Origin of the sequence: Streptomyces sp. NBC_00158 (genome assembly GCF_045160885.1) — a bacterium.
In the GTDB taxonomy this organism is placed as follows: Bacteria; Actinomycetota; Actinomycetes; order Streptomycetales; family Streptomycetaceae; genus Streptomyces.
Map to the genome: position 1 here is coordinate 56,643 of NZ_CP108162.1, position 111,196 is coordinate 167,838.

General features: G+C 73.5%; 103 protein-coding genes and 6 pseudogenes (1 of these 109 running past the window's edge). 45 read left to right on the plus strand and 64 right to left on the minus strand.

Features of this window, described 5'->3' with window-relative positions; all coding sequences use genetic code 11:
* The 6 genes from OG553_RS35430 to OG553_RS35455 all read left to right on the plus strand — a co-directional run.
* Window positions 1-464: the 3' portion of a lantibiotic dehydratase gene (locus tag OG553_RS35430; RefSeq protein ID WP_331727782.1), read on the plus strand. It extends 2,620 nt beyond the left edge of the window; the window shows 464 of its 3,084 coding nt (coding positions 2,621-3,084); its start codon lies off the left edge, out of view; the stop codon is at window positions 462-464.
* Window positions 461-1,774, plus strand: coding sequence for a lanthionine synthetase C family protein (locus OG553_RS35435; RefSeq protein WP_331727784.1), 1,314 nt, complete (start codon window positions 461-463; stop codon window positions 1,772-1,774). The genes OG553_RS35430 and OG553_RS35435 overlap by 4 nt, the downstream gene beginning before the upstream one ends.
* Window positions 1,775-1,796: 22 nt before the next feature.
* On the plus strand, window positions 1,797-2,777 hold the full coding sequence (locus tag OG553_RS35440) for a thiopeptide-type bacteriocin biosynthesis protein (protein ID WP_331727787.1): 981 nt from the start codon (window positions 1,797-1,799) through the stop codon (window positions 2,775-2,777).
* A 20-nt stretch (window positions 2,778-2,797) separates the two neighbouring features.
* A complete protein-coding gene (locus OG553_RS35445; RefSeq protein ID WP_331728679.1) occupies window positions 2,798-4,612 on the plus strand; it encodes an ABC transporter ATP-binding protein in 1,815 nt (604 codons plus the stop codon).
* A complete protein-coding gene (locus tag OG553_RS35450; RefSeq protein WP_331727790.1) occupies window positions 4,600-5,289 on the plus strand; it encodes a GNAT family protein in 690 nt (229 codons plus the stop codon). The genes OG553_RS35445 and OG553_RS35450 overlap by 13 nt, the downstream gene beginning before the upstream one ends.
* 162 nt (window positions 5,290-5,451) lie before the next feature.
* Complete coding sequence (locus tag OG553_RS35455) at window positions 5,452-5,994, plus strand: hypothetical protein (RefSeq protein WP_331727793.1); 543 nt, start codon at window positions 5,452-5,454, stop codon at window positions 5,992-5,994.
* A 143-nt stretch (window positions 5,995-6,137) separates the two neighbouring features.
* On the opposite strand, the gene OG553_RS35460 is transcribed toward OG553_RS35455, so the two are convergent.
* Entirely contained in the window at window positions 6,138-6,593 is a 456-nt protein-coding gene (locus tag OG553_RS35460) for a DUF3592 domain-containing protein (RefSeq protein WP_405983226.1), read from the minus strand.
* 214 nt (window positions 6,594-6,807) lie between these two features.
* Between OG553_RS35460 and OG553_RS35465 the strand changes: the two genes are divergently transcribed.
* Window positions 6,808-8,379, plus strand: coding sequence for an alpha/beta hydrolase (locus OG553_RS35465; protein ID WP_331727799.1), 1,572 nt, complete (start codon window positions 6,808-6,810; stop codon window positions 8,377-8,379).
* An 11-nt stretch (window positions 8,380-8,390) separates the two neighbouring features.
* On the opposite strand, the gene OG553_RS35470 is transcribed toward OG553_RS35465, so the two are convergent.
* The 4 genes and pseudogenes from OG553_RS35470 to OG553_RS35485 form a co-directional block, all read right to left on the minus strand.
* On the minus strand, window positions 8,391-8,507 hold the full coding sequence (locus tag OG553_RS35470) for a two-component response regulator (protein WP_331727802.1): 117 nt from the start codon (window positions 8,505-8,507) through the stop codon (window positions 8,391-8,393).
* 286 nt (window positions 8,508-8,793) lie between these two features.
* Window positions 8,794-9,525 (minus strand): DUF2625 domain-containing protein, encoded by a 732-nt coding sequence (locus tag OG553_RS35475; protein ID WP_331727805.1) that lies wholly within the window; start codon window positions 9,523-9,525, stop codon window positions 8,794-8,796.
* Between the two features lie 255 nt (window positions 9,526-9,780).
* Window positions 9,781-10,026, minus strand: a pseudogene (locus tag OG553_RS35480) (transposase); the annotation flags it as partial.
* Window positions 10,027-10,205: 179 nt separating this feature from the next.
* A complete protein-coding gene (locus OG553_RS35485) occupies window positions 10,206-10,535 on the minus strand; it encodes a putative quinol monooxygenase (protein ID WP_331727808.1) in 330 nt (109 codons plus the stop codon).
* Between the two features lie 59 nt (window positions 10,536-10,594).
* Between OG553_RS35485 and OG553_RS35490 the strand changes: the two genes are divergently transcribed.
* Entirely contained in the window at window positions 10,595-10,954 is a 360-nt protein-coding gene (locus OG553_RS35490; protein ID WP_331727811.1) for a MerR family transcriptional regulator, read from the plus strand.
* A gap of 66 nt (window positions 10,955-11,020) precedes the next feature.
* Here the strand turns inward: OG553_RS35490 and OG553_RS35495 are convergent, their stop codons facing one another.
* Window positions 11,021-11,287: a hypothetical protein gene (locus OG553_RS35495; RefSeq protein ID WP_405983227.1), complete on the minus strand. Its 267-nt coding sequence runs from the start codon at window positions 11,285-11,287 to the stop codon at window positions 11,021-11,023.
* A 60-nt stretch (window positions 11,288-11,347) separates the two neighbouring features.
* The gene (locus OG553_RS35500) at window positions 11,348-12,685 is read right to left on the minus strand and encodes a hypothetical protein (protein WP_331727814.1); all 1,338 of its coding nucleotides are present in this window, start codon (window positions 12,683-12,685) and stop codon (window positions 11,348-11,350) included.
* 107 nt (window positions 12,686-12,792) lie between these two features.
* Between OG553_RS35500 and OG553_RS35505 the strand changes: the two are divergent.
* Window positions 12,793-13,545: pseudogene (locus OG553_RS35505) on the plus strand (S8 family serine peptidase); the annotation flags it as partial.
* Between the two features lie 88 nt (window positions 13,546-13,633).
* Here OG553_RS35505 and OG553_RS35510 read toward each other — a convergent pair.
* A pseudogene (locus OG553_RS35510) lies at window positions 13,634-14,053 on the minus strand (GNAT family N-acetyltransferase); the annotation flags it as partial.
* Window positions 14,054-14,337: 284 nt separating this feature from the next.
* On the opposite strand from OG553_RS35510, the gene OG553_RS35515 reads away from it, so the two are divergent.
* A complete protein-coding gene (locus OG553_RS35515; protein WP_331727820.1) occupies window positions 14,338-15,561 on the plus strand; it encodes an MFS transporter in 1,224 nt (407 codons plus the stop codon).
* 81 nt (window positions 15,562-15,642) lie between these two features.
* On the opposite strand, the gene OG553_RS35520 is transcribed toward OG553_RS35515, so the two are convergent.
* From OG553_RS35520 to OG553_RS35540, 5 genes and pseudogenes are all read right to left on the minus strand, one after another.
* Complete coding sequence (locus OG553_RS35520) at window positions 15,643-17,370, minus strand: hypothetical protein (protein ID WP_331727823.1); 1,728 nt, start codon at window positions 17,368-17,370, stop codon at window positions 15,643-15,645.
* Window positions 17,371-17,407: 37 nt separating this feature from the next.
* Entirely contained in the window at window positions 17,408-18,151 is a 744-nt protein-coding gene (locus tag OG553_RS35525) for a 2OG-Fe(II) oxygenase (protein WP_331727826.1), read from the minus strand.
* On the minus strand, window positions 18,148-19,146 hold the full coding sequence (nadE, locus tag OG553_RS35530; RefSeq protein WP_331727829.1) for an NAD(+) synthase: 999 nt from the start codon (window positions 19,144-19,146) through the stop codon (window positions 18,148-18,150). The genes OG553_RS35525 and nadE overlap by 4 nt, the downstream gene beginning before the upstream one ends.
* Before the next feature lie 371 nt (window positions 19,147-19,517).
* Window positions 19,518-19,661, minus strand: a pseudogene (locus OG553_RS35535) (aminoglycoside O-phosphotransferase APH(3'')-Ia); the annotation flags it as partial.
* A gap of 42 nt (window positions 19,662-19,703) precedes the next feature.
* Window positions 19,704-20,204, minus strand: coding sequence for a MarR family winged helix-turn-helix transcriptional regulator (locus OG553_RS35540; RefSeq protein ID WP_405983228.1), 501 nt, complete (start codon window positions 20,202-20,204; stop codon window positions 19,704-19,706).
* 69 nt (window positions 20,205-20,273) lie between these two features.
* On the opposite strand from OG553_RS35540, the gene OG553_RS35545 reads away from it, so the two are divergent.
* Together OG553_RS35545 and OG553_RS35550 are read left to right on the plus strand one after the other, a co-directional pair.
* On the plus strand, window positions 20,274-20,981 hold the full coding sequence (locus OG553_RS35545; RefSeq protein ID WP_331727834.1) for a hypothetical protein: 708 nt from the start codon (window positions 20,274-20,276) through the stop codon (window positions 20,979-20,981).
* Window positions 20,982-20,986: 5 nt separating this feature from the next.
* Window positions 20,987-21,829 (plus strand): SGNH/GDSL hydrolase family protein, encoded by an 843-nt coding sequence (locus tag OG553_RS35550; protein ID WP_331727837.1) that lies wholly within the window; start codon window positions 20,987-20,989, stop codon window positions 21,827-21,829.
* A 167-nt stretch (window positions 21,830-21,996) separates the two neighbouring features.
* On the opposite strand, the gene OG553_RS35555 is transcribed toward OG553_RS35550, so the two are convergent.
* Window positions 21,997-22,200 carry an EF-hand domain-containing protein gene (locus OG553_RS35555; RefSeq protein WP_331727839.1) on the minus strand — a complete coding sequence of 68 codons (204 nt, stop codon included), beginning with the start codon at window positions 22,198-22,200 and terminating at the stop codon, window positions 21,997-21,999.
* Between the two features lie 163 nt (window positions 22,201-22,363).
* Window positions 22,364-23,020 (minus strand): hypothetical protein, encoded by a 657-nt coding sequence (locus tag OG553_RS35560; RefSeq protein WP_331727841.1) that lies wholly within the window; start codon window positions 23,018-23,020, stop codon window positions 22,364-22,366.
* Window positions 23,021-23,132: 112 nt separating this feature from the next.
* Here OG553_RS35560 and OG553_RS35565 point away from each other — a divergent pair, with 112 nt between their 5' ends.
* Complete coding sequence (locus OG553_RS35565) at window positions 23,133-24,551, plus strand: PLP-dependent aminotransferase family protein (RefSeq protein ID WP_331727844.1); 1,419 nt, start codon at window positions 23,133-23,135, stop codon at window positions 24,549-24,551.
* Window positions 24,552-24,738: 187 nt separating this feature from the next.
* Here the strand turns inward: OG553_RS35565 and OG553_RS35570 are convergent, their stop codons facing one another.
* Complete coding sequence (locus OG553_RS35570) at window positions 24,739-24,984, minus strand: hypothetical protein (RefSeq protein ID WP_405983229.1); 246 nt, start codon at window positions 24,982-24,984, stop codon at window positions 24,739-24,741.
* A gap of 49 nt (window positions 24,985-25,033) precedes the next feature.
* A complete protein-coding gene (locus OG553_RS35575) occupies window positions 25,034-25,384 on the minus strand; it encodes a hypothetical protein (RefSeq protein WP_405983230.1) in 351 nt (116 codons plus the stop codon).
* 169 nt (window positions 25,385-25,553) lie between these two features.
* On the opposite strand from OG553_RS35575, the gene OG553_RS35580 reads away from it, so the two are divergent.
* Complete coding sequence (locus OG553_RS35580) at window positions 25,554-27,563, plus strand: serine/threonine-protein kinase (RefSeq protein ID WP_331727852.1); 2,010 nt, start codon at window positions 25,554-25,556, stop codon at window positions 27,561-27,563.
* 211 nt (window positions 27,564-27,774) lie between these two features.
* On the opposite strand, the gene OG553_RS35585 is transcribed toward OG553_RS35580, so the two are convergent.
* Window positions 27,775-29,244 carry an MFS transporter gene (locus OG553_RS35585; RefSeq protein ID WP_405983231.1) on the minus strand — a complete coding sequence of 490 codons (1,470 nt, stop codon included), beginning with the start codon at window positions 29,242-29,244 and terminating at the stop codon, window positions 27,775-27,777.
* Between the two features lie 106 nt (window positions 29,245-29,350).
* Here OG553_RS35585 and OG553_RS35590 point away from each other — a divergent pair, with 106 nt between their 5' ends.
* Window positions 29,351-30,319 carry a helix-turn-helix transcriptional regulator gene (locus tag OG553_RS35590; RefSeq protein WP_405983232.1) on the plus strand — a complete coding sequence of 323 codons (969 nt, stop codon included), beginning with the start codon at window positions 29,351-29,353 and terminating at the stop codon, window positions 30,317-30,319.
* Window positions 30,320-30,329: 10 nt separating this feature from the next.
* On the opposite strand, the gene OG553_RS35595 is transcribed toward OG553_RS35590, so the two are convergent.
* From OG553_RS35595 to OG553_RS35610, 4 genes are all read right to left on the minus strand, one after another.
* Complete coding sequence (locus OG553_RS35595; RefSeq protein WP_331727860.1) at window positions 30,330-30,599, minus strand: hypothetical protein; 270 nt, start codon at window positions 30,597-30,599, stop codon at window positions 30,330-30,332.
* An 18-nt stretch (window positions 30,600-30,617) separates the two neighbouring features.
* A complete protein-coding gene (locus tag OG553_RS35600) occupies window positions 30,618-30,986 on the minus strand; it encodes a metalloregulator ArsR/SmtB family transcription factor (protein ID WP_331727863.1) in 369 nt (122 codons plus the stop codon).
* A complete protein-coding gene (locus OG553_RS35605; protein ID WP_331727865.1) occupies window positions 30,983-31,429 on the minus strand; it encodes an SRPBCC domain-containing protein in 447 nt (148 codons plus the stop codon). The genes OG553_RS35600 and OG553_RS35605 overlap by 4 nt, the downstream gene beginning before the upstream one ends.
* A 69-nt stretch (window positions 31,430-31,498) precedes the next feature.
* Window positions 31,499-31,648, minus strand: a complete 150-nt coding sequence (locus OG553_RS35610; protein WP_331728726.1) for a hypothetical protein — start codon at window positions 31,646-31,648, stop codon at window positions 31,499-31,501.
* A 15-nt stretch (window positions 31,649-31,663) separates the two neighbouring features.
* Between OG553_RS35610 and OG553_RS35615 the strand changes: the two genes are divergently transcribed.
* Window positions 31,664-31,855, plus strand: coding sequence for a response regulator transcription factor (locus OG553_RS35615; protein WP_405983259.1), 192 nt, complete (start codon window positions 31,664-31,666; stop codon window positions 31,853-31,855).
* Window positions 31,856-31,983: 128 nt separating this feature from the next.
* Here OG553_RS35615 and OG553_RS35620 read toward each other — a convergent pair whose 3' ends face one another.
* Both OG553_RS35620 and OG553_RS35625 read right to left on the minus strand, forming a co-directional pair.
* A complete protein-coding gene (locus tag OG553_RS35620) occupies window positions 31,984-32,517 on the minus strand; it encodes a hypothetical protein (protein WP_331727867.1) in 534 nt (177 codons plus the stop codon).
* Window positions 32,518-32,707: 190 nt separating this feature from the next.
* Window positions 32,708-33,235: a hypothetical protein gene (locus OG553_RS35625; RefSeq protein ID WP_331727869.1), complete on the minus strand. Its 528-nt coding sequence runs from the start codon at window positions 33,233-33,235 to the stop codon at window positions 32,708-32,710.
* Window positions 33,236-33,993: 758 nt separating this feature from the next.
* On the opposite strand from OG553_RS35625, the gene OG553_RS35630 reads away from it, so the two are divergent.
* Window positions 33,994-34,401 carry a hypothetical protein gene (locus OG553_RS35630; protein WP_331727872.1) on the plus strand — a complete coding sequence of 136 codons (408 nt, stop codon included), beginning with the start codon at window positions 33,994-33,996 and terminating at the stop codon, window positions 34,399-34,401.
* Window positions 34,402-34,725: 324 nt separating this feature from the next.
* Here the strand turns inward: OG553_RS35630 and OG553_RS35635 are convergent, their stop codons facing one another.
* Window positions 34,726-35,385, minus strand: coding sequence for an NAD(P)-binding domain-containing protein (locus OG553_RS35635; protein WP_331727876.1), 660 nt, complete (start codon window positions 35,383-35,385; stop codon window positions 34,726-34,728).
* A 77-nt stretch (window positions 35,386-35,462) separates the two neighbouring features.
* On the opposite strand from OG553_RS35635, the gene OG553_RS35640 reads away from it, so the two are divergent.
* A complete protein-coding gene (locus OG553_RS35640; RefSeq protein WP_331727879.1) occupies window positions 35,463-35,813 on the plus strand; it encodes a helix-turn-helix domain-containing protein in 351 nt (116 codons plus the stop codon).
* Window position 35,814: 1 nt separating this feature from the next.
* On the opposite strand, the gene OG553_RS35645 is transcribed toward OG553_RS35640, so the two are convergent.
* The 3 genes from OG553_RS35645 to OG553_RS35655 all read right to left on the minus strand — a co-directional run bounded on the left by OG553_RS35645 (window position 35,815) and on the right by OG553_RS35655 (window position 37,644).
* Window positions 35,815-36,696 (minus strand): oxygenase MpaB family protein, encoded by an 882-nt coding sequence (locus OG553_RS35645; RefSeq protein WP_331727882.1) that lies wholly within the window; start codon window positions 36,694-36,696, stop codon window positions 35,815-35,817.
* Window positions 36,697-36,847: 151 nt separating this feature from the next.
* The gene (locus tag OG553_RS35650; protein ID WP_331727884.1) at window positions 36,848-37,195 is read right to left on the minus strand and encodes a UBP-type zinc finger domain-containing protein; all 348 of its coding nucleotides are present in this window, start codon (window positions 37,193-37,195) and stop codon (window positions 36,848-36,850) included.
* Entirely contained in the window at window positions 37,192-37,644 is a 453-nt protein-coding gene (locus OG553_RS35655; RefSeq protein WP_331727888.1) for an SRPBCC family protein, read from the minus strand. The genes OG553_RS35650 and OG553_RS35655 overlap by 4 nt, the downstream gene beginning before the upstream one ends.
* Window positions 37,645-37,757: 113 nt before the next feature.
* Here OG553_RS35655 and OG553_RS35660 point away from each other — a divergent pair, with 113 nt between their 5' ends.
* A complete protein-coding gene (locus tag OG553_RS35660; RefSeq protein WP_331727891.1) occupies window positions 37,758-38,789 on the plus strand; it encodes a MerR family transcriptional regulator in 1,032 nt (343 codons plus the stop codon).
* Here OG553_RS35660 and OG553_RS35665 read toward each other — a convergent pair.
* The 6 genes from OG553_RS35665 to OG553_RS35690 form a co-directional block, all read right to left on the minus strand.
* The gene (locus OG553_RS35665; protein WP_331727894.1) at window positions 38,778-39,428 is read right to left on the minus strand and encodes an alpha/beta fold hydrolase; all 651 of its coding nucleotides are present in this window, start codon (window positions 39,426-39,428) and stop codon (window positions 38,778-38,780) included. The two genes, OG553_RS35660 and OG553_RS35665, sit on opposite strands and share 12 nt — an antisense overlap.
* On the minus strand, window positions 39,425-40,240 hold the full coding sequence (locus OG553_RS35670) for a DUF1295 domain-containing protein (protein ID WP_405983233.1): 816 nt from the start codon (window positions 40,238-40,240) through the stop codon (window positions 39,425-39,427). The genes OG553_RS35665 and OG553_RS35670 overlap by 4 nt, the downstream gene beginning before the upstream one ends.
* Entirely contained in the window at window positions 40,237-41,559 is a 1,323-nt protein-coding gene (locus tag OG553_RS35675; RefSeq protein WP_405983234.1) for a class I SAM-dependent methyltransferase, read from the minus strand. The genes OG553_RS35670 and OG553_RS35675 overlap by 4 nt, the downstream gene beginning before the upstream one ends.
* On the minus strand, window positions 41,556-42,323 hold the full coding sequence (locus OG553_RS35680; RefSeq protein ID WP_405983235.1) for a DUF1365 domain-containing protein: 768 nt from the start codon (window positions 42,321-42,323) through the stop codon (window positions 41,556-41,558). Before OG553_RS35680 ends, OG553_RS35675 begins: the two co-directional genes overlap by 4 nt.
* On the minus strand, window positions 42,320-43,579 hold the full coding sequence (locus tag OG553_RS35685; protein ID WP_331727900.1) for an FAD-dependent oxidoreductase: 1,260 nt from the start codon (window positions 43,577-43,579) through the stop codon (window positions 42,320-42,322). The genes OG553_RS35680 and OG553_RS35685 overlap by 4 nt, the downstream gene beginning before the upstream one ends.
* Before the next feature lie 191 nt (window positions 43,580-43,770).
* On the minus strand, window positions 43,771-44,598 hold the full coding sequence (locus tag OG553_RS35690) for a dienelactone hydrolase family protein (protein WP_331727903.1): 828 nt from the start codon (window positions 44,596-44,598) through the stop codon (window positions 43,771-43,773).
* Window positions 44,599-44,839: 241 nt separating this feature from the next.
* Between OG553_RS35690 and OG553_RS35695 the strand changes: the two genes are divergently transcribed.
* From OG553_RS35695 to OG553_RS35705, 3 genes are all read left to right on the plus strand, one after another.
* A complete protein-coding gene (locus OG553_RS35695) occupies window positions 44,840-45,784 on the plus strand; it encodes a helix-turn-helix domain-containing protein (protein WP_331728685.1) in 945 nt (314 codons plus the stop codon).
* A gap of 219 nt (window positions 45,785-46,003) precedes the next feature.
* On the plus strand, window positions 46,004-48,577 hold the full coding sequence (locus tag OG553_RS35700; protein ID WP_331728687.1) for a molybdopterin cofactor-binding domain-containing protein: 2,574 nt from the start codon (window positions 46,004-46,006) through the stop codon (window positions 48,575-48,577).
* Window positions 48,574-49,560 carry an FAD binding domain-containing protein gene (locus tag OG553_RS35705; protein ID WP_331727906.1) on the plus strand — a complete coding sequence of 329 codons (987 nt, stop codon included), beginning with the start codon at window positions 48,574-48,576 and terminating at the stop codon, window positions 49,558-49,560. Before OG553_RS35700 ends, OG553_RS35705 begins: the two co-directional genes overlap by 4 nt.
* Before the next feature lie 114 nt (window positions 49,561-49,674).
* Here OG553_RS35705 and OG553_RS35710 read toward each other — a convergent pair whose 3' ends face one another.
* Window positions 49,675-50,622 carry a YafY family protein gene (locus tag OG553_RS35710; protein ID WP_331727910.1) on the minus strand — a complete coding sequence of 316 codons (948 nt, stop codon included), beginning with the start codon at window positions 50,620-50,622 and terminating at the stop codon, window positions 49,675-49,677.
* A gap of 102 nt (window positions 50,623-50,724) precedes the next feature.
* On the opposite strand from OG553_RS35710, the gene OG553_RS35715 reads away from it, so the two are divergent.
* From OG553_RS35715 to OG553_RS35725, 3 genes are all read left to right on the plus strand, one after another.
* Window positions 50,725-51,336, plus strand: coding sequence for a TIGR03086 family metal-binding protein (locus tag OG553_RS35715; RefSeq protein ID WP_331727913.1), 612 nt, complete (start codon window positions 50,725-50,727; stop codon window positions 51,334-51,336).
* A gap of 49 nt (window positions 51,337-51,385) precedes the next feature.
* A complete protein-coding gene (locus OG553_RS35720) occupies window positions 51,386-52,039 on the plus strand; it encodes a hypothetical protein (protein ID WP_331727916.1) in 654 nt (217 codons plus the stop codon).
* Window positions 52,040-52,150: 111 nt separating this feature from the next.
* Window positions 52,151-54,118: an ATP-binding protein gene (locus tag OG553_RS35725; protein ID WP_405983236.1), complete on the plus strand. Its 1,968-nt coding sequence runs from the start codon at window positions 52,151-52,153 to the stop codon at window positions 54,116-54,118.
* Window positions 54,119-54,188: 70 nt separating this feature from the next.
* Here the strand turns inward: OG553_RS35725 and OG553_RS35730 are convergent, their stop codons facing one another.
* Both OG553_RS35730 and OG553_RS35735 read right to left on the minus strand, forming a co-directional pair.
* A complete protein-coding gene (locus tag OG553_RS35730) occupies window positions 54,189-54,884 on the minus strand; it encodes a CPCC family cysteine-rich protein (protein ID WP_331727921.1) in 696 nt (231 codons plus the stop codon).
* 119 nt (window positions 54,885-55,003) lie between these two features.
* A pseudogene (locus OG553_RS35735) lies at window positions 55,004-55,652 on the minus strand (NAD(P)H-binding protein).
* Between the two features lie 92 nt (window positions 55,653-55,744).
* Here OG553_RS35735 and OG553_RS35740 point away from each other — a divergent pair.
* The 3 genes from OG553_RS35740 to OG553_RS35750 are packed head-to-tail and all read left to right on the plus strand — an operon-like array spanning window position 55,745 to window position 60,568.
* A complete protein-coding gene (locus OG553_RS35740) occupies window positions 55,745-57,808 on the plus strand; it encodes a serine/threonine-protein kinase (protein WP_331727923.1) in 2,064 nt (687 codons plus the stop codon).
* Between the two features lie 56 nt (window positions 57,809-57,864).
* On the plus strand, window positions 57,865-59,916 hold the full coding sequence (locus OG553_RS35745; protein WP_331727926.1) for a serine/threonine-protein kinase: 2,052 nt from the start codon (window positions 57,865-57,867) through the stop codon (window positions 59,914-59,916).
* A gap of 55 nt (window positions 59,917-59,971) precedes the next feature.
* The gene (locus tag OG553_RS35750; RefSeq protein WP_331727929.1) at window positions 59,972-60,568 is read left to right on the plus strand and encodes a hypothetical protein; all 597 of its coding nucleotides are present in this window, start codon (window positions 59,972-59,974) and stop codon (window positions 60,566-60,568) included.
* Window positions 60,569-60,745: 177 nt separating this feature from the next.
* Here OG553_RS35750 and OG553_RS35755 read toward each other — a convergent pair whose 3' ends face one another.
* From OG553_RS35755 to OG553_RS35770, 4 genes are all read right to left on the minus strand, one after another.
* Complete coding sequence (locus OG553_RS35755) at window positions 60,746-61,903, minus strand: oxygenase MpaB family protein (RefSeq protein ID WP_331727931.1); 1,158 nt, start codon at window positions 61,901-61,903, stop codon at window positions 60,746-60,748.
* A 40-nt stretch (window positions 61,904-61,943) separates the two neighbouring features.
* A complete protein-coding gene (locus tag OG553_RS35760) occupies window positions 61,944-63,008 on the minus strand; it encodes a polyprenyl synthetase family protein (RefSeq protein ID WP_331727935.1) in 1,065 nt (354 codons plus the stop codon).
* Entirely contained in the window at window positions 63,005-63,289 is a 285-nt protein-coding gene (locus OG553_RS35765) for a polyprenyl synthetase (RefSeq protein WP_331727938.1), read from the minus strand. Before OG553_RS35765 ends, OG553_RS35760 begins: the two co-directional genes overlap by 4 nt.
* A gap of 194 nt (window positions 63,290-63,483) precedes the next feature.
* Window positions 63,484-65,049, minus strand: a complete 1,566-nt coding sequence (locus tag OG553_RS35770; protein WP_331728689.1) for an oleate hydratase — start codon at window positions 65,047-65,049, stop codon at window positions 63,484-63,486.
* 246 nt (window positions 65,050-65,295) lie between these two features.
* Between OG553_RS35770 and OG553_RS35775 the strand changes: the two genes are divergently transcribed.
* Window positions 65,296-66,900, plus strand: coding sequence for a serine/threonine-protein kinase (locus tag OG553_RS35775; RefSeq protein WP_405983237.1), 1,605 nt, complete (start codon window positions 65,296-65,298; stop codon window positions 66,898-66,900).
* A 223-nt stretch (window positions 66,901-67,123) separates the two neighbouring features.
* Window positions 67,124-67,615 (plus strand): hypothetical protein, encoded by a 492-nt coding sequence (locus tag OG553_RS35780; RefSeq protein WP_331727944.1) that lies wholly within the window; start codon window positions 67,124-67,126, stop codon window positions 67,613-67,615.
* Between the two features lie 26 nt (window positions 67,616-67,641).
* On the opposite strand, the gene OG553_RS35785 is transcribed toward OG553_RS35780, so the two are convergent.
* On the minus strand, window positions 67,642-69,105 hold the full coding sequence (locus OG553_RS35785) for a hypothetical protein (protein ID WP_331727947.1): 1,464 nt from the start codon (window positions 69,103-69,105) through the stop codon (window positions 67,642-67,644).
* Between the two features lie 116 nt (window positions 69,106-69,221).
* Here OG553_RS35785 and OG553_RS35790 point away from each other — a divergent pair.
* Window positions 69,222-69,796 (plus strand): annotated as a pseudogene (locus tag OG553_RS35790) (alpha/beta hydrolase family protein); the annotation flags it as partial.
* A 44-nt stretch (window positions 69,797-69,840) separates the two neighbouring features.
* On the opposite strand, the gene OG553_RS35795 reads toward OG553_RS35790, so the two are convergent.
* Together OG553_RS35795 and OG553_RS35800 are read right to left on the minus strand one after the other, a co-directional pair.
* The gene (locus OG553_RS35795) at window positions 69,841-70,491 is read right to left on the minus strand and encodes an NAD(P)-binding domain-containing protein (RefSeq protein WP_331727950.1); all 651 of its coding nucleotides are present in this window, start codon (window positions 70,489-70,491) and stop codon (window positions 69,841-69,843) included.
* 64 nt (window positions 70,492-70,555) lie between these two features.
* Window positions 70,556-71,368, minus strand: a complete 813-nt coding sequence (locus OG553_RS35800; RefSeq protein WP_331727952.1) for an inositol monophosphatase — start codon at window positions 71,366-71,368, stop codon at window positions 70,556-70,558.
* Window positions 71,369-71,482: 114 nt separating this feature from the next.
* Between OG553_RS35800 and OG553_RS35805 the strand changes: the two genes are divergently transcribed.
* A complete protein-coding gene (locus OG553_RS35805) occupies window positions 71,483-72,397 on the plus strand; it encodes a LysR family transcriptional regulator (protein WP_331727955.1) in 915 nt (304 codons plus the stop codon).
* A gap of 71 nt (window positions 72,398-72,468) precedes the next feature.
* Here OG553_RS35805 and OG553_RS35810 read toward each other — a convergent pair whose 3' ends face one another.
* Together OG553_RS35810 and OG553_RS35815 are read right to left on the minus strand one after the other, a co-directional pair.
* Window positions 72,469-72,975, minus strand: a complete 507-nt coding sequence (locus OG553_RS35810) for a DinB family protein (protein WP_331727958.1) — start codon at window positions 72,973-72,975, stop codon at window positions 72,469-72,471.
* Window positions 72,959-74,542 (minus strand): hypothetical protein, encoded by a 1,584-nt coding sequence (locus OG553_RS35815; RefSeq protein ID WP_331727961.1) that lies wholly within the window; start codon window positions 74,540-74,542, stop codon window positions 72,959-72,961. Before OG553_RS35815 ends, OG553_RS35810 begins: the two co-directional genes overlap by 17 nt.
* A 259-nt stretch (window positions 74,543-74,801) precedes the next feature.
* Between OG553_RS35815 and OG553_RS35820 the strand changes: the two genes are divergently transcribed.
* Both OG553_RS35820 and OG553_RS35825 read left to right on the plus strand, forming a co-directional pair.
* On the plus strand, window positions 74,802-75,962 hold the full coding sequence (locus OG553_RS35820; RefSeq protein WP_331727964.1) for a histidine kinase: 1,161 nt from the start codon (window positions 74,802-74,804) through the stop codon (window positions 75,960-75,962).
* The gene (locus OG553_RS35825; protein ID WP_331727966.1) at window positions 75,959-76,621 is read left to right on the plus strand and encodes a response regulator transcription factor; all 663 of its coding nucleotides are present in this window, start codon (window positions 75,959-75,961) and stop codon (window positions 76,619-76,621) included. The genes OG553_RS35820 and OG553_RS35825 overlap by 4 nt, the downstream gene beginning before the upstream one ends.
* 108 nt (window positions 76,622-76,729) lie before the next feature.
* On the opposite strand, the gene OG553_RS35830 is transcribed toward OG553_RS35825, so the two are convergent.
* Window positions 76,730-76,972, minus strand: coding sequence for a hypothetical protein (locus OG553_RS35830; protein ID WP_331727968.1), 243 nt, complete (start codon window positions 76,970-76,972; stop codon window positions 76,730-76,732).
* A 165-nt stretch (window positions 76,973-77,137) separates the two neighbouring features.
* The gene (locus OG553_RS35835) at window positions 77,138-77,983 is read right to left on the minus strand and encodes a class I SAM-dependent methyltransferase (RefSeq protein WP_331727971.1); all 846 of its coding nucleotides are present in this window, start codon (window positions 77,981-77,983) and stop codon (window positions 77,138-77,140) included.
* A gap of 120 nt (window positions 77,984-78,103) precedes the next feature.
* Between OG553_RS35835 and OG553_RS35840 the strand changes: the two genes are divergently transcribed.
* Together OG553_RS35840 and OG553_RS35845 are read left to right on the plus strand one after the other, a co-directional pair.
* Complete coding sequence (locus OG553_RS35840; RefSeq protein ID WP_331727975.1) at window positions 78,104-78,691, plus strand: TetR family transcriptional regulator; 588 nt, start codon at window positions 78,104-78,106, stop codon at window positions 78,689-78,691.
* 390 nt (window positions 78,692-79,081) lie between these two features.
* Window positions 79,082-79,375: a response regulator transcription factor gene (locus tag OG553_RS35845; RefSeq protein WP_405983238.1), complete on the plus strand. Its 294-nt coding sequence runs from the start codon at window positions 79,082-79,084 to the stop codon at window positions 79,373-79,375.
* A gap of 13 nt (window positions 79,376-79,388) precedes the next feature.
* Here OG553_RS35845 and OG553_RS35850 read toward each other — a convergent pair whose 3' ends face one another.
* Together OG553_RS35850 and OG553_RS35855 are read right to left on the minus strand one after the other, a co-directional pair.
* Complete coding sequence (locus OG553_RS35850; RefSeq protein ID WP_331727978.1) at window positions 79,389-80,012, minus strand: hypothetical protein; 624 nt, start codon at window positions 80,010-80,012, stop codon at window positions 79,389-79,391.
* A gap of 193 nt (window positions 80,013-80,205) precedes the next feature.
* Window positions 80,206-81,321, minus strand: a complete 1,116-nt coding sequence (locus OG553_RS35855; RefSeq protein WP_331727980.1) for an AI-2E family transporter — start codon at window positions 81,319-81,321, stop codon at window positions 80,206-80,208.
* Window positions 81,322-81,475: 154 nt separating this feature from the next.
* Between OG553_RS35855 and OG553_RS35860 the strand changes: the two genes are divergently transcribed.
* The gene (locus tag OG553_RS35860; RefSeq protein ID WP_331727983.1) at window positions 81,476-82,201 is read left to right on the plus strand and encodes a dienelactone hydrolase family protein; all 726 of its coding nucleotides are present in this window, start codon (window positions 81,476-81,478) and stop codon (window positions 82,199-82,201) included.
* Window positions 82,202-82,463: 262 nt separating this feature from the next.
* Window positions 82,464-82,889 carry a hypothetical protein gene (locus tag OG553_RS35865; RefSeq protein ID WP_331727987.1) on the plus strand — a complete coding sequence of 142 codons (426 nt, stop codon included), beginning with the start codon at window positions 82,464-82,466 and terminating at the stop codon, window positions 82,887-82,889.
* Window positions 82,890-82,911: 22 nt separating this feature from the next.
* Here the strand turns inward: OG553_RS35865 and OG553_RS35870 are convergent, their stop codons facing one another.
* The 3 genes from OG553_RS35870 to OG553_RS35880 all read right to left on the minus strand — a co-directional run bounded on the left by OG553_RS35870 (window position 82,912) and on the right by OG553_RS35880 (window position 86,062).
* Window positions 82,912-83,739 carry a peptidoglycan recognition family protein gene (locus OG553_RS35870; protein WP_331727990.1) on the minus strand — a complete coding sequence of 276 codons (828 nt, stop codon included), beginning with the start codon at window positions 83,737-83,739 and terminating at the stop codon, window positions 82,912-82,914.
* A gap of 145 nt (window positions 83,740-83,884) precedes the next feature.
* Window positions 83,885-85,360 carry a glucose-6-phosphate dehydrogenase gene (gene zwf / locus OG553_RS35875; RefSeq protein WP_331727993.1) on the minus strand — a complete coding sequence of 492 codons (1,476 nt, stop codon included), beginning with the start codon at window positions 85,358-85,360 and terminating at the stop codon, window positions 83,885-83,887.
* A 240-nt stretch (window positions 85,361-85,600) separates the two neighbouring features.
* Window positions 85,601-86,062, minus strand: a complete 462-nt coding sequence (locus tag OG553_RS35880) for a hypothetical protein (RefSeq protein WP_331727994.1) — start codon at window positions 86,060-86,062, stop codon at window positions 85,601-85,603.
* A gap of 316 nt (window positions 86,063-86,378) precedes the next feature.
* Between OG553_RS35880 and OG553_RS35885 the strand changes: the two genes are divergently transcribed.
* The gene (locus OG553_RS35885; protein WP_331727996.1) at window positions 86,379-87,110 is read left to right on the plus strand and encodes a hypothetical protein; all 732 of its coding nucleotides are present in this window, start codon (window positions 86,379-86,381) and stop codon (window positions 87,108-87,110) included.
* A gap of 33 nt (window positions 87,111-87,143) precedes the next feature.
* Here OG553_RS35885 and OG553_RS35890 read toward each other — a convergent pair whose 3' ends face one another.
* On the minus strand, window positions 87,144-87,803 hold the full coding sequence (locus OG553_RS35890; RefSeq protein WP_405983239.1) for a hypothetical protein: 660 nt from the start codon (window positions 87,801-87,803) through the stop codon (window positions 87,144-87,146).
* A gap of 175 nt (window positions 87,804-87,978) precedes the next feature.
* On the opposite strand from OG553_RS35890, the gene OG553_RS35895 reads away from it, so the two are divergent.
* The 3 genes from OG553_RS35895 to OG553_RS35905 all read left to right on the plus strand — a co-directional run bounded on the left by OG553_RS35895 (window position 87,979) and on the right by OG553_RS35905 (window position 91,277).
* A complete protein-coding gene (locus OG553_RS35895) occupies window positions 87,979-88,797 on the plus strand; it encodes an APH(3'') family aminoglycoside O-phosphotransferase (protein ID WP_331728002.1) in 819 nt (272 codons plus the stop codon).
* An 87-nt stretch (window positions 88,798-88,884) separates the two neighbouring features.
* Window positions 88,885-89,763 carry a YhjD/YihY/BrkB family envelope integrity protein gene (locus OG553_RS35900; protein ID WP_331728005.1) on the plus strand — a complete coding sequence of 293 codons (879 nt, stop codon included), beginning with the start codon at window positions 88,885-88,887 and terminating at the stop codon, window positions 89,761-89,763.
* Window positions 89,764-89,855: 92 nt separating this feature from the next.
* The gene (locus tag OG553_RS35905) at window positions 89,856-91,277 is read left to right on the plus strand and encodes a DUF2252 domain-containing protein (RefSeq protein WP_331728007.1); all 1,422 of its coding nucleotides are present in this window, start codon (window positions 89,856-89,858) and stop codon (window positions 91,275-91,277) included.
* Window positions 91,278-91,341: 64 nt separating this feature from the next.
* On the opposite strand, the gene OG553_RS35910 is transcribed toward OG553_RS35905, so the two are convergent.
* Together OG553_RS35910 and OG553_RS35915 are read right to left on the minus strand one after the other, a co-directional pair.
* On the minus strand, window positions 91,342-92,691 hold the full coding sequence (locus tag OG553_RS35910; protein ID WP_331728010.1) for a hypothetical protein: 1,350 nt from the start codon (window positions 92,689-92,691) through the stop codon (window positions 91,342-91,344).
* Window positions 92,692-92,761: 70 nt separating this feature from the next.
* Window positions 92,762-93,988, minus strand: a complete 1,227-nt coding sequence (locus tag OG553_RS35915) for a saccharopine dehydrogenase C-terminal domain-containing protein (RefSeq protein WP_331728012.1) — start codon at window positions 93,986-93,988, stop codon at window positions 92,762-92,764.
* A 113-nt stretch (window positions 93,989-94,101) separates the two neighbouring features.
* Here OG553_RS35915 and OG553_RS35920 point away from each other — a divergent pair, with 113 nt between their 5' ends.
* The 3 genes from OG553_RS35920 to OG553_RS35930 all read left to right on the plus strand — a co-directional run bounded on the left by OG553_RS35920 (window position 94,102) and on the right by OG553_RS35930 (window position 97,954).
* Window positions 94,102-94,812: a TetR/AcrR family transcriptional regulator gene (locus OG553_RS35920; protein WP_331728015.1), complete on the plus strand. Its 711-nt coding sequence runs from the start codon at window positions 94,102-94,104 to the stop codon at window positions 94,810-94,812.
* 196 nt (window positions 94,813-95,008) lie between these two features.
* Entirely contained in the window at window positions 95,009-96,583 is a 1,575-nt protein-coding gene (locus OG553_RS35925; RefSeq protein ID WP_331728018.1) for an APC family permease, read from the plus strand.
* A 372-nt stretch (window positions 96,584-96,955) separates the two neighbouring features.
* Window positions 96,956-97,954, plus strand: coding sequence for a hypothetical protein (locus tag OG553_RS35930; RefSeq protein ID WP_331728021.1), 999 nt, complete (start codon window positions 96,956-96,958; stop codon window positions 97,952-97,954).
* Window positions 97,955-98,075: 121 nt separating this feature from the next.
* Here OG553_RS35930 and OG553_RS35935 read toward each other — a convergent pair whose 3' ends face one another.
* The 8 genes from OG553_RS35935 to OG553_RS35970 all read right to left on the minus strand — a co-directional run bounded on the left by OG553_RS35935 (window position 98,076) and on the right by OG553_RS35970 (window position 110,853).
* Window positions 98,076-99,599 (minus strand): SPFH domain-containing protein, encoded by a 1,524-nt coding sequence (locus OG553_RS35935; RefSeq protein WP_331728024.1) that lies wholly within the window; start codon window positions 99,597-99,599, stop codon window positions 98,076-98,078.
* Between the two features lie 64 nt (window positions 99,600-99,663).
* Window positions 99,664-100,161 (minus strand): hypothetical protein, encoded by a 498-nt coding sequence (locus OG553_RS35940; RefSeq protein WP_331728027.1) that lies wholly within the window; start codon window positions 100,159-100,161, stop codon window positions 99,664-99,666.
* Between the two features lie 101 nt (window positions 100,162-100,262).
* Window positions 100,263-101,336: a helix-turn-helix domain-containing protein gene (locus tag OG553_RS35945; RefSeq protein WP_331728029.1), complete on the minus strand. Its 1,074-nt coding sequence runs from the start codon at window positions 101,334-101,336 to the stop codon at window positions 100,263-100,265.
* Between the two features lie 173 nt (window positions 101,337-101,509).
* Complete coding sequence (locus OG553_RS35950) at window positions 101,510-102,790, minus strand: TerD family protein (protein WP_331728032.1); 1,281 nt, start codon at window positions 102,788-102,790, stop codon at window positions 101,510-101,512.
* A gap of 33 nt (window positions 102,791-102,823) precedes the next feature.
* A complete protein-coding gene (locus OG553_RS35955; RefSeq protein WP_331728035.1) occupies window positions 102,824-107,176 on the minus strand; it encodes a CHAT domain-containing protein in 4,353 nt (1,450 codons plus the stop codon).
* Window positions 107,177-107,264: 88 nt separating this feature from the next.
* Window positions 107,265-108,278, minus strand: coding sequence for a hypothetical protein (locus tag OG553_RS35960; RefSeq protein WP_331728038.1), 1,014 nt, complete (start codon window positions 108,276-108,278; stop codon window positions 107,265-107,267).
* 901 nt (window positions 108,279-109,179) lie between these two features.
* Window positions 109,180-109,758, minus strand: a complete 579-nt coding sequence (locus OG553_RS35965; protein ID WP_331728041.1) for an HD domain-containing protein — start codon at window positions 109,756-109,758, stop codon at window positions 109,180-109,182.
* A gap of 15 nt (window positions 109,759-109,773) precedes the next feature.
* A complete protein-coding gene (locus OG553_RS35970; RefSeq protein ID WP_331728044.1) occupies window positions 109,774-110,853 on the minus strand; it encodes a helix-turn-helix transcriptional regulator in 1,080 nt (359 codons plus the stop codon).
* Window positions 110,854-111,196 lie beyond the last annotated feature (343 nt).

Consider the following 111,196-nt stretch of genomic DNA (forward strand, 5'->3'; position numbering starts at 1 on the left):
TGCTGCGGAACGGGCGGGGACCGTCTCGGGAGCAGCTGGCCGTGGCCAACTACGGCCTCATGCTCGACGCCCTCGTACCCGGGGAATGGCCCGAGTGGATCGGGGCGCTGTTCCCCAAGTCCACCGACGGTTCGCTGCCCCGGCGGCTGATCTCGGACACCGCGCGCCTGGTCGTCCCGGGGGCGACCGCCCGCAACCTCGGACAGGCCCTCGCCGCGCCGGGCCTCGGCGAGGCCTGGCGGACGGCGCCGGCCCTGGAAGCGGTGGCGACGAAACTGGACGCCACCGCGCGCCGGACCGGCAGCCAGGCCGCCCGGCGCCGGGCGGTCCTCAGCTTCCTGCACATGCAGCACAACAGGCTCGTCGGCATCGACCGGCCGGCCGAGCTGCGCACCCTGACCCTGCTCGCGCACATCGCGCGGGCACACACCGACCGTCTCAAGCACCACGGGGGACAGCGATGAGCGAGCAGACCCGCCTGACGGCACGGGCGGTGGCGGACGCCCTCGCCGACCGCCTCGCCGACCCCCGGGCGATCCCGGTCGGCGACCTTCCCGGAGAGTCCCGCCACGTCAACGTCTCGGAGGTCGAGGCCGGGACGCTGGGCCGCGGCCATTCGGGCATCTCGCTGCTCTTCAGCAGCCGGGCCACGGGAAACTCCGCCGCCGCGGCCCACGGGCACCTCCAGCGCTGTTCGCAGCTCCTGCGCAAGCTGCCGCAGCCCGGGATCGGCATGCAGGCCCACCTCACGGGGCTGGGGTTCGCCATGCTCGCGGCCCGCACCGCCACCGGCGGCTACGGCCAGGCCCTGGCGCAGCTGGACGGACACATATGCCGGGCGGCCGAGGTGCTGTGCGCCCCTGCCACAGCCGGGTCACGCGAGCTCGACCGGTTCGACGCCATCAGCGGCCTCACCGGCATCGGCCGCTACCTGCTGCTGCGCGGCGAACCGGTCGTACGGACGACGGAGAAGGTGCTGGACCGCCTAACCTCCATGGCCCTCGAAGGGACGGGCCCTTCCGCTTCCGCCGGCGGGGACCTCCCCGCGTTCTGGGCGGACGAACCCCCCTCCCCCTACTTCGCGGCCGACTCCGACGTGGCGCGGCACGGCCATCTCAACCTCGGGCTGGCCCACGGGATCCCGGGACCCCTCGTACTGCTCTCGCTCGCCCACGCACAGGGCATCCGCCGGCCGGGGCTCCCGGAGGCGGTGGAGCGGCTGTCGGGCTTGCTGGTCGACTGGGTCCAGTACGACGCGTACGGCCCTTTCTGGCCCGGTTACCTCTCCCGGAGCGAGTTCCTGACGGGCACCCTCGCCGCACCGCGCACGCGCCAGTTCCGCTGGTGCTACGACGTCCCCGGCGTGGCCAGGGCCCTGCAGATCGCCGGCCGGGCCACGGACCGGTCCGACTGGACCGCCCTCGCCGGCGAAGCGGTGGCCGCGGCACTCTCCGTACCCGTCGAAGAATGGGGGGAGACGGGCATGGGCGTGTGCCACGGCTGGGCCGGTGTCCTCCACCTCCTGGGCCACTTCACGGACGGCCCCCACGCCACGGCCGTCAGGGCCGCCCGGGACGACATCGCGACGCGCATCACGGACGGCTTCGACGAGGCCTTCCGCTTCGGCTACCGCCCCGCCCACGCGGACAACCCGCACGGCGGCGACTACCCGGGACTGCTGGACGGTGCGGCCGGGATCGCCCTGGCACTGGATTCCTACGCGGACGAGGGAAGGCAGGCGTTCCCCTGGGACGCCGCCTTCCTGGCCGCCTGACCCGGCGAGGAGCTGGCACAGCATGAGCGCACAGCACACGTTCGACCCCTGCGCCCTGCGGATCGGGCCGCACGCGGAGCCCTTGCCGGGGTTCCTCCGGAGGGCCGCCGACGAACTGGAAGGACACGGCACCCACGACCCGCTCCTGGTCGAGGCGATCGAGGCCCTCCTGGCCGGCGGTCTGGACGCGGTGCACGAGAGGCCGGGCCGGCCGCAGTGGGCGGAGTACCGGTTGCGCCTGCCCGCCGCCACGGGCGAACCGGATCTGTACGCGGCCCTCGGCGACCTCGCACGGCAACTGCTGTCCACGGAGCACGCCGAGGACTTCTTCTTCATGCACAAGGAACCGGGCATGCGGGTCCGGTTCCGGTTGCCCGCATCCGGCGGGAAGCCGGAGGAGACGGTCGGGGTCCTCGACGCGGCCATGGCCGAATGGCAGCACCGGGGGCTGACCGAGGCCTGGTCACGCGCGGTGTACGAACCGGAGCAGCACCTCTTCGGCGGGCCGGTGTCCATGGCGAGCGTGCACCGCCTCTTCACCGCGGACTCCCTCGCCTGGGCCGAGCACTGGGCCCACCGGCCCGAGGACCGCAGGCCCGCCTGGGCGATCTCCCTGGTGATGATCGAGGCCCTGCTCGACGGGCTCAGGATCGTGGGATGGGAAGACCGCGACGTCTGGGACCGCCTGCGCCGACAGGCCGGGCGGAGCCTCGCAGGCGATGAACCGGAAGGCTGGGGCGAGACCATCGCGAAGATCCACCGCGTGTGGTCCGAACCCGGAAGGCTGGCATCCACCACCCGGCCCTGGAACCTGCCGTACCCCGAAGCGTTCGCGCGTGCCGCCCGGACGGAATGCCCGCGCTGGCTCGCGGAGTACTTCGCCTCCCCCGAGGCGTACGTCGGGCCGCGGGAGGCCGCCGCCTTCTTCATCGTCTACCACTGGAACCGCGCGGCACTCCCGTTCAGCTGGCAGTGCGCGATCGTAGAGGCGCTGCTCCGGTGACCGACCGTCAGGGAGTGAGAATGACCGTCACCGCCGACGCCGCAAGCGGTGCGCCCGGAGCGGGGAAGGCCCCGCCTTCCGGCGCGTCGCCCGCACGCCGGGTGGCGAGGCTCTTCCGGCCCCACCGCGGGAGGATCCTCCTGATCGTCGCGCTGGTCGTGGTGGACACGGCCGCGTCGGCCGGCTGGCCCTTCCTGCTCAGGGAGATCCTCGACGCCGCCCTGCCACAGGGCGACATCGGCCTGCTGACGCTCCTGGCGGCGGGGATGGTGCTCGCCGCGGTGGTGGCGAACGCTTCCGGGGTGTTCCAGAACATGTTGTCGAACCGCGCCGGCCACGAGGTGATGCACGAGCTGCGTTCCAGGACGTACGAGCACGTCCAGGGCCTGCCGGTGAGCTTCTTCACCGCAGCCCGCTCGGGCGACCTCCAGTCCCGCCTCACGAGCGACATCGCCGGCATGGAGACCACCCTCACCTCGACGCTGACCTCCGTGCTGTCCAACGGTGCGAGCGTCCTCGCGACCCTGACGGCAATGCTGCTGCTCGACTGGCGCATGACCCTGTTCGTCCTGCCGCTCCTGGCCGCGTTCGTGGCCGTGAGCCGGTGGGTGGGTGCCGAGCAGCGGAGCCTGACGGACGACCGGCAGCAGCGCGTGGCGGACATGACCGGGATGATCGAGGAGTCGCTCTCCGTCTCCGGGGTGCTGCTCCGGCGCAGCATGGGGCGCGGCAGCTCGACGGCCGCCCGGTTCCGCGAGGCATCGAGGCGGCTGGCGGCGGTGTCCTTGAAGACAGGGCTCTCGGGACAGTGGCGGATGTCGGCACTGGGCATCCTGATGGCCAGCGCCCCGCCCCTGTTGTACTGGGGGGCCGGTGTCATCGCGCGGGCCGAGGGGTCCCTCCCCTCCACGGGAACCCTCGTCGCCTTCGTCGCCCTCCAGCAGGCACTGGTGTGGCCGGCCACGCAGCTGCTGTCGACGGGGGTACGGCTCCAGGCCTCGATGTCCTACTTCAAGCGCATCTTCGAGTACCTCGACGTGGAGAACGACATCGTCGAGAGCGAACGGCCGGTGGTCCTGCGGGAGACGCGGGGCGAGGTCCGATTCGACGGTGTCGGTTTCGGCTACGCGGCCGGGGGCGCCTGCCTGTCCGAGGTGGACCTGGTGGTCCCGGCCGGCAGCCATCTGGCGGTCGTCGGCGCCACCGGCTCGGGCAAGACGACCCTGGGCCATCTCGTTTCGAGGATGTACGACGTGCGGGAGGGGACGGTCCGCATCGACGGTGTCGACGTACGGGACGTCTCCTTCGCCTCGCTGGCCAACACGGTGGGTGTGGTCGCGCAGGAGCCGTTCTTCTTCAACGAATCCGTCCGGCGGAACCTGCTCTACGCCAAGCCGGACGCGGACGAGCAGGAGCTGTACGCCGCGGCACGGACGGCCCGGATCCACGAGGTGATCCTCGCACTCCCTGAGGGCTACGACACGGTCCTCGGCGAGCGCGGGCACCGGCTGTCGGGCGGCGAACGGCAACGGCTCGCCCTGGCCCGGACGCTGCTGCGCAGACCGCCGGTCCTGGTCCTCGACGAGGCCACCAGTGCCCTCGACGTGGAAACGGAGGCCGCGGTCATGGCGAGCCTGGAGAGCGCCGCGCGCCGGGTCACCCGCATCACCATCGCGCACCGCCTGTCGACCGTGCGCAACGCCGACCGGATCATCGTCCTCGAACACGGCCGGATCGTCGAGAGCGGCCGTCACGAGGAACTGACGGACCGGGGCGGCCGCTACGCGGAGCTCGTCGCGGCCCACGAGAACGGAGCCCTCGCATGGACCCGGTGACCTTGGCCGACGAGCGGCTGGTCCTGAGGCCGATGCGCCCGTCCGACGCCGGGCACGTGCTCGCCGGATGGCAGGACGAGACGGTGCGCCGGTGGACCGAGGTGCCGGCCGAGCCCACGCTCCGGCACGCGCGGGCGTTCGTGGAGGTGGTGTGCGCCCAGGGCTGGCAGGACGCGACCAACCTGATCTTCGCCGCCGAGCTGAAGCGGACCGGCGATTTCGTCGGCTCGCTGGGCGTGTTCGGCCTGAGCTGGGCCGGCCTGTCCGAGCAGCTGGCGTGGGTGGGCTACTGGACCGCGGCCGGCCAGCGGGGTCGTGGCCACACGTCGGCGGCCCTGCGCATGATGTCCGCCTGGGCGTTCGGCGCCCTCGGCGTCGACCGGCTGGAGGCGGTGGTGGAGGTGGGCAACCACGCCTCCCTGGCCTGCGCGGAGCGGGCGGGCTACGTCCTGGAGGGAACCCACCGGGCCCGCACCGTCCAGGGCGGCTCCCGCCGCGACGCCTGGGTCGCGGCCTTGCTCCCGCAGGATCTGGACCGGCCCTCGTCCGTCCCGTACCCGTGCGCTGCGCCCGGGCCGCCGCATCCTGTCGGCCAGTGGCCGGCGCGCATCGGCCCGGTGGCCGGCGCTGTTGGCGACAGCCCGCCCGGAACGGGCACGGTCCGGGTCACCGGATAGGCCGGTCGCGCGGCGGCTTGCGCCATCGGCCGGGCTCCTCAGCGGGGCAGGGCCGTGATCGCGGCGCGGGCGATCGCCCTGGTCTCCGCCGATCGCCCTGGTCTCCGCCGCACAGGTGGAGGCGGGCTTTCCCTTGCCGCCCGGGGCCACGCGGACCCCGAGGTGGCGCTCCAGTACGCCTCCTCACCGAAGCCGGGGCCCGTCGCCGGGGTGTCCTGGGCGGACTCCGGAGCGGGCGCTCGGGCCCAGCCACACCTGGCGCCGGGCGTGGTGGCCCTGCTGGCCGCAGACGAGGACGAGTGGGTGCGGCGCACATCGGCCGAGTCGTGCGAGGACGCGCCGCACGAGCTGCTCGTGGGGCTGTACGCCAAGGTGCGGGACCGGTACTGGCCGGGATACCGCAACCACCGCAACTTCGCCCGGCCCGGGTTGGCCCGGTTCGCCGACGACCCCAACCCGCGGCTGCGGCACGCCGCGTTGGACGACCCGGAGGCCGGGCCGGAGCTGGTCCTGCGGCTCGCCGACGACCCTGAGGTGGGTGGCTGGGCGGTGCGCGACCCCAGGCTGCCCTCCGACGAACTGCTCCAGCGGCTCACCCTGCCGGCACATGCCGCGGCCGCCGCAGGCAATCCGGCACTGCCGGTGGCGGTCATGCACCACCTGCTGGACCTCGCCCGAGCACGCCGGCCCCAGGTGAGCGGCTGACGCACGGCTTGCAGGGCGGCCAGCCTGCCGTCCAGCGAGAGCCCTACCACCTCGGCCAGCGCCGTCAGGGCCGTCAGGGCCGTCAGGCCGACGCAGCGTCACAAGATCCGCGACAGAGCCGGATCCCGTGGACGTCCGCGCCCTTACGACAGACCTCCCAGGGCGAACCCCAGCCCCGTCGCGACGAACAACGCGCCCATCGCGCTGAACAGCCACCAGAAGCCGGTGCCCTCGGCCGGGAGGGTCCAGCGCGACGGGTCCGCCTGGTCGTACCGGACCTCGACGCGGGCACCGACGGGAAGGGTCCTGTCCTTGGGCCGAGCGATGCTCGTCCTGGTTTCCATCGCGCGGCCGTCGCCCGTGCTCCAGGTGATGACCGGGTAGTACACGGTGGTTCCGACGCTCCGGCTGGTGCTGACGGCGTCCGAGGCCGGCGCGATCCGGGTCTCCTCGAGGCGTGTCACCACGCCCTGCGCGGTGCTGCCCTCCCTCAGCAGGAACCGGACGCGTCGGATCTTGAGGGAGGCGACGACGCCGATGACCGACCCCGCGGCGGTGAAGAGCGATGCGAAGAGCCAGAGGATCTGGGAAGGGGACACGGGGTCGTCTCGATTCTGGAGCCGGAGGACTCCTGACAGCATGCCAGTGCGGCGGTCTCCTCCCGTAGGAGGAGGCCGGACCGGGCCGTAGGTCCCGGACCAGGAGTGGATGGGACCGGGGTCCTCGTGCCCTTGGGCGATGTGCCGTACCAGGGCGGGTTCCTAGCCTCGGGGCATGCGATCACACGAAGCGGACGATGCTCAAGGAGACCCCGTGACCCATGTCAGCCCCGCCGCACGCCGTGCCTTGGCCGTGGGCCTCGCCCTCGCCGCCTGCCTCACGTCCTCCCCCGTCCTGGCCACGGCCGCCGAGCCCCCCGCCCAGGACAGCTCCGGGGCCGGACTGGACCGGTACTACCGCCAGCACCTGGGCTGGGGCAGCTGCGTCAAGGGCCCCGACGACACCACGGGCCGCGATCTGGACCGGGCAGGCGTGCAGTGCGCGGACGTGACCGTGCCCCTGGACTACGCCGACCCCCGGGGACGCACGATCACCGTGGCGATCTCCCGGCTCAAGGCCACCGACACCCGCCACCGCATCGGCGCGATCCTCCTCAACAACGGCGGTCCGGGCGGCCCCGCGCTCCAGTCCCCGCCGCAGGCCCGCGCGTCGATGAAGGAGGTCGGCGCGCGCTACGACATCGTCGGCTTCGACCCGCGCTTCATCGGGCGCAGCACCCCGCTGGACTGCGGCTTGCCCGTCGGCATGACCTGGCTGTCCGCCGGCACCGGCCGGGCGGGCTTCGACCGCCAGGTCGCCCTGCAGAAGAGCCTGGCCGACAAGTGCCGGGCCACCGACGCCGCGGTGCTCCCGCACGTCACCACCCGCAACACGGCCCGCGACATGGACGTCATCCGCGGCACGCTCGGCGAACGGAAGATCTCCTTCCTGGGCTACTCGTACGGCACCTACCTGGGCACGGTCTACACGCAGATGTTCCCCGGCCGCCACGACCGGATGGTGCTGGACGGGGCGATCGACCCGAGCGACTACCGCCCCCGGCTGCTGAAGGGCACCGAGCGCGAGAACGAGAAGGCGCTGTCCGACTGGGCGGCCTGGGCCGCGGAGCGCCACGACGCCTACGGCCTCGGCCGCAGCCGCGCCGAGGTGCTCGCCGCCGTCGACCGCATCGTCGCGGCGGCCGCGCGCGGTCCGCTGACCATCGGCGCCGGCTCCGATGCCTTCCGGATCGACGACAGCCAGGTGCCGCTCCTCGTCTTCTCGGGCATCGCGGACGACACCGCCCCGGCGCGGGCGTCGTTCGGCGAGCTGATTTCCGTTCTGGCCGAAGCCGCGGAGGGCCGGCCGACGACGGTGCCGCCGGCGCTCGTCCCGGAGCTCCGGTACGTGCTGCGCGGTGAGGGCGAGCCCACCGGCGCGCAGTCCGCCGTCATCTGCGGGGACGTGGCCGCCGAACGCGATCCCGAGCTCTACTGGCGGGACATCGAGCGCAGCCGCGCCGCGCACCCGCTGTTCGGCGCGCTGACCAACAACATCAACCCGTGTGCCTTCTGGGACTCGCCGCGCGAGGAGCCCACCAGGGTGCGGCACGATGCCCCCGCGCTGATCGTCGCCGCCACCGGTGACCCGCGTACGACGTACAAGGGAAGCGTCGCGCTGCACGAGCAGCTGCCGAGCTCCAGGCTGGTCACCCTGGAGGGCGCCAACCGGCACGCCCTCTTCGGGCGGTACGGGAACGCGTGCGTGGACGACCAGGTGAACCGGTACCTGGCCACGGGCAAGCTGCCGGCGAGGGACCGGACCTGCGTCAAGCAGGCGGGGTAGCGGCCCGCGGTTCACGTTCCGAGTGCGCGGGCGCGGGCGCGGGCCAGCAGCACTCTGCGGTCGTTCGTCGCGGGCTTCGCGAACACCGGCTTGAGGTGGTCCCGCACGGTGTGCTCGGAGACGGACATCCGGCGGGCCACCGTGTGGCCGGCCCGCCCTTCGCCGGGCCCCGCGGGGGCGTTCCCCCGTCGCGGATCGGGCCCATGGCCCCGCGGCACGGCCGGAGGACCGAGCGCCGTCCTCAGCCCGCGGCCCCGGCCGAGCCCTGGCCGAAGGGCGGAACGTCGTCCACCATCCCGTCCAGGCGCAGCCGCTTGAACCGCGACGACCGTGCACAGCCGGCCGTGCTCGTCGTGGCGGCCGAGGAGCAGCCAGCCCCACCTCCAGGCCCTCCAGGCCCAACAGTGAAACCAGTCACGTGTCGCCCAGGAAACCCGGATCGGACGGCCCCATCTGCCGGGCGAAGTCCGCTGCGACTCCGAGTACCTCGCGCATCGGCACAGGTCGCCGGCTGGTGGCCGCGAGATCGGCGTGTGCTTCCTCGGACCACAGGAACGGATACACGGAAAGACCTTGCTCAAATGCCAGTGCCGCGGCCTCCTCGCGCCAGCCGGGCCAGCGCAGTCCGTCGTAGAACGTCTCCAGCCTGCCCGAGAGCAGCCAGGAGACCCACCCGGAGTGGCCCATCTCCATCTCCTCCCACTCCAGGGTGTCGGGAGCGAAGTACGTCATCTGACCGGGTGCCCCAGGGCGGCCCGCTGCCGAGGGATCGCCACCGTTCAACGCGAAGACCCCTCCGACGATGTCGTGGCCGACGACAAGACCCGTCACGGGATGCCAGCCAGGATCGAAGTCCGTGGGGAAGCGGTTGACCTGCGCCAGACTCAGGAGCCGCCCATCCGCAACCGAACCAGAACCCCCGCCGAACACTCGTAGCCACCCGTCGTCCACGAGCAATCCGCCGGTGTGCAACGCCAGTGCACCCAGCACCGATCGCCCGGTGACCTGCATCTGCAGGAGGCACCGGCGGCCCTCGTCGATGTCTCCGGGCAGCACTTGAACCGGTACTGAGCTCGCCCTGAGAACCCCCTGCAGCTCCGGCCACGCCGGATCGTCCACATTGACCAGCTCATCGATGCCTCGCATCCGACGATGGTCGCACCTTCCGGTATCACCTCATCGTGTGGGCTGGACCGCGCTCACGCGAAGGCCGGGGCGCCGGGCCGGGCCGCGATTGTCTGCACTTGGCGCCTCATGGGCGTGGTCGTCGTTCCTGTCGCTCCTGGATGAGCCGTTCCGTTCGCGTGGCGGCTGTTTCTGCTAGCGGCGGCTCTGTGGGGAAGGCGATCGATTCATGGAACGGGGTGCGCGCCAGGAGGCGATGGTGGAGCTGGCCGAGCATCCGGTCGGGCGACGTCTGCCGGAGGCCCGCGTGATCGGAGCCGAGCCGGTGTACGCCTTCGGCCTTCCCGCTGTGGCGAACCGGCTCCTGTCGTCACCGATCTCGCCCAGAACGCGGGCACCGACCTGAGGGCCGATCCCGGGAAAGCTCAGCATGATCACGGCGTCCGGGTGTGAACGAAAGGCCTCCTCGGTGGCCCGCACCAGGTCATCAACCGCCTGACAGGCAGCGTCCTGCCGGAGCAGCCGACCGGACCACGCACGTCCTGCCCTGGGCCGGACAACGCCGCCCCGCAGCGATGGTCGTCACTCCGCAGCCTTTCGCGTCCACGGTGGCCGATTCACCAATGGATCTTGCTTCGATCGCGGGGCCTGAGTCCTGCTCCACCCAGTTCGCCGCACAGGGCCTGCCGCGGGCGTCCGCCTCAGGCGGCAAGCGGTTCGGCCTCGGCGTACGGGCTGAGCATGGTGTCGAAGTAGCCCTCCGGCGCTCCCTCCAGGAAGGTCGACAGGTTTTCCAGGAAGGCGCGCAGCGGGGGCGTCGCGTTGTGCCGGTCCAGGTCTTCCTGGGAACGCCAGACCTCGTACAGGAAGAAGCGGCCGTCCTCGTGCTCGTGGAGGTGGTACTGCAGGTTGCCGGGCTCTTGACGGGTGGGTTCCACGAAAGAGGAGAGGATGCGCCGGACCTCGTCCGCACGCTCCGGCCTGGGTCGCAGGAAACCGCAGAGGGCTATGGGGCGATCTGTGTTCGTCATGCCCCTCACGCTAAGATCTCACACCGATGTGAGGTTCAAGGGGTTGTGAGGAGCACCACATGAAGATTGGCGAGCTCGCCGCCGCGACCGGCACATCCGTCCGACTGCTGCGCTACTACGAGGAGCAGGGCCTCCTGGAGTCCTACCGCCTCGACAGCGGCCACCGCCGCTACGACGACAGCGCCCCCGCCGTGGTCCGGCGCATTCGCGCGTTGCTGGACGCCGGCCTTCCGAGTCGGGTCATCCGCGACCTGCAGCCGTGCATCGGCCAAGACGGCACGGTCGCCGGATGCAAGCTGGCGACCCTCCAAGAGCACCTCCGGGGTCTGGACGACCGGATCTCCGCATTGTCGGAAACCCGCACCTCCCTGGCCGGGCTGATCTCCGCCACCCAGGCCCGCGAGTCGACGCTCGCGTAGGACGCCACCACTACTGCCGTCCGCGGCGGCGCCGAGCATCGACTTGGCCTGGGCGAACCGTCGCTGTCACAGCGGCTGGCGGGTGCCGTCGGTGCGGACCGGGTGGAGGGCGACGGCGTCGTCCATGACCGGGTGGGGGGCGGCCGGAGCGGGTCCCGGCCCAGCCGGTGCGGCGTTCGTCGATGACGAGCAGCAGGTGCCGCCGGCCCCGAGCTGGAGGAGATGTCGCTGGACAACGTCCCGGCCGACTACGCGGCCGCGATGCGCCAGGCCTGGCGTCCCCAGGTGCGGTACGGGGTACAGCTCGACGTGCGCGGCGCACGCTCCGATCACTTCGGAACCGGCTCCTCCGGACGCCCTTTTCCGGCCCAGGTGCCTCGGCGTCCCTCCAGGTCAGGCGAAGCGGCCGCTGCGCACGGGGCCCGAGGACCTGACGGGGTCCCGTGGCCCGTCCGCCCACAGCCCGGCCGCGCGTGCGGCGAACGCGGCCAGTGCCGCGTCGGGGTCGTCCGGTGTCCCGCCGTCGCCCTCCGCCGGGGCGGGATCCGCCGCCAGGATCGCCTCCGCGAGCTCCTCGGCGCTCCGGCCGTCGGGCTCCCCCCGCTCCGCCCGGCCGTCTTCGGTGAGCCGCAGGCCGGGCTCCCAGGGAGCGGTCACGTTCTGCACCAGCAGGGTGCAGAGGTCGGCCGTGGCTCCCGGCGTCTCGGTCCAGCAGGTGGCGTGCTCGAACAGCAGCTCGCCCGGCGCCCGCTCCCCGAGCGCGGCCACCGTGCCGGGGTCGCACGCGGTCAGGTCGTACGCGACGACCAGCGCGTCCGGAGTACCGGGCCGGTACGGGGAGGCCGGGACGCCCAGCAGGCGTGCGGCCGCCAGACCGAGCGCCCGGCTGCCGCGGTCGGGCAGCAGAGCGACGGACGCGGGCGTGCGGCCGGTGGCCTCCAGGACCGTGCGCAGCCGGTGCAGGCCGTGCCGGCAGGAGTCGAAGTCGTCCTGCAGGTACGCCCAGCGGCCGGTCATGCCCTCCTCGAACCCGTGCGGGGAGAGGGTGAGGAGCAGGCCACCGGTCAGCACGTAGTGCCAGCCGCGCAGGTCCTGGAGGCCGGTCGGCGGCAGGGCCGCGGCACGGTCGAGCATCCGCCCGGCCCGTCGGCCCGGTCCCGCCCAGACCCCCTCTGGCGCCGACAGGCCGCCGAACACCTCCCGGGCCGTGTCGGTCCGGCCGGCCATCAGCGCGTTGTAGACCGCCAGATAGCGGTCCGGCCAGTCGGCCAGGAGGGAATCGTGTTCCCGCAGCAGCGCCAGCGCGTCGGCGTGCCGCTCGACCCGCTCCAACGCGGTCACCAGCTCCAGGAGCACCCGCCGCGGCCCGAGCCCCGTCCCGGCCCTCGCCTTGGGCCTGCGGCGGAACAGCCCGGTACGTCCGGGCGCGGCCGCCGGCTCCAAGGTCAGGCCGAACGCCGCCCGCAGCGCGGGAACGGCCAGCGCGGGAAGCCCCCGTTCGACGCAGGCGTAGCCGAACCCGTACAGCCGCTCGGCCTCCGCGGGCCGTGCCGCCAGCTCTGCCGAGGCCTCGGCGAGATCCGTGTACCCGGCGCCTTCGGCCAGTCCGGCCACCAGCGGGGCGATCTCTTCGGACGTGAGCTCTTCGGCGACGGGCAGCAGGGTCCGCATCGACCCCTGGGGGTCGCCGGATTCGAAGAGTTCCCAGGCCTTGGACAGTTCGGTGGTCATGTGTCTCCGGTGATCGGGGGCAAAATCCCCAGGATGATCGCTGCTGTCGGCCCGGACGGGCAACCCGTTTTGCACGTGCCCCTCGAATCCATCGTCAATAAATCCGAGCGGTGGACGGCGGCTTCGTCGTCATACTCGACACGTCCGCGAACAAGGAGGACCTGGCGAAGAAGTACGGAGGCCGGCTGGAGCGCTCGTACGGCTCCTCCGTCAACGGCTTCTCCGCCTCCGGACTCACCGAGAAGGAGGCCAAGCAGCTCGCCGCCGACCCCGCAGTCGGCACGGTCGCGCAGAACAAGCGCTTCACCGTCAACGAGACCCAGCCCCCCGTCCTGGGGCTCGACCGGATCGACCAGACCGGGACGGCCGGGGACAAGAAGTACACCTACCCCGACAACGGCGGTGCGGGAGTGACCGCCTACGTCATCGACACCGGCGTCAGGATCTCGCACCAGGACTTCGGCGGCCGGGCCGCCCGCGGCTTCGACGCCGTCGACAACGACGACAGCGCCGACGACGGCAACGGGCACGGGACCCACGTGGCGGGCACCATCGCCGGCACGGCGCACGGGGTCGCCAAGAAGGCCAAGGTCGTCGCCGTGCGGGTGCTCGACGACAAGGGGTCCGGCACCACGGAGCAGGTCGTGGCGGGCATCGACTGGGTGACGGAGCACCACTCCGGCCTGTCGATGGCCGCTCCGCACGTCGCGGGCGCCGCGGCCGTCCACCTCGGCGGGCACCCTTCGGCGACCCCCGCCGAGACCGCCGGGGCGCTGACCGGGAAGGCGACGCCCGGGGCGATCAAGAACCCGTCCGCGGGCACCGCCAACAAGCTGCTGAAGGTGGCGCCGGCGCCGTAACGGCCGACCGCACCGTGCGCGGGGCCCCTCGCCCGTCCCTCACCGGGACGCGGCGGGGGGGTCCGCCCTCATCCCGCGGCGCCGCGCGCGGCCGTCGCACCATGAAGACGTCGACCGGGTCCTGGACTTCCACGGTGAACCCGTGGCGCTCGTAGAGCCGCCGGGCGTCGCTGCCCTGGAGGACGTTCAGACGGACGGGTGCGGCATCGGCGTCAATCCGTTGCAGCAGCCGCTCCAGCACGGCCGATCCGAGGCCCCGCCCCTGGTGGGCCGGAGCGAGGTAGAAGTGCTCCAGCCACCACCCCTCCCCGTCCGGGCGCACGGTGACGCAGCCCGCGAAGGAACCTTCGGCCGTGATGACCGAGGTGTGCCGGGGGGAGAAGGAGTCCCGCAGCCGCTGCCGGACCCGGTGCTCGTCGTACCGTCCCAGCCGTTCCAGGTCCGGGCGCATCACCGCTGCCCGCAATTCCGCGATCGCCTCGACGTCCGAGGGCTCCGCGGGGCGCAGCGCCCACTCCACGGGACGCCTCCCCCCGGCCCCGGGCGCCGGAACCCCGCCCGGCGGAATCCGGTCCGCCCGCGTACCCGCCCTCGTATCCATGGCCGGAGTATCTCAACGGCCCCGTGACCGGCCGCGCGCACCTCGTCGTACTCGTTGCCGGTGTGGTGTGAACGCAGGTGTGCGACATCGTCCTTGTGACGCGAGGGTGATGTCGCAGGCCTGCCAGCCCCCACCGCCCGGTGCCTGTTGAACTGATCACGCAACCACAGGCCCTGCACGGGACGGAATCCATGCCCTCGACGAACACCACCGCGCGTCACTCCGGCGAAGCCGGCTTACCGGCTCGGTCACCCCTGAGCGGGTGGCCGGCCGTGACTGCGGTCACGCTGGGGATCTTCTCCATCGTCACGACCGAGATCCTGCCGATCGGCCTGCTCACCACGATCGGCTCCGGCTTCGCCGTCTCCGACGGGACGGCCGGGCTGATGATCACCATGCCCGGACTTCTCGCGGCCGTCTCCGCACCCGTGGTCACCGTGGCGACCTCGCACGTCGACCGCCGTCTGATGCTGTGCGTGTTCACGCTCCTGCTGGCCATGGCGAACTTCCTGGCCGCTGCGGCATCCGACTACTGGCTGGTCCTGGTCTCCCGCGTCATCGTCGGCATCGTCATCGGGGGCTTCTGGTCGATCGGCGCCGGACTGGCCGAGCGTCTGGTGCCCGCGGCGTCGGTCGGCCGCGCCACGTCCGTGATCTTCTCCGCAGTACCGCTGGGCTCCGTGCTCGGCGTACCGGCCGGCACGTCCGTCGGAAGCCTGGCCGGCTGGCGCACGGCCTTCGTCGTCATGGGGGTCCTCGCAGTCGGCGTACTGGTCATGCTGCTCCTGGTCATGCCGTCGCTGCCGCCCGACCGGACGACCCGTCCGAGCGTGCTGCGCAGCACGCTCAGGGGTGTCAACACGCGTTTCGCGCTGCTGTTGACCTTCCTCGCCGTGCTGGCGCACTTCGGGACCTACACCTACGTCACTCCGTTCCTGGAGCACGTCACCGGTGCCGGCTCGCGACTGATCACCGTCTCCCTGTTGGTCTACGGTGCCGCGGGAATCGCCGGCAACTTCCTGGGCGGAGCGGTGGTCACCCGCCACCCCCGGGCCACCTTCGGTCTCGCCGCCGGCATGATCGCGGCCGTCACCCTGCTGCTGCCGGTCCTGGGGCGTTGGCAGATCGGAGCCGTCGCCCTGTTGGCCGTCTGGGGCGTTGCCTACGGCGCCGTCCCCGTCTCCTCCCGGACGTGGTTCGCCAAAGCGGCCCCCGACGCGCCCGAGGCGGCGTCGGTGCTGTTCACCGCTTCCTTCCAGATGACGATCTCACTCGGCGCGGTGGCCGGTGGTGCCGTCGTGGACCGGACCTCCCCCTCCACGGTCATGACCCTCGGCGGTCTCGTCGCCGTGCTCGTGATCGTGGCCGCATGGGCGCACTCCGCCCGCCGTCTGACATGGCCGGACAACGCCTGACGGCCCGCGGAGGCCCCGAGCGCTCGTTCCAGCGGGCGGCTCGTGCGTTGATGCCCCTTCCCGGGTGGGGTCGAGGCCGGTTCAGGCATCCTGTCCTGCTCGGCCCGGCGGGTTCCTCAACATCTGACGGGGATCCGATCCCCCGGAGAAGGGAAGCTCCGCGGTGCGGCGCCGGTACGCGTCGCACACGGCCGACAGGAGTGCTCCGTCCCGGTACCCGAGACCGTGGAGGAACCTGCGCACGGCGGCGGACGCGTCGCCCACGCGCAGGCCCGTCCTGCCGAAGAAGACCGCGTTCGCCGCCCAGATCCGGGAGCCCAGGTCACGGACCTCGGCCGGGGGGATGGAGGCCCGTGAGGTGAGATCGACGAAGGGCGGCAGATATGGCGCCCGGGTGATGACACCGTCTGCTTGCTGGACCACCAGCCCGCTGTCGTCGGCGCCCACGAGGAGGTCTCTCAGGTCGATGAGATCCACCGGCCGGGGGGCGTCCGGCGTGATCTCGGACATCAGGGAGATGGTGCGCTCCACCTCTATCCCGGCCTGTTCGAGCAGCGCCGAGGCGTACTCCATGCTGGCGCCCGTCCAGATGTCGTCGTCCATCAGGACGACCGATTTCGCCGAGATCTTCGCCACCTGTTCGCTCGGGGCGGGCCATCCCGGGCGCGCCACCATCGCGTGCGGGCGCAGTTGGCCGTCGGAGGGGAAGAACAGGCGCGATATCCCGAGCCGGTGGGTCGCGGGGGTCGACGGGTCCAGCGAGACGACGGTGTTCTCGGCGCAGAGCCGCGCGGCCACGTCCCGCTGCTCCTCGTGGTCGAGGAGATCGACACGGACGGGTCGGCCTCCCGGGCCGTTGAGGGCGGCCCTTATGCCCGTGAGGACGCCGTCCCTGAACTCGGCCAGGGCGGGTTCGAGGATTTCCGCGGGAACGGACGCACGCCAACGCCGGGCGGCCCAGGCCAGGTCGTCCCGCACCGCGTACCGGCGCGTGGCCCGGGAGCCGGCGTCGGCACCGGGTCGGCCGGAGGGACCGCCCGTGGTGGGGGCGGCTGCCGCGGCACGGAGTTTCGTGGAGGACATGAAGGCCGATCCCGGAAGGCCGGGACTGGTGAGCACCCTTTTCGTGCGCAGGGCGGGTGCCATCCCGGGGTCGTCGAGGACTGCTGCCACCCGGGTTTCGTGGCCTCCTCGTGCGACGATCACGCACCGGCCGCGCCGGGCGAAGCATCGCGCGAACTCGGAGTTGTCGGCCCCGACGACGAGCGCGACGTCGCACGCTCGGTCCCATGTCCGGCGGAGGTGGTTCTGCAGGCGGAGGAGGACCGTCGTGAAGTTGACCGGGTTGGCCACCCACTGGGATTCCCAGGGGCAGGCCGTGATCCAGTCGTACGAGGTCGTCTGCCGGCGGATGAGTGCGAGCCGCTCGTCCGCGGGCAGCGCTTCACGGCCCAGCTTGGCCGAGACGTAACGGTCGTGACTGGGTGAAAGGTAGGCTCCGGCGACGTGGTCTCCGTTCGCTTCGAGCGCGCGGCGTGCGCTCAGGAGCATGTCCAGGTGCCCCTGGTGGAGCGGCGAGAACGCTCCGGTGGCCAGCAGGACCACGGGGCGGGAATGGTCCGGACTCCTGGTCAGCTTGTGGGTGGGCGTGCAGAAGAAGGGGGTGCCGGTCGTCTCGTGCAGGTCCGCCCGGGTCGATCCGTCATCGAAGTAGCCGGTGATCCGCAGCATCGATTCGCCCCACTCCGTGATCACGTCCCGGTAGAAGGGGTCGCGCCGTGCGCGAGCGGCTTCCTCGGACACGGTCATCGGCGGTGGGAGCACCACGCACGGTCGTTCTCTTGTGCTATTGGGCGTCTGTCGGTTCATAGAGCACATCGGTTCTGAGGATGGTCTTCGTGCCTTCGGCCAGGGGGGCCGAGTCGTGGAGCGTGCGGTGCCAGAAGAGGAGCGCGTCGCCCGGTTCGGGACGGTGGGCGGCCAGTACCTCGTCGGGCTCGGCGGTTCGGGACCAGTCCGCGAAGTCGCGCTGCGCGAAGGGCAGGTCCTTCTGCCGGTCCGCGATGAACCGCGTCTCGCCGCCGGTCCCCCGGTAGGACAGGTAGAGGACGACGGACAGGAGTGTTCGCGTCCCGTCCGGGGCGAAGTAGGGCGCATCGTAGTGCGGTACGAGGAGCCCGCCACGCTCGTACCTGATGAACCTCATGCGCGGGTTCACCGCGACCGGGCGCCATGCCCTTCCTTCCGTATCGGTCGGATCGTCGGGGCCCGCTTCGAGCGCCAGGCACGACTTCAGCCGCCGGTAGAGCTCTGCCGCCAGGGCGCCGGAGTCCGCTGTGGCGCGGAGGGAGCCGATCGGATCGCCCTGCGCGTAGTGCGCGAGGATTCCGTCACGGCCCGTGGGTACGAAGCGCTGGGCGGCGAGCTCGGCCGTGAGGAGCCCGGTCTCGGACGGGGTGAGGAAGTTCTTGATCACCTTGGCGGGGGTTCGGGGAACCTCCGATACCTCAGGAGTCCACGAGTCGTCGGCGGTGATGCCGCGCACCGTGCCCCGGGAGAGAGTGAAGGGGTTGACCGCCGTTCCGCTCATCGTCGGCCCTCCGTCCGGGCGGATTCGGTGCCGTGGGTCCAGCCGCCCGGAACGGCGGCGGGCAGTACGTTGAGGTGTACGGCCGGGCTGCCGGCCTTGTACTTGTGCGCGTTGAAGGAGTGGAGGCGTTCCAGGCGCGCGGCCAGCTCGTCGAATTCGAGGCGGGCGGCCTCGGGCCATTGGGCTTGCCGTGATTCCCTCCGGGCGGCCGGGGTCGTGAGCCAGTCGAGGTAGAGCTCGACGAAGTCGTACGAGGTCCCGAAGACCGCTTCGTCGGGGCGCCCGTCGAACATGTCGCCCGTGGGAACGGCGTCGATGACGGAGCGGGGCAGTCCGAGGTGGCGGGCCACCGCGTACACCTCACTCTTGTGCAGGTCGCTGATGACCTGGACGTCGACCATGGCGTCGGACGCCTTGCCGAAGAAGCCCAGGTAGGCGCCTTCGTCACGATTGGTGGTTCCCAGCACGACCGGGGAATGGCCGAGCTCGGAGAGCGTGCTGGCGGTGTAGTAGAAGGCCGGAGTCCGTATGTAGCTGGCCAGCTGTCCCGAGGCCCAGTTCGCGCCGGGTCGTTGCAGGTCCGCGTCCACTGCGCTCTTGAGCGTGGCATGCGCCGCGGTCAGGTCCACCACCACGGGAGTGAGGTCCAGGGAATCGCACACCTCGCGGCCGCGGGCCATTCCCTCGGTCTGCCCGGTGGCCGCGGAGGTGTCGTTGATCGGAGCGAGGACCGGAACGATCTTCACCAGCGGCGAGTCCGTGCTCCTGCGGGCAGCTTCGGCGACGGCCAGCACGACTGCCGAGTCGATGCCGCCGGACATGCCCACGACCACGGCGTCGAGGCCGTTCCGCTGCAAGTAGCCGTTCAGGACGCGGCACTTCTCGCCGACGTACGCCGCCGCGTCGAACGCCCGGAGGGAGCGGACCTCGGACAGGTGGGCGGAGAGGGCGGGGTGCAGGACGGAGGACGGGGGCGGCGGACTGGCGTGGCGCATGGGACGTTCCTAGCGGGGCGGGTGGGGTGGGGAATGGGTCGTGATCGCGTCATATCCGCACGGCCTGCTGCGGGTTGGAACGCCCGGCGCCGCCCGGTGAGTGGAGGGCGCGAGGACGAAGTGCGATTATCGTCATCATGACGAGAATAAACGGAGGGGCACCTCAAGGCAAGCGGCGTCCCGCCGGCCGGACCGTCTTCAGACCTCCGCGCGCCACGGGGAACGACGCAATCACCGGATCGTCGGTTCGACTCCGCCGCGGTGGAATGCCGAGCAGTGGTCCGCCGAGGCGCACCGGGCCCCAGTGGACCGCGGCGGCCCCGAAGGTCCCGGAGGGGTAAGCCCCAGGCGGGCGCGGCGAGGTGGAGGTGGAGGTGGAGGTGGAAGCGCAGTCGTTCCCGGTCCGGGGTGATGCCGTAGCCCTCGGCGAACGCCGTGCCTGCGGCCCGCGCCCGCCCCTCGTCCGTCCACGTCTCGCGCGCATCGACCAGCAGCAGCGCCAGGTCGGCGCAACGGCCGCGAGGGCGCGGATGAGACCGTCGGCGCGGGCGCGGCGCTCAGCCGCGGCCGCGGTAGCCGGGGTGGACCCCCGGCGTCAGCTCCTGCTGCGCGGCGACGCGTTCGAGGAGGCCGGCGAGGAGCGTGCGCTGCTCCGGGTCGAGGGCGGCGAGCAGGGCGTCCTCGTGGGCCGCGGCCGCGCGGGAGACGGCGCCGAGCGTGCGCCTGCCCTCCGCCGTGAGGTGGAGTTCGTGGTTGCGGCGGTCCTCGGCGCTGCGCCGCCGTTCGACGAGGTCCTTGCCCTCCAGGCCGTCGATCAGTGCGACGACGCGGCTCGGCACGACGCCCAGGTCCTCGGCGAGGGCCCGCTGGCTGCGCCCCGGCTGACCGGCGACCATGCGCAGCAGTCCGACGTCGGCCGGGGTCAGTCCCAGGTGGCCGACGCGTTCGGCGAAGCGCCCGGCGGCGTGCGCGCCGATCTGGGCGAGGAGGAACGCGGCTCCGCGCGGCCCGGTGGCCGGGGCGGGATCCGTCGAACGTGGTTGCCGCGGGCTGTTCACCCGCCTATCGTAAGCCACGAGAAATGATTCTCCACAGTGAACGATTCTCATCAGAGAACGGATTGTGCCGTGACTGCCACCACCACCGCCCCGCAGACCCGCAACCGCCGCGACCCGCAGGCCGGGCCGCCGCCCGGCATCCTCGCCGTGGTGTTCACCGCCCTCTTCCTCGCCGGACTCGTGCTCAGCACCCTCCTCGCGGACGGGGACACCTTCCCCTCGCCCTTCGGCCCCGCCGCGACGGCGACCGCCTACTTCCGAGACCACAGCGGTGCGGTCCGCGCCTCCGGCGCCCTGCAGTTCGCGGCCTCGGTGCCCCTCGCCATCTACGCCGCGACCGTCTCGGCGCGGCTGCACAAGCTCGGGGTCCGCGCCCCCGGCGCCACCATCGCCCTCGCCGGTGGCGTCCTCGCCTCGGCCTTCCTCGCCTGCTCCGGCCTGGTCACCTGGGTACTGTCCCGCCCGGAGGCGGCGGGCAGCGCCGAGGCCGTACGGGTCCTGCAGTACGTGGCCTTCGGGCTCGGCGGACCCGCCCACGTGGTCCTGCTGGGGCTGCTGATCGCCGGGATCGCCGTACCGGGGCTGCTCGCCGGCCTGCTCCCGCGCACCCTGGCCGTGACGGGCCTGGCCATCGCGGCGGTGGCCGAGCTGTCGACGCTGGTCCTGCTGGCCGACGGCGCCGCCCCGCTGCTGCCGGTCGCCCGGTTCGCCGGTCTGCTGTGGCTGATCGCGGCCGGGTTCCTGCTGCCGCGCCGACGCGTCCGTACGGAGGGCTGACCGCCATGACGAACTCCTCCTCCAGCGCCCCCGCCCCCGCCCAGGACCCGGCGGAACGAATGCTCCGCTTCCACCAGCCCGAGAAGGTCCTGCGCCACCTCGGCCCGGCCCCCGACGAGGCCGCGCTCGCGGCCCTGTTCGGCCTCGACCCGGCCGGCTACCGGACGCGCCTGGACCGGTTCGAGGAGCGCAACCGGGAGGCCGCCGCCGCCCTCGTGGCCGCGCCGGGGGCCGCCGCGCGCCTGGCCGCACTGCCGTTCCGGCCCGGCGAACACGTCGTGGCCGTCGGGGAGAGCACCACCGCCGACCGGCTCTCCTGGTTCGAGATCCTGCGGCACCTGGTCCCGCAGGGCGTCCGCTGCACCAACCTGGCCGTATCCGGTAGTACGACGGCCCAAGCCCTGGCCGGCCTCCCGCAGCTCACGTTCCAACGGCCCGACTGGGTGCTCTGCATGCTGGGGGCGAACGACGCCCAGCGGCTGGACGGGATCCCGCTGGTGGCCGCCGCGGAGACCCGCCGCGCCCTGCGGTCCCTGCGCGACCTGACGGTCCGCCGGACCGGGGCGCGGTGGATCTGGCTCACCCCGCCCGGGGTCGACCCCGGGCGCGTCGCGCGGTACGTGCACTTCCGGCGGGCGGGGCTCGGCTGGGATGCGGCCGACCTCGACGCCGTCGCCGAACTCCTGCTCGCGGAACCCGAGGTCACGGTCGACACCCGGGCCGCCGCGCACGGCCACACGGAGGAGGACGGCGTCCACCTCACCCCCGTCGGCCAACAGCGCGTCACGGCGGCCGTGCTCGACGCACTGGGGCCGGGCGGGCCTGATGCCGTAGAGGCCGCGCAGTGAGTCGGCCGGCACCTCCAGGACCGTGGCCGGGGGCCTGGGCAAGCCGTCCTCCCACGGGTGGCCCGCCCAGGTTGCCCTGGGCTTGCCCGGCCGCTCAGGCTTGGACGGCGGCCGGCTCGTCCCACACGGACGCAGCCGCCCACCTCGCAGCCCGGTCAGGCCCTCTGCTACTTCAGCAGGGTGCGGAACTCTTCGAAGTCGAGGACCCCGTCGTGGTTCACGTCGGCCGCCATGGCCTTCTTGACCTCTTCGGCGAGGTGCCCCTGGGCGCCCTCGGCCTTGAACCCCTGCGCCAGCTCGACGATGCTGATCCGCCCGTCGCCGTCCGTGTCGATCTCGGCGAACAGCGCCCTGAGCTCGGCCTCGTTCATGACATACCTCTCTCGCGTTCACGGGCCCCGAAGGCCCACATGCCCCACCACCCTGCCACACCGTCAACATCACGCTGACGGGCGGGCGACGGGCCGCCGAGGCTGCGGAGTCCGGGCGGGCCCCGGGCGGGACAGGCCCGTACGTTGGAACGCGTGCTGAGGGTCAGGGCTGCCCGGAGGCCGAGCGCCCCGTCCGCGGCGTCGGTGCCGTGGGGAGGACGACCGTCACGCGGGGGAGGAAGTAGCCGATCAAGGGGCCCAGGAGCAGGGCGACGAGGACGGTGCCGACGCCGACCGTGCCGCCCAGGAGCCAGCCCACCGCCGCGACGCAGACCTCGATGGCGGTGCGCACCACGGCGATCGGCCGGCCGGTGAGGCGTACGAGGCCGGTCATGATGCCGTCCCGCGGCCCCGAACCGAACTGCGCGCCGAGGTAGAGGGCGTCGAAGAAGGCGAGGGCGACGAGGCCGAGGGCGAGGTAGCCGGCCTGGGCGGGCAGTCCGTGCGGGCTGGGCAGCACGGCGGCGGTGGCGTCCGCCGCGAAGCCGACGACGGCGACGTTGAGGAGCGTGCCGGGGCCGGGCATCTCCCGCATGGGTATCCAGGCGAGGAGCACGAGGACCGCGATCAGGTTGGTGGCCCAGCCGAAGGAGATGCCGAGTGTCCGTGCGGTGCCCTCCGTGAGGACGTTCCAGCTGGCCGCGCCGAGTCCGGACTGGACGAGCAGCATGACGGAGGCCCCGTATCCGGCCAGGCCGACCAGGAGCTGCGGGATGCGACGGGCTTTGCGTCCCGCGCGGATCCGATCCGTGAAACCCATCCGTGGGGAGGCCGGTCTTGGGGAAGCGAGGGGAGGAGCTGAAGGTGCCATGCGGCAACCTTCGTGGCCTCTGGACCTGGATTCCATAGCCAGATTGACTAGGCTGGCTCGGGTGAAGACCAGTTCGCACGCGACCGCCCGCATGCTGGGGACCTGGCAGGAGGGGGCCGGGCCCGCGCACCAGCGCCTCTCCGACCGGCTCCGGCTGCTCGTTCTGGACGGCCGCCTCTCCCTCGGCACCGCCCTGCCGAGCGAACGCGACCTCGCCGCCGCGCTCGGCACCAGCAGGACCACGGTGGGCGCCGCGTACCGCACGCTGGTCGAGGACGGCTACCTCGCCACGCGGGCCCGCGCCAGGGCGACCGTACGGCTGCCCGACGACACACCGCCCGAGGAGGTCGCACGTACCGGCGCCGGCACGGACCCGGCGGTCATCGACCTGTCGATCGCGGCCCCGCCCGCACCCGTCGAGATCCTCCACGCCGCCTTCGCGACCGCGCTCGAACAGCTGCCCAGGCACCTGGACAGGCACGGATACGACCGGTACGGAACCGCGGAGCTGCGCGAAGCCGTCGCCCGCTGGTACGAGCGGCGCGGCCTGCCCACGGCGCCCGACCACGTCCTGATCACCAACGGGGCGCAGCACGCGGTCGCCCTGCTGACCCGTGCCCTCGTCTCGCCCCGCGACAAGGTGCTGATCGAGCACCCGACCTACCCGCACGCGATCAAGGCGTTCACCGAGGCGCGCGCCCGCCTGCTCCCCGTGTCCGTCGTACCGTCCGGCTGGGACGTCGAGCAGTTCCTGGCGGCGGGCCGCACCGCGCGTCTCGCCTACCTGATCCCCGACTTCCACAACCCCACCGGGTCGTGCATGCCCACGGCGGTGCGCCGCGGTCTCAGGCTGGCCTGTCCCACCGTCGTCGACGAGACCCTGACCGACCTCGTCCTGGACGGAGGACCGGGCCCGGAGCCGTTCGCGATGCACACTCCCATGCCCGGGCCCACGGTCATCTGCGTCGGCTCCGTGTCCAAGAGCATCTGGGGCGGCCTGCGCATCGGCTGGATCCGTGCGGTCCCGTCCCTCCTGAAGCGCATCGAGCAGATCCGGCCGGCGACGGACCTCGGCACCCCGGTGGTGGAGCAACTCGCCACAGCCGTGCTGCTCAACGGGCGCCAGACCCGGCGCTCCGGCGGGCTCGCGCGGCTCGCCACCCAACGGGACGCCCTGCGTGAGGCGCTCGCCGAGCACCTGCCCGAGGTCCACGTACCCCGGGCCGCAGGCGGCGTGACGCTCTGGGCGACCTTCCCCGAGCCCCTCAGCTCGCGGCTCGCAGCCGTCGCGCCCGACCACGGAGTGGTCATCGCGGCCGGCCCGCGGTTCGGGGTCGGCGGCGCGTTCGAACGCAACGTCCGGCTGCCCTACACACTCCCCGCCGACCAACTGGCCGAGGGGGTACGCAGGCTCGCACAGGCCGCACAGGCCCTCGGGCGCGGCAGTACGGGGGCCCACGCACCGGCGCCGGTTGCCTAGGAGCGCTCGCCCCGCGCGGGTGAGCTCGCACGGCGGTGGGCTCGGGCCACTGGGACCGTCCCCCTCGTGTGCCGGTGCGCGTACCGCTGCCTCCGCCGTCCGATGGGCCGACAGCCCCAGGACCTCAAGGTCCCGCCGGCGGATCCTCACAGCGGCGAGGCAGGCAGGTCCTGAGCACACAGGGTCCTCAACGGCTGCTCCCGACCGGCACGGTGACCGCGTTCAGGGCGTACATGCTCCCGTCGCTGCCGCCGACGTACACCTTCAGCCGCCTCACGCTTGCCATCGTGCTCCCGTCGAGCAGTTCGCCGAGCGCGTCTGCGTCCTCGGGGGTGGTACAGCCGGGGGCGCGGTCTTCCCCGGCCGGGTCCTCGGCCAGGTCCGGCGCCACGTCCTCGAACCGGACCGTCCGGGACCGGGACCCTGCAGACACTCCCAGCCGTGTGTCACCCGATCGGGCCGGCTCCCGTTCCCGCCGCCGGTCATGGACTTGCGGCACTGTCCGTCTCGGGCAACGGACCGTTCGTGAGAGATGACGACGGCATTCCTTCGGTGTCCGCGACGACGGTCAATCGGTAGGCAAGTCGGCGGCACGCCTGTGCGAGTTCGGGTGGGTGGAGGTCGGTGAGTTCGGTGTCGAAGGTGGCGAGGATCCCGGCGATGCCGGCCCAGGACCAGGCGCCGAGTGTGAGCCGGCAGTGCTCGGTGTCGAGGTGTTCGACGACCGAGCCGCTCGGTGCCCAGCGGGCGACGATGCCGGCCGGCAAGTTGAGTCGGGCACTGCCGGTGCACTCCCAGGCGGCGGGGGCGTCCCCGCGCTCGTGACTGCTCATGACGAAGTGAGCGAGGTCGAGCCGCACTACGTGAGACGCCAACGCATCCGAGCGATCTTCGTGCGTACGATCCGCTGCTGACCAGCAGCAAGGACTGGGCGGGCACGCCAGCATTGCGCCCGCCCAGCCCGTTCTCCATACCCACGCACATGATGAGAAGGAAGTCCTCTTGAGCACTGTCGGCTCCGGGCGGGTTCTGTCTGCCCGCCCCGGTGACCCGTCCCGGGTCGGGCCCTACCGCATCATCGGCCGTCTCGGCACGGGCGGCATGGGTGTCGTCCACGCCGGTCTCGATCCCTCCGGGGTGCGGGTCGCGGTCAAGGTCATCCACGCGGCGCAGGCCGAAGACCCGGAGTTCCGGGCCCGGTTCCGGCGCGAGGTCGCCCTCTCGGCCCGAGTGCAAGGGCCATGTCTGATACCGCTGCTGGCCGCCGACCCCGAGGCCGCCTCCCCCTGGCTCGCGACCGAGTACGCACCCGGCCCCACCCTGAACCAGCACCTGGCCGGCCGAGGCCCCCTCACGGGAGGGATGCTGTACGCGTTCGCGACCGGCACCGCGCATGCCCTGGCAGCCATCCACCGGGCAGGGGTCGTGCACCGCGATGTGAAGCCGCAGAACGTCATCCTCACCCCGGCCGGTCCCCGAGTCCTGGACTTCGGCATCGCCCACGCTGCCGACGGCACCTCCGTCACCCGCACCGGCATGATGACCGGCACCCCCGGATGGATCAGCCCCGAGCACTACCGCACCGGCAGCGCAGGCCCCCCGGGCGACGTGTTCGCCTGGGCTGCGCTCACCGCGTACGCCACCACCGGCCGCCTCCCCTTCGGCAACGGAGCACCCGACGTCCTCGCCTTCCGGATCATGTCCGCAGACGCCGACCTCGAAGGAATCCCCGACGCGCTCGCCGACATCCTGAAGCGCGCCCTGGTCAAGGACCCCGCCGAACGCATCACGGCGGCCGGAGCGGCAGAGTTGTGCCTGCCGCTCCTGGCGTCCCAGGCCACGCAGGTCGTCCGTGCCGGGCACGTCCCCATGACGCGCATCGGTGACCTCATGGCCGACAACTGGGACATGCCCACCTCGGACGATCCCGCCTGGAGCCTGCCCGCCCGATCCCGCAAGCGTGTGACCGGCATGGTCGCCGGGGCCGCCGCGCTCATCGGCGCGACGACCGGCGCGACGCTCGCCTACCTTCCTGCCGACGCCAAGCCCACGGCAGGCACCGCCATACCCGGCAAGACACCCATTGCGAGCAGCACGGGCAGCGGCAGCGGCAGCGGCAGCGGTGAAGGCGGCAGTACAGGCGGCCGGAACACTCCTGCCGCGCCCGCAGGGACCGGCGGAACTGGTGATGCGAGCATTCAGGATCCCAGCTACACGGGCGCGGGCAGCGCGTTCACGAAGCGAGAGAACACCTTCGGCGACGCCAGCATGTACACCGCGACCCGGCCCGCATCCACGGCGGCCGAGAAGAAGGCAGCCGAGGACATCAGTACCAGGACGGCCGCCTACTTCACCACGAAGGGCTGGACAGACCGGGGTGTCAGCGTGCAGTTCAGCGCCAACGCCCAAGGCGTCGTGATCAGCCCGGCCCCGGCACGCAAGTGGGAGTACGGCGAGCTCCAGTTCTTCCAGTCCGCCGCGAAGAGAGCCACGTGCACGGTGCTGGCGGGGCGCATCAACGGCGACAAGAGCTGGCCGTACGGCAGATACGTGGTGACCGCCGACCGCAACGGCGGAAACGCGGGCGACGTGCAGGGGTTCGGCGACGACACAAGCGACTGTGCCGGGCTGGAGAAGTTCGGCGGTGACATCGAAGGGTTCTCCGCAGCGACGATCCCCTCGGTGCCGGGCGATGAGATCCGGGTGGCGGACCGTACGGCGAAGGGCATTCGTGACTCGTGGACGAAGGGCGGCGGGTATGCCGTGCCGGAGGACTTCATGACGGCGGGTTTCGACCCGGTGTCCAAGACCATGTACATCTGGACGCATGACGACACGTGGGCACTGAAGTACAAGGAAAGCTTCAAGAGCGTGGCCGGTGTGGTGGCGTGCCGTGAGTGGAAGGGCGTCAACTACGGCGAGTGGCCGTACACCCGGTACGTGGTGGCCACGGTGCGTGGCGCGAATGGCGGTCCGGAGTTCCTCGGGTCCGGCACCTGTACCGAGGACTGACACCCTCGAGCCCGCAAACTGAACCGGCTGCCGAGTCGGTCTGACGGTGGACCGGGCTCGATGTGCTGATCCTCGCGGACGACGGACTCACAGTCCTCCCGCCGGACATCGGGCAGCTCCACCGGCTGAAGACCCTGGACCTGGGGCACAGCACACTGCTTGCGGGCGTCGCTCCCTCCCTGGGCCGAGATCAGTCGCCGGAGCAACCGGCTCAGGCCGTCTGCTGCTGCCGTGGCAGCATCGATGCCGCCAGCGCGCCGACCAGCACCCCGAACGTGACGAGCAGCGCGGTCACGAAGATGGCGTGCGCAGAGGAACCGGGCGGCTGGCCGTCGGCCGCGCCGAGGTACACGCTGCCGTACGCCGCGACGCCGAGGACCTGCGCGATCTGCGCCGCGGTCGTCATCACGCCGCTCGCGTCCGCCGCGTCGGCCGGCTCGACCTGAGCCAGCGCCACGGTGAGCAGGGGGCTGGTGACGTAGCCCATCCCGATGCCGACGACCAACTGCAGCGCCGGGAGCTCGATGCCGCCGTGGCCGCCCGAGCGCATGTCGAAGCCGATGGCCGCGTAGCCGACGGCGGCGAACACACACGCGGTGGCGATCATCCGCCGGCGGAGCCGCTCGGGCACTTTCTGCCAGGTGAGACTGCCGGTCGCGACGCCGATGGCGAGCGGCGCGAACGTCAGACCGGTACGGGTCGCGGACTCGCCGAGTCCTGACTGCATGTGCTGCGAGAAGGCGAACAGGAAGCCCGCGTACCCGCCCATCGCGAAGAAGTTCGCGGACGCTGCCGTCACCAGGCCGGGCGTCCTCAGAACCCGGCCCGGCACCAGCGGCACCCCGCCGCGGCGCGCGACGGCACGCTCGACGAGGGTGAACACCACGAGCGCGGGCACCGAGGCGAGCAAGGAGATCCTCATCCACAGCGGCCAGTTCCGCTCGTGGCCCATGACCAGCGGCACGACCAGCAGCAGGAGCGCCGCGGTCAGTGTGATCAGACCGGGAACGTCCAGGCCCTTGGGCTTCGGTGGCTTCCCCCGCGGCAGCAGCCGCAGTCCGGCGATCGCCAGTACCACTCCCACCGGCACGTTGATCAGGAACACCGGACGCCAGCCGGTGCCGAAGAGATCCGCACTGACCAGGAGGCCACCGGCGACTTGCCCCGTTACGACGCCGAGTCCGATGACCGCCGCGTACAGGCTCAGCGCGCGGGCCCGCGCGGCCCCTTCGAAGCTCAGCTGGATCAGGCTGTAGATCTGCGGCATCATCGTCGCCGCGCCGGCGCCCTGCACCACGCGGGCGCCGATCAGGGTCGCCGGGCCGGGTGCCAGACCGCAGGCGAGGGAGGCCGCGGTGAAGGTGACGAGTCCGAAGAGGAACATGGCCCGGAAACCGTTGCGGGCCCCCAGACGGGCGCCGGTCACCAGCAGCGTGGCGTACGCGACGGTGTAGCCGGAGACGATGAGCTGCAGCGCCGAGCCGGTGGTGCCGAAGTCGGAGCGGATGGCCGGTGTCGCGACGTTGACGATGGTCGAGTCGAGCAGGGCCATGAAGACGGCGCCCAGCATGACGACCAGCATGCGGTTGTTCCGGCGCCGCCGTACAGCGGGGTCGGGGGCCGGTGGCACGCTGCCCTGAGATGGGGGTGTGACGGTCCGGGTCTGTTTCGTCTGACTCATGCCGGTGATGATCCTGGCGGTCCCATGGGCGTGCCAGACATCCAGTGATCCCGGTACCAGGAGTATCCGGCTGCGCTGTTCGGCCGTCCTGCACACTGGGGTGGTGATGCCCGACGACACCGACTCCGTGAACGGTCCCACCAGCGGTCCCACCAGCGTTTCCGCAGCCGACGAGGCCCAGCGGCGCTCCGAGCTGGGCGCCTTCCTCAGGCTGCGCCGGGAGCGCACCGCCCCGGAGGAAGCGGGTATTTCGCACGGCACGAGGCGGCGCACGCCCGGCCTGCGCCGCGAGGAGGTCGCCCAGCTCTCGGGCATCGGGGTCGCCTGGTACACGTGGCTGGAGCAGGGGCGCCGTATCAACCCCAGCGTCCAGGTCCTCGACGCGATCGGCCGGACGCTGCGGCTCGACCGGACCGAGCAGGACCATCTCTACCGGCTCGCGAACATTCCCAGCGTGCCCCCCGACGAGTCGGCGCGGCAGCCCCAGGCGCCGGAGCACCAGACCATCCTCGATGCCCTGGCCCCGCTTCCGGCGTGCATCGTGACCGCCCGCTACGACGTGCTCGCCTTCAACGACGCGTACGCGGCCCTCGATCCGGGGCTGGTACTGCTGCCGGCGGCGGACCGCAATGTGCTGTGGCATCTGTTCACCTGCGAGGAGCATCTGCAGCCGCTCGTCGAGTGGGAGCGCGAAGTCTCCCTCATGGTGGCCCAGTTGCGGGTCGAGGCGGGCCGCCGGCTGGGCGACCCGTACTGGACCGGGTTCATCCGGCGGTTCTCCGAGGCGAACGGACGCTTCGCCGAGATGTGGGCCAGGCACGACGTCGCCTCGGGCGTCACGCGGCGCAAGTCGTTCCGGACCGTCGACGGGGACGAGATCAGCGTGACCGCGAGCGGCTTCGCGATGGCCTCCGCCCCTGACATCAAAATGTGGATCTACACACCCGGCGATGCAAGGTCGCAGCGGCTGCTCGATCAGCTCGTCGGCCGCTACCAGCGGCTGGGCCCTGCCGAGCTGCTGAGGCAGGGTGCCCGCACCGGCCGGGGTGGTCGGCATCCCGCCACCGCTCAATGACCGGCGCTGTTCAAGGGCCCGCGTCCGGGGCTGCGGCCGCGTCCGTCCCGTGGGCATCCCGTTCCTCGACGGGAAGTTCGATGCCGTGTTCGAGCAGGGCCTTCACCGCGCACAGGGAGCGCAGCTCGGCCCCGGCCACCACGGGTCCCCTGCTCTTGCCGTACCAGAACCGGGACGTGGCCGCCGGATCGGCAAAGGCCCGGAACGCCTCCGCCGCGGGCCTGCGCACCACCATGCAGGCATGTGCGGCGGGAGCGTGTGTCAGGCGCCGGTTCTCCATGGACGTGATCGTGCTCCTCTACGAGGTCCGGTCGGCTCGCGATTCCCGCTCCGCCGCCTCGGCGATGCGCTTGACGTGTGCCAGGCGCCGGTCCCAGTCGGCGGCGAGCGAGGCCATCCACCGCGCCGTCGCATCGAGCGCCGTCGGCCGCACCGTGTAGCGCACCTCGCGCCCGACGCGGCCGCCGCTCACCAGCCCGGCGGCGTCCAGGACGGCGAGGTGCTTGACCACGGCCTGGCGCGAGACGGGAAGGTGCTGGGCGAGCACCGTCGCGGTGGCCGCGCCCTGCGCGGCGAGCACTTCGAGCAGCCGGCGTCGCGTCGGGTCGGCCAGGGCGGCGAGAACGGTGTCGACCGCCTCCACCGCGCCGCGGGGTTCGTCGGTCACGCGGCGGGCTGCTCGGCGCGCGCCTTGAGTGCGTCGAGCTCCTGCCGCCAGCCGCCGGTGTTGTCCTCGACCGCCTTGCCGCGCAGTTCCTCGGACCCGGCCAGCGCCGCGAACCCGCTCTCGGTCACGCGCAGCCTCGTCCTGCCGCCTTCGGGCGTGAGGGTGAACTCCACGAGGGTGCTGTTGCCCTCGCGCAGTTCTTCGCCGGGGAACGCGCTGGCCCAGCGGTAGGCCAGATAGGTCGGCGGTTCGACCTTCTCCACACGCACCGGGAAGTCGCCGTACTCCGGGTTCTTCGCCACCATCTCCTCGCCTTCCCTGGCCACCGTGCCGGGCAGGCTCGCCTTGTCCGCCACCCAGAAACCGGGCTCGGCCACCAGCGACCAGACCCTCTCCGGGGATGCCTCGATCAGGGTTTCGCGTTCGATCCGGTCCTCGCTCATGGGGGACTCCTCTCATCACCGTCATTTGACGCAACTCCAGGGTTGCACGTCAGGACGCTGGCCGCAACCTCAGGGTTGCACCTCGCTGGGCCGGGGGTCGGCCGGCCAGAGGCTGTCGGGGAAGGCGGCGTCGTCGGAGTCGGTGTCGGTGGTGCCGGGCAGCGGGGCGTTGATCCGGATCCCCTTGGGGCCGTAGGCGAGCGCCGCGGACTTCACCACGCTCCGGTCGCGGGCATCACCCCGCGCGAGCGGGAGGTCCTCGGGCTGCCGGGCGTGGGCCCGTCCAACGAGGAGATCGCCGACCGGCTGCACCTGGGGGTCACCACGGTGAAGACGCACGCGGCCGGCCTGATGGCGAAGACGGGCCGGGACAACCGCATCCGTCTCGCCGTCCTCGCCGTCCTCGCCGGCATCACCTCGGACTGACCGGCCCGCCCTGAGGTCGCGGGTGTACCGCATCGCCACCAGCGTCTGCCTGGACGCTGCTGCCTCGGGCAAGCGGCGGGCGCTTGGGCAGCGGGGTCGTCACCGACGCCCGGTTGGCAGACGTGCCGTCACCGCCGGCGAGCGTCGCCGGAGTCCCGACTGAAGTCGCGGAATCTGCTGACCCGGCAGATCTGCCCGTCCGACCAGCCTTCCCGGCCGTCGGTCCGGTCCGTCACCGTGATCCCGACCGCGGTCTCCCGCACGCGGAACCGGACGATCCCCGCTGCCAGGTCACTGTCCCACTCGACGTACGGGTCGAGCGCGCGTCCTGCCGCCTCGATACCGGCCCGCACCGGCGCGAACACGGCGGGTCCTGACACCACCCCGTAGGCCGCCGAGATGCGCGGCGGAACCTCAGAGGGGGTGAGTCCGGGCCGGTCCACGCGGATGACGAATCCGAAAGGCCGCCAGGTTCCGTCCTCCTCGCCGCGCAGGTGGTGCACCTCGATCAGCCCGTAGTCCTGCACCAGCCCCATGGCCGTCTCACCCACCCACAGCGGCGCGCCGCCCAGACGTACCTGCCACTCCTGCGGGGAGAGCTCCGCGTCGACGCCCGGAACGCCACCGGTCGTAGCCACATCGATCAGGAACTCGTTGATCACCGCCCCACCCTCCCTTCCTCCGGGGAAACCCAGGTGCCGGGCGTCAACCGTGAGCGCGGCCGGCTCGGTCCGGACGATGTCCGCGGGCGGGTGCAGCGCGGACGCCCGCCTGGGCAGGGCGTCAGAGGACTCGAAACGGGAAAGTCGGTCACGGGGCTGTGGTGGTCGCTGTCTGCCTGCGGAAGATGCCCTACGCCCGGCGGCCCTTGGGCCGGCCGACCCGGGTCTCCAGCAGCACGCCCATCAGCTCTGCCTCGCCGGCCCCGGCGAGCAGCCGCTTGGGCACGATCACCAGTCCGGCCTTCCAGCCGAGGCGGCCTGTCACGACGTACACCCGCTCCGTCTCGTAGGAGCGGTGCATGCTGCGCCACGGCACCCTCATGAGTTCGTCATCGCCGCGGAGGATGACGAAGCCGACGGCGTCGATGGTTGCCTGCTTCTCTCCCTTGGCCTGGTCGGCACGGAACGCCCGGCTGGTGAGCAGCGGGGGCAGGAACAGGCCGAGCACCCCGTAGACCACGGCAAGGGTCAGCAGGCCTCCGTTGACCGGGCCGCCATCGGGCAGGGGCCTCAGGCTCAAGGCCGCCATCAGCACGGCAGCCACCCCGATGAGCCACCGGATGCGCCGGAACATCCCGGTGGCCGCAACCGCCTCGTCGAACTCCTCCCGCGTCAGGGTCCCGCTGAAGGTGATGGTTGCCCGTCGTATGTCGTCCACGAGCGCGGATCCTACCGCCGCGCCCGCAGCGAAGAGGCCGGATCTCCGCCGCCGTCTCCGGGCTCACCAGCACCGCGTCCCGGACGTCGCGGTGAACGGGTGCTCGGCGTCGGTCCCCAGACGCAGTGCGCCTGACCGCCGGCCATGAGGTTCGGGAACTCCTTCTCCTCCCACGTGTTGCCGTCGCGGACGCAGGTGCCCTTGAAGAAACCGACTCCCGGAGGCCTCGTCTCGGCGATCTCCCGGGACGCGGCCATGGTCGTGCGGGAGGCGGGTTCAAGCGTTTCGATACGGTCATCCTGGCGGTGCCGGGCGGGCCGACCGAGCCCCCGCCGCTGCCGGAACACCTCCGCGCCCTGTCCGTCCGCACCGAAGGCCGGCGCCGGTTCCGTGCTCGGGGCAGCGGGACGTGAGGGCGGCGTCGCCGCCCGCGTGCCGGGCGCGACCTGACGCGGCAGCGCGCCTCACCACCCTTGCCGTGCAAGGCGGTTGAAAGGATGATCGGCCCCTTGCCGCAGGGATCTTCGGCGCCCGGCACGAGACCGCACCACGTCGGACGGCGCATACGGCTACGACGACATCGCGGCCGAGGACGCCGAGAACCGGCAGAACAAGAAGGCGATCCTCTCCTCCATCGGCGGAGTCGTGATCCTCGGCGCCCTCGGCTTCGCCTTACGCGCCGGGGCCGAGGACCTGCGGTACGCCGGCGAACGGCGCAGGGCGGACGCCCGGCACCGGGCCCTCGCCGCCCAGGACGAGTGGGACCGGCCGGCGGACCCCGGCCGGTTCGAGGACCGCTCGCAGGAGCTTGCGGGCGGGGCCGGGTCGAGCTGTACACCCACGCGCTGTGCTACAAGCCCGGCACGGGCTCCCCGTCCCGTTCCGCCTCCGGCGAGAAATGGGCGCGGTGGGAACGGGTCACCGGGGTCGAGGACGACCGGACCCGTCTGCAGCGCTCCGACGTCAACGACTACACCCTCTGGATCCAGGTGGAGGGGAACGTCGAGCCCCTGACGATCGACGGCTTCACCGGCGACCAGGAGTTCGTCTCGAAGGTCGCCCGGATCGCCGTGGAAGCGGCGAAGCCGAAGGTGTACGCGGCACTGAACGACACGGGCGCGTTCCACCTGGCCCCCCCCCCACCACGGACCTCAGCGAGTTCCTGAGCCCGGGCGGCGGCAGCCTGAGCCCGCAGCCCGAACTGCTGCTGACCGCGTTCGGCATCGTCCGGGTGGAGGCGGGCGGGAACCGCCTCGTCCCCTGGGCCCAGATCACCGGTATCAGCAAGCGGAAGCAGAGCATGGGCCACCCCCTCGCGATCATCACCCGCCGCGGCGCCGATCCGGTTCACTTCGCCCTCGCCACCACCGCGCACCTCGCCGCGTTCGCACTCGCTCAGGACCTGTGGAATCGCGCACGGAACGCATGAGACGGGTACTTCGAGCCGGAAGGCGCGCCGCGGGTCGTACGACCGGCGAACCCTGGACGCCTCACGCCCTCTCGGCTCGTGGACCCGTTGCATGGGCCAGCGGCGGCGCGATCGCCCGTACGTCCGCCCGCTCCGCCACCCACAGCCCGATGAACAGCGCGGCGGTCGCCTCCAGCAGTCCTGCGCGGTCCAGCCCGCCCGCGGCCACCGGCTCGCAGCCCATGTCCCGCACCAACGTGCGTGCCAGCGCGAGTGCCGCTTCATCGTCCCCGCACATCGGAACGGACAGGGGCTGACCGTCGAAGACCGGCGGGGTCATCCGCCACACGCTCTCGTGGCAGAGGTTGAACGCCTTGACGACGTGCGCGCCCGGTGCCGCCGCAGCCAGCCGGAGCGCCGCCGAGGGGCCGCCTTCCGTCAGCAGCCGGAAGCCGGGCCCGACCGGATTGCCGCAGTCGAGCAGAGCCTTCCCCTCCAGCGTCGGCCGGAGCTCCCCGACGACGTCCGCTCCCGCGCCGTACGGCAGCGCGGCCAGCACCGCCTCGCCGAAGCCGGCTGCCGCCGGCAGGCTCCCGTGCCCCGCACCGCCTCCGATGCGCGTCGCGAGCCGCTGGGCCTGCTGTTCGTCGCGGCCCCCGACGAACACCTCGTGCCCGGCTCGCACCCACTGCGTGGCCAGTGCGTCCGCCATGTTTCCCGTTCCCAGCACACCGATCTTCATCGATACGCCCCCTCTCCGTATCCGCTCCAACCGCTTTCGGGACGACACTAGGGAACCCGTCAGGCACCATTTGGTACGTGACGACCGACGCCCACCTCGCCGACTGCCGCGCCCGCCTCGCCTTCGACCTCCTCTCCAACACCTGGAACGCCGTGCTGATCTGGGCCCTGCGGGAGGGTCCCAGGCGCCCCGGCGAATTGCGCGAGCGCATCGGCGGCATCAGCCCGAAGGTCCTCACCGAGACGCTGCGGCGGCTGGAGTCCAACGGGCTGGTGACACGGAACGCCCATGCGGAAGCGCCGCCCCGGGTCGAGTACGAACTCACCGCTTTGGGGCGGACGTTGCTCGGCCCGATCGACGCATTCGGTGCGTGGGCCTTCGAGCACGGCGATGAGGTGATGGCCGCCCAGGAACGGATGGGCAGGTGAGTCAGCCGCCCGTGACCCCGGAAGGCAGGGGCGGCGTCGCCCACCGGATGACCGCGGTCACGGCGCGGCCGCCCTGCTTCGCCAGGGGCGTCAGCAGGCGTGTCGTGAGCGGCAGGTCGAGTTGGGCTCGGGCCCACCCGGGCAGCAGGTCCGACGCCGCGGCCGCCAGGAGCGCGTAGGGGATGCGCAGGGGGCGCGGCAGCGGAGGACGCGACAGCAGGTAGCGGGCGGTCGCGCGCGACTCGGCGGTCGGCCCGAGTTCCGTACGGAACGCCTCCAGGCGGGCGGCCAGCGCCTCTCGGTCCTCCGGAGGGTCTTCGACACCCAGCTGCCGCCCGACGTAGGCCATGTCCGCCACGTAGCCGTCCTGTCCCGCGCGGTCCAGGGGCCGGCGGCCGTACAGCTGGTAGGCGCGCAGGAAGCACTCCGTTTCGGCGGTGTGGACCCAGGCCAGCAGATGCGGATCACTGGCCCGGTACGCCGTGCCGTCGGTGGTGGCACCGGCGATCCGCTCGTGGACACCCCGTACCCGGAGCACCGCCCGCTCGGCGTCCTGGTCCGTGCCGAAGGTGGTGACGGCCAGGAAGGCGCTGGTGCGCTGGAGGCGGCCCCAGGGATCCCCCCTGAACCCGGAGTGGGCCCAGACGGCCGTCATCGCGACGGGGTGCAGCGACTGCATCAGCAGGGCGGCGAGGCCGCCGACGTACATGGAGGCGTCCGCGTGCACGGTCCGTATCGGGCGGCCGGGGCGGAACCAGCGCGGGCCGGGAGTCGCATGGATGCGGGTACGGCGCCGGCGCGCCTGCGGCCCGGCGATCCGGAGCAGCAGTTGCTCTCCGGCCCGGGATTGGAGCCCGCGGATGACGGCCTGTGGCCACGGCATGGGCCCAGCATCCCTCCCTTCGGGCTCGCGTGCGGGCAGCAGGGCGAAAACCGGCCGCCCGGGCGGCGGGTGCCGGGCCGCGGGCTACCAGCCGGCGAGGCGGACGACGAAGAAGGCGGCCACCCTATCGCCGCAGCCGGCCTCCTCAGCGTCAGCCCGATGCGTTCGAGCGGCCTGTCCCGGTGCGGACCAGGAAGACTTCGTCGGTGTAGCACCAGGCCCAGTCCTCGTCGGGGGCCAGCGAGAAGACCACCGGGTGTCCGGTCCGGGCGTGGTGGTCGTGGGCGTGACGTCCTCGGGAGCTGTCGCAGCATCCGACGTGCCCGCACGTGGTGCACCATCGCAGCCGGCTCCAGGTCCAGCCGCGGGCGCGGCAGGGGGCGCACACGCGGAGGACGGGTTCCGGCGCTGCGGGCAGGGCCGCCAGATGCGAGCAGGTACGCCCTTCGGGGCGCCCTCCGTCGGGTGCGACCGTCCAGGAGGAGCCGTCGGGTGTCACCGGAGGCCCGCTCCGCCGCAGTGAGCCGTGACACGGGGCACCTCGGCGGCGACGGCGTCGGCGAGCCGGGCGACTTCCCTGCGGAGGAACGGGGCCGCCAGGCGGGCGATGCCCTTGAACGCGAAGGTCGCGGCGTAGGTCAGTCGTGTCGACTCGGCGGACGCCGGCGTGAAGCTGAGGTCGTCCGTGACGAGGACCGTGCCGTTCTCGCCGGTGAACACGAGGTGGTCGGCCCGTCGGACGTCGAGCCGGTACTCCAGTTCGCTGGTGCGCCCGCGGAAGCGCGAGAGGTTGCGCCAGCGCGCGCCCGGCTCCACGGGTCCCCGGTCCAGGCGGATGCAGGAGACGGTCGCGGGATCCCACTCCTGTGTGCGGGCGAAGTCCGCGAAGTAGCCGACCGCGTCCTCGATCGGGCGGGGAACGAGCATCGTGCGCGTCACGTGGATCATGTCGTCTCCTCGGCAGGCAGTGGCGTTCCTGCCAGGTCTTCCGCCGTGGGCGGCCTCCCGGATGCGGCTGCGGTCGCCCGACTCGCAGCGATTGTGCGTCGTACCATGGAGGCATGTCCGGAACGGGTCTCGGTGTCACGACGGGCGCGGTGGCACGGCGTCTGGGGGTCTCGCCCACGACGGTGCGTTCCTGGGAGCAGCGGTACGGCATCGGGCCGGCTGTCCGGGAGGGCGGGAGGCACCGGCGCTGGATGCCCGGCGACATCGCGATGCTCGAGGAGATGTGCCGGCTCACCTCTTCCGGTATCCCGCCGGCCGAGGCAGCCCGCGCGGCGTTGGCCGTGCGCGGCCGGCCCGCTCCGGATGTCCGCGCGGGTTCTTCGCCGCCCGTGGCGGAGGAAGGTGTCGGGCCGCCGCCGGGCGGACGCGGGCGGAGCCGTCCGGGTGGTCCGGGTGGTGGGCTGCCGCTGGGTGAGGTGCGTCAGGAGTGCCGCGGGCTGGCGCGTGCCGCGGTCCGGCTCGACGGTCCGGCCATGGAGGCCCTGCTGCGGCAGACGATGGAGGCCCACGGTCTGGTGGTCGCGTGGGAGGAGGTGATGGTGCCGACCCTGCACGCGGTGGGCCGCAAGTGGGAGTCCACGGACGACCGCTACGTCGAGGTGGAGCACTTGCTGTCGTGGTACGTGTCGACCGTGCTGCGGCGGGCGGCCGTCAGTGATCGCGGGGTGCCGGCCCGCGCGGCGCCGGTGGTGCTGGCCTGTCTTCCCGGTGAGCAGCACACGCTGCCCCTGGAGGCGCTGGCCGCGGGCCTGGCCGAGCGGGGGGTGCCGACCCGGATGTTCGGTGCGGCCGTGCCGGCGGAGGCCCTGCGGGCGGCCGTGGCCCGGTCGGGGCCGAGGGCCGTGGTGCTGTGGTCGCAGTCCCGCTCCACGGCGGACGGCGTGCTGGCCCGGCAGGTGGCGTCGACGGCGTTCGGCCTCAAGGGGGCGAGGACCGCTCCCCTGGTGCTCCTGGCCGGTCCGGGCTGGTCCGTACGGGCCGCCGTCGGCGGTATGCGGCGTCCGCGCGGGCTGCGGGAGGCCTTGGACGCGGTTTCCGCCCTCTACCGGGACGCGCGCGCCGAGGCGGTTCCCTCATCGCGGTGAGAGGAGGCGTTCCACGATCTCGGAGGTGTGCCGGTGCCAGGAGCGGCTGCCGCGCAGCATGGTGTGGCCGCCCGCCTCCATGCGGACGGCGACGGCAGAGGCGCCGGCGGCTCGTGCCCGGCGTACGAAGTCCCAGGACTGCCGGGCGGAGGTGACCCGGTCCCGCTCGTCGTGCAGCACGTACACCTCGCGGCCCGCGAGATGGCCGACGGGTTCCTCCGGCGGGCACCAGGGGGCCAGGGCGATCACTCCTCGTACGCAGGGGTGGCCGGCGGCCCGCAGGGCGGCGCGGCCGCCCATGGAATGGCCGATGAGGACGACGGGGATGTCGCCGTGGTGTGCGTGGAGCCGGTCGAGCGCGGCGACGGCGTCCCGGGCGGGGTCGGCGCGCGGGCCGTTCCACCCCCGGCGGCGGTAGCGGAGGGTGGTGATGAGGACGTCACGTCCGCTCAGGGCCCGTGCGAGAGCGGCGGAGAGGAAGCGCATGCGCCAGGCGGGCGGGTTCAGCAGCGGTGGGGGCCGCAGGTCCTCGGCGCGTCCGCCGTGCAGCAGGAGCACCGCGGCGGAGGGGGCCCGGGGTGAGGAGCCGGGAGGCGGGCGTGGGGACCGGGTGGCCCGGAGGAAGGTCGCGGTCTTCATCGTGGCCGGTCCCCGGAGCGTGGCGGCCGGGGGAAGAAGCCGCTGGTGCGGGCCAGGTACGCGGCGTAGCCGGGGCGGCCGGCCATGTGGGCCTCCAGCAGGCGCTTGCCGCTGCCCTTGATCAGCAGGGCGCTCATCAGGAGCGGGGAGACGACGGTGGCCAGGGCGGTCTGCCAGGTGGCGCAGGCCGTCAGGTACAGGCCCCACCAGACGAGGAAGTCGCCGAAGTAGTTGGGGTGCCGGGTCCAGGACCACAGGCCGCGGTCCATGATGCGGCCCTTGTTCGCCGGGTCGGTCTTGAACCGGGCGAGCTGGTGGTCCCCGACGGCCTCGAAGAACAGGCCGACGGCCCACAGGGCGAGCCCCAGTACGGCCGCGGCGTCCGGGGACCGGGGCAGCAGCACGGCCACCTGGACGGGGAGGGAGACGAGCCAGACCAGGGATCCCTGGAGGAGGTAGATGGTGCGGAGGGCGTAGAGGGCCCTGCTGCCGGGTGCCCGCGCGAGCATGCGCTCGTACCGGGGGTCTTCTCCGTGGCCGCGTCCGCGCCGGGCGATGTGCACCGCGAGGCGCAGCCCCCACACGACGGTGGCGAGGGCCACCACGGTCCTTCGCGCGGGGTCGCCGTGGCCGGCCGAGAGGAACCAGGCGACCACGGCGACGGCGGCGAAGGCCAGCCCCCAGGCGCTGTCGACGATCCGGTGCACCCCCTTGGCCGTGGCCGCGGCGAAGGTGAGCAGCATGACGGCGAGCGCCGTACCCGCCGATGCGGCGAGGACGGTGGCGAGGGCTCCGGTGTCGATGGTGCTCACGTGCCCGGTCCGTTCGCGTCGTGCGCCGTGTCCCGGCCGGTGAGGACGAGCTGGCGCACGTCGAGGTAGCGGGAGCGGAAGCCGGCCTCGGAGTAGGCGAGGTAGAGCTCCCACATCCGCAGGAAGGCGCGGTCGAAGCCGAGGGCGGACACGGCGGCGGACCGGTGCAGGAACCGCTCGCGCCACAGCCGCAGCGTTTGCGCGTAGTGGTCGCCGTAACCGGTGTCGTGGACGACGGACAGCCCGGCGGCCGCGCTCTGTCGGGCGACGGCCTCCCTGGAGGGGATGAGTCCGCCGGGGAAGACGTACTTGCTGATCCAGGTGTGGGTGCGTGCCGTGTGCAGCATCCGGTCGTGGGGCATGGTGATGGCCTGGAGCACGGCACGGCCGCCGGGGGCCAGCAGCCGGTGCAGTGCGCTGAAGTAGGCGGGCCAGTAGGCGGCTCCCACGGCTTCGATCATCTCGACGCTGACGACGGCGTCGTACCTGCCTTCGACGCGGCGGTAGTCGCACAGCTCGACGGTGACCCGGTCGGCGACCCCGGCGTCCGCGATCCGGGTGAGGGCGAGGTCGCGCTGTTCCCGGGACAGGGTGATGGTGCGTACGCGGGCGCCGCGCCGGGCGGCCCGGACGGCGAGTTCGCCCCAGCCCGTACCGATCTCCAGGAGGCTGGTGCCCGGTCCGGTCCCGGCGAGGTCGAGGAGCCGGTCGATCTTGCGGTGCTGTGCCGCGGTCAGGTCCTCGGCGCCGGCCGGGAGCGAGGTGAAGACGGCCGAGGAGTAGGTGAGGGTGGGGTCGAGGAAGGTGGCGAAGAGGTCGTTGGAGAGGTCGTAGTGCCGGTGGACGTTGCGGCGGGCCCCGTCGACGGTGTTCAGGTCCGCGACGGGCCTGCGGCGGACCCAGAGGCTGCGCAACTGGCGCAGGGCCTGCGGTACGAGGTCGTCCACGTGCCGGGCCAGGACGGTCAGGAGCCCGGCGAGGTCGTCGCTGTCCCATTCGCCGGCCGTGTAGGACTCGCCGAAGCCGATCAGGCCGTCGGCGCCGATCCGCCGGTAGAACGCCTCGGGATCGTGCAGGGTCAGGGTCGGCAGGCCGTCCCGTGTTCCGTCGGGCTGCCGGGGGATCCGCGTCCCGGCGCCGGCGGTCCGCACCCGCAACGGCAGGCGGCCGAAGGCGCGTCGCACGATCCGGCGGGCGAGCGCGGTGCGCAGGGGCGAGGCGTGCGGCAGGCGGGCCACGTCGGGCCACAGGCCGGCGTCGACCAGGTGGCGGCCGGTGCGGGTGCCGCCCTGGGGGGCAGGGGGGAGGGCGAGGGTCACAGCGCGTCTTCCTGGACGGGACGGGCCGGGCGGGTGGGCCGCGGCTGGACGGGCAGGCCTTTGAGGTAGAGGCGGATTCCGTGCCGGCGGATGCCGAGCGACACTCCGGCGGTCGGCCACGGGTTGCGCAGCAGGGCCGCGAGCAGTGCGCGGGTCCCGGCGGGGCGGTGCGTTCCGCGGACGGTGGCGGTCAAGGGGCGTGAGCCGTCGGGGTGGCGGAGCTGGACGGTCAGGTCGAGGCGGTCACCGGGCAGGGGCAGCCTCATCCGGTAGCCGCCCTCGACGCCGAAGAACGGGGAGACGTAGAAGTCCTTGGCCACCTCGGCACGGCCGCGGTCGTCGGGGCGCAGGAGGTAGCAGTGCCGCCCGCCGTAGGTGTTGTGGACCTCCGCGACGACGCAGACGAGGCCGCCGGAGCGGTCGTGGCACCAGTACAGGGTCAGGGGGTTGAAGACGTGTCCCAGCACGCGGGCGTGCGCCAGCATGAGGACCCGGCCGTCGGCGCCGTGGACGCCCTGGGCGGCGAGGTGGGCGTCGAGGCCGGCGCGCAGGGTGGGGGCACGGCCGGAGAAGTGGTCGCGGGCGTCGAAGCGGGCGAACGGGCGCAGGGCGCGGGGCAGGACGGGAAGGTCGTCCACGTCGACCAGCCACATGTACGTCCGGTGCGCGACGGCGTACCGGAAGGGCTGGGAGCGGGTGTGCCGCACCTCGGTCGCGTACAGGGCCGGCACGTGTGGAGCGGGGCCGGAGGGGGCGCCGGTCACCAGGTCACTCCGAGGGATGCGGCGGCCCGGGCGCCGGAGCGGCAGCCGTCCTCGTGGAATCCCCATCCGTGGTAGGCGCCCGCGTAGGCGGTGACGCCGTCGTCGAGGGTGGGCAGCAGGCGTTGCGCCGCGACCGACTCGGCCGTGTAGACCGGGTGTTCGTAGGTCATGCGGGCCAGGACGGTGCTCTCGTCGATCCGGTCGCCGGGGTTGAGGGTGACGATGTGCGGCGCGTGGCCGGCGGGTAGCCGGTGGAGCCGGTTCATGTCGTAGCTGACCTGCACCGTTCCCGGGCGGGCGGAGCAGGAGGGCAGCCAGTAGTTCCATGCCGCCCGTGCGTGGCCGCTCCGGGGCAGGAGCGAGGTGTCGCGGTGCAGCACGGTCGGATTGCGGGAGTAGGTGAAGGCGCCGAGGACGCGTCGTTCCTGCTCGGTGGGGTCGGCGAGGAGTCGCAGTGCCTGGTCGGGGTGGACGGCGATGACGACGGCGGCGTGTTCGGCCGTCTCGCCGTCGTCCGTGACGAGGCGTACGCGGCCGGCGCCGCGCACGACCTTGCGGACCGGTGTGGAGGTCAGGACGCGGGCCGGGGCCTTGGCGGCCCGCTCGACGTAGGCCTTGGATCCTCCGGTGACGGTCTTCCAGCGCGGGGATCCGGTGACCGAGAGCAGTCCGTGGTGGTCGAGGAAGCGGAAGAGGTAGGCGGCCGGGTACCGCAGTGCGGTGGCCGGTGCGCAGGACCACACGGCGGCGACCAGGGGGATGGCGAAGTGGCTGACGAAGTAGGGCGGGAAACGGTTCTCGTGCAGGAAGCCGGCCAGGGTGCGGGCCGTGTCGCCGTCGGCGAGCAGCCGTCGTGCGGCGCGGTGGAACCGGGGGACGTCGGCGAGCATCAGCAGGTGGCGGCCGCGCAGCAGGTTCCCGCCGCCCAGAAGTCCGTACGGGCCGCGGGCGCCCGCGTATTCGAGGCGGCAGCCGTCGCACCGGACCGACATGCTCATCTCGGAGTCCTGCGTGGCCACGCCCAGTTCGCGGAAGAGCCGCAGGAGGTGGGGGTAGGTCCGTTCGTTGTGGACGATGAAGCCGGTGTCGACGGCGACCGTTCCCCCGCCGGCGGCCGGCAGCTCATGGGTGTGCGCGTGGCCCCCGAGGCGTCCGTCCGCCTCGTAGAGGACCACGTCGTGCGCGCGGGACAGGATGTGCGCGGCCGTGAGCCCGGCCACCCCCGACCCCACCACCGCGATGCTCTTGCGGTCCATCGCTCCACCCCGTGCTGTCTGGGGGCCCGGGGGACGCTGCCGCCGGCCCCGTGGTCCCGGTTCTCGTCTGTCGTCTCGTCCGTCGTCGGTCTGTCGTCTCGCCCGTCGATTCGGTGCGGCGCCCCTGCCGGATGGGCGGGTTTTCAGCCGGGACGCGATGCAGTCAAGGGTCACCGGGTCCCACTGGCCGATCAACTTGCAGCGATTCCGCGTCGAATAGGGTGCAGGCGGTCGGTGAGGAAGGTGAGGATCTCGTCGCGTGCCCGGACCGTGGGGTGGCCCGCCTCGTCGACGAGGTGGGCGGTGACGACGCTGTGCGGGGTGCCGACCAGGTCGGCGAAGAAGGGCGGCGGCGCCGGGTTGGCGGCGGTGTCCGGGAGGACGCGGCCGTCGAAGGCCTCGCCCAGCAGGGCCCGGTAGGCGGCGAAGCGCTGCCCCGTGCACCAGCGGTCGCCCTCGAAGCGGTAGGCGAGGACGGTGAGCCCGTCGCGGTCGAGGCGGTCGCGCACCGCTCGGGCGTCCGCCGGGTCGAGTTCGATTCCGCCGGGGTCGTCGAGCGGCAGCGACGGGTGGTTGACCACCGGGGCGATCACGGCGGGCTCCAGGGCCATGGTGAGGGCGAAGTTCCCCGTGAAGCACAGCCCGATCGCCCCCACGCCCGGCCCGCCGCACTCCGAGTGGGCCTGGCGCGCCAGGCCGCGCAGCCAGAGCGTCACCGGGCTGGTGCCGCCCCCGGCGAAGGCGCGGAACTCCGCGCTGACGCATGCGCGGCGGACGACCTCCCGGCCGCCGTCGACGGTGGGGAAGGCGCCGTCCGTCCCGAAGAGGGAGGGCACGTGGACGGTGAAACCCGCGTCCCGCACCCACCGCGCGAGCCGCAGGACGTCGGGGCTGATGCCCGGCATCTCGGGCAGCACCACGACCGCGGGACCGGTCCCGGCCACGTACACGGTCTTCGCCACCCCCTCCACGGCCATGGTCCGGCGGGTGAAGTCGGTGAGGGCGTCGTCTTGGGTCATGGGGTCAGCCTGACGCGGAACCGGCCGCCGGGTGAGGGGCGGGATCGCCGGGGCCGGAGGCGATCTCGCCATATCCTGTGCGGAGGCGGGACGGGGTGCGGGGCGGCAGGGGGTACGGGTGAGGGCGGAGGACGGGCAGCCGGCGGCGGGCGGCGACGGGCCGGGGGAACTGCGGGTCGGGGTCCTGGCGTACCCGGGCTGCTTCGCGTCCGAAGTGTTCGGCGTGCCGGACCTGTTGACGATGGCCGGGCACGTCGCCGGGCCGGAGGCGCCCGGCTGCCGGGTGTCGGTCGTCTCGCCCCGCCGCCGGGTCACGGCTTCGGGCGGCGCGAGCCTGGAGGTGCGGCCCCTGCGCGAGGTCGACGTCCTCGTGGTCCCCGGCTTCGAGCTGCGTCCGGGCACGGACCTCGACGCCCTGCTCGGCCGCCTCGCCCCGGAGACCGCGGCGATCCGGGCGCAGGCCGCGGCCGGCACCGCCGTCGTCTCCCTGTGCGTCGGCGCGTTCCTGCTCGCCGAGGCGGGCCTCCTCGACCGGCGCCGGGCCACCACCTCGTGGCTGCACGCCGGGGAACTGGCCCGGCGCTGTCCCGGAGCGGAAGTGCAGCCCCGGCAGCTGGTCGTCACCGACGGGGGCGTGACGACCACGGCCGCCTTCAGCGCGATGTACGACTTCGCCCTGGACCTGATCCGCCGGCACCACGGCGCCCGGGTGGCCCGGGCCACCGCCCGTGTCGCGCTCCTCGACGACGCGCGGGCCTCCCAGGCCCCGTACGTCGATCCCCGGCTCCTGCCCCAGCCCGGCCGGGAGTTCTCCCAGCGGGTCATGCGGCGTCTCGACCAGAACCTCGCCGAGCGTTACGACCTCGCCGCCCTCGCGGAAGCCTTCCAGGTCAGCACCCGTACGCTGCTGCGCCGCTTCGCCGGGGAGACCGGGCACAGCCCGCTGGTCCATCTCCAGGGCGCCCGGGTCCGCCGGGCCCGCCATCTGCTGGAGTCCACCGACCGCACCGTCGCCGCGGTCGCGGCGGCCGTCGGATACCAGGACCCCGGCACCTTCGCCGCGCTCTTCGCCCGCCACACCGGCCGGCGCCCGAGCGCCTACCGGGCCGCGTTCCGCCGGGGGCCCGAGCCCGTCGGGTCCGCAGGTGCAAGGCCGGACGGGCCCACCGCTTCCGACCGCGGGTGAGGTAGCCGGGGAGAGCGGGCCCGCATGCCGTCCGCTGGTGAAGGCGCGGCTCGGGGATCCGGTCGGCGGGGAGGTCGGTGCCGCCGGGGGGGGGAAGGGGGCCGGAGCGCTGGGCCGTCGGCCGCGCCGAACTGCGGCGGAAGCGCATGCGGGATATCAAGGAGCGTGAGGGTGCGCGTGATAGCCGGTGGTCGCGCCCATGGCCGAGGAGTGCGTCCCGTGGAGTTCGAGGTCAACGGTGCCCGGCGCGTGGTGGACGTGGACGACGACCCGGCCGCCGTGGAGGTGGTGCGCGACCGGCTCGGATTGACCGGCACCAAGCTGGTCTGCGGGGGCGGGGTGTGCGGGGCGTGCACGATCCAGGTCGACGGTGATCCCCGGGTGTCCTGCGTGACGCCGGCCGTCCTGCTGGCCGGTCGCCGGGTGACGACGGTGGAGGGCCTGTCCGGCCACCCGGTGGCCCGTGCCTTCGCGGCCGGGGACGCCCTCCAGTGCGGCTACTGCACCCCGGGGTTCGTGGTCGAGGCAGCGGCGTTCTTCGAACGGTGGCGGGCCGCGAACGGACGCGTCCGCCCGGGGCGGGAGCGGATCTCCGAGGCGCTGGCGGGCCACCTGTGCCGGTGCGGCGCGTACGAGGCGATCATCGGCGCGGTGGCCGCGGCCTGTGCGGGCGACTACGACACGGCGCCGGCCGCCGGGCGGGAGCCCGCGCTCCCGCGCGTCGAGGCACCGGAGAAGGTCGACGGGTCGGCCCGCTACACGACGGACCAGCGCCCCGAGGGACTGCTGCAGGGGATGATCATCCGGTCTCCGCACGCGCACGCGCACGTACGCTCCCTGGAGGCCGGGGACGTGCCGGTGGTGCCGCTGCTGCCTCCCGACGGCGTCGTGCGCTACGTCGGCCAGCCGGTGGCGGCGGTCGCGGCGCCGGACCGGGCCGGCGTACTGGCGGCGGCCGCGCGGGTGCGGGTGGACTACGAAGTGCTGCCCGCGGCGCTGGACGCCCGGCAGGCCCGGGCGGGTGAGGGGCCGCTCGTCTACGAGGACAAGGCCGCGCGCGGCCGGGCGCCCGGATCGGGTGAGACTCCCCAGCTCGTGCCCGCGCGCTGGCGCGGGAACCTGCGGGGCCCGTCCGCCATGAGCAGGCGTCCCGCCACCGCCGTGCGCCGCATCCTGGAAGCCCGTACCCGCAGCCCCGAACGGCTGGTGGAGGGCGTGTTCACGACCGCCGCGCAGACGCACACCCCGCTGGAACCGCACGCCTGCCTGGCCCGGTGGGTGGACGGGACCCTCCATCTGGAGGTGTCCACGCAGTCGGTGAAGGAGGTCGCCGTGCTCGCCGCCGAGCGGTTCGGCGTACCCGCCGACCGGGTGGTGGCGAAGGCCGTCCACGTGGGCGGTGGCTTCGGCTGCAAGATGGGGCTGACCGCCGATGTCGTCGCGGCCGTCGAGCTGGCCCGGCTGCACGACGCACCCGTCCGGGTGGTGCTGGACCGGGACGAGGAGCTGGTCGACGGCGGGTACCGGCCCGGCACCCGGATCCGGCTGGCGATGGCCGCGGACGCCGGCGGCGGGCTGAGCGCGCTGGCCGTGGACGTCGACACCGACGGCGGGATCGCGGTCGGCGGCACCGTCGCCGCCCTGGCCCGGTTCGTGTACGGCAGGGCCCCGCGCCGGCTGCGCGACTTCGACACGGTCACCCACCGGCCGCCGGGCGCCCCCTTCCGCGGCCCGGGCGGGCCCACGATGTGCTGGGCCCTGGAACAGGCCGTCGACGAGATGGCCCACCGCCTCGGCGAGGACCCGATCGCCCTGCGGCGCCGCTGGGACGGCAATCCCAAGCGGCACGCCCTGTACGACTGGGCCGCCGCCCTGCCCGTCTGGTCGTCGGGGCCGCGCGGCGGCACCGGGCGGTTCCGCCGGGGGGTCGGCGTCGCGGCGGCCAACTGGCTCTACTTCCTCGACCCCGCCACCGAGGTCGAGCTCACCGTCGAGGACGGGGTCGTCGTCGCCCGCTGCGCGGTGCAGGACATGGGCACGGGATCGCGGACCGTGCTGCACCGGGCCGTCGCCGAGGGCCTCGGCGTTCCGGAGGCCCGGGTGCGCGCGGAGGTCGGCCACAGCGCCGCCGTGCACGGTCCGACCTCCGGCGGCAGCCGTACGACGCCCTCCGTCGTGCCCGCCGCCGCGGACGCCGCCCGGCGGCTGCGCGAGGCCCTCGGCGGCGGTGACGTCACCGCCCGGCTGGACGCGGCGCACGGCCTGCGGGTGACGGGCCGCCGCACCCGCGACCGCCGGGGCTTCGTCACCCCGTTCGGCCTCACCATGGGCAGCGTGGCGATCGGACGGGGATTCACCGGATCGGTGCAGGTCGCCGAGGTGGAGGTGGACACGCGTCTCGGCCGGATCCGTCCGCTGCGGGTGTGGAGCGGCATCGCCGCGGGGCGCATCCACGAAGAGCGGCTGGCCCGCAGCCAGTGCGAGGGCGCCGTCGTCCAGGGCATCGGATACGCCCTGTACGAGGAGCGCCGCACCGACCCGGCCACCGGCCGGGTGCTGACGGAGAACCTGGAGGACTACCGCATCCCCGGCATCGGCGACACCCCCGAGATCACCGTCCATTTCCATCAGGAGGGCTTCGGCCACGTCCCCGGCGGCGGTGTCGGCCTCGGCGAGATCGCGACCCTGCCGACGGCGGCGTGCCTGGCCAACGCGGTCCACGACGCGACCGGCAGGCGCCCGTACGACATGCCCATCCGGCCCGACCGGATCCTGGAAGGACCGGCCGCATGAGCGACGAGCCCGGCTCCGAGTCCGCCCTGTCCGACCTTTCGGCCGCCGTCCTGGCCCGCGGCGGGGAGCTGCGCGCCGGCGGGACCGACACCACCGCCCGGCAGCGCACCGGCATCTCCCCCGGCCCCTTCACCGATCTCGGCGGTGCCGGGCAGCTGCGGGGCATCACCGCGCTGCCCGGGGGCGGGCTGCGGATCGGCGCCCTGACCACCCTGGCCGCGCTGGCCGCCGACCCGCGCGTGCGCGACGGCTGGCCGGCGCTGGCGCCGGCGGCCGGGACCGCGGCCACCCCGCAGATCCGGGCCGCCGGGACCCTCGGCGGCAACCTCCTCCAGCGCAACCGCTGCTGGTACTACCGCAATCCGCACGTCGGCTGCTTCCAGAAGGGCGGGACGGAATGCCCCGCCCGCCGGGGCGACCACCTGTTCGGGGTGGTGTGCGGCGACGGCCCCTGCGTCACCCCGCACCCGTCGACCCTGGCGGTGGCCCTGCTCACCTACGACGCGCAGGCCGAGGTCCACGGCGAATCCCCGCGCGACGTGGCCGCGCTGTACGGGGACGGCGACCGCCTCTTCCGCACCGACCACCTGCTCGGCCCGGGGCAGATCCTCACGGCGGTGCGCCTGCCCGCCCCGTGGCCCGGCGAACGCCCCGGCTACCACCGGTCCATCAGCCGGGCCCACGCCGAGTGGCCCCTGGTCGAGGCCTCGGTACGGCTGGTGCTCGACGGCGCCACCGTCACGCACGCCGCCGTCGCGGCGGGCGGGGTGGCGCGCGTACCGCTGCGGCTGCCGGAGGTGGAGGCCTCCCTGATCGGCCGGGACGCCCGCCCCGAGGTCCTCGCCGCGGCCGCCGCGACGGTGCTCGCCCGGTGCAGGCCCCTGCCGCAGACCGGGTACAAGGCCGCGTTGTTCCGGGACACGGTCCTGGAAGCACTGGAACGGGCCGCCGCGGGCGGGGGCCGGGGCGCGGGGGCGGGCTGACCACCGGGGGCGTGCCCGCGTGGGTCCCGCGTGGGTCCCGCGTGCGTGCCCACGTGCGTGCCCGCGTGCGTGCCCGCGTGCGTGCCCGCGTGCGTGCCCGCGTGGGGCGTGCGGTCAGTCCTCCGCGTACATCCCCGTCAGTTCGGCACCCGTCCGGGCCAGCCACTGCCGTACCTCCGGCGGCTCCAGCACCTCGACCCGCGCTCCCAGCCCGGCCAGATGCCCCGCCAGGGCCTTCGCGGCCGGGCCGTCGACCCACACCTCGGTCCAGCCGTCGGGCAGGGTCCCGCCGACGCGCACGCGGCCGCCGAGGAACCGTTGCAGCAGGGCCAGCGCGTCCGGGCGGACGCGGGCACGGGCGGTCACCGCGTGCATGCCGTCCTGGAAGGCCCCGGACAGCTCCCGCCATGCCGTGGCGAGGTCGAAGTCGGGCGGCCGTACGACCGGTTCGCCGGTCGGCTCGACGGAGGTGACCCGGCTGAGCCGGAAGGTGCGGGGGCCCTTGTCGGTACCGGCGACGAGGTAGTCCACCCCGGCCTTGGCCACGAGTCCGAGGGGGTCCACCGTACGTTCGCCGGGCGGTTTGCCGACGCCCGCGTAACCGAGGCGGACGCGGTTCCCGTCCACGACGGCGTCCTGGAGCGCGGAGCGGTGGGCGGCGTCGGCGGTGACGGCGTTGCGGGACCAGTCCGTGGCGTCGACGACCCCTGCGCGGGTCGCGGCCTGGGCCTGCTCCCTCAGGGGCGGCGGCAGGGCCCGGACCAGTTTGCGCAGGGTGGTGCGCAGTTCGGGGGTGGCCGACAGCGGGCCGGTGACGAGGAACAGGGCCCGGATCTCGTCGGCGGTCAGGCCGGTGAGGTTCGTACGGGCCCCGCCGACGAGGGACCAGCCGCCGCCGCGTCCGCGCTGGGAGTAGACCGGGATGCCGGACGCGGCCAGGGCCTCCAGGTCCCGGCGCGCGGTGCGCTCGGACACCTCCAGTTCGGCGGCCACTTCGGGGACGGTGACGCGGCCTCGCTCCTGGAGGAAGAGCAGGGTCGCCACCAGCCGGTCGGCTCTCACGTGTCCGGTTCCTCCTGCGCGGGCGTCCTCGTCGTCGGTCGCTTTCCATTGTCTTCGGAAAACTGGCCAGAAGGTGGCCACTTCTGCTTCCAGGATGAACGCATGAACACGAACACGAACACGAACAAGACCGAGCAGCTCTCCTCCTTCGATCCGCGGGACGACCTCGCCGCCGCCGTCGAACTGGCCGGCCGTACGCTGGCCGCCGTCCGGCCCGGGCAGTACGACGCCCCGACCCCTTGCGAGGAGTTCGACGTACGGCGGCTGTCGAGCCACCTGGTCGCCGTCGTCCGGCGGATCTCGGTGATCGGGCGTGGCGAGGACCCGTTCAGCGTCCCGTCCTTCGCCGACGAGGTCGCCGACGGCGGATGGGCGGCGGCCTGGGAGCCGGGCGCCCGCGAGGTCGCGGAGGTGTGGGCGGATCCGGGCGTCCTCGGCCGGCAGCTGCGCCTGCCGATGGGAGTCCTGCCGGGCGCGGCCGCCGCGGCGGTCTACACCCACGAACTCACCGTGCACACCTGGGACCTGGCGAAGGCGACCGGTCAGGACCCGGACTGGGACGCGGCCCTCATCGAGCGGGTGATCGACGTCGTCCGCCGCGCGCTGCCGGCCGAACCCCGCGGCGGGCGGATCCCCTTCGCCGAGGTGGTGGCCGTGGAGCCCGGGGCGCGGGCCATCGACCGTCTGGTGGCGTGGACGGGGCGCACGCCCTGAGGGTGCGCGTGGACGCCGGGTTGTCAGTGCCCTTTGGCAGCATGGACCCATGAGCAAGGTAGTGAACTACAGCATGGCGAACCCCGGCGAGATCACGCGCTTCGTGCCCGCCCTGGACCTCAGCGCCGACGAAACAGAACGCCTGGACACCATGCGCGCCAGTGCGAAGGCCCATCAGGACAGCCTCGACCGCCAGGGCGTGGACTGGGGGCTGTCGGTCCCCGACGCCCTGGAAGAGCTCTTCTCCGGCCGTGCCGACTCCGCCGCCGATTACGCCGGCTGCGCCTACTACACCGCCCTCCAGATCGTCATCGACCACAACGGCAGCGACGGCTCGACCCTGGCGAGCTACCGGAGCCCCGTCACCTACTTCTCCGCCCTGGACGACGCCCTCAGCTCGGTGGGCGTACCGGCCGACCTGCTGCCCTACCAGTACCTGTTCAGCGGCCCGCCCTCGCAGATCGGATTCCGCATACCTTCTCCCCTGGAGGGTTCACCGGAGATCGGGTGCTGGCCCCTGGCGAAGGCCGTCCCCGCGGTGGAGGCCTACCGCGCGGTGCTGGACCGCGTCGACACCGATTTCCGGTACGACCTCGCGGAGCTCATCGAGGCACTCGACAGCTGGGCCTCGGAGTGGAAGGAGGGCGAGGGCGCCTGGTGGTGGGCCGAGGACGGCTTGATCGTCTTCTCGATCACCGGCTGACCTCCGCAGTTCCGGTTCTCCGGTCGCGTGCCCGAGAATGGCGGCGTGGACAGTGGGATTCCGCCGGTGCAAGGGTCTTTCGTAGGGCGAACGGGTGAGGTCGCCGAACTGATGACCGGGCTGCGGACGCGCCGCCTGGTCACCTTGGTCGGGGGTGGCGGTGTCGGCAAGTCCCGGCTGGCCGACCACACGGCACGGCGAGCGCCCGGTGAGCCCTACGAGGCCGTGTACTGGGCCCCGTTGTGGTCGCTGTCCGGCCGGCCGCTGTTCGCGGCGGCGGTGGCGGATGCCTGCGGGCTCGCCGACCATTCGACCCGGGACCCGGGAGAGGCGCTCGGCAGCTGGATCGGCGAGCGCCGGGTGCTGCTCGTGCTGGACTCCTGCGAACACGTGCGGGAGGAGTGCGCCGCGCTGGTGGAGTACCTGCTGGCCCGCTGTCCCCGCCTGGTGGTGCTCGCCACCAGTCGCGAACCCCTGGGGTTGCGGGGCGAACGGGTGCAGGGGGTCGACCCGTTGGACCCCGAGACCGACGGACTGGCGCTGTTCACCGAGCGCGCCGACGCCGTCGGTGCGCGGTGGACGGGGCCCGGAGACCGGGCAGCGGCCGCGGCCGTGTGCCGGTGGCTGGAGGGCGTCCCGCTGGCCCTGGAACTGGCCGCCGGGCTCCTGCGGGAGCACGATGTGAGTGCACTTGCCGCGGGCCTGGGCCGCCGGCTGGAACTGGGCGGGAGCCGGGACGTCTGCGTGGGTCCGGCGCGGCACCGGGCTCTGGTGACCACCATCGGCTGGAGCCACGAGCTGTGCAGTCCCGCCGAGCGCCTGTTGTGGGCACGGATGTCGGTCTTCCGGTCCCGCCCCACACCGGAAGCGGTGCTCCAGGTGTGCGGCGGGGGCCCGTTGGATCCGGCGGCGCTCACCAGCGCCCTGGCCGGACTGCAGAACAAGAGCATCGTCGCACTCGGGGACGGCCGGGTACGGATGCTCGACACGGTCCGCGAGTACGGTGCGATGTGGCTGGCGGAGATCGGCGAGCGCGAGGCCGTGGCCGACCGGCACGCCGGCTACTTCAGCCGTACGACGGCCGCCGCCGACGAGGCGTGGTGGGGCCGGGGCCAGCAACGGGCCTACGCCGGGCTCGCCCGCTCCCACGACGATCTCTGCGCGGCACTGGAGCACTTGCTGCTGACCGCCCCCGAGGAGGCCGTGGCGATGGCCGGCCGGGTCGGGTTCTTCTGGGCGTGCTGCGGCCATCTGCACGAGGCGGGCCACTACCTGGGCGAGTTCCTGCAACTGGTGAAGGCACCGGCCGTGGTCCAGGCGAAGGCGCTGTGGTCCCTGGGTGTGGTGCGCTGCCTGCAGGGGAGCTACGACCTCGCGCAGCGGCTCAGCCGCGAAGCCAGGGTCGCCGCCGAGGCCGCCGGGGACGGAGCGCTGGTCGCGGACGCGGCGTACCTGCACGGACTGGTCCTGCTCCTGCGCGGCAAGCCGCTGACCGCCCTCCACGAAGCGGACCGGGTGTTGTCCGCCTCGATCGCCGGACCCGCCTCACTGGCCCGCTGCCGGCTGCTGCGGGTCTTCGGCCTGACCGGATCCGGATTCCTGGAGCAGGCGCGTACCGAGGCGGAGGCGCTGCGGGCGGACTCGGTGGCCGTGGGCGAGTACTGGGCCCGCTCCTACGCCGACTACCAGCTGGCGGTGATCGCGCTCTACGGGGAGCGGGCGGCCGACGCTGCCGGGCACGCCCGGTCCATGCTGCGCGGCAAGCAGACGATCGGGGACGCCTTCGGTCTCGCCCTGGGGCTGGACCTGCTGGCGGTGGCCTTCGCCGCCCAGGGCCGGGGCGAGCTGTCGGCGTGCGCGTACGGCCTCGGACACCGGTTCTGGCACATGGTGGGCCACCCGCAGCGCGGCACCCCCGAGCTGGGTGCCCTCAGGGAGCAGGGTGAGCGGGAGGCCCGCGCACAGGTCGGCGATGCCGCGTACGACCGGGCGTACCGGCGCGCCACCGCGGCGGACCCCCACCGGACTCTGGACGACATGCTCGCCGACTCCGTCGGCGAACGCGGCCGCCGAACGTAGCGGCACCGCCCCTCCTGACCTCGGCGTTCCGTGCCGCCGCCCGGTCGGAATCAGGACCGGCCGGATGCCGCTACTGCTCGTAGGCGACGCTGAGCCCCCGAACCGTCTCGTCGTACCGCTTCAGCTGGTCGCCGAGCACGGGGGCAGCCAGTGGTACGTGGCGTTCCAACTCGGCCCATCGGACGAAGCGCAGTCGTCCGGGCATCTCGACGAGGCCGGTGGCCGCATCCCAGAACGCGTCCCAGTTCATGCCGTAGAACGGCGGGAAGCCGAGCTCCCGCTTCAGCACCTCGTGGAGATCACGCTCGCTGCGCGCCGAGCCGACGTCGATCACCACCTCGCGGTTCGGATCGTGCGGCGGCTCTTCGGGGGCTCCCCGGAAGGAGGGGAGCCACCAGCACAGGGCCGACCCGTCATCAGGCCAAGGACGGTGGTCTCCGCCCGCGAGCTCCTCGAACTCCTCGAACTCCTCGAACACGTCGGTGGCCGGGTCGATCGGTCGCCACGCCGGGTCGAGAGGTTCGTCATCCGCCGGGGGCCGGACGAACCGCCGCCCCCGCTGGTCGCAGGCGCCATAGGCCAGGAAGTTCTGCTGAGCCTCGGCGAGCGACCATTGGTTGGCGCCACCCGGCCTGAACGGCCGGCGGAACTGCACCGGGTCGTCTTCCCACGAGCAGACCGGGCATATGAGAGAAGAACCGGGCCACCCGTCTTCGACATCGAAGACCAGATGACCACAGCAGGGGCAGGGGCGACGCGTATCCACCGGGCCAGTCTGGTCGGTGCCGCGAACGGCGGCGACCCGGTTTTCCCGGGAGCGATCACGTCCGGGCCCGCGTCGGGTCACGGACGCCTCGCAGGCCCCGCCCGGCAGGTGCGGGCGGTTCAGCGGAAGGCGTCGGCGTTCTCCTCGGCCCACTGGCGGAACGGGCGGGCGGGCGTTCCGGTACCTGTGCGACCGTGTCGCGGACCATCAGGAGCTCGTCGTTCACGTCTCCGCCCGTGACGTCGAGCAGCGCGTCCGCGGCCTCCGCGCCGAAGACCGCGGCCATTTGTGCGTGGGCCTGCCGGCGGCTGGTCTCGGCGAACGGGACCTCCCGGCCCAGTGCTGCCCCGATGGCCTCGGCCTGCTGCCGGGCGGTCACCGGCTCGGGACCGGTCAGGGCGTACGTGCGCCCGTGGTGGCCGGGCTCGGTCAGTGCCACCCGGGCCACCGCCGCGATGTCCGCGGGGTGGATCGTCGGCAGCACGGTCTGCGCGTACGGCGCGCGGACGGTCTCGTGGCCACGGTGGAAGCCGCCCACATCAGGGTGTTCGACGCGAACTGCGTCGGTCGCAGGACCGTCCAGGCCATGCCGCTCGCCTTGAGCAGCTGCTCCACCGCCAGGTTCTCGGCGGCGGGGCCCAGGTGCGGGTGGGTCTGGACGGTGATGGACGACACCAGTACGACGTGCTCCACACCCGCCTGACGGGCGGCTTCGAGTATGTCGGCGTCCGGGCCCAGCCGCGATACGAGGAACAGCGATCGCAGCATCGACGTCTCCGCGGTGTCGCCGTGCTCGGCCAGGAGGTACAGCTGCCGGGGCCCTCAACCCCCTTGCGACAGCCCATGGTTCAATGCCGAGCGTGACAGAGTCCATACGCCCTGATGGAACCCGGAGTTCCGCGGCCGAGCCTCTTCGCCCGGGCGATCCGCGGGCCGTCGGCCCCTACCGCCTGGAGGGACGGCTGGGCGAGGGCGGCATGGGGCAGGTCTTCCTCGGTGCCTCGGCGAGCGGCCGCCGGGTCGCGGTGAAGCTGATCCGGCCGGAGCTGGCCGGCACCGCGCGGTTCCGGGAGCGGTTCGCGCGGGAGGCCGCCGCCGCGCGGCAGGTCGGCGGGTTCCACACGGCGCAGGTCGTGGACGCCGGTCCGGCGGCGGAACCGCCTTGGCTGGCCACCGCGTTCGTACCGGGTCCGACGCTGCAGCGGCTGGTCGACGCCGAGGGGCCCCTCGATCCGGCGGCCGTGCTGCGGCTCGGCGCCGGGATCGCCGAAGGGCTGGCCGCGATCCACCGGTGCGGGCTGGTGCACCGGGACCTCAAGCCCGGCAACGTGATCATGGCCGGGGACGGGCCGCGCATCATCGACTTCGGGATCGCCCACGAGTCGGGCGCGGACGCGATGACCCGCACCGGACCGGTCATGGGGACGTACGCCTACATGTCACCGGAGCAGGTGCGGGGCGAGGCGCTCTCGCCCGCCGGGGACGTGTTCGCCTTCGGCTCGGTGCTCGCTTTCGCGGCGACCGGCCGCAGCCCGTTCGACGCGACGACCGTGCCGGCCATCGTGCACCGGGTCGTCAGCGAGGCGCCCCGGCTCGACGGACTGGCCGTCCCCTTGCGCGAGCTGGTCGGGGCGTGCCTCGCCAAGGATCCCGCCCAGCGCCCCGGCATGGACGAGGTGCTGGCCCGGCTCTCGGTCACCGGGCCGGGGCCGGCCGCGGGCGGGGCGCCCGGCGGTGCCGCCGGGGCCGCGCCCGGTGTGGAGTTCCATGGCCTGCCGACGCAGCCGGCCGCGGCACCACCGGGCCTGCCGGGCCTGCCGGGTGAGCCCACCGCACCCGCTCCCGCCAGGGCCTTGTCCCGTCGTACGCTGCTCCTCGGCGGGACGGTCGGAGCCGCGACGGCCGCCGTCGCCGTACCCGCGTACCTGTTGCGGGACTCCTGGCCGGGATCGGCGTCGGAGCAGGACCGGACCCGTCCCGTGGCCCGGCTCGAAGGACACCCCCAGTCGCTGCTGTGTCTCGCCTTCAGTCCGGACGGCCGGACCCTGGCCGCCGGTGGGTCCGGTGGTGAGCTGTGGCTGTGGGACACCGTCACCCGCCGCACGATCACCAAGTTCGCCGGAGAGCCCCCGCACGTCAACGGCCTGGCCTTCAGCCCGGACGGCCGGACGCTGGTGGGTGACTGCCAGGACGGAACCCTGCGGCGCTGGGACGTGCGGAGCCGGGCGCCGCTGCCCGCGCTCACCGGGTTCGAGACGCTCTCGGTGCCGACTCCGCACTCCCTCGCGGTCAGTCCGGACGGCGCGGTCCTCGCCGCGGCCGGCGGAGGCACGCTCCAGCTCTTCGACCTGGCGGGCGGGCGCCGCCTGAAGAAGCTCGAAGCAGGTGAGCCGTCGGGCGTGCTGTTCACCCCGGACGGCAAGGCGGTGGCCACCGCTTCCCGAAAGCGGGTGCTGCTCTGGGAGGTCGACGGCGGGGAAGAGCCCCGGACGTTCACCGACGAGTCCGTCGAGTTCCGCTTCAACAGGGTGCTGATCAGCCCGGACGGCAAGACCATCGGCGGTGCGGGGCCCGGCGTCCATCTGTGGGACCGGGTGACCGGGCGGCCCGCCGCCACCCTCACCTCGCCGCACCGGCGCCTTGAGGAAGCCGCGTACCGGCCGGGCCGTGCGATGATCGCCGGCGGCGGCTTCGGGCTCGGTCCGGAGGACGACGTCAAGGACAAGGCCAGAGCCGCCACGGGCGGCACGATCAGCCTGTGGGACCTGAGGACCGGGCGGGTCGCCCTGACCCTCACCGCCGACCTGGAGGAGTCGACCGCCGCTCCTCTGCTCGCCGCCCTGGCGTTCAGTCCGGACGGCAAGACCCTCGCGGCGGCCTTCAGTTCCCGGGACAGCACGATCCAGCTCTGGCACCTCGCCTGACCATCTGCCCCTCTCCTCATCCCAACGGATCGATCGATCAACGGACGGTACTGCTCATGGACGCGTTGTTGCCCCACGATCCGCGGTGGGTCGGCCCCTACCGCCTGGAGGGACGGCTGGGCGAGGGCGGCATGGGCCAGGTCTTCCTCGGTACCTCGCCGGGCGGCCGCCCGGTCGCGGTGAAGCTGATCCGCGCGGAGCTGGCCGGCACCGCGCAGTTCCGGGAGCGGTTCGCGCGGGAGGTGGAGGCCGCGCGGCAGGTCGGCGGGTTCCACACGGCGCAGGTCGTGGACGCGGACCCGGCGGCCGAATCCCCCTGGCTGGTCACCGCGTTCATCCCGGGCCCCACCCTCCACCGGGCGGTCGCCGAGGACGGGCCGCTCGATCCGGCGGCGGCGCTGCGGCTCGGGGCGGGGCTCGCCGAAGGGGTCGCGGCGATCCACCGGTGCGGGCTCGTGCACCGGGACCTCAAGCCGGGCAACGTGATCATGGCCGAGGACGGGCCGCGCGTCATCGACTTCGGCATCGCGCGGGCCGTGGACGCGAGTTCGCTGACCGCGACCGGGTCGGTCATCGGGACCTACGCCTACATGTCGCCGGAGCAGATCCGCGCCGACCGGGCCGGGCCCGCCAGCGACGTGTTCGCCCTCGGCTCGGTGCTCGCCTTCGCCGCGACGGGCCGCGGCCCGTTCGACGCGCCCTCCCTGCCGGGCGTCGTCCAGCGGATCCTGGACGAAGCGCCCGTCCTCGACGGGATCGACGGTGATCTCCGGGCCATCCTCAGCGAGTGCCTGGCCAAGGACCCGGCCGACCGTCCCGCCGTCGAGGGCCTGCCCGCCCGGTTCGCGGACGCGGCGCGGCTCCACCCGCCGCGCCACGAACCGACCGTGGTGACGGCCCCCTCCGGACAGCCCCCGCGGACCCCCGGGGCGGCGCCCACGGAACGCGCCCGGGCCGCGGGCCCGGGTCAGGACCCGCGCGCCCTGTCCGCCGCGGTGACGCGGACCCACGCGCCGCCGGCGGGCCCCGCCGCACCGGGCCGCGCCGCACCGGGCCGCGGCGCTGCCGTACCCGGCGCCGGCCCCGACAGCCCCGTGCCCGGGCGGCCGACCAGCCCCGTACCCGGGCCGGCCGGCCGTGGGCCCTCGCGGCGCGCTCTGCTCATCGGCGGCGCCTCGGTCGCCGCGGCCGCCGCGATCGGGGTCCCCGCCTACCTGCTGCTGCGCAAGAGCGGGGCCCTCGACGGTCCGAGGAGCACCTACGAGCTCGCCTTCAGTGCCGACGGGAAGACGCTGGCCGCCGCCGGAGGGGGCGGCGAGATCTGGCGCTGGTCGCTGCCGGGCAAGGAGAGCAGCAACACCCGGATCAGCATCGCCCCGTACATCCAGCCGCACGTCTTCAGCCAGGACCTCAAGACGCTCTACCGGGCGGAGGAACACAAGATCCTGAAGTGGGACGTCGCCACGGGCCGCACGGTCGGGACGTTCACCGGAGAAACCACGGGCGAGCTCCAGGACGGGTTCGTGCACGAGCTGGGGCTCAGCCCCGACGGAAGGACGCTGGCCGCCAGCAGCGGCCGGGGCCTGTACTTGTGGGACACCGGTTCCGGATCCCGGCTCGCCCTGCTCCAGGACGTCAAGAACGGCCCGGCCGTCTACAGTCCGGACGGGGCGATGCTGGCCGCCGGATCGCCGGTCCAGCTGCGCAAGGGCTCGGCCGACACCGTCCTCGCCGCCCTCGATGCCACGGTCGCGACCGGCGCGGTCTTCAGCCCCGACGGCCAGCTCCTGGCCTTCGGCGACCAGGGCGACGGGGTGCGCCTGTGGAACACCGCCACCCGGCAGGACGTCACCACCCTGGAGGGCCACGGCTCCCCGGTCCAGGCAGTCGCCTTCCACCCGGACGGGAGCAGGCTGGCCAGCGGTGACCGGGACGGCAAGGTGATCGTCTGGTCCACCGCCTCCGGCACCTCCACCTCGGCCCACGAGCCCGGCGCCTCCGTCGAGGCGCTGGCCTTCAGCCCGGACGGGAAGTCGCTGGCCGCGGGGTGCAGCGGCGGCACGAGTACCGGGAGCAACGACACGGTGTGGCTGTGGGAGCTCGGGTGAGACCTCGCCGAAGGGCGCCCGAGATGAGCTGCGGGGCGGCGGATGGCGTGCGGGCATGGCGATGACGGAAAAGCGGCGGGTCCTGTACCGGCAGGGCAGCGGGTTCTGGCGGATGACGGCGAAGTGGGCCCTGTTCTTCGGGGCCCTGGCCCTGCTGGACGGCGGGCTGCTCCGGTCGTGGGGCGACGCCCTGGTCTGGCCGATGATCGGAATCCTGCTGTGGGTGCCGTTCGGGATCGGTGTCGTCTGGTACCCGAAGAAGGACCAGAAGGTCGTGCTCACGACACGTGAGCTGCGGGTACGGCGCAAGCGGCTGCCGATGGAGAAGGTGAACCTGCTGCACGTGGCACGGCTGTGGCTGGAGGGGCGGTCGACCGCGGACGGCGGCGAGCCGGTGGCGGAATGGGCCCGGTCCGAGCGGTTGGTGTGGGTGCCGCTGTGGGACGGCCGGGCGTTCGGCGTGGAGTTCCGCGACCCGGCCGCGTTCGCCAAGGTGTTCGGCGCGTTCGCGGTCGAGGCGTGCGGCGGGCCGGACATCGTCCGCGCGAGGGCCGCGGCGGAGACCTACCCGGAGCCGCACCCGACGCGACCCCGCCGCACCGCCGACGCCAACGACGGCTCCTGGCTCGACGTCCTGGACATCTTCGACTGAAGCAGCGGGGCGCGGCCCTGGAAACAGGGGCACTCAGCAGGTCGCGGACCGGGCCCGGATCGACCAGCCAGTCGATGCCCGGCTGGTGCAGCGCCCCGTAGTGGAGCCCGGGGCGTGATCCGGTCGGGAGGTGCCGCTGAGGGACAGACCGCGTACGGCCGCGAGCCGATCGGTGTTTCAGAGGGCGAGCGGAGGCGGTGACCACGGGTCGGTGCGGGGTTTGGTGGAGGTGACGCCGTAGTCGGGCTTGAGTTCCTCGGGGATGGCGTACTGCATGACCCGGCCCCGGGTGAGGGAGCTCAGTTCGAGGCGGGTCGTGAGTTCGCCCAGGCGGTCCAGGGCCCAGGCCCCCAGGGGGGAGGCGTCCTCGATGCGTTCCAGGAGGCCGAGGAGCGTGGGGGTCAGGGTGACGGCGCGGTCCCAGGCGGACCGGGGGACCTGGAGCCAGTCGGCGCTGGTGTCGCCGATCAGGAAGCGGATCAGGGCGGCCACGACCGGGTCGAAGAGGGTTCCGGGGACGACCTCCTCGTACAGATCGATGAGCTGCCTGGTGAGGAGCGCGCCCTCCTCGGAGGGCCCCATGTGCCGGGCCATGTAGCGGTCGGAGAACTCCCGGGCCTCGTCCAGGTCGGCCGGCATGTCCGGCAGTTCGATCCCGAGGATGGCCCCGACCACCCGCCAGGCGTAGAAGTAGGCTTCGGCGCCCTCGTTGGACATGTGGATGCCCATCCGGTGCAGGGCGTCGAGCACCTGCACGGAGAACATCATCTGTCCCCCGATCATGTCCTCCTGGCAGATCGGCACACCGAGCGCCGCCTCGTCCCAGCGCCCTTCCCGCCGCAGGTGGTGGCGGATCGAGGCGTGCAGCAGCCTGACCTTCTGGGCTCCGGGGAGGAAGCGGCCGCCTTCCTCGAAGGCGTCCGGGCGCATCAGGTAGAGGGTGAACTGCCCGGTCTCGGCCATCCGCTTCGACGGGTAGGCCAGTGAGTGCGTCGCGCTGAGCAGTTTGGCGATGTGCGGGACGACGTAGCAGGCGGGCATGGAGGCGAAGGACAGCGCGGTGGAGATGTGCACGTTGTTGTCGATGAAGAAGAGCCGGGCCTTCTCCATCTGGTCCCAGTCCACCCAGGAGGGCGGTGTCGCCGTTGCCTCCAGGTAAGCGCGGGCCTCGGCGGGGACGTCGTCCGGCAGTGGCCGGCCGCTCTGGGCGAACCACCGCATCAGGGTGTTGAACTTGCCGACCTCGCCGCGTTCGAAGAGTGTGGCGACCACGGAGTCGGCGAGCGGGTCGCCGAGCAGCCGCAGGGCATCCATCCGCTCGGGGGTGTACGTCATCGGGTCCTCAATCGACGGAGGGGCTGGAGGGGCTGGAGGGTCAGGAAGTCCGTGCGGTGACGGCGGTGACCAGGTCGCCCAGAGCGGCGGCGGCCTGCGCGGGGAGCGCGGCCCGGGCCAGGGCGCCGCGGGCGGCGGCGGCGCGTTCCTCGATCAGCTCCTCGACCCGGGACCGGGCACCGGAACGGGTCAGCAGGGCGCGCAGTTCGTCCAGTCGGTCGGCGCCGGGGCCTGGGTGGCTCAGCAGTTCGTGCAGCCTGGCCCGGTCGGTGGGGCCGGATCGGGCCAGGGCGAGGGCGAGCAGGGCGGTGGGCTTGGCGCCGACCAGGTCGTCCAGGTTGGACTTGCCCGTGCGGGCCGGGTCGCCGAACACGCCGAGCAGGTCGTCACGGAGCTGGAAGGCCTCGCCGAGGGGCAGTCCGTACGCCGTGAGCGCGTCGAGCAGCTCCGGGGGCGCGCCGGCCAGCAGGGCGCCGAGGTGCAGCGGGTGCTCGACGGTGTACTTGGCCGTCTTGTAGCGGACGATCTCCAGCGAGCCGGTCTCCGAGGGGGCGGCCCGGGTCCGCAGCACCTCCAGGCATTCGCCGGCGATCAGCTCCCGGGCCAGGGTGGCCCAGAGCGGGCGGGCCCGGGCCAGGTAGCCGGCGGGCAGGCCACAGGAGGCGAAGAGCTGGCCGGACCAGGCCGTCAGCAGGTCACCGACCAGCATGGCGAGGGCCCGGCCCGCGGCCTCCCGGCCGGGGCCCTCGGGCACGGCCCCGCGGAGTGCGAGGTGCGCCGTGGGCAGGCCCCGGCGGACGGGGCTCTCGTCGATCAGGTCGTCGTGGACCACGGCCGCCGCGTGCACCAGTTCCATCGCGGTGGCGGCCCGCACCATGGCCTCGCTGTCGGGCTGACCGGCCGCTCGCCAGCCCCAGTAGGCGAAGGCCGCCCGGAGCCGCTTGCCGTCTGCCACCACGGCGCTCAGTTGCTCGGCGACCGGCCCCAGTTCAGGGTCGATGGCGACCAGCAGGGCCGTCTCCTCGGCGACGAAGCCGTGGAGCGCGCCATCGACGCGGACCTTGAGGCCGCCGTCCCAGGCTGTCCCGCCCTCGGCCGCCCTCACCCGCCCGCGGCCCTCTGGTAGGCCACCGAGCGGCGGGCCACCGATTCCATGTGGGGTTCGGAGCCGTTGGCCAGGCGGCCGAGCAGCAGCTCGCCCCGGGCCCTGAGGTCTTCCTGGCCGTCGGCCACCATTTCGTGCAGGTCGGACCTGCCCAGGGTGCCGCGCAGCCGCCGTAACAGGCCCTCGGCCTGCTCCAGCCCCAGGTCCACCACTCCTGCGAGGAGTTGGACCGCGTCCGCCCCGCGATCGACCGGCCTTCCCTTGCCGTCGGCTGTCACCACGCCGCTGTCTCCGTCCACTTCGGCAGGGCAGGATGCGCCCGCGAACGGAGCCAGCGTGTCAGCCCGGCCGGGGCAACCGGAAACGACCTTGACCGTTCCAGGTGAGGGCGGGGCGAAGCCCCGGCGCGGCTCGGCACCGGCGTGCTAGGGCCGCTCCGATCGTGCTGTTCGAGCAGGGGCCGTAGCGGGTTCGGTCAGCGTCGGTGCAGGGTCTGGAGTGCCTCGATGAGGATCTTCGGGTCGTGCCGGCCCTTGTAGACGGGCGGGGGCCGTCTGTCGAGCCCCAGCAGTTGGGCGACGGCGGTCCAGGCGGTGCGTACGGAGTACTCGACGGTGAAGACCACGTCGTCGGGAACCTCGGCGTACTGGCCGATGAAGGCCAGGTTGGTGGAGCCAGCGGGTACGACCCGGGGGCGGTCGCCGGCCTTGCGGACCAGGAACTGGCTGGTGATGTAGGGCATCTTCGCGGGGATCACGAGGGAGCCGTCCAGGATGCGCTCGCTCTCGGTGAACGGCAGGTGCCGCAGTACCTCGTCGAGGATCTCCCGGCCGGTGCACTCGGACATGGGCTTGTTGACGAAGTCGCCCCGCCGGTCGGGGAACAGTGCGTACCCCCACCACACGAACGTGTCCTCGGGCTGGTCCCGGAAGTGCGGCTGGTGGTTGAGCACGATGGTCAGCAGCCAGCTGGAGTCCTTGAATGTGATCAGGCCGCCCTTGCCCGCCCCGCTCCCGCTGAACTCCTCCATCAGTTTGAAGAAGAGCGGGTCCTTGGTGGTGACGGTGAACGACTCCCAGGTGGAGTCCTCGATGTGGGAGCCGAACACCTTCGGGTCGCCCAGTCCGGGGCGCTTGGCGGCGAGTGTCTCCCACAGCTGCCAGGCGCCGCTGGAGGAGGTGGTGTCCAGGGCGGGGACGGCATCGGTGGAGCCCAGGGTGGAGTTCGCCGTCATGGAGCCGTTGGTCACCATCACGAGGTCGTCCGGGCCGACGGCCGTCCGGCCGGACTTCCCGCCGCGTTCCCAGACGAGGGCCTCGACGGTCAGCGCGTCGCCGTCGGCCAGGCGCAGGTCCGTGACACGGGTGCCGAGCTGGAGGGTGACGCCCTGAGCGGTCAGCCACGCCAGGAGGGGCCGCACGATCGAGTCGAACTGGTTGAACCGGGTGCGGTAGATGCCCGACATGGTGTCGAAGGTCTTGAAGAGGTGGACGAAGCGGTTGAGGTAGCGGCGGAACTCGATCGCGCTGTGCCAGGGTTCGAACGCGAACGTGGTGCACCACATCGCCCAGAAGTTGGTGGTGAAGAACTCCTCGTGGAACAGGTCCGAGATCCGCTTGCCGTCCAGCAGCCCCTCGGGCGTGGCCACGCACTTCACGAGTTCGAGGCGGTCCCGTTCGGAGAACGTCATCGCGTGCGCGTCGATGATGCTCCCGTCGGCGTCGACGAGGCGGGCGTGGTCGTCCCAGGCGAAGTCCTGGTGGAACGCGAACGTGTCCTCCGTGACCGACTTGGCCGGGTCGTCCAGCGACGGAACGGAAGACAGCAGGTCGTAGGTGCAGTCGAAGTGGATCTCGAACATGCGGCCGCCGCGCATGGTGTACCCGGTGTCGGGGGACCCCGCCGCGTCCAGGCTCCCGCCCTCGCGTTCCTGTTCCTCCAGGATCGCGATGTCCTTCCCCGAGAACCCGCCTTCGCGGATCAGGAACGCCGCCGCCGCGAGCGATGCGATCCCACTGCCCACCAGATAGGCCTTCGGCACTGCCGTCCCTCCGTCCGACGCCCGCCGCCGTGCCGGGTCCGCGGGAATGCGGTCGTCTCGGGCGGATGAGCCCTCCATGGGTTCCCTGGCGCGCCCGGCGCGACACCGGGGCAGCCTCCGGGTCCCCGGTTCGGCCCAGCGCACGCCCTGCCCCGCGCCACCTGCGAGGACCCGGTCCATGCGGTCTACAGCCGCCGCTGACTCCAACAACTCACCTTATTTCACGGGCCGTTGTAAGATCCGGCCGTGAGTGGACGACGGAGCCTCGCCGACGGTCGGTACGTGCTGGAGACCGAGCCGATCGGCACGGGCGGGATGGGCTCCGTCTGGCGAGGGTACGACCGCAAGCTGCACCGTACGGTCGCGGTCAAGGCGCTCCACCTGCCGAGCGGCCTGGGCGCCGAGGAGCAGGCCGGACTGCGCAGGCGTGCGCTGCGCGAGGCCAGGGCCATCGCCCGCCTCGAACACCCGGGCATCGTCGCGGTGCACGACGTCCTGGAGGAGGACGGCCAGCCGTGGATCGTCATGCGCTTCGTCGCCGGGCGCACGCTCGACCAGGAGGTCGCGGCCAACGGCCCGCTGAGTCCGCAGCGGACGGCCGAATTCGGTGAGCGGTTACTCGACGCGCTGTCGGCAGCGCACGACGACGGTGTTCTGCATCTCGACATCAAGCCGCAGAACATACTGCTCGACGACAAGGGCCGACCGGTGCTCACCGACTTCGGAATCGCGTCGGTCACCCACGCCACCGCGCCCCAGACGGCGGCTCTGCGGGGCACCGTCGGCTATGTCGCCCCGGAGCGGCTGGCCGGATCCGAGCCGGGTCCGGCCGCGGATCTGTGGTCCCTGGGCGCCACGCTCTACTTCGCGGTCGAGGGCCGGCCGGCGTTCGCCGCCGACAACGTGGCGGCCGCGCTCGCGGCGGTCATGACCCGTGACCCGGAGCCGATGACGCGCGCCGGGGTGCTGGCACCGACGATCGCGGGCCTGCTGACGCGCGATCCCGAGCTGCGCCTGGACGCGGCCGGCGCCGGTACGGGGCTGCGCGCCGCCGGTGCCACGACCGAGATCGCGCCGCCCGAGGACGGCCCGCGGACGAGGGACCTGCCCCCTGGGGCGGCCGGCCCGCCGCGCGGATCGGCCTGGAAGCGCAGGAGGGTCGTGCTCTTGGCGGCCCTCTTCCTGCTCGCAGCGGTCGCCGCCGTCCCGTTCGCGCTCCGGCACGGCCGCGGGAGCGGCGGACAGCAGCCGAGCCGGGCGGATTCCCCTGCCGCGCCCTCCGCGACTCCCGGCACGAGCGCCACCCCGAGCCCGACCCCCAGCCCGACGCCGACGCCGACGCCGGCGGTCACCGTGCGGTACGACAAGATCCCCGACATCTGCGCCAAGGTGGGCAGCAGGGCCACCACGGTCATTCCCAGTATGGACACCGGCAGGGACGACGCATCGGCGCCCGGCGCCAGCCTCCTGGCCGGCATCGCAGAGTCACGTGACTGCCGGTGGAGCACGGAGGGCTACTGGTCCAACCACCCCTGGGCCGCCGACGTCAGCGTCACGACGCTGCGGTTCTCGTCCGGCGCCTTCGGATCGGCGGCCTTCGAAAAGGAGCGCACGGGCTCCTTCTACAAGAACGCCGTGCGGCTGCACGACTTCGCGGACGAACTCTGCTTGTCGAACCCGACCGGCACCGACTACGGGTACGCGCACGTGATGTTCCGCATCGACAACCTGCTCGTGAAGGTGTCCTACGAGATGGTGACCACCACGGGCTCGCCCGCGCCCGCCGTGGCGAAACCGCGCGGAACGGACATGGCGAAGTACATCTACGAGGTATTGACGGCCAGCCCCTAGGGAACACCGCCACCCGCCACTGAAACGGGACATGCGACCCCGTCTCGTTGGTGTCGGCGTCCCCGGCCCTTTGACGGTCCTCGGTCGTTTGTCAGACCCGTCTGTGATGCTGCCCGTACGGGGCGGTGGCGGGAGCCGGCCGGATGCACCGCGGAGGGGGGCGGGCGCGCGGCTCGTCGCCGCACTGGCAGACGTCCACTACGAGGGCACGGGTCTTGCGTGCGTGGCCGGGATCGATGCCGAAGAGGCGATTCGCCGCCTGGAGGCGACCCCCGCCGACAGCAGGGAACCGGAGCAGCTGCGCGAAGAGCCCTGGGCGCACGACTTCGACGCGAGCCTGCAGATCGTGGGCGTGACCACCGTGCGCGGTGGTTGCGTCGTCACCCAGCCATGGGGCTACGCCCCGTCGACGCCGGGTGTCGTGACCCGCCTGTCCGCCGGAACCCTCTGTTACGGCCTCTACGCCAACCCCAAGAGCGGCAACCAGGGCAGGCCGGCCCGTAACGGCAGCCTCGAAGGCTCGGACCTCCACCCGGGCGGCTCGCCCGAACCCGGCGACGGTCCCGAAGAAGTCCTGGCCTCCTACCTCTACCGGCACAACGCGGCGGCCTTCGCGTGTGGCTTCCCCGGACTGCGACTGACCGACGCACGCGCCGTCACCGGCCCGCCTGACGTATGGGTCGAACTGCCGCAGCGCGACTACTGGGAGCAATGACGCCGCACCACGACCACCATGCGGGGTCAAGGGGAGGAGGACGCCCGTCTCAGCAGGGCGACCGGCTGGTCGGCCGAGGTCTGCAGGGTCTTCATCCCGTACGGTTCCTGTTGCGCGTCGCTGAGCCGCTCCTGGCTGTCGGCGTCCCGGGCGATGTGGACGCTCATGTAGGGGGTCGCACCGTCTTCCTTGGGGATCACCCACCACATGGCCGCCCAGTCCGGGGGCTGGGTGATGCGCATGATCGCGCTGCTGCGGTAGATCCGCGCCCGGTACCGGAAGAACTCGTCCTCTGGTCTGGCGAGCCAGCCGGGCGGGTTGAGACGGTGCTCGTGGGCCTCCGATTCGGTGTCCCAGGAGTACTGCACGGAGTCGCGGTAGCTGTTGGCCAGCTTGCCCCGGTCGGCCCGGATGAAGGAGGTGATGGCGTAGATCTCGACGCGGCCGTCGGCTCCCGCCTTCAGCGGTACCTCGACGATCGCCTCCTTGGAGAAGTCGTCTCCCGGATCGAGCCGGTCACCGGGCCCCGTGATCGTTCCCGCCGCCAGGACGCTCGACGTGCCCGTGAAGCGTTCATGGCGGTAGCTGTCGAAGCCCGATCCCAGTTCGCCCTCCCACGTGCCGAAGTCGGTTCCCGGCCCGGTGTACGTCGAAGGCCACAACGTCGCCGACCAGAGCGTTCCCACGACATGGATGCTGGCAGGCCCGTCGTTCTTGAACGTGAGACGGACCGGTACGTACAGGGAAGTGTGCGCGGCGTTGAGCGTCGGCTTGCCGAACGAAGCGCCGAAGGGCACCTGCGGCGGGGCGATGTACGGGCTGTACATCGAGGAGTACGCCAGGCTGGCGGCGCCCACCACCCCCGACCCGGCCACGCCGAGGGCGAAGCGCCTCGGGTGCGGGAGTCCTTGCCAGGCCTTCTGGCGGGTCAGCTCCCACCCGGCCCAGCAGCACCACACCGCCAGGGCGGCCCACAGCCACAGCCAGCCATGGCGGTATCCGCCCTCCCATTGGAGTACCAGCAGCATCAGGCTCGTCACCGCGGCGACGACGCCCAGGACCACGGCCGGCCCGCAATGGCGCACTCGCCGTTTGCCCCAGAAGTCCACCGCGGCGACCGCTGCGGCGACCTCCGCCAGCGCACCGGCCAGGAACACCGCCCCCATGACCCGGCCGCCGAACGTCAGCGCCCCCATCACGTCCCACAGACCGACCCGGGCCAGCACGGCCGCGGACACCAGCAGTCCGGCGGCCATGCAACTGCCGCCCGCCCGCCGCGCCCACGCCTTGTCGGGCCACAAGCCCGGATCCGCACGCCACCGCACCACGCCCGGGTTGCCGAGGTCGACATCGGGCCCGATGTCCGCCCTCCGCAGTACCCTGCGCAGATCCCGCATCGACCAGGCGCGGCCCACCGTCCGCCCCGCGACGGTGACCTCCCGCGCCCCCCGGCCGTCCGGAGGATGCACGATCACCTGCGGCTGGGTCATGCCGACAGCATCGGCGAACCGCCGAACGGCCCGCCTGCGGCACGCCGCCCCCTCCCTCCCGCACCACCCGGGCGCCCCCGTGATGCCGCCGCGGGGGGTCCCGGTCGACGTGATGTCCCCGGCTCGCCGGACGCATCGACCCCGCCAAGGTCGCCCTCGCCGGACACTCGCTCGGCGGCTTCACCGCCGCCCTCCTGCTGGGCGCCGGACTCACCGACCCCGACACCGGGAACGTGGTGCACCTGGCCGAACCCCGGATCAAGGCGGGCGTACTGCTCGCCCCGCCGGGCAGGGGCGGCGAGGTCTTCAACGGGCCCATGGCCGAGCAGTGGCCGGTCATCGGGGCCGTGGACTTCTCCACCATGACCGCACCCGCGCTGGTCGTCGTCGGCGACGAGGACGACCCCCGGCACGTCACCGACATGGGGCCGGACTGGCACGCCGACCCCTACACCCTCGCCCCGGCCCCAAGGCCCTGCTCACCCTGTTCGGCGCGGAACACGGGCTCGGCGGGATCGCCGGATACGACGCCGCCGAGACCACCGACGAGGACCCGGAGCGGGTCGCCGCCCTCGCCCGGCTCACCGCGGCGTATCTGCGCACCCGGCTCCACCGGGGCGACGACGCCTGGCCGGCCGCCTGCGAGGCACTGAGGACCGGTGCCAACCCCGCAGGACGGGTCGAGACCAAGCAGGCGGACGCCGCACGCGTCCTGCGCGCTCCGTCCGCCGCCCGTCAGCGGGCGAGCGAGACGGCGAACGGCTCGAAGCCGCGCCGGCGCAGGACGTGGGGGACGATCAGGACCATGGCCTCGGTGGCGCGGGCCGTGGTGATGTCGCCCAGGTCCTCGATCTGTTCGGATCCCCAGCCCAGGTCGCCGAGCAGGCCGGTGACGGTCCGCTTCGCCTGTTCGTCGTTGCCCGAGAGGTACGCGGTCGGGGGGACGGCCAGGGTTTCGGGGGCGGTCATGACCGTGAACAGCATGGTGTTGAGGGTCTTGACCACGCGGGTGCCGGGCAGCGCGGCCTGCAGCTTCTCGGCGAGGCTGCTGCCGGGATGGCAGAGTTCGCCGGGCAGGCCGTCGGCGGCGTCGCGGGTGGCGTTGGAGACGTCGATGAGGATCTTGCCGGTGAGTTCGGTGCGCAGGTCGGTGAGGCGCTCCAGGGAGCCGTCGCCGGGCGTCGCGTTGATCACGATGTCCGCGGTGCGAGCGGTCACGCGGTGGTCGGCGAAGGTGACCCGCGGCGTGGGCGCGGGGGTGGTGGTGCGGGCGTCGGTGTCGTGCGGGTCGCGGCCGCCGAGGGTGAGGAGGTGCCCGGCTGCGGCGAGCTTGCGCGCGAGGCTGGTGCCTACGCGGCCGGTACCCAGAATGCCGATGTGGGTCATGCGTTGCTGCTCCTTGCGGTGTGGGGCGGGGGTGTGGGGCGGGGTGGTCCGGCGGGGCGTCCGGTCAGGCGAGCGGGGCGAGGACCTCGCGGGCGGCGCCGTGGATGCCGGGGGCCGCGGCCAGGAAGTCGCGGCTGGCGGTGTTCCAGGCCTCGCCCGCCAGGTCGGTGACGGTGCCTCCGGCCTCGGAGACCAGCAGGGCGCCGGCGACGAGGCCGGAGCGGACGTCGGAGAACTGCCAGAACGCGTCCATGCGTCCGGCGGCGACGTGGATGAGCTGCATCGTGGCGGGTACGGAGACGCGCACGACCAGGCCGTTGACGAGCATGGCGGTGACGGAACCACCGATCCGGCGGAAGGTGCGCTCGTCCTCCCCGGGCCTGGCCTGGCCGGTTCCGGTCAGGGCCGCACCGAGGTCGGTCTTGACGGACACCTTCAGGGGCCGGCCGTTCAGGCGCGCGCCGCCGCCGGCCACGGCCGTGTAGGTGTCGCCGGTCAGCGGCAGGTGGACGACGGTGAGTACCGGCTGGTTGTCGCGGACCAGGGTGGCGGTGACGGCCCAGTCCTCCATGCCGTGGACGTGGTTGATGTTGCCCTCGGCGGGGTCGACGACCCACCACTCCCCGGGCGGGAGCGCGCCGCCGGCCAGCTCGTCCTCGGCCCACTGCGAGCCCGGCCGGGCCCGCAGCAGGGGCTCCCGCAGCACGGCGAGCACCGCGTCGTCGTTGGCGTGGATCTCGCCGACGACCTCGTCCAGGCTCGCGCCCCGGGCGTGCGGGGCGTAGCGGTCGCGCAGCGTGGCGCCGGCGGTCTTCACCGCGGCCGTCACGTCGGGCAGGAGCGTCGTACCGGCGTCGAAAGGCGTGGCTGTGCTCATGGCGGGCTCCTCGGGGGTGGTGGGAGCGGGGCGCTCGCGCTGCCCCGCACTTCGAAGGTAGGCCGCCCGATCATTAACAACAAGTGCATGCTTTTCACTCGTAGAGTTACTCCCATGCAACTGGATCTGAACCTGCTCACCGCCCTGAACGCCCTGCTGGAAGAGGGCAGCGTCGCCGGCGCCGCAGCACGCCTGCACGTCACCGCGCCGGCGATGAGCCGCTCCCTGGGCCGCATCCGCAAGGCCACCGGCGACCAGATCCTGGTCCGCACGGGCCGCAGCATGGTCCCCACCACCCGCGCGCTGGCCATGCGCGCCCAGGTCCACGCCCTCGTGCAGGGGGCCCACCAACTCCTTTCCGCGCAGGGGGAACTGGACCTGGAGGGCCTGGACCGGGTGTTCACCGTGCGTTGGCACGACGCCCTGACCGCAGCCTGCGGCGCCGCACTGGTCACCGCCGTCCGCCATCAGGCGCCCGGCGTCCGGCTGCGCCTGTCCGCCGAAGCCGGCACGGACGACGCCGAGCTGCGCCGGGGCGAGGTCGACCTCGAATCAAGTGCCGGCGTTCCGACGCTGCCCGACATCCGCCACCGCCTCGTCGGCCGGGACCGGCTGGTCGTCGCCGTCCGCCCGGGCCACCCGCTCGCGGAAGGCCCGCTGAGTCCCGAGCGTTACGCCGCGGCCGAACACCTCACCGTTTCGCGGCGCGGACGGCTGCGCGACCGGATCGACGAGGTCCTGACCACGCAGGGCCTCGAACGACGCGTCGTCGCCGCCGGGCCCACCACCGCCTTCGCCCTGCAACTCGCCCTCGACACCGACCTGGTCGTCACCCTCCCCGACGCCGTCACCCGCACGGCCCGGGACCGGCTGGGCATGATCACGTTGGCGCTGCCGCTGCCGCTGCCCGACGTCCCCCTGTACCTGCTGTGGCACCAGCGCTACGACGACGACCGCGCCCACACCTGGCTGCGCGACCTCGCCACCGGAACCGTCCGTACGCTGTTCGCACCGGCGACGGCCTCTTGACGGACCGTCATCCACGAGCGGGGGAGGTCGGGCACCCGGCTCTGGCTCACGCCCGTGGATCTCTCCCGGATCTAGTAGCCGGTCTTGCCGTCGAGCAGCTCGCGCAGGATGTCGAGGTGGCCGTTGTGGCGGGCCGTTTCCTCGGTGAGGTGGAGGAGGATCCAGCGCAGGTCGACGTGGAGGCCGTTGCGGATGGTTCCCCGGGCCCGCTTGTCCAGGTCGTTGCCGGCGACCAGTTCGCGGTAGCGGGCGCTCTGCTCGGCGTACTCGTCCAGCAGCTGCGTGAGCGGGAAGTCGACGGCGATGCGCATCTCGCGGTCGGGGTCCTCCTCGGTCCACGGGCCCCGGTCCTCCTCGCCCAGGAAGACCATCTGGAACCAGTAGTACTCGACCCAGCGGAGGTGGTTGATCACTCCGCTCATGGTCATCAGCGGTGAGCCCGGCAGGAGCGACTTGCGGGCGTTCTCCGCGGAGACGCCTTCGCACTTGGCGCGGGCGGTGCCACGTGCGTAGTCGAGGAACGTGGTGAGCTGGGTGCGCTCGTCCCACGCGGGCGGTGTGTCATCGATTCTCGTCATCGCGCGTAGCGTCCCTGATCACCGGACCCTTGTCGAGGGATTTATCGACGGCCAGCGTGCCGTAGGGCCGGAGGGTGTCGGCCGGGTCGCCGGGGCCGCCTCGCAGGGTGGCGTCCAGGAAGGCGAGGGTGGCCGCGGCCACGACGCGCGGGCTCTCGGTGCGGCCCAGGGTGCCGACGATCGAGGGCACCGGGGGCAGGTAGAGCGGACCGTCCATGAAGGTGAGGTGCCCGGCGCCGGGGACGGTGAGCCGGTAGCTCGTCGCGGTGTTGTGCGCGAGGGCCTCGGTGAGCCGGGGCAGGTAGCGCGGGTCGGTGCCGGCGGTGATCTCCTGGGTGAGCGCGAGCGCCGGCTGTTCGAGGGCGGGGGTGGTGGGGCCGTGGGGGTAGCCGTCCAGGTCGACGACGGCGTCGAACCGGCGGTCCTGCCGGGCCGCTTGAAGGGCGGCGGCTCCGCCCAGGGAGTGGCCGGCCGCCGCTGCGCGGCCGGTGTCGAGGCGTCCGGTCAGCGGGTCGGCGGTCTCGCCTCGGTCCAGTCGCTCCAGCCGGGTGAGGACGAAGCCGAGGTCGGCGGCCCGTACCGCGGTCCAGCCGACGGCCAGCTCCTCGTCCCTGTCGCGGTCCCCGGAGGAGGCGGTGGTGGCGCGGATCGTACGGCCGTCGGCGAGGACGACGACGGTGGAGTCGTACGGGTGGTCGAGGGCGGCGACCAGGTAGCCGTGGCTGGCCAGTTCCTCCGCCCAGGCGGTGTTCTGCGTCCGTACGCCGCCCGACCCCGGGGAGAACAGGACGACCGGGAACCGCTCTCCCCCGCCGGCCACCGGAGCGCCGACGACCGCGCGGCTGCGGGCCCTCGGGACGCCGTCGACCAGGAATCCGGGCAGGCCGACCCCGTCGGCGAGGGCCTCGGAGACGGTCCGCGCCTCGTCCTGCGTACGTCCCAGGTACTGGGACCGGGGGGCGTTCGGCGGGCTCTTCTGCGCCGGGTACCAGAGCTGGACCACGACCGTGCGCCGGTCGTCCGGGTCGGTGGTGAAGCTCTCGGGGCGGAGGGGGTCGGTCCACTGGACCACCCGGGTGCCGACCGCGAAGTCGCCCGTCGGGTCGGGGAAGACGGGTACGGGGAAGGCCCAGGCGGCAACCGGGCCGGTGGCGACCAGGCCGGCGCAGGCCAGTGTTCCCGGCAGGGCCAGCCACCAGCGGGCCCGCCGCGCCGGTCGGCCGGTACGGCGCCGCAGCAGGGGCGGGGGGGCGAACGCCGAGGCGACGGCGGCTCCGGCCAGGGCCGGCAGCATCTGCCAGCGGATCCCGACGACGCCCAGCACGATCGCCGACGGTACGAGGACCGCCCCGGCCGCGACGGTGCCGGGCCGGCGGGCGGCAGAGGGGAGCCAGCGTGCCAACAGCAGCGCGACGGCGCCCAGCAGGACGAGGACTTCCGGAAGGGACAGGGGCAGGGGTAGGGGTGAGGACAGGGATAGGGGCAGGGGCAGGGACAGGGACGCGGACGGCCCCGGGGTGGTTTCGGTCACCCGGCCATGCTCGGCGCCGGGCCGGCGCCGCCGCATCGGCCTCCGGGGCGCCGCCCACTGCGACCGGAATGGCAAGCGGGGCGGGCCGCGGTGCGACCGGGGTGGCAACCGGGCACCGCGGACCGGCGGCCGGACTGCGACCGCGGGAGGGGGCGGGGATCATCCTCCGGTCGTACTCCTGCCCGCCGCGCTCCGACGCCGGGCTCATGTGCGGCGCGGGCCCGCGGCCTAGGCTTCGGCTGTACGCGGTGGCGGCCCCGGCCGGGCCGCCGCGACGACCGATCGGCGGGGGGATGTGACGGTGCGCCACCGGGACCGGGTACCGCCCCTGGTGTGGGAATCGGTGCTGCCGGCGCTGCTCCTGCTCCACGTCGTGACCACGTACCCGGCCCGGGAGCTGCCGGTGGCGGCGGCGCTCACCGCCGCCCTGGCGCTGCCCCTGGCGTGGCGGCGCCGCGCCCCGCTCGCGGTGTTCGCCGCCGTGGTGGCCGCGGCCTTCGTCCAGTGGCTGGCGGACGTCCAACTGCCCGCGGACGTCGCCCTGCTGGTGGCCCTGTACACGGCGGCCGCGCACACGGGCCGGCGCGGCACGCTGCTCGCCGCCGCCGTCGTGGAGTGCGGGGCCGTGCTGGCCTGCTCGCGCTGGGCCACGAACGGCACGTTCCTGGCACCGTTCGTCGCGCTCTCCGCGACGGTGGTCGCCGCTGCCGTCCTCGGGGTGAACGTGCGGACCGGCCGGGCCTACCTCGCCGCCGTGCGGGAGCGGGCCGACCGGCTGGCGCTGCACCAGGAGCAGCAGGCGCTGCTGGCCGTCGCCGAGGAGCGGGCCCGGATCACCCGCGAGATGCACGACATCGTCACCCACAACCTGTCCGTCATGGTCGCGCTCACCGACGCCGCCGTCTACGCGCAGCACCGGTCCCCGGACCGGGCCACCGCCGCCATGCTGCAGATCTCCGAGACGGGTCGGCAGGCCCTCACCGACATGCGGCGTTCGCTGGGCGTCCTGCGGGCCGACGAACCGGACGCCGAGCGCCACCCGCTGCCCGGCATCGCCCAGCTGTCGGCGCTCGCCGACCAGATGGCCGCCGCCGGGCTGCCGACCGGCCTGGAGGTCCGGGGCGGCCACGCCCATGTGCCGGCCACCGCACAACTCACCGTCTACCGCCTGGTGCAGGAAGCGTTGACCAACACCCTCAAGCACGCCCCCGCTGGCACCCGCGCGACGGTCCTGGTCGAGTGCTCGGCCGACGGCGTCGGCGTGGAGGTCACGGACGGCGGCCCCCGGCCGGCGGCCCCTTCCGCCGCCGCTCCGTCGTCCGGCCACGGCATCCCCGGCATGCGCGAGCGCGCGGCCGCGTACGGGGGGACGCTGCGGGCGGGTCCGCTTCCGGGTGGCGGCTGGGGTGTGCGGACGCGGCTCCTGCTGGGCGGCGGCGGGACGGGTGCCGCATGACGATCCGCATCGTGATCGCCGACGACGAGGCGCTGCTCCGGATGGCCTTCGGCACGGTCCTGGAGGCCCAGCCCGACATGGCGCCGGTCGGCGAGGCCGCGGACGGCGCCGAGGCCGTCCGCCTCGCCCGTGAGCTGCGTCCCGACGTGGTGCTGATGGACGTCCGGATGCCCGGGACGGACGGGATCGAAGCGACCCGGCAGGTCGTCGAGGTCTCGCCGGGAAGCAGGGTCCTGATCCTGACCACCTTCGACCTGGACGTGTACGCCTTCGCCGCGCTCGCCGCCGGGGCCTCGGGCTTCCTGCTGAAGAACACCCGGCCCGAGGAGCTGCTCACCGCGATCCGCAACCTCGCGGCCGGCGACGCGGTGCTCTCCCCGCGGATCACCCGGCGCCTGCTGGAGGACTTCCGTCCGCACCTGGCCGACCGGGGCACCGCCGTGCGCGACGAGCGGCTGGACCGGCTCAGCGGCCGGGAGCGAGAGGTGCTCGTCGAGGTCGGCCGCGGCCTGTCCAACGCCGAGATCGCGGCCGCCCTGTGCCTCGCGGAGGCGACCGTGAAGTCCCATCTGGGGCGGATCCTGCTCAAGCTGGAACTCCGCGACCGGATCCGGGCCGTGGTCTTCGCCCACGAGAACCGCCTGGTCCCCCCGGCCTGAGGCAGGGCGGCCGGACAGCGGCCTGACCACCGCCCGTGGTGGTGCGGTTGTGGTGCTGCGCAACTGCCGTACGGCCGGCCCCGTGTCGGCCCGGGGCGGCCGCGTGGGTCAGTAGCGGACCCAGAGGGTGATGACGCCCGGGTGGCTGGGGCCGAAGGGCTCGCAGAAGAAGATGGGGCCCCAGATGTTGTAGCCGGCCCGGCCGGCGGCCACGCATTCGGTCTGCGAGGCGTGGTTGCTGCGGGCGTAGAAGCCGGGGCCGGGGGCGGCCTCGGCGGCGCCCGCGGCGCCGAGCGTGAGGGCTCCGGCAGCGACGGCGGTGGCGAGAGCGGCTGCTGTGCGGCGGTACATGGCATGTCCTCCTGAAAATGCCGGGGATGCCCGGCAGAGTGCCCGACGATGCGATGTGGTGCGGTACGTGCAGGCTGCGCAGCCGGACATGAACGTACCGTCGAGATCCGGACCGCACAATAGGTCTAGGCCAATGCGTCGTGTTCCCGTCAGCGATCTCGTCGGTCAGGTGGTTCGGGTGGCGGTCAGGAGCCAGGCTGTGCTGCGGAGCCGGACCGCGCCGTCGGTCTCGTGGGCAGCGAGGTGTTCGGTCAGGCGGTGGCGCGCAAGGGCTCGGGTGGCGGGATCGGCCGCGCTGAGGAGGTGTCGGCCGGGGCCGGAGTCGAGGAGGAAGTCCGCCGCCTCCCGGGCGGTTCTGCCCCAGGTCCCGTACGCCCGGACGTGTTCGGCACGCACGTTCCGCAGGCCTGCCGCGCGGAGCAGGCCGGTCGCGGTGTCGGGGTCGGCGAGGGAGAACATGCCCGGTCCGCCGGGTGCTCCGAAGCCGCCGATCGGCAGGATGTCCTGGAGGGCGGTGAGCGCCGTCAGCCAGTCGTTCCCTTCGGGTTCCGCCGCGCTCAGAAAGGCGACGCGTCCGCCCGGGCGCAGGGCGGTGGCGATGTTGGCGAACGCGGCGGCGGGGTCGGCGAAGAACATGATGCCGAAGCGGCTGATGGCGACGTCGAAGGCGGCTCGGGGCAGGTCGTGGACCTGGGCGTCGCCGTGCGTGAAGGAGATGTTCGTGATGCCCTCTTCGGCGGCGGCGGTTCGGGCTCGGTCGAGCATGGGGCCGGAGAGGTCGAGGCCGGTGGCGCGGCCCCGTTCCGCCGCGCGGGCGGCCAGACGCGTGGTCGCGCCCGCACCGCAGCCGATGTCGAGAACGTGGTCTGCGGGGCGCACCGACGCGGCCGTGAGCAGCGGCTCGTCGAAGCCGGCGTTGACGGCGTTCCAGCGGTCGTGGTGGGCGGCCCAGTGCGTGCCTTCGTAGCCGTTCCATGCCTGTGCCTGGGCGGTGTTGGCGGTCTGCTGCATGCGGAATGACCTCCGGTCGGTCGGGTGGCGAGAGCCGGCGAGAGCCCTAGAATGGGCGTACGCCCAAAGAGTATGGGCGCTTGCCCATACCTGCAATGCCCTTTTCCCAGGAGGATGTTGATGTCACCGCGCGGAGTCGCCATCGAAGGCCTGCGGGAGCGGTTGTTCGCGGCAGCGGAGCGCGTCCTGGCCCGGGACGGGGCCGCGGCGCTGACGAGCCGCGCCGTCACCGAGGAGGCCGAGTGCGCCAAGGGGGTGCTGCACACGCACTTCGCCGGGCTGGACGAGTTCGTCGCCGAACTCGTCCTGTACCGGTTCAGGACGGCCGCCGCGCTGTCGGAGAACCTCCCCTCCAGAGCGGGTACCGGTTCGGTGGGAGAGAACCTCGCCGACGTGGCGGCGACGGTACTGTCCCTGGATCCGGGGCTGGTGGGGCTGGCGGTGACCAGGCCGCTGGCGGCCCGGCGGGTCCGTGAGGCCTGGCAGGCCGGCGCCCCGGGGTTCACCGCGATCCAGGAGGCGGTCAGCGGCTACCTCCGGGCCGAGCAGGAGCTCGGCAGGGTCGCGAAGTCGCTGGACGTGGAGCCGGTGGCGCTCGCGCTCGTGGGGACGCTGCACCACCTCCTGATGACCGGCTCGGCCGACGCGGCGCCGGGTTCCCGGGCACAGGTCGAGCGGCTCGTCCACGCGTTGGTCCGTACGGTGTGACAGCCGGCGGCCCAGGGAATTCGTGGGCGAACGAGTCGGGTACCACCGGGTGTCGGGCCAGGGCGGGGAGGCCGACGATGCGCCACCGGCGAGAATGGGGTGCGTGAACGGGTTTCCACAGGCACTCCGCGCCTGGTTCGCCGACAACGAAGCAGTCCTGCGAGCAGGCGGAGTCACCGCCGCATCGCAGCGATCACCCGAGGACGGGCGAACCAAGAACAGCGCCTGGCTCACCGTGGAGACCGGTGACCGCTTCGCCGTGCTCATCGTCTGGAGCAGCGGTGAAGCCGAGCTGGAGTACGGGAACTTCGACAGCGGACGGACGCATCGGGAACACCGCGGTCTCCGGAACGGGGAGGACCTCCTGGACTCCGTCCGGACCCTTCTCCGATGGGTGGGGCCCCACGCGCCGACGAGCGTGACCGGCCCTCCCCCAGCCCAGGAGGGCAGCGCAGGGTCGCCGTCGGCAACGCGCTGATCGCCCCCGGCGTCACCGCACGCGAGCGGGAGGTCCTCACGCTCGTCGGACGCGGCCGCTCCAACCACGAGCTGGCCGACGACCTCGGCGTCAGCCCCGGTACCGCCAGGGCGCACGTCGCGAACCTGCTCACCAAACTCGGCGTCCGCGACCGCGTCCACCTCGTCATCGCCGCGTATGACGCGGGCCTGGTGATCCCTGGCTGAACAGGCCCCGGAATCAGTAACTCCAGCTGGCGTAGACGGTGACCTTCTCGCCGTTGTCCGTGGCTCCGACGCACACGTCACGCCAGTCGAGCAGCCAGCCGCTGGCGCGGCAGCTCTCCTGCTGGAGGCCGAGTTCGCGGATGATGTCCGGGCGGGACAGGCCGTCCCCGCTGGTGACCGTCGCGGCGCGCCAGCAGCCGCCGGAACCGCAGCTGGTGCCTTCGTCAACGATGCTGATGCCCGGCGGCAATGGGGGGAGGGCCTTGGACGGCGGGGCGTCCGAGCCTTCGCTGATCAGCAGCGCGTACAGGAGTCCGACCACGAGGGTGAGGGCGAACTGCGTCCCCAGGAAGCCGATCGCTGCGTTGCGGCGGGAGGTCCATTCCGGGGGAGGAGGGTTCCCGTGCCGTCCTTCCAGTCCCGCGCCGCAGGCGATGAGCAGGGGCGCGAGAACCGTGAACACGAGATGGGCGTCGGGTCCGGGGGCGTCGATCCAGCCCCGCTGGACGCCGATCAGCAGACCGGCCCCGGCGAGCAGCGTGCCGCCGATCGCGAAGCCGACGGGGCGGGTGCGGGCGATCGTCGTCCAGACGACGACGGGCGCGACGGCGAAGAGTGTCCCCAGGACGATCAGCATGTACGGGAGGACGGCGGCTCCGAGTACCCGGTTCCACCCGGCCGGGGTTCACCTCGGGCCCGCAGGCCGGTCGTTTTCGCGGAAGGGCGGCGTCCACGGCTCGCCGACGCACCGGCCCTCCCTGCTCGGACCGGGCCGGACGCTGCTCCCGCAGCGACCGGGCCAGGCGGCGGCGCGACCCGGGGCGGCGGGCCTATGAGGGGGCGGGGGCGGTGGGCAGCCCTTCGGCGGCCGCCGGATCGTGCGGCGGTTCGCCGAGCTGGTCGCGCAGGTAGTTCCAGACGACGGCGACGAGGGCGGCGGCCGGTACGGCCAGCAGGCTGCCCACGACGCCGGCCAGGCTGCCGCCCAGCGTGACGGCCAGCAGGACGACCGCCGCGTGCAGTCCGAGACCGCGGCTCTGGATCATGGGCTGGAACACGTTGCCCTCCAGCTGCTGCACCGCGACGATGATCGCCAGCACGATCAGCGCGTCCGTCAGGCCGTTCGACACCAGCGCGATGAGCACCGCCACCAGACCGGCGAACAGCGCGCCCACGATCGGCACGAACGCGGACACGAAGGTCAGGACCGCCAGCGGCAGCACCAGGGGTACGCCGACGATCCACAGGCCCAGGCCGATGAACACGGCGTCCAGCAGGCCGACGAAGGCCTGGGACCGGACGAACGAGCCCAGGGTCTGCCAGCCGCGCGCGGCCACCTCCGGAACGTCGGTGGCGAGCCGGCCGGGGAGCTGGCGGGTGAGCCACGGCAGGAAGCGGGGGCCGTCCTTCAGGAAGAAGAACATCAGGAAGACCGCCAGCACGGCGGTGACCAGGCCGTTGAAGACGGTGCTCACTCCCGTGGCCACGGTGGACACCGCGCTGCCGACGCTGTTCTGGAGCCGGGCCACAGCGGCGTCGAAGGCGCCGGTGATCTGGTCGTTGCCGATGTTCAGCGGCGGCCCCGCCGCCCACTCGCGCAGCTGCTGGATGCCCGCGGCCACGCCGTCGACCAGTTCCCCCGACTGGGAGGCGACGGGAACCGCGATGAGCGCCACGATGCCGGCGGCCGCCAGGAGGAAGAGCACGGTCACCACGGAGGCGGCCAGGGCGGGCGGCCATCCGCGCCGGCGCAGGAAGGCGGCCAGGGGCCAGGTCAGGGTGGTGAGGAGCAGGGCCACGACGAGCGGCCAGATGACCGACCACATCCGGCCCAGAACCCACAGCACCGCCGCCGCCATGACCAGGACCACCAGCAACTCGGCGGACACCCGGGCCGAACGCCGGAGTGCGGCAGCGGCTTTCGTGGAGCTCAAGGTGACAGACATGGGCTCACCCTATGCACACGGCGTCCGGCCCCGGGCACCCCCGTCGACGGCCGGTGGGCCCGTCCCGGGACGGAGCCCGCGGCGCCGTGGGCCGCTGTCTGCCATCGGTGAACACCGCCCCGCGCGGGCGGGGCGGTCACTACCGTCCGGTCGCATGACGACGGTGACAACCCGTACGGTCGAATACCCGGCCGACGACCTGACGATGATCGGACACCTCGCCCTTCCGGCCGGTGCCGAGCGCCGGCCCGCGGTCCTGATCGGACCCGAGGGAATGGGGCTCAGCGACGTCGAGCGCAGGCGGGCCGAGGCTCTGGCCGAACTGGGCTACGTGGCGCTGGCCTTCGACCTCCACGGCGGACGCTATCTGGAAGACCCGCAGGAGATGCTGGCCCGTTGCATGCCGCTGCTCGCCGATCCCGACCGCATGCGGGGAATCGGTCACGCCGCGCTCGACGTGCTGCGTGCCGAACCGCGGGCCGACCCCGACCGGACCGCCGCCATCGGCTACGGCACCGGGGGCGCGGTCGCCCTGGAACTCGGTCGCGCCGGCGTCGACCTGCGCGCGATCGCGACGGTCAACGCCCTGACCACCGGCCGACCGGGCGAGGCGGCACGCATCCGCTGCCCGGTATGGGCCGGGGTCGGGTCGGAGGATCCGATCATGCCGCCCGCGCAACGGGAGGCGTTCACCGCGGAGATGCAGGCCGCGGGCGTGGACTGGCGGCTCGTGGTCTACGGAGGCGCCCTGCACGCCTTCCACCACCCACCGGTCGACCACACCACGCCTCCCGGCGTCGGCCACCACCCGCGGCACGCGCAGCGGGCCTGGCGCGAGATCGTCGCCCTGCTCACCGAGTGCCTGCCCGTCACGGACTGAACGGCGCGCGGCCTCGGAAGCGGGTGCGGCGGTGGGCGCCGGGCGGGTCCGGGCCGTCGGACGGCAGGCCGGCGGCGGGCGGCGGGCGGCGGGAGCGGGCGGCGCGTCGGCACGGAAGGGCAGGTCCAGGCCAATCGGCCGGGCGCCGGCCGGCGCCGTGTCCAGGAGGCTCAAAACAGTGCTGCCGGACGGTCTGTGAGCTGGTGAAGTGGTCCACCGGGCCCCGACGGGGCATACGTGACCGAACGCCAGAAGGAGAACCGTGCCCGTTCCCACGAAACTCACCACCCTGCTCGCGGTCGGCCTCCTCGCCGCGGGAACCCTCGGCGGTGCCGCTTCCACCGCAGCCGCCGCGACGTCCCGGCCGGCCGGGGTGGCGCCGGCGGCCGCCGCGTCCTGCATCAGCGGGGCATGGCGGTACGACGGATACCGGTTCGCCCCCGAGGGCGACGGCTACTACGTCACCACCAACCGGTGCGCGGACATCCAGGTCCAGCCGGACCGGGAGACGGTGCTGAGGCTGTGCTACCTGAAGGACCGGGACGAGGACAGGAAGGTCTGCAAGGGCTGGCTCACGGCCAAGCCCGGCAAGTGGACCGTCCTCGGCACGGACTTCGGGGACGGCACCTACTTCTACATCGACTTCCCCAACTCCGACACCCTCAAGACGGGGCTGGTCGCGGCCTGACGGAACCCGGCCCCGACGGGCGTCAGCGGCTCCCGACCGGGTCGAGGAGGCCCGGCGGGAGGTACTCCGCGAGGGACCGGGCGGCGGCTTCCGGGTTCGCGGACCAGTCGACGGGCAGGTTCACCGGCCAGCGCGGCAGGCCCACCGGCTGGGTGCTCCCCAGCCTCCGTGCCACGTCCTGGCGCAGCCGCGGCAGCATCGCGTAGAGCCGGTCGCCGGGACACGCGGTGCTGTTGAAGTCCCGGTGGCCGTAGATCTCGGAGGGGGCGACGTCGTACTGGCGGCAGACGTGGGCGCACAGGTCGGCGAGGGCGGAGAACTGCGCCTCGGGAGGCTCCACGGCCGTGTACGTGCCCTCGTTCTCGATGCCGACGGCCACGTTGTTCTGGCCCACGCAGTGGGCGCCCCGGACCAGCCGGTCCCCCGATTCCAGCGCGGCCAGGCTGTGGTGGCGCCCTTCGAGGACGAAGGCGCCCCGGCTGACGGTGAAGTGCTGGCCGGTGTCGATCCAGCCCTGCGTGTCCATGTGGTACCTCTGGACCGCCCGGGCCAGCGCGTGGGCCCGCTCCCGCGAGTAGTCGGTCACGTTGGCCGACGCCGTGTGGTGGACGATGATCCGCTGGGGGCGCGTGTCGAGGACCACCACGTCCTCGGACGGTTCGCGGGCGCTCCAGCCTTCGCAGTCCGTGATCGGGGGTGCCGTGGCTCCGTCCCGCCCCCCGGACCGCCGGGAGCCGGTCGCGGCGCGGGCCGCGCCCGAAGCGGCGGCGGGCAGGACGGTGGCGGCTCCGAGCACGAGCGCGGCGGAGAACACGCTGCGGCGGGAGGGCCGGCGGGGGTGGGACGTCATGGCGCTGCCTGTTCCGGTGGGGTGCCGTGGGCAACCCATCGAAGGGGAGCCGGTCGCACAAGGCACACAGGCGCGCCGAGGGGGTACTCGGTTGCGTCCCTTCCGGAGCCGGGCGGGCGTCCCGGCCGGCCGGTGTCCGGACGCGCTACGAGGGCGTGGCGCCCCGGTCGGGCAGGTGCCAGCGGTAGGGGGCGACGAGGGCTTCGATGCCGGCCGGGCCCCAGCTGCCGGGGGCGTACGGTTCGACCGGCGGGGGCGCGTCGAGCAGGGGGGCGGCGACCTCCCAGAGGCGTTCGACGCCGTCGGAACGGGTGAACAGGGCCTGGTTGCCCCGCATGGCCTCCAGGAGGAGGTGCTCGTACCCCTCCAGGGAGTTCTGCGCGGCGAAGGAGGTGGCGTAGTCGAACACCATGGCGGCGTCGGCGAGCCGCATCGACGGCCCGGGTTCCTTGGCCAGGAAGCGGGCGGTGATCGAGCCGGGGTCGCCGAAGTCGATGACCAGCTCGTTGCTCCGGCCGCCGGCGGTGGCCCGGGCGTCCAGCGGGAACATCCGCAGGACCGGCTCGCGCAGGCCGAGCGTCACCACGTGCCGGCCTTCGGCGAGGGCCTTGCCCGTGCGGAGGTGGAAGGGGACCCCCGCCCACCGCCAGTTGTCGATGCCGACGCGCAGCGCCGCGAAGGTCTCGGTGTCGGAGGCCGGGTCGACGCCCTGCTCCTCGCGGTAGCCGGTGTACTGGCCCCGGACGACGTCGGCGGGGGCCAGCGGGCGCATGCTGTGGAAGACCTTGGCCTGTTCGTCGCGCAGCGCGTCCCCTTCCAGGGCGACGGGGGGTTCCATGGCGATGAAGCCGAGCAGCTGGAACAGGTGGGTGACGACCATGTCGCGGAAGGTGCCGGTGCCCTCGAAGAAGCGGGCGCGGCCCTGGATGTCGATGTGCTCGGGCACGTCGATCTGTACGTGGCTGATGTGCTCGCGGTTCCACAGCGGTTCGAAGAGGCCGTTGGCGAAGCGGAGCGCGAGGACGTTGTCGACGGCCTCCTTCCCGAGGAAGTGGTCGATCCGGAACACCCGTGACTCGTCGAAGACGGCGTGGATGGCGGCGTTGAGCGCGCGGGCGGAGGCGAGGTCGGTGCCGAAGGGCTTCTCCACGATCACCCGTCCTCCCTCGGCGAGCCCCGTGTCGCCCAGCAGGGCGATGACCGAGCCGAACGCGACGGGCGGCACGGCCAGGTGGAAGAGCCGGCGCGGGCTGCCGCCGAGGGCGGTCTCGGCCTCCCGCACCGCCGCCAGCAGGGGCTCCGCGGCTCCCGTGTCGGCCGCGCCGAAGGACAGGGCGGCTTCGAAATCCGCCCATTGCGGGCCCTCGGGGCGGGAGAGGCCGAACTCCGCGACGGCCTGCCGCGCGTGGTCGCGGAACTCCGCGCCGGTGGGGGCGCCGGCGGCCGGGGCGGTGCCGACGATCCGGTAGCGCGGGGGCATCAGCCCGGCCCGTGCCAGGTGGAACAGGCCGGGCAGCAGCTTGCGCCGCGCGAGGTCGCCGGTGGCGCCGAACAGCACGATGACGTGGTCCGGGGGAGGCTCGTCGCCGGAGCGTGGGGACTGGACGGGCGGCTGGGTCATGGGGGGGTCCTCACTCGTCCGCGCCCGGGCTCTGCGCTGCACGCCGCACACTGCGCCCGGCACGAGCCCGGCCCCTGCCGTTCTCCGCCCCGGGGCGGCGGCCGTGCGTCCTTCGGACCCACTCTGCGCACTCCCGGCCGATCCGGCACCCCGGGCCCGTCCGATCCGGTGGCGCGCCCGGGGCCGTACTGCGGTCGGGACTGTGGGCGTACGGCGTCCGTTGCGGATCCCCCAGGCGGATCAGGCCGGTACGACCTCGACGGGGAGGCCGGCGGCGCGTGCCGCGGCGACCGTGTCCGCGGTGCCGCCCGGGCGGCCCGGCAGGCCGTTCCACACCGCGACCAGCAGGTCGGCCCGGCCCAGGAGCACGCGGTTGGCGGCGCTGTAGGCCCGCCTGGAGGCCTGCCGGTACGGGAGGACCGTCACCGCGGCCGCGGCGTCGTGCAGACGGTCGAAGTGCGCGGCGTAGTGCGGGGCGACCATCCTCGCGCGGTAGTCGTGCGAGGGCAGGACGACCTCCAGCCGGCCGCCGGCTTCCAGGACGAGGTCCGCGAACAGGGCGTCGGCCCCCTCGGCCAGGCAGGAGAGGCCGGTCAGCCCGCCGGCGGACGAGCGCGCGAGGACGGCGCGCAGGGAGTCCGCGATGGCGGCCGACCTGTCGGGGTCGATGCGCGTGTGCCCGGTGACGGCGACCGTCGTCACGTCCCACCCCCGAGGAGCCTCGTCCCAGCCGTTCGTTTTCCGGCCGAAAGATAGCCGGTGCGACGCGGATGCGGGTGGAGGGGCCGACGGGCGGACGGACCGACGGGCGGGGGGCCGGGCCCGGCGTCCGGGGGCCGGGACGCTCCCGGTACAGTCCCCATTCGATCTTGATCAACTCGGGGGACGGGGACGCCGGATGGCACGGCAGGACGGGTACGGCGGGCGGCCGGGCGGCTGGTCTCCGGCTGGGCGGACCCACGCCCCGCCGTACGGGAGGCGGCCGGCGGACCGGGAGCGGACGCGGCGCCACGGCTGTGTGACGGCACTGATGGCCCCCTTCGTCGCGGCCGCCCGTTTCCAGCGCCCGGGACGCGAGGACCGGCTGGCGGACCCCGCCATCTCCGGGGCCCAGGTGGCCCGTACGTGCATAGGCGTGGGAGCCACGGCCTGGCTGTTCTACGCGTACTCGCTGCGCCAGGGGGCCAAGGACGTGATCGACGACAAGATCACCGAGATGCTGCTCGCCGCCGCCGTACTGATGGTCGTGGGACCGCTGGTGGTGGGCGCCTTCGTGGTCGCCGCCCGGCCGCCGCTGCGCAGCCGGTACCGCCGGCGGCTGCCGGGCCCGCTGACGGCTTTCGGCGTGCTCTTCGGGGCGGCGGCCCTGCTGGCCTTCGCCTTCCGGCGCGACCTGCACGACAGCCTGTTCGGCGGAATCGGGGACGTCGGCTTCGTCCTGAGCCTTCTCATCGGACTGACCTCCCTGTTCCTGCTGCCCTTCGTCCTGGCCTCCTCGGTGCTGTGCGTCCACCATTCCTTCCGCACCGCCGACGTCCACGAGGTGCTGCCGCCCCTGCTGTCTCCGGTCGTCGTCGTGGCGATGTCCGTCCTCCAGGCCGTCGACGGGCCGCCGGTCAACGCCCCGCAGGGCGTGTGGCTCCTCTTCCTCGCGGGGGCGCCCCTGTCGGTGACCGCCCTGTCCGTCTGGGAGCTGCGCCGGCTGCGCACCCGGTACGGGATCACCGTGCGCGGCGCCCTGGGCCGGTAGGCGGCCGCGCGTCGCGCGACGCATCCGTGTCCCTCACCCCGCTCCCCCACCCCGCCCCTTCGGCGCCTTCGACGGCCGTGGCCGCCCGTCGGGGCGCAGGCCCGCCCGCCTCAGCGCGACCTCGGACAGGGCGGCGACCACCTGCCGGTCGCCGCGGCGCCAGGCGTCCGCGAGGCCGCCCGGCGGGGCGGGGACCGCGCCGAGATCGGCCAGGGGTCCGGTGAGGGCGCGCAGGGCGAGGAGGTCGGCGCCGCCGGGTGCGTCGGCCAGGCGCCGGACGGCGGCACCGCGCCGGATCCAGCGCAGGCGCGGGGGAAGCCACAGCAGGAGGACGAAGGCCACGGGGACGACGATCAGGCCCACCGCGGCCAGGGTGGCCAACTGGCCGACGGCGTCCTGCAGGGACTGTCCGGCGTCGGCGAGCCCGGTGCCGGCGTCGGCCGCGGACTGGAACGGCTTCTTCAGGAGGCCGCCGACCAACGGCACGTCCGAGGCCGTCTCGCCGGCGTCGTCGAGGGCGCTCGCGAAGCCTTCGCCCGCGCTCTCCACCTTCCGTCCCGGCTCGGCCAGCCGCATGATCGCGTCGTGGACGGCCAGCGCGAACCACACCGCGCAGGCGATCACGGCCACGGCGATCAGGTCCGCGAGGATCTGGCGGTTCCGCCGTGCTGGGGTCTGGGCGTAGAGAAGCATCGGCTGCTCCGCTCCTGTTCCGGTCATGGCGACGGGGGCCGGCTGCGGGGCCCGGCCCGTGGTTCGACCGTACGTCGGCCCGGCCGCTTCCACCGGTGTTCCCGGAACTCGCCCTTTCACGGCTGTCCCTGAAGCCCGCCCCGCGGGGAAGGCCGGGCTCGGTAGGGTGACCGCCATGGACGATCACTCGGAAGCCCGCGTCGTGTCACCGGCACTGCTCGGCGCGGGCGGCGACTGGCTGCCCGTCACCACCGGTGAGTCGGGGGCCTTCGTCTTCCGCAGCGCGGACGCCGGCCGGTATGCCAAGTGCGTCCCCGTGGCGGATGCGGCGGACCTGGCGGCGGAGCGCGACCGGATCGCATGGCTGGGCGCCCGGGCGGTACCGGGTCCGGCCGTCCTCGACTGGTACGACACCGACGCGGGAGCCTGCCTGGTCACCAGTGCCGTCCAGGGCGTTCCCGCCGATCAGGTGTCGGCCGCGGATCTGCGGGGCTCCTGGGGCCGCATAGCGGACGCGGTCCGTCGTCTGCACGAAGTGCCCGTGTCGCAGTGTCCGTTCCACCGGGGCCTGGACACCATGGTCACCCTGGCACGCGACGTCGTCGCCCGGGACGCCGTGAACCCCGAGTTCCTCCCCGTCGAGCAGCAGCACACCCCTCCCGCCGACCTGCTGGACCGCCTGACCCCGCAGGTCCCCCGGCGGCGGGACCAGGAGGCCGGTGACGCGGTCGTCTGCCACGGGGACCTGTGCCTGCCCAACATCGTGCTCGATCCGCAGACCCTGGACGTGTCCGGCTTCATCGACCTGGGCCGCCTCGGACGGGCCGACCGCCACGCCGATCTGGCGCTGCTCCTGGCCAACGCACGGGAGACGTGGGCGGACGAGGAGCGGGCACGGGCCGCGGACGTGGCGTTCGCCGAGGAGTACGGCATCGCCCTCGACCACGAACGCCTGCGCTTCTACCTCCACCTCGACCCGCTCACCTGGGGCTGACCCCTCGGTCCGGCCGCGTTCCGTCGGGGTGCCGCGCCGGGCCGGGTCCGCCAACCTGGACGGGGACGAAGGAGGCGGGTGCGCGGCGTGCTGTGGGCATCGTGGTGGCGGACCCGCTCGCGGGAGCTGGCGGAGACCGGACGGCGGATCCGGTACCGCAGCGAGGTCCGCTTTCCCGTGATCACCCATCTGGCGGAGCGCATGATCGCGGTGAACATCTTCGACTCGGCGACCCGGGTGGCCGCACAGGTCCTCCTGACGGTCGTTCCCCTGCTCTTCGTCGTCGCCTCGCTCGCCCCGCAGGCCCTCCAGGAGCAGCTGACCTCGTCGCTGCGCGCCCTCTTCGGCCTCACCGGCGCGTCCGGCGAGCAGCTCGACGAGTTCTTCGCCGGGACGGACGAGGACGTGCAGAACGCGGTGGGTGTGGTGGGGTCGGTGATGGTGCTGCTGTCGGCGACCGCGGTGAGCCGAGCGGTCCAGCGGCTGTGCAAGCGCGCGTGGGGGATCCCGCGGGGCGCGGCCCGGATCGCGGTCTGGCGCTGGGTCGTGTGGATCGCCGTCTGGACGGGCCTGCTGGTGGTGCAGGGGCCGGTGCGCGACGGGTTCGGCACCGGACTGTGGCTGGGCGTCCCCCTCACCTTCCTCCTCCAGACGGCGGCGTGGTGGTGGACGCAGCACCTGCTGCTCGGCGGTGCGGTCGGCTGGTGGCCGCTGCTGCCCGGGGCGCTGCTCAGCGCCGCGGCCGTCACCGTGCTGTCGCTCGGCGCGCGCCTGTACATGCCGCTCGCCCTCAACCGGGTGCTGGGCGAGTACGGGGCGTTCGGGTCGGTCTTCGTACTGCTGTCGTGGCTGATCGTGCTGTGCGTGGCCATCGCGGTCGGCCTGAGCACGGGCGCCGTGCTGGCGCAGGAACCGTACCTGGCGGGTCGTCTGGGCACTCCGGTCCGGGACCCTGGGAGCGGGTAGCCCTGACCGGCGTACGTCCGGGTGGGCCCCCGCCGCGCGGGGCGCATGCTGGAAGCGCACGGGCCCGGGTTCCACGAGCCGAGGAGGTTCGCATGACGCCGATGCACGGGACGACCGCGGCCGGTGGCGGGCCCTGGCTGTCCCCCGAGGAACGGGCCGCCCGTGGCAGGGCCGCGCGGAAGAGGGCGCCGAGGTCCGGTCACGAGGAGTTCTCCGCCTCCGCCCGACGGGACCCGGTGGCCGTGATCGAGCGGCAGTCCGCCACCCGTCTGGCCGAGCTGGTCCCGGTCCGCTACGGGCGGATGATCGAGTCGCCGTTCCGCTTCTACCGGGGCGCGGCCGCGGTCATGGCCGCCGATCTGGCCGGCACGGCGGACTCCGGCCTGCGGGTCCAGTTGTGCGGCGACGCGCACGTACTGAACTTCAGGTTGCTGGGATCCCCGGAGCGCAACCTCCTCTTCGACCTCAACGACTTCGACGAGACCTTGCCCGGTCCGTGGGAGTGGGACGTCAAGCGGCTGGCCGCCAGTCTCGTCATCGCGGCACGGGAGAACGGCTTCGACGAAGCCGAGCGCGCCCGGATCGTGCGCTCCACGGTGCGCTCGTACCGGGAGTGGATGCGCCGCTTCGCCCTCATGCGCAACCTGGACGTCTGGTACGCGCGCGTGGACGCCGACCGGCTCCGGACGGTGGCGGCCGGGGCCCTGCGCGCGCGGGGGCGGCGGCGCGTCGCCGACACCCTGGAGAAGGCGCGCGGCCGCGACAGCCTCCAGGCCTTCGGGAGGCTCACCGAGGTGGTCCGCGGCGAGCGGCGCTTCACCGCCGTGCCGTACCTGATCACCCCGGTCGCCGATCTGCTTCCCGACCGGGAACGGGGGGTCCTCGAACAGGAGATCCGTGACCTGATCGACCGGTACGGACGCACCCTGCCGCCGGAGCGGCGCCACCTGCTGAAGCAGTTCACCGTCGTCGACATGGCCCGCAAGGTGGTCGGCGTCGGCAGTGTCGGCACCCGCTGCTGGATCGTGCTGCTCACCGGCCGCGACGGGCGGGACCCGCTGATCCTCCAGGCCAAGGAGGCCGGCGAATCGGTGCTCGCCGCGCACGTCGGCGCGAGCGGGCACGCCACCCAGGGCGAGCGGGTGGTCGCCGGGCAGCGGCTGATGCAGGCCGCCGGGGACATCTTCCTCGGCTGGACCCGCGAGGAGGGCATCGACGGCCGCGAGCGGGACTTCTACCTGCGGCAGCTGCGCGACTGGAAGGCGATCGCCGACCCCGCGGACATGGTGCCGCGCGGCATGAGGGTGTTCGGGGAGCTGTGCGGGGAGACCCTCGCGCGGGCGCACGCGCGCTCCGGGGACCGGATCGCGATCGCCGCGTACCTGGGCGGGGGCGATGTCTTCGACCGGGCCGTGGAGCGGTTCGCGGAGAACTACGCCGACCGCAACGAGCGGGACCACCAGGCCCTGCTGGAGGCGGTCGCGGACGGCCGGCTGCCGGCGGTGCCGGCCTAGCCGACCCGGGTCGGGGATCCGCGCCGCCCTGCACGGGGCCCGGCTGCGTGCCGGACGCCAGGCGTCAGGCCTGCTGGTTCCGGCTTCCGGCGTCCGGCTCCTCGGCGAGGAACCGGGCCACCGCGAGGGCGAAGAGGAGTGCCAGGGCGCAGCCCACGACCACCCAGCCGGTCGGGTGGGGCCAGACGACGTACGCGACGACCGCGCCCGCCACGAGGATCCAGGTGGTCCCGGTCCGGTGGCGGCGGAGGAACGGACCGAGCGGGCCGGTGCGCAGTCCCAGCCGGTCTGCCGTGCCCCGGGTGGCGGTGATGCCGGAACGCCACACCGCCCGGACCGCACCGGCCCCGCGTCCCGGCCCCGTCAGCCAGGCCGCGAGGGCGACGACCGCCCCCAGCACCACGACGGTGCGCACGGCCAGCCGCAGGAGGTGGACCATCGCGTCGTAGACGGAGCCGGCGGCCGCCTGGGAGACCGTGTCGGGCAGGGCGTTCAGGTACACCGTGCGGAAGACCGTCAGCGTGATGCCGAGGACCAGCGCCGCCGCCGCGAAACCGAGGGCCGCCGCGATGAGCGCCCTGCGCCGGCGGGCGCGGAGCAGGACGCCCCCGGCGGCGAGGAGGACGGCGAGTACGGGCAGCCACGTCCCGGCGAGCTGGAGGAGCCGGAAGCCGGTCCTGACCCGGCCGATGTCCTGCGACTGCACGAGGGTGAAGTCGGTGTGGATCTCGGGGATCTTCTTCGCCGCTCCCAGCCCGGAGCGCACGAGCCGCTGCTCGACCTGTTCGATCACCGGGGCGAGGTCGAGGGTCACCGCGTCGTTCTTGATCCGGACGGCGCCCTCTTCGCTGCCGGTCAGAGCCCGTACGAGCGACGTGTGGACCGCGCGGTTGGCGTCCGCCCACACCGTCGCGAAGGCGTCCGAGGCGACGACCTCCCTCGCCTTCTCCCGGACGAAGCTGCTGAGCGCGTCTTCGAGCGAGCCGCCGAGCCCGCCCAGTGCCTTCTCCAGCAGCGGCCGCTGGTCGGGGGCCGCGTCCTCCAGCAGCGCCGGGAGGTCGATGTGCTCCATGACCGCGCCGGTGACCCGGTTCGCCACCGCCGCCTGTACGTCGGGGTCGGAGGCGAGGGGCGCGACGGTCTTGACGTAGCGGTCGGTGTCCCCGGCGATGTCGGAGGTCCAGGAGGCCAGGATGCCCAGGGGGGCGAGTACGCAGCCCAGCACGATCAGGACGGCGCCCAGGAGGGAGCGCGCGCGGTGCCGGCGCGGGGGTCGCGCGGCGGCCTCCTCCTCCAGCGCGAGCACGCGCGCCCTCAGCGCGGCCAGTTCCTCCCGGCCCCCGTCCTGCGGCCGGTCGTGCTGTGGCCGGTCGTGCTGTGGCCGGTCGTGCTGTGGCTGGTCGTCCTGCGGCATCACCGGCCTCCTGAGGGTCCGGCTCCAGCCAACCAGCGCCCGACGGGTGCGCGCGAGACGGGAGGGCCGGTCAGCCCTGTTCGCGGACGCCCCACGGGGAGCCGTACGCGGTCAGCAGGTCCAGGAACGGGCGCGGCGGGAGGGCCTCCGGGCCGAGTACGCCGGACTCCGCCCACACTCCGCCTGCGAGGAGTTCGAGCGCCACGACCGGGTTGACCGCGGTCTGCCACACCACGGCCTGCGAACCGTACTCGCTCATCGACCACTGGTTGTCCACCACGTGGTAGAGGTACACCTCGCGCGGCCGGCCGTCCTTGGTCCCCTTCACCCAGGTCCCCGCGCAGGTCTTGCCCGACATCCGCTCGCCCAGCGTGGCCGGGTCGGGCAGGCACGCCGCCACCACGTCGCGCGGCGAGACCCGTACGGGGGTGCCGTCCGCACCGCGGACCGTGACCGGTTCGGTCGAGTCGAGGCCCAGCGCGTGCAGGGTCTTCAGCTTGCCGATGAAGTCCTCGCCCAGGCCGTACTTGAAGGTGACCCGCCGGGCGTCGACCCAGCGCGGGACCAGCAGCACCTCCTCGTGCTCGACGTTGACGCACTCGACCGGGCCGATGCCCTCCGGGAAGTCGAAGACCTCCGGCTCGCTGAAGGGCTCGGTGGTGAACCATCCGCGTTCCCGCTCGTAGACCACCGGCGGGTTCAGGCACTCCTCGATCGTCGTCCAGATGTTGAAGGACGGGGCGAAGTCGTGGCCCTCCACCGTCAGGTTCGCCCCGTCGCGGATGCCTATCTCGTCGATCACGTCGAAGAGTTCGTCGGCCGCGTACCGGGCGAAGACGTCCGACAGGCCCGGCTCCACGCCCATCCCGACCAGGGCCAGCCGGCCCGACTTCTCCCAGGCCGCGGCCCGTTCGAACTGCTCGTCGCCGAGCTTGACGCCGCACTCCGCGTAGGGACGGCCGGGGTGCGGCCGGGACAGGGACATGGCCATGTCCACGTAGTGGCTGTCCGCCGCGAGGGCCGCCTCGAACAGCGGCATCACGAACCGCGGGTCCGTGGCGTTCAGCAGTACGTCGCACCGCTCCTCGGTGAGGAGCGCGGCCACCGCCGCCCGGTCGGAGGCGTCGACGCGGCGCGCGTGGAACCGGCCGCCGGCTCCGCCGAGCGCGGTCACGGCCGCCTCGGCGCGGGCCAGGTCGTAGTCGGCGACCACGAAGCGGTCGAAGAAGTCCCGTCGGGCCGCGATCCGGGTGATCGCGGTACCGACGCCACCGGCGCCCACTAGCAGAACACGCATGACGAAACCCTCTCTCGGTGAGGTCCACGGAGATCCGCGCCTCGTGGGAGGGATGAAAGCCGGGATCGCAAGATAAGGTCAATGGTGTTGGCGTAAGGAAGGGGAGGTGTCCGATGGCGAAGCCCGTGGTTCCCGAGGAAGCCCGTCGGCGGCGACGTCCCACCCGGCAGGGCGTGGTCCTGTCCGAGCGGCTGATCGTCGAGACCGCCCTGCGCATGCTGCGGGAACACGGCAGCGCCGGCCTGTCCGCCCGGCGGCTCGGCGCCGCCCTCGGAGCCGATCCCAGCACCCTCTACCGGTACTTCGAGGGCATGGACGCCCTCACCCTCGCCATCGGCGAGGAGCTCATCGGGCGGGCCCTGGACGGGTGGGCCGCCACCGGCCAGTGGCGTCACGACCTGCGCGAACTCGGGCTGCGGATCCACGGTGCCTACCTCGCGCACCCGCAGGCGGCCGTACTGACCGCGGGCCGCGTGACCGGACGGCCCCGTGAGATCGCCGCCGACGAGGCCGTGCTGGGCATCCTGCGCACCGCGGGGTTCCCCGACCCGGAGGCGGTCGTGATCTACCACGCCTTCATCGACCAGAGCCTGGCCTTCGCGGCCCTGGACGCCGGATCCCTAGCCCTGTCCGAGCCGTCCCGGACCTCCGACGAGGGGCAGTGGGAGTCCACGTACGCCCGGCTGCCGGCCGACGAGTACCCGCACATCAACGCCACCCGGCGGCTGCTCGTCGCCCGCATGAACCACAGCGCCTACCCGGTCGCCCTGGACATGCTGCTCGCGAGCGCGCAGTCACGGCTCCAGGCCCTGCGGAGCGGCTGACGCGGCCGCCGCCGCGGCCGTCCCGCAGCCTTCGTTGGTCCTTCGCGGGGCCTTCGTTGGGCCTTCCCGGGGCCCTTATGCCAACACCATTGACCCCTCCCCTCCCGCGCGGGTTTCCTCTTCGCAGTTCACCCCCCCGTTCACACCGCGCCCACCACGGCGCGGCCCGCACACCGCACCAGTACAGCGAGGGACGATGGCCGCAGACACCCCGCCGGAAACCACCCCCCGTGCCGCCACGGCCACGGCCACCGCCACAGCCACGGCCCCCGCCGCGCCCGCGGTACCGGGCGGGAACGGCACGCCGACGGGACAGGCCCCGGCAGGCGCCCTCAAACCGGACGCGATCGGCTTCCTCGACTCCCTCGCCATCGGCCTCAACGCCACCTCCCCCGCGTACTCGCTGGCCGCCGTCATCGGCCCCCTCGTCGCCCTGGTCGGCGTACACGCCCCCGGAGTGATGCTGGCGTCCTTCGTCCCCATGCTGCTGATCGCCTCCGCCTTCCACTACCTCAACCGGGCCGATCCCGACTGCGGCACGACCTTCTCCTGGGTCACCCGCGCCCTCGGCCCCACCACCGGATGGCTGGGCGGCTGGGCCATCGCGATGACCGGAGTGCTCGTCGTCGGCTCGCTCGCCGACGTCGCCGTCGGCTTCGGACTGCTCGCCGTCGGGGCCGACGGCCTGGCCGGCAACAACCTGGTCCGCGAGGCCCTCACCGTCCTGGTGATCCTCCTGATGTCCTGGCTCTGCGTACGCGGCACCGAGGTGTCGGCCCGCTTCCAGAACGCGCTCGTGCTGGTCCAGGTCCTCTGCCTCGTCGTGTTCGCGGGCGTGGCCCTGTGGCGCGTGTACGCCGGCACGGGATCCCTGGACGCCGTCCGCCCGGCCGCCGGCTGGCTCGACCCCTTCGGAGCCGGCGGCTCCGCGCTCACCGGCGGCCTGCTGCTCGGCGTCTTCGCGTACTGGGGCTGGGAATCCGCCGTCAACCTGACGGAGGAGACCAAGGACTCCGCCGACACCCCCGGCCGGGCGGGCATCTGGTCGACGGTGGTCCTGCTGGCGACCTACGTGGCCGTGGCCTTCGCGGTCGTCGCCTACGCCGGCACCGCCTACCTCGCCGGACAGGCCGACGCGGAGGAGGACGTCTTCGCCGCGCTCGCGCGCGAGGTGCTCGGCGGCTGGGACTGGATCCTGCTCCTCGCCGTGGCCACCTCCGCCCTCGCATCGACCCAGACGACCATCATCCCGGCCTCCCGCACCGCCCTGTCCATGGCCCGCCGCAAGGCACTGCCCGCCGGGTTCGCCCACATAGACGCCCGCCGCGGCACACCGGGCACCAGCACCTGGTGGGTCACCGGGACGGCGATCGTCTGGTACGTCGTGATCCACCGGATCAGCGAGAACGCCCTCGCCGACTCCCTGACGGCCCTGTCGTTGCTCATCGCCTTCTACTACGCCCTCACCGGCATCGCCTGCGCCGTCTGGTACCGGCGCCGGCTGCTGCGGGGGCCGGGCCCCTTCCTGCTGCTCGGCGCGGGCCCGCTGCTCGGTGCGGCCATGCTGATCTGGCTGCTGGCCGAGTCCGTCGCCGACATGGCCGACCCGGCCAACGCCTCCAGTTCGACCGCCTGGTTCGGGCTGGGCGCACCGCTGGTGATCGCGCTCTTCCTGGCCGGCGCGGGAGTGGTGCTGATGCTGCTGCTGCGCCGCGGCGGGTCCGGAGCCTTCTGGCGCGAACGGCCCGGCGTGGCTCCCGAGACGCCCTGAAGGGTGTCGCGGAACGGCCGTGCCGTCAGGCCCGTCGGGGCGTGGTGGCGGGTCGGGTCGGGTCGGGTCGGGTCCAGTGTTCGAGGTCGCTCAGGGCCTCGGTGAAGGAGCCGAGCATCGGGCGCAGGTGGTCCGCGTCGAGCGGGACGAGGCCGTCGGTGTGGCCGGGCGGTGTCGCCCAGTTCGATCAGACGGTCTTGGCCGCACCGCCCGCCGCCTCGTCCTCGCGGTCGGCCGGCTGCCCGGCGCAGGGGGCTCGCGCCGGCCGCACCGGGCTCCCCCGGGTGGGGGAGACGTATCCGTCCGGCGGGTGACGCGGGCGGCCCGGTCCGGCCGGAGGCTGTAACTCCTGCCGGTGGAAGGGGAGTTCGGGTGGGTCGCTGGGATCGGGTCGGGCGGGCCGCGGCGTACGGGGCCGCGCTGGCGTTGTCGCCGTACTTGCTGATCAAGGTCTCGTGGGTGGTCGGCTCCCTCGTGGGGGTGCTGCCCGTCGGCGAGGGGTTCGGGACGGCGGAGTGGGTGGTGCTCAACACCGTCACGGCCGGCATGGCGGTGATCGGGATCGCTCTGGCGCTCGCGCTGGTGCGGCCGTGGGGGATGCGGATACCGGGGGCCCTGGTCGCCTTCTGTTCCTGGGTGGGGTCGGGGTTCCTCGTCTCGGTGCTGCCTTTCGGCCTGCTCAGTGCGCTCCTGGACGCGGGCGGCGACTCGCGGGGCGGCGGCGGTGACGACCCGGCCATGCCGGTCTGGGAGGGAGTGCTGGTCGAGTTCGGTTTCGTGGGCATGGGGCTGGGGCTGGCGCTCGCCGTCCCGGCGTACCTGCGGCGCCGCTGGCCGGACGTGTTCACCGGACGCGTCGGTGACGGGCCGCGTACGGCGCCGCCGTGGGCGGCCGCCGTCGGTGCCGCGGTCGGTGCCGCGGTCGGGCTGGTCTGGCTCTACTGGGCGGCCGGAGGCACCCTGGGAATCGCCCACCCGGTCCAGCGCAGCGGCGACTGGCACGTCCTGGCCGCGGTGGGGGGATTCTGGGCACTGGCCGGATCCGCCGCCACCTGGACGGTGGCCCGGGCGCGTCCTGCCGGGCTGCCGCGCCTGCTCCCGCTGGCCTTCGGGTGGATCGGGTCGGGCTCATTGTTCGCGTGGAGCGCCTGGAAGCTGCCGCTGGTGCTGTACGTGGCGCTGGCGGAACCGGCCGGTGCCACACCGCCGGAGGACATCACCGTCGCGGCGGTACTGCACCTGTCCGCCGTGACGGCGGGGGCCGTGATGATGCGGACCCTGGTCCGCGCGCGCCTTCGTCACGCCGAGTCCGATGCCCTGCGCGGGGTTGACCATCGTTCCGGGCAGGCCGGGGCGGCGGGGCGGCCTTGAGCGCCCCGTACGATCTCGCGTACCCCCACTGCCACGGTGCGGGCGCCCGGTACCCCGAGCCGGAGAGCCGGGCGCGTACGGACGGTCCGGGCGCACCGTCCGGGGCCGTGCCGTTGCCGCGTCAGGTGGTGATGGCGATCTTCTCGTTGGTGGGGGCCGGGTCGGGGGTGGGGGCCGGCTTGGTGGTGGTGAGGGTCTTGAGGAGCTGGGGGAGGTCGACTCCCGTGGTGGAGCCGAGGAGTTCCATGCCCTGGGCGACGTTGTCGGCGACCGTGCGGGACAGCTTGCTCGCGCCGTCCGTGGAGATCACCGTCATCTTGTCGATGGCGCCCAGCGGTTCGGCGGCCTTGGCGACCACCTGCGGGAGCACCTCCACCAGCATCTGGACCATCGCGGCGTCGCCGTAGTTCTGGAAGGCGTCGGCCTTCTTCCGCATCGCCTCGGCCTCGGCCGCGCCCTTGGCCGCGATGGCGGCGGCCTCGGCGTCGCCCTCCAGGCGGACGGCCTCGGCGATCGCCGCGCGGCGGGCGCGTTCGGCCTCGCCGCGCTTGGCGCCCTCGACCGCCTCGGCCTCCGCGAGGGCGGAGCGGCGCTGCTTCTCCCCCTCACCGGTCAGCCGGGCCCGCTCGGCCTCCGCCTGGGCGCCGGCGATGGCGGCCAGCCGCTCCGCCTCGGCCTGCTTGACCCGGGCCACGCGCTTGGCCTCGGCCTCCTGTTCGGCCTGGTAGCGGCGGGCGTCGGCGGGCTTGCGGACCTCGGTGTCGAGCTGGCGGTCGGTCAGCGCCGCCTGCCGTTCGGCGACCTTCTCCTGCTCCGCCAGGATCTGCTGCTGCCGGTCGGCGTCGGCCAGCGGACCCGCGGCGTTCGCCTGGGCCGCGGCCGCGTCGGTCTCGGCCTTGATCTCGGCCTGGCGCAGGTACAGGGTGCGCTCCGCGACCGCGATCTCCTCCTCGGCCTTCAGGCGGGCCCGTTCGGCGGCCTGGCGGGCGTTGGCCTCGGCGATGTCGGCCTCCTGCTTGGCCCGGGCGGCCTCCGGGCGGCCGAGGTCCTCCAGGTAGGAGCCGTCGGTGGAGATGTCCTGGATCTGGAAGGCGTCCAGGACCAGGCCCTGCCCGGACAGGCTGGCCTCGGCCTCCTCCGCGACCTGGCCGGCGAACGCGGCGCGGTCGCGGATGACGTCCTCCACCGACATCCGGCCGACGATGGCGCGCAGCGCGCCGGAGAGCACTTCCTGGGTGAACCCGACGATGCCCTCCTGCTGTTGCAGGAAGCGCTGGGCGGCGGCGCGGATGGCGTCCTCGTTGCCGCCGACCTTGACGATCGCGACGCCTTCGAGGTGGGCCTTGATGCCGCGCAGCGTGACCGCGCCGCGGACGGCGACCGGGATGTGGCGGCTGGAGAGGTCGAGGGTGTACCGCTGCTGGACGAAGGGGACGACGAACACCCCGCCGCCGACCACGACCTTCTGGCCGCTGTTGTCGGTGACGACCTGGCCGGTGGCCGGATCGGTGGACTTCTTCCCGCGCCGTCCCGTGATGATGAACGCCTCGTTGGGCCCGGCGACCTTGTACCGGGTGACGACGACGAGGGCGAGCAGGACGAGGAGTACGACGACTCCCACGACCGCTGTCATGACCGGGTTCATGCTGGATCTCCCCTGCCCCTCAGGGGCATTTCGGTGGTGGATGCGGGCGGACGCCCGGCGGGCGTCAGCGTTCGACGGCGCGCACGCTGACCAAGGTGGACGACGGCGTCCCCGTCACCCACACCTCCGCACCCGTCGCGAGCGGGCCCTCGGCGATGGCCGCGTACTTGACCGGCTGCCCGCCCAGCCGCAGCAGGACCTCGCCGTACCCGCCCGCCGGGACGGCGGTGACCACGAAGCCCGCGGAGCCGACGAGTCCGCTCGTGCGCGGGGCGGCTCCGCCGTCGTCGCGGGCCAGCGCCCGGCACACCCGGTACGTCAGCCCGCCCGCGCCGGCCCCGGCCAGGGCCCCCGCTGCGGCCGCCGCTCCGGGCCCGAGACCCGTGGTCCCGAGCACGATCGCCCCCGTGAAGCCGAGCATCGAGACGAAGCCCGCGATCACCGGGAGCGACAGCCACCCGTCGAACAGTCCGTCGAGGGCGCCTTCGAGCAGCCCGTCGAACGCCAGCGAGAAGGCCAGCAGGACGATCCCCGCCATGCCGAGACCGAGAAACGGGCCCATGAGCACTTCTCCTCGCAGTCGGCGTTCTCGCTGGACAAGAGGAGTGTTTCAAGGCGGTTCAGGGCCCCGCATTGCCTGGCCTCGGCAATCTTTACGCCGTTTTAACGCACGGCGGCGGGAGCAGCGGCCTCGGCTCCGGGCCAGCCCAGCAGCCGTGCGCCGATCACGGCGGTCTGGAGCATGTACCGGCTCCGCGGCTGGGCGGGGTCCGCACCGCTGAGCTTGTGGATCCGGTCCAGCCGGTACGTGAAGGCCCGTACGCTCAGCGACAGGCGGCGGCTCGCCTCCATCGCCACGCATCCGCTGTCGAAGTACGCGGTCAGGGTGTCCAGCAGCGGCTGGGCTCCTCCCCGGGCCCCGCGGAGCGGGCCCAGGACGCTCTCCACCAGGTCCGCCATCGCCTGCCGGTCGCGCGTGAGGACGGGGTAGACGAGCAGGTCCGCGGCGTGCAGTACCGGCCCCTCCAGTCCCATGCGGTCGGCGAGTTCGAGGGCGTTGAGCGCTTCCTCGTACGAGTGGACGACCCCGCCCGGCCCGGGATGGCTGCGGCCGATCGCGGCCCGGCCGCCGTCCGTGGCCGCGTGCGCCCGCTCCGCGAAGTAGGCGAGGACCTCGGGCTGGTCGCCGGAGGCCACGCAGACGAGCCGGCCGTCCTTCGTCGCGATGAGGACCTGCCGGTTCCCGAACCGGCCCAGCACCGCCTGCTCGATGCGGCGGGCCACGGGGTAGCCGTCGCCGTACGGCTCGCGCCCGGCCGCCACCGCCACCGCGTGGGCCTGCGAGAGCCGCAGCCCGAACCGCTCGGCCCGCTCCGCGAGCCTCCCCAGCCCGCCGCGCCCGAACAGCAGGTCGTCGATGAACTCCCGCCGGGCCGCCTCCTCCTGCCGTACGGCTTGCCGCTGGGCCAGCTCGTAGCCCTCCACGAACGCGTCCACGGCCTGCTCGACCGCGGCCAGCAGCGGCCCCGCGCGCCGGGCCGGCGCGGCTTCCCGGGCCACGGCCAGGTGATCGCGTATCAGTTCCCGCAGGGGCAGCCCCGCCTCGGCGGCCCGCTCCCCCTCGGCCCGGCGGGCCTCGGCCTCGGCACGGGTGAGCCTGCGCCCCGTGGCGCCGGCTTCGCGGAGGATCTCGGCGTATCCCGCCAGGTGGCCCTCCAGAGGTTCCCGGTCCGCCACGTCACTCCCTCGATGTCGATGTCGATGTCGATGTCGATGTCGATGTCGATGTCGATGTCGATGTCGATGTCACTGCTGGTGCACATGCAGGCGTCCTGGACGCGAGGACCAGCCTGGCACGTACACGGGATCGCACCGTCACGGGCGTGGCGGGGAGGGTGCCGCGTACGGGGTCAGCCGCCGGCGGGGTCTGTCTTGAACTCGACGGGGCCGGTGCCCATGCGGAACTTCCCGTTGGAGTAGAGCGTCGGCCGTGCCTCGACGTCGCGTCCGCTGTACTGCTCCACGTGCCCGATGCGGACGCCTTCCCCGGTGGTGAAGTCGACCATGGCGATGGCCACCCAGTAGGCACGGGCCCGGGTGCTGAACAGGGGCACGGTGACCGTGGAGCCGCAGTTGTCGGTGACGACCACGTGCGCTCCGTACGACCGGAAGGATCCGACGCCGTTCTCGACCGCGCTGTAGGCGCACAGCAGGACGTAGCCCTGGAGGTCGGGGCGGGCGATGGAGACGGTCTCGCGTCCCGGCGCCCGGGCGTCGCCGTCGAGGGCGAGGAACGGCGGGCCGGTGAGCGAGCCGAGGCGGCGGTAGTAGACGGCCAGGTCGGTCGCCTTCGGCCGCTGCCGCCCCGCGGTCACGAGGTGCCTCGGGACGGACAGGGCGTACAGGTCGAGGTCCGCCCCCGCCTGGCGGCGCCGCGTGCTCCCGCCGTCCCACTGGAGCGTCGCGGTGACGACGACGCGGGGATCGTCCTTGCGCAGCGACAGCACGTCCGTACCGGACTTGGTGAGGACGACGTGCCGCGCGGCGGCGGCCGGCGGGGTGGTCGGCCGGGCCTGGGCGGGGGCGGCCGGGACGGGGGCGGTCCGCCGGGTGGCCGGGGCCTGGGCGGGCGCGAGCGCGGCGGCCGGAGCGGGCGCGGCGGTCGGAGCGGGCGCGGCGGTCGGGGCCGGGCCGGGGTCGTCGACGGCCACGCCGAAGTCCGTCGCCAGTCCGGCGAGGCCGGTGGCCCAGCCCTGTCCGACGGCCCGCACCTTCCACGTACCCGCCCGCCGGTACAGCTCGACCACCAGGGCCGCCGTCTCCCCGCCCGTCAGCGGCGGCGGCTCGAAGACGATCCGCGTCCCGCCGCACTCGACCGCGGCCCCCGGCGTGCTCCCGGCGTCGAAGGAGGCGGGTCCGCCCGCTCCGGCGTCGAGCGCGGCGACGATCGCGACGCGCTCGACCGGTGCGGGGACGGCCGCCAGGTCCGCCGTGATCGTGTCGTCGGCCAGCTCCACGCCGCTCTCCACCGGATGGTTGAAGAAGACCAGGTCCTCGTCCCCGCGCACCTTGCCGTCGGCTCCGAGCAGCACGGCGCACACGTCGATCTCCGCGCCGGGCGACGTGAGCCGGACCCGGCACGAGGGCGCCGGCAGCGGGGTGTTCGCGCCCTTGGCGAGTCTGATGTCCATCGGTGGCCTCTCGTCGTGTTCCCGTACGTACGGTCAGCGTCCCGTGGCGATGAAGCCCGCCCAGGCGCTCAGGTCGTGGGGTGCGATGCGCCGCAGCAGCCGCGCCAGCCCGTCGGGTGCGTGCGGAGGCAGGGACCTGCCCGGGTCCGCCATCCAGCGCTGCGCCAGCCGCAGGGCCTCGGCGGGCTCGCGCCCCTCGGCCCGCAGGTGGTGGTGGGTCATGAACATCAGCAGGGAGGTGGCCTCGTCGGGCACCGGCCACAGCGAGCCGACCACCGACCGTGCTCCGGCCGTGAGGAACGCCGTGGCGAGGGTGTAGGCCTCGTTGGTCCCGCGCCCGGAGACGTGGCTGCGGCAAGCCGCCAGCACCACCAGGTCCGGGTGGCCGGTGTCCGCGTCGCCGTCGGGGGACTCCGTGAGCTCCTCCGCCGCCAAGTTCCCGCCGTGCAACAGCAGTGCCGCGCTGTGCCGTTCGTTCTCCAGCACCGTGGCGTGGCAGGCCAGGTGGAGCGTGCCGCCCCGGCCGGCGCCGGACCGCAGCCACCCCAGGACCTCCTCCGGGCGGCCCGGCCCGGCGGGCGCGGGGAGGCCGTCGGCGCCGGCGCGTCCGAGGAAGACGGCCCGTGGGTAGTAGGCGTCGCGCACGGCCGCCGCCTCCTGGCCGGCGAAGGGCAGGTCCCCGGTCGGGTCGCCGACGATGAGCGCCGCGTCCGTGCGGTGCCGCGCCGGGCGCTCGGCCACCTCGCACAGCAGCCGGGCCGAGGCGGCGTAGGTGAACTCCGCCGTGTCCAGGGCGTACTGGCGCCCGCCGCCGGCCGTGGCGGTCCAGGCGGCGTGCCAGGGCACGGCCGACAGGTCCCCCATGGGTACGAGGACCAGCCGGGGCGGCCGGCCGGCCGGCGTGACCCGTACGTCCTGCCGCAGTCCGCGCGCCAGGGGTTCCGCCACCGCGTGCCAGGCCCAGGCGCACAGCCGGTCGAGCCGCTGGGACAGCGGCCGGACGCGCGGGACGTGGCTGCCGGGCCCGGCGCCCATGTCCCGCCGCGCGCCCCGTCCGGGCCGCCCGGCCCGCCCGGTGGCTGAGGCGGTGGCGGTGGCGGTGGCGAGGTGGTCGAACGCGGCGACCGGATCGAAGCCGTCGGCCGTGGCGGAGCCCGCGCCCCGGAGCGGCCCGCCGTCCGGCCGGACGAGGTACTGGCGCACCGGCTCCGCGTCCTCGTGCAGCAGGGGCAGGGCCACGACGCCGGTCCGGCCGTCGGCCGTCACCACGAGTGCGGCGCCGGCGTCCTCACCGGCGGAACCCGCCGGCCCGGCGGGGAGCAGGTAGACCAGGGCGTCGCGCCCGAGCGTCCGCAGGGCGGCGGCGATCCGCGGTACGTCCGGCGGGGAGAGCAGCCGGTCGGCCGCGCCGCCGTCCAGGGCAAGCAGGACGTCCAGGACCTCGCGGCGCAGGGCGCTCGCCGGCGGGGCGCCGGAGGCGAGGACCCGCGCCCACCGGCCGGCCAGCGCGCCGTACCCGGCGTCGGTCAGGCGTCGTTCCACGGTCCGGGCCGTCGTCGCCGCGTGCAGGACGAGGCCGCGGCAGGCGTCGAGCGTGGCGGCGGCCTCGGCCGGCTCCCCGTCCGCCAGACACCAGCGGGCCACGGTCAGCGCGGTGGTGGTCGCCCCGGCGGCGGCCGCCGCGGCGTCGGCCGTACCGGACTGGAGGAGCACGCCGTACGCGGTGGCCCGCAGGGCGTCCGCGGCGATGCGCCGGCCCGCCCGCCGGTCGCCCGCGGCCCGGTCGTCGCGCAGGCGCAGGGCCTTGGCGAGGAGGAATCCGCCGCGGGCGCGCAGGGGGTGCTCGGGGCCCCCGGTTTCCCGGTACGTCTCTTCCAGGACCCCGATGGCTCCGTCGAGCCGCCGGCGCCGCGACCAGGGGCGGCCCAGTACCGCTTCGGCGCAGTCCAGGAAGCCGATGAGCATGCCGGTCCCGAGCCACAGGTCGTCGCCGCGGGCGGACGCGTCCCGGGCCGCGCCCAGCACGGCGGCGGCGTCGCGCAGGGCGGAGCGGTCCCCGCGGTCGTGGGCGCGGGCCGCGCGTGCGGCGCCGATCGCGCCCAGCAGTGCGGCGCGCTGGAGCGGCGGCATACCGGCCGTGGAGCGGACGAGCTCGTGCGCGGCGCCGCCGCCGCTCGCCGGTCCGCCGCCGCTCGCCGGTGCGTCGCCGCTCGCCGGTGCGTCGGCGGTCCGGGCCAGCTCGGGCTTCAGGGCCGCCCAGACCGGATGGCCGGGGTCCAGACCGAGGTCCTCGGCGCGCAGGGCGGCGAGCGCCCGGTCCCGTCGTCCGGCGGGTCCCGGGGACAGGAGGGCCGAGAGGACGGAATGGGCGGCCTTGAGGAGAGCGAGGTCCGGCAGGCGCGCGCGCTCGCCCTCGGTCATCGCCTCCATGCCCTGGATCACGTCCCGCATCGCCCGCTCGCCCGCAGCGATGTCGTCGAGGCCGCCGTTCACCACTCCGTCGAGCATCCTGAGGACGGCTCCCATGCCGGCCATGACGTCCGTGTGCCCGGCGGCCGGCCCGTCCGCGCCGGGGGCGCCGGCTCCGGTCGCCGCCGCCACCGCGGCGGCCTCGGCCGCGAGGCCCAGCAGCGGGCCGGCGCGCAGCGCCCCGTAGTGGCCCTGCGCGACGCTGACGACCGTGCTCGGCATCCGGCCGACCGGCTCCCCCGCGGGTGCGACCGTCTCCAGCAGGGCGTGGAGACCGTCGGGGGTGAGCCGTGTCCGGTCGGGGTCGAGCAGGGGGGAGTGCCGCAGCAGGAACATCGCGTGGGCCACGTGGTCCGGATCCCGGCCGGCCCCTCGGCGCCAGCGCCGCAGCAGTTCCCCGACGTTCTCGGTGGGGCCGACGAGCCGGTCGACGGTCCCGGTCCACCGCTCCGGATCCGTCGGTGTGTCCGGGCCCGCCGCCGCGGCGGCCGCGCGGAAGCCGGCCGCGCCCGGGTCGGCGGTGCTCCCCCCGCCGTCGAGCAACTGCGCCCGGACGACGGCCCGTATCAGGAGCGCCGACAGGACCGGATTCGGCTCCGCGGTCCGGTCGAGGACGACGGCGGCGGCCCGGGCGGCGGCCAGCAGCTCCGCCGGCCGGTCGCGGGACAGCTCCAGGCGGTACGCCGCCAGCTTCAGGTACGGGACGTGCGTCGGGCCGTGTTCCGGCCGCCAGAGGCGGGCGGCCTCCTCCAGCAGCCGCAGGGCCCGCTCCTGCTCCGCCGGGTCCGTGTCGGCCGCGGGGAGGTCGAGGAGGAACCAGGCCAGCGCGACGAGCACGTTGGGGACGGCCGTGCCGGTGTGCGCGGGGGAACCGGTGACGTCCCGGACGCGGGAGGCGAGGGCGCCCGGCGGGGCGGCGGCTCCGCTCACCCGCCAGGCCTGTACCGCGGCGCAGACGGCGAGGGTCTCGGCGCGCTGCGCGCGGTCGGCCCAGAAGGCCTCCTCGGCGGACGCGGACTCCGCTGCGGAGGCTGCCTGCCGGGCCCTGGCCGCCCCGCCCGACTCGGTGAAGGCGGCTTCCGCCTCGCGCAGCAGCCCGGCGTCCGACGTCAGGACCCCCTGGTCGAAGAGGGCGAACCCCCGGCCGCCCGCGAGGAGCGACACGTCGATGTCGACGTCGTCGGCGTCGGCATCGGCATCGGCGTTCGAGACCCGGGCTCCTGCCGCCCGGGCTTCGGCGAAGTGGCGGGCCGCCTCGGCGAGGCCGGGTGCGTCGCCGTCCGCCGAGGCCCGTTCGTACAGCAGCCGGGCCAGGGCCTCCTGCGTCGCCGCGCGGTCCGCGGCTGCCAGGGCGGGTTCACCGTCTTCGCCTTCCTCACCGTCCAGGAGCGCCCGGTAGCCCGCCACGGCCGGGGCGTGGTCGGCGGGCGCGCCGGTGCGCGACCAGCGCGAGGCGGCGATGTCGGGCAGGCGCAGGCGCGCCCAGCGGGCCGCGTCGGCGTCGGCGGTGCCCGGCGGGAGGCCGGCCACGGCGGCGACCAGCGCCTCGGCGCGGTCCAGGGCGGTGGGCGCCGGGTGTCCGTCGTCCTCCGCGAGGAGCAGCCGGGCCAGGTACAGGTACCCGCGGGCGCGGAGTTCCGCGGTCCCGCCGTCCGCCGCCAGGCCCCGTTCCAGCGCGGCCCTGGCCAGTTCGCGGTCGTACGGGGCCTGTTCGGGGTCGTCGCCGTCCTCCGCCCGCTCGGCACAGAGCAGGCCGAGCCGCAGCCACGCGCCGGCCGCCTCCGGGGACCCGGGGGCGGCCTGCCGGGCCTCCCCCAGCAGGAGGTCGCGGTCCCAGCGGGAGGCGTCGTACGACCGGCTCTCCCACGGGGGCGGCAGCGGGTGGGCGGGGTCGAAGCCGGGGCGGGAGCCGGTCATCGTGGGTTCCCCTCGGGGTGCCCCGCGCCGGTGCGGGCGGCGGGCGGTCGGGCGGCGGCGGCAGCGCTGCTGTGTGCGGTGTCCCCGTTCAGGGCCGCAGGACCACGCCGTGCCGGGTCGTCAGCCGGTGGACCTCCCACCACGTCACGGCGGTGACCGTGAGCGGGCCGCCGAGCACGAACAGCAGGGCGAGCGGTACCGGTCCGGGCGGCATCCCCGACGTCAGGAGGCCGACGGGGACGAACTCCCACACCAGGAGGGCGGTCAGCGGGCCGGGCAGGGCCTTGTGGATCTGGCCGGTCCCGAACCCGGCGCGCACCACGAGGGTGGAGGAGAACAAGGTGAACGCCGCGGCCCACACCATCAGGCCGACGATCACGACGGCGACCGCGAAGGAGATGTACGGGCGGTCCACCAGGGAGTTCAGCACCGGGATGGTCGCCAGCGTCAGCAGCGGTACGGACGTCAGCGCGCCCACGTACTTGGCCACGGTGACGAGCGGTACGCGCAGCCGGCTCCTCATCCGGGCGTGCTCGCTCACGGACGCCCATCTCATGAGCAGGTAGACGAGCAGCGGAGCGGTCAGCACCAGCAGCCACGGCGCGACCATCATGCGCACGGCGCCGTCCGTCAGGGCGTTCTCGATGTCGTTCTGCGCCCCGTAGACGAGGAGGAAGACGGACGAGGCCAGCACGGCGAGCACCGCGCGCGCCTTCTTCACGCGCGAGAGCGGGGGGTCGACGACCGGGTCGCGCTCCAGCCGGAAGACCCGGTGCGCGCGGTTGCGGGCCGACCGGGCCAGCGAGTACATGATCAGGAGCGGGATCGTCCCCGGTACCAGCAGGACGAAGGCGCTGAAGCAGCCGGGTACGGACTGCGCGAGTTCTCCCACCGACCGCCACTCGCGGAAGCCGTCGGACTCCTCCGGTACGGCGGCGGGACCCCAGGCCTCGGGGTTCTGCTGGCCGTCGCCCCAGCCCTGCCCGGGATGGGGGGCCGGGTACCCCCAGCCCGGGGCGGGGTGCTGTCCGGGTATGTATCCGGGCCCGTACGGACCGCCGGGGCCGCCGGGCGGCGTCGTGTTCGGGGTGGTGTCGGTCATGGTGTCCCCCTTGCGCCGGGGTCCCCCGAGAGGGCGGCGCGGTGCTGCGGAGCGGATCGGGCGGAGGCGTCCGGGCGACGGCGCGGGCGTACGGGCCGTACGGGCGGTGCGAAATGCGGGTGCTGGAACGGACGGAACGGGCGGAACGGGCGTGCGGACCGGTACGGACGGATGCGGGGTCGTGTGCGGGCAGGCCGGCTGACGGTGACGTGCGTGCCCGAACGCCGTCACGGCCCGGCCCCGAGCCCGCGCGCCGGGCGGGTGCCGACCCCAAGTGAACCCCAACCGGCCGCGCCAGGGGGCGGTTTCGCCGTCTGCGCCCCGAAGACGACCCGGATCCGCCCGGCGGGCGGCCCGGCCCCTCTTGCCGGGCCGGCCGCACGGGCCGGCCGCCGGGGCGGGCTCCGCCGGGGCGGGCGACCGCTGCGGGATCACCGGCAAGGACACCGTCCGTTTGATCGTGCGCGGACTGGAGGCCGAGCGCTGGATCACCAAGACCCAGGACGGCGGCGGACGGCTCGGCGCCCGCTACGAGGTACACCCTGCGCCCCTCCCCGATGCGGCTACACCTACCGCCCCCGAAACAGCTACGGACCCCCACACCGATCCGGCTGCGCAGAACACCGCTCTGGGAACGCACCCCTCGGAACAAGCGCACCAGGTCTCCTGTGGTTCCGCCGGTACGGCGTCTCCCGCAGTAGCGCGAGGCCCTGTGGAAGACCCAGCCGTCACAACGTTCAGGCAGTCAGTGGCCAGGCGGGGACGGCTTCGCCGGAACGGCAGCCGCAGGCTTCCACCACGGTCTCGGCGGCGGAGTACCGCGTGCTACGGCCTGTTCCGCTGGAGTTCGCCCCCGCCCCGGCATCCAGTCGGCCAGCGGGGGCTTCGTCATTTCCCGGGCTCAGCCTAGGAACGTCTGACGCCACTCCAGCGGCGACATGGTCAGCGCGGCCCCGGCCAGCTCTCGGGCGGACGCCGTCTTGAGACTGTTCAGGGAGGTGTCGATCCAGTCCTGTACGAGCGTGTTGCCCTGAGCCCGGTACTCCACTGCCTGCACCAGACACTCCAGTTTGTCCGCGTCCTTGGCCACGATCGCCTCGGGGCTGTCGTTGGCCTCGTACTCCTCGACCACCCGCTGAACACCACTGCGGACGGCAGGGTGCGCGCGGGCCACCTGGTCGGCGGTGACGGTCTGGTTCGAAGCGGCGTCGATGTACCGGCGGCCGATGTGCGGGATGTCGCCGATCCGGGTCTCCTGCGTGTCGTGGAAGAGGCACATCAGGGCGACCTTCGCGGGGTCCACGCCCTCCATCATGGCCAGCACGGCGCCGACGATGCCGACGCGGAACGAGTGCTCGGCGATCGACTCCGGGTTGTTGTTCCCGGTGAACCACCATCCGGTCCGCTTCGCGTTCTTGAGCACGCCCATCTCGAAGAGGAACCCGGCCGTGCCCTGGGCGGTCGCCGTGTCGTCTGCCATCGCTGACCTCCGGTCTCAGTCTCGATCACGAAGAACGTAATGCACGCCGGTGAGTTCGCGCCGGGATCTCTCGGAGATACCGCCCCCGTCCAACAGCCGCTCGGTACGCTCCGCCAGGTCCCGCACCAGCAGGCCCGACGCCTGCGGCAGCCACGGGTGAGCGGTCAGCAGGGCCCACATCGTGTGGACGTACAGGTCGACGTACCCCGGGGCGTGGTGCAGTCCGTACGTCAGCCCCCGCAGAAGGGTGACGGGATCCCAGCCGGTGAGCTGACGGTCCCGCATGAACATGTCGTCGGACTGGGGCAAGGGGGTTCCGCCCAGCCAGTAAGCCCAGTAGTTCAGGTTCGCGGCCTCGCCCGCGTCGTCGTCGACCATGGCCCGCTCGATGAAGTCGAGCAGCGGCACCGCGTCTCCCAGCCTCGCGAGCGCGGTGGCCGTCGAACGCGCCTCGGCCCATTGCGGCGTCCATCCCCGCTGGGCCAGCAGACCGCGCCGGGCGTGCAGGGCCTGCGCCGTCCAGGCCACCGCCCCGGGGCTCTTGTCGTACGAGGTCAGATACAGCGCCTGGCGGTGCAGCAGCACCCCCTGGGCGTCGGTCCGCGGGGCCGCCTCCGCCGTGGTCCGCAGCCGCTCGAAGAACGCCGTCCGGTCCGGCTCAGGCAGGAGCGGAGAAGCCGCCGCCGGCCCTCTCAGGCGCGGGGACGGGATGCCCGCAAGGGAGGGCGGCCGAATCCCGGTGAGCGCCCAGGCGAGCATGTGGGCGGTGTCCCGGGTGTGCACCCACTCCGCGAGAGGATGCGCGCCGGCGGCGGGCCGGAGCGTGGCCGTGATGATCCGGTCCGCGTCCATCGCCGCGTCCAACAGGGCGACGACCGCAGCGTCCGCACCGAGCCCGGCCAGCCTCCTCCGCAGCCCGAGCAGATCCACCGCCCTCATGTTCGCGACCGGGCGCCGGCCCGACTCCCACCCCTGCACCGTGGCCAGGTCCACGCCCAGAGCCTCCGCCATCCCCGCCTGCGTGAGCGGAACCGACTCCCGCGCCGTACGCAGCACAAAGCCCGCGATGGTGCCGGTGATTGGTCTCGTGGCCATCGCGCGCTCCCCGGTGCGGCCCCTGCCCGTAACACGTACCCGCAGTCAGTCCTACCGCACGGAGCGCGACCGTACGTTCATCTCGCGGGATCGACCAGCCCCAGCGCCTGGGCCCCAGGTTGACGCCGCACCCCCCCGGCAGCGGGGTGCACATACCTCCCCGGTCCCTGCGTCCCGCTGCAACCCCTCGGAGAGGAGCGCTCGATGCCCGGCCCCGAACTCCCCCGCCGTACTCCCCTGGCCCGACAGCTCGAAGACCAGCCCGCCGAACGCATCCCGACACCGGAGCCAAGCTCTCCGAGTCCCTGATCCGCGCAGGACGCGCGGCGCCGCCCGAAGGCGC

Bases quoted from the DNA above. Each gene is read 5' to 3' on its own strand.
- OG553_RS35950 (WP_331728032.1), bottom strand. From the start codon at position 102,790: ATGGACATCAGACTCGCCAAGGGCGCGAACACCCCGCTGCCGGCGCCC.
- OG553_RS35720 (WP_331727916.1), top strand. From the start codon at position 51,386: ATGAGCAAGGTAGTGAACTACAGCATGGCGAACCCCGGCGAGATCACG.
- OG553_RS35590 (WP_405983232.1), top strand. From the start codon at position 29,351: ATGCCCGACGACACCGACTCCGTGAACGGTCCCACCAGCGGTCCCACC.
- OG553_RS35690 (WP_331727903.1), bottom strand. From the start codon at position 44,598: ATGACCCAAGACGACGCCCTCACCGACTTCACCCGCCGGACCATGGCC.
- OG553_RS35440 (WP_331727787.1), top strand. From the start codon at position 1,797: ATGAGCGCACAGCACACGTTCGACCCCTGCGCCCTGCGGATCGGGCCG.
- OG553_RS35960 (WP_331728038.1), bottom strand. From the start codon at position 108,278: ATGACCGACACCACCCCGAACACGACGCCGCCCGGCGGCCCCGGCGGT.
- OG553_RS35825 (WP_331727966.1), top strand. From the start codon at position 75,959: ATGACGATCCGCATCGTGATCGCCGACGACGAGGCGCTGCTCCGGATG.
- OG553_RS35745 (WP_331727926.1), top strand. From the start codon at position 57,865: ATGGACGCGTTGTTGCCCCACGATCCGCGGTGGGTCGGCCCCTACCGC.
- OG553_RS35490 (WP_331727811.1), top strand. From the start codon at position 10,595: ATGAAGATTGGCGAGCTCGCCGCCGCGACCGGCACATCCGTCCGACTG.
- OG553_RS35800 (WP_331727952.1), bottom strand. From the start codon at position 71,368: ATGAGCACAGCCACGCCTTTCGACGCCGGTACGACGCTCCTGCCCGAC.
- OG553_RS35805 (WP_331727955.1), top strand. From the start codon at position 71,483: ATGCAACTGGATCTGAACCTGCTCACCGCCCTGAACGCCCTGCTGGAA.
- OG553_RS35810 (WP_331727958.1), bottom strand. From the start codon at position 72,975: ATGACGAGAATCGATGACACACCGCCCGCGTGGGACGAGCGCACCCAG.
- zwf (WP_331727993.1), bottom strand. From the start codon at position 85,360: ATGACCCAGCCGCCCGTCCAGTCCCCACGCTCCGGCGACGAGCCTCCC.
- OG553_RS35450 (WP_331727790.1), top strand. From the start codon at position 4,600: ATGGACCCGGTGACCTTGGCCGACGAGCGGCTGGTCCTGAGGCCGATG.
- OG553_RS35585 (WP_405983231.1), bottom strand. From the start codon at position 29,244: ATGAGTCAGACGAAACAGACCCGGACCGTCACACCCCCATCTCAGGGC.
- OG553_RS35665 (WP_331727894.1), bottom strand. From the start codon at position 39,428: ATGAAGACCGCGACCTTCCTCCGGGCCACCCGGTCCCCACGCCCGCCT.
- OG553_RS35435 (WP_331727784.1), top strand. From the start codon at position 461: ATGAGCGAGCAGACCCGCCTGACGGCACGGGCGGTGGCGGACGCCCTC.
- OG553_RS35550 (WP_331727837.1), top strand. From the start codon at position 20,987: ATGACGAACTCCTCCTCCAGCGCCCCCGCCCCCGCCCAGGACCCGGCG.
- OG553_RS35485 (WP_331727808.1), bottom strand. From the start codon at position 10,535: ATGACGAACACAGATCGCCCCATAGCCCTCTGCGGTTTCCTGCGACCC.
- OG553_RS35715 (WP_331727913.1), top strand. From the start codon at position 50,725: ATGAACACGAACACGAACACGAACAAGACCGAGCAGCTCTCCTCCTTC.
- OG553_RS35695 (WP_331728685.1), top strand. From the start codon at position 44,840: ATGGCCGGGCACGTCGCCGGGCCGGAGGCGCCCGGCTGCCGGGTGTCG.
- OG553_RS35660 (WP_331727891.1), top strand. From the start codon at position 37,758: ATGTCCGGAACGGGTCTCGGTGTCACGACGGGCGCGGTGGCACGGCGT.
- OG553_RS35655 (WP_331727888.1), bottom strand. From the start codon at position 37,644: ATGATCCACGTGACGCGCACGATGCTCGTTCCCCGCCCGATCGAGGAC.
- OG553_RS35850 (WP_331727978.1), bottom strand. From the start codon at position 80,012: ATGCTGATCGTCCTGGGGACACTCTTCGCCGTCGCGCCCGTCGTCGTC.
- OG553_RS35935 (WP_331728024.1), bottom strand. From the start codon at position 99,599: ATGAACCCGGTCATGACAGCGGTCGTGGGAGTCGTCGTACTCCTCGTC.
- OG553_RS35560 (WP_331727841.1), bottom strand. From the start codon at position 23,020: ATGGGTTTCACGGATCGGATCCGCGCGGGACGCAAAGCCCGTCGCATC.
- OG553_RS35755 (WP_331727931.1), bottom strand. From the start codon at position 61,903: ATGACGTACACCCCCGAGCGGATGGATGCCCTGCGGCTGCTCGGCGAC.
- OG553_RS35500 (WP_331727814.1), bottom strand. From the start codon at position 12,685: ATGACCACCGAACTGTCCAAGGCCTGGGAACTCTTCGAATCCGGCGAC.
- OG553_RS35840 (WP_331727975.1), top strand. From the start codon at position 78,104: ATGTCACCGCGCGGAGTCGCCATCGAAGGCCTGCGGGAGCGGTTGTTC.
- OG553_RS35940 (WP_331728027.1), bottom strand. From the start codon at position 100,161: ATGGGCCCGTTTCTCGGTCTCGGCATGGCGGGGATCGTCCTGCTGGCC.
- OG553_RS35705 (WP_331727906.1), top strand. From the start codon at position 48,574: ATGAGCGACGAGCCCGGCTCCGAGTCCGCCCTGTCCGACCTTTCGGCC.
- OG553_RS35855 (WP_331727980.1), bottom strand. From the start codon at position 81,321: ATGTCTGTCACCTTGAGCTCCACGAAAGCCGCTGCCGCACTCCGGCGT.
- OG553_RS35685 (WP_331727900.1), bottom strand. From the start codon at position 43,579: ATGGACCGCAAGAGCATCGCGGTGGTGGGGTCGGGGGTGGCCGGGCTC.
- OG553_RS35785 (WP_331727947.1), bottom strand. From the start codon at position 69,105: ATGACCCAGCCGCAGGTGATCGTGCATCCTCCGGACGGCCGGGGGGCG.
- OG553_RS35910 (WP_331728010.1), bottom strand. From the start codon at position 92,691: ATGCCGCAGGACGACCAGCCACAGCACGACCGGCCACAGCACGACCGG.
- OG553_RS35795 (WP_331727950.1), bottom strand. From the start codon at position 70,491: ATGACCCACATCGGCATTCTGGGTACCGGCCGCGTAGGCACCAGCCTC.
- OG553_RS35895 (WP_331728002.1), top strand. From the start codon at position 87,979: ATGGACGATCACTCGGAAGCCCGCGTCGTGTCACCGGCACTGCTCGGC.
- OG553_RS35905 (WP_331728007.1), top strand. From the start codon at position 89,856: ATGACGCCGATGCACGGGACGACCGCGGCCGGTGGCGGGCCCTGGCTG.
- OG553_RS35925 (WP_331728018.1), top strand. From the start codon at position 95,009: ATGGCCGCAGACACCCCGCCGGAAACCACCCCCCGTGCCGCCACGGCC.
- OG553_RS35595 (WP_331727860.1), bottom strand. From the start codon at position 30,599: ATGGAGAACCGGCGCCTGACACACGCTCCCGCCGCACATGCCTGCATG.
- nadE (WP_331727829.1), bottom strand. From the start codon at position 19,146: ATGCGCCACGCCAGTCCGCCGCCCCCGTCCTCCGTCCTGCACCCCGCC.
- OG553_RS35520 (WP_331727823.1), bottom strand. From the start codon at position 17,370: ATGACCGTGTCCGAGGAAGCCGCTCGCGCACGGCGCGACCCCTTCTAC.
- OG553_RS35645 (WP_331727882.1), bottom strand. From the start codon at position 36,696: ATGCCGTGGCCACAGGCCGTCATCCGCGGGCTCCAATCCCGGGCCGGA.
- OG553_RS35965 (WP_331728041.1), bottom strand. From the start codon at position 109,758: ATGGCAGACGACACGGCGACCGCCCAGGGCACGGCCGGGTTCCTCTTC.
- OG553_RS35920 (WP_331728015.1), top strand. From the start codon at position 94,102: ATGGCGAAGCCCGTGGTTCCCGAGGAAGCCCGTCGGCGGCGACGTCCC.
- OG553_RS35915 (WP_331728012.1), bottom strand. From the start codon at position 93,988: ATGCGTGTTCTGCTAGTGGGCGCCGGTGGCGTCGGTACCGCGATCACC.
- OG553_RS35445 (WP_331728679.1), top strand. From the start codon at position 2,798: ATGACCGTCACCGCCGACGCCGCAAGCGGTGCGCCCGGAGCGGGGAAG.
- OG553_RS35635 (WP_331727876.1), bottom strand. From the start codon at position 35,385: ATGAAGATCGGTGTGCTGGGAACGGGAAACATGGCGGACGCACTGGCC.
- OG553_RS35470 (WP_331727802.1), bottom strand. From the start codon at position 8,507: ATGTCCGTCTCCGAGCACACCGTGCGGGACCACCTCAAGCCGGTGTTC.
- OG553_RS35515 (WP_331727820.1), top strand. From the start codon at position 14,338: ATGCCCTCGACGAACACCACCGCGCGTCACTCCGGCGAAGCCGGCTTA.
- OG553_RS35815 (WP_331727961.1), bottom strand. From the start codon at position 74,542: ATGCGGCGGCGCCGGCCCGGCGCCGAGCATGGCCGGGTGACCGAAACC.
- OG553_RS35475 (WP_331727805.1), bottom strand. From the start codon at position 9,525: ATGCGAGGCATCGATGAGCTGGTCAATGTGGACGATCCGGCGTGGCCG.
- OG553_RS35870 (WP_331727990.1), bottom strand. From the start codon at position 83,739: ATGACGTCCCACCCCCGCCGGCCCTCCCGCCGCAGCGTGTTCTCCGCC.
- OG553_RS35725 (WP_405983236.1), top strand. From the start codon at position 52,151: ATGACCGGGCTGCGGACGCGCCGCCTGGTCACCTTGGTCGGGGGTGGC.
- OG553_RS35750 (WP_331727929.1), top strand. From the start codon at position 59,972: ATGGCGATGACGGAAAAGCGGCGGGTCCTGTACCGGCAGGGCAGCGGG.
- OG553_RS35555 (WP_331727839.1), bottom strand. From the start codon at position 22,200: ATGAACGAGGCCGAGCTCAGGGCGCTGTTCGCCGAGATCGACACGGAC.
- OG553_RS35970 (WP_331728044.1), bottom strand. From the start codon at position 110,853: ATGGCCACGAGACCAATCACCGGCACCATCGCGGGCTTTGTGCTGCGT.
- OG553_RS35525 (WP_331727826.1), bottom strand. From the start codon at position 18,151: ATGAGCGGAACGGCGGTCAACCCCTTCACTCTCTCCCGGGGCACGGTG.
- OG553_RS35890 (WP_405983239.1), bottom strand. From the start codon at position 87,803: ATGCTTCTCTACGCCCAGACCCCAGCACGGCGGAACCGCCAGATCCTC.
- OG553_RS35605 (WP_331727865.1), bottom strand. From the start codon at position 31,429: ATGAGCGAGGACCGGATCGAACGCGAAACCCTGATCGAGGCATCCCCG.
- OG553_RS35860 (WP_331727983.1), top strand. From the start codon at position 81,476: ATGACGACGGTGACAACCCGTACGGTCGAATACCCGGCCGACGACCTG.
- OG553_RS35830 (WP_331727968.1), bottom strand. From the start codon at position 76,972: ATGTACCGCCGCACAGCAGCCGCTCTCGCCACCGCCGTCGCTGCCGGA.
- OG553_RS35835 (WP_331727971.1), bottom strand. From the start codon at position 77,983: ATGCAGCAGACCGCCAACACCGCCCAGGCACAGGCATGGAACGGCTAC.
- OG553_RS35845 (WP_405983238.1), top strand. From the start codon at position 79,082: ATGGGTGGGGCCCCACGCGCCGACGAGCGTGACCGGCCCTCCCCCAGC.
- OG553_RS35955 (WP_331728035.1), bottom strand. From the start codon at position 107,176: ATGACCGGCTCCCGCCCCGGCTTCGACCCCGCCCACCCGCTGCCGCCC.
- OG553_RS35575 (WP_405983230.1), bottom strand. From the start codon at position 25,384: ATGAGCAGTCACGAGCGCGGGGACGCCCCCGCCGCCTGGGAGTGCACC.